This window comes from Qipengyuania pacifica (assembly GCF_019711555.1).
In the GTDB taxonomy this organism is placed as follows: domain Bacteria; phylum Pseudomonadota; class Alphaproteobacteria; order Sphingomonadales; family Sphingomonadaceae; genus Qipengyuania; species Qipengyuania pacifica.
This window is the reverse complement of sequence record NZ_JAIGNQ010000003.1, coordinates 1-114,168: the sequence shown is the minus strand read 5'-3', so window position 1 is coordinate 114,168 and position 114,168 is coordinate 1. Positions and strand designations below refer to the sequence as shown.

The 114,168-nt window shown below is 61.4% G+C and carries 110 protein-coding genes, 5 tRNA genes and 1 other RNA gene (1 of these 116 only partly in view); 49 read left to right on the top strand and 67 right to left on the bottom strand.

Annotation, left to right across the window (positions count from 1 at the left end; all coding sequences use genetic code 11):
• The 4 genes from mltG to aspS form a co-directional block, all read right to left on the bottom strand.
• Window positions 1-898, bottom strand: partial view of an endolytic transglycosylase MltG gene (mltG, locus tag K3177_RS10295; RefSeq protein ID WP_221598196.1) — the 5' portion only. 77 nt of this gene lie to the left of the window's left edge; 898 of the gene's 975 nt are visible here — the first part of the coding sequence; its start codon is at window positions 896-898; its stop codon lies off the left edge, out of view.
• 1 nt (window position 899) lies between these two features.
• Entirely contained in the window at window positions 900-2,159 is a 1,260-nt protein-coding gene (gene fabF / locus K3177_RS10290) for a beta-ketoacyl-ACP synthase II (protein WP_221598195.1), read from the bottom strand.
• Window positions 2,160-2,252: 93 nt separating this feature from the next.
• Entirely contained in the window at window positions 2,253-2,489 is a 237-nt protein-coding gene (locus K3177_RS10285) for an acyl carrier protein (protein ID WP_006834437.1), read from the bottom strand.
• A 119-nt stretch (window positions 2,490-2,608) separates the two neighbouring features.
• Window positions 2,609-4,426 (bottom strand): aspartate--tRNA ligase, encoded by a 1,818-nt coding sequence (gene aspS / locus K3177_RS10280; protein WP_221598194.1) that lies wholly within the window; start codon window positions 4,424-4,426, stop codon window positions 2,609-2,611.
• Window positions 4,427-4,605: 179 nt separating this feature from the next.
• Here aspS and rnd point away from each other — a divergent pair, with 179 nt between their 5' ends.
• Both rnd and K3177_RS10270 read left to right on the top strand, forming a co-directional pair.
• Window positions 4,606-5,808 carry a ribonuclease D gene (gene rnd / locus K3177_RS10275; protein ID WP_221598193.1) on the top strand — a complete coding sequence of 401 codons (1,203 nt, stop codon included), beginning with the start codon at window positions 4,606-4,608 and terminating at the stop codon, window positions 5,806-5,808.
• Window positions 5,809-5,817: 9 nt separating this feature from the next.
• The gene (locus K3177_RS10270) at window positions 5,818-6,714 is read left to right on the top strand and encodes a hydrogen peroxide-inducible genes activator (RefSeq protein WP_221598192.1); all 897 of its coding nucleotides are present in this window, start codon (window positions 5,818-5,820) and stop codon (window positions 6,712-6,714) included.
• 120 nt (window positions 6,715-6,834) lie between these two features.
• Here the strand turns inward: K3177_RS10270 and K3177_RS10265 are convergent, their stop codons facing one another.
• Together K3177_RS10265 and pgsA are read right to left on the bottom strand one after the other, a co-directional pair.
• Complete coding sequence (locus K3177_RS10265) at window positions 6,835-7,896, bottom strand: CNNM domain-containing protein (protein WP_221598191.1); 1,062 nt, start codon at window positions 7,894-7,896, stop codon at window positions 6,835-6,837.
• 156 nt (window positions 7,897-8,052) lie between these two features.
• Window positions 8,053-8,646, bottom strand: coding sequence for a CDP-diacylglycerol--glycerol-3-phosphate 3-phosphatidyltransferase (pgsA, locus tag K3177_RS10260; protein WP_103023527.1), 594 nt, complete (start codon window positions 8,644-8,646; stop codon window positions 8,053-8,055).
• Between the two features lie 113 nt (window positions 8,647-8,759).
• Between pgsA and K3177_RS10255 the strand changes: the two genes are divergently transcribed.
• On the top strand, window positions 8,760-10,094 hold the full coding sequence (locus tag K3177_RS10255) for an MFS transporter (protein WP_221598190.1): 1,335 nt from the start codon (window positions 8,760-8,762) through the stop codon (window positions 10,092-10,094).
• Here K3177_RS10255 and K3177_RS10250 read toward each other — a convergent pair.
• Entirely contained in the window at window positions 10,091-10,288 is a 198-nt protein-coding gene (locus K3177_RS10250; protein WP_103023525.1) for a hypothetical protein, read from the bottom strand. The two genes, K3177_RS10255 and K3177_RS10250, sit on opposite strands and share 4 nt — an antisense overlap.
• A gap of 132 nt (window positions 10,289-10,420) precedes the next feature.
• On the opposite strand from K3177_RS10250, the gene K3177_RS10245 reads away from it, so the two are divergent.
• A complete protein-coding gene (locus tag K3177_RS10245) occupies window positions 10,421-12,088 on the top strand; it encodes a thiamine pyrophosphate-dependent enzyme (RefSeq protein WP_221598189.1) in 1,668 nt (555 codons plus the stop codon).
• A gap of 72 nt (window positions 12,089-12,160) precedes the next feature.
• Here the strand turns inward: K3177_RS10245 and K3177_RS10240 are convergent, their stop codons facing one another.
• The gene (locus tag K3177_RS10240; RefSeq protein WP_221598188.1) at window positions 12,161-12,343 is read right to left on the bottom strand and encodes a CsbD family protein; all 183 of its coding nucleotides are present in this window, start codon (window positions 12,341-12,343) and stop codon (window positions 12,161-12,163) included.
• A gap of 115 nt (window positions 12,344-12,458) precedes the next feature.
• Window positions 12,459-12,866: an EVE domain-containing protein gene (locus K3177_RS10235; protein ID WP_221598187.1), complete on the bottom strand. Its 408-nt coding sequence runs from the start codon at window positions 12,864-12,866 to the stop codon at window positions 12,459-12,461.
• Between the two features lie 146 nt (window positions 12,867-13,012).
• Here K3177_RS10235 and K3177_RS10230 point away from each other — a divergent pair, with 146 nt between their 5' ends.
• The 5 genes from K3177_RS10230 to K3177_RS10210 are packed head-to-tail and all read left to right on the top strand — an operon-like array spanning window position 13,013 to window position 18,309.
• Window positions 13,013-14,710, top strand: a complete 1,698-nt coding sequence (locus K3177_RS10230) for a putative bifunctional diguanylate cyclase/phosphodiesterase (RefSeq protein WP_345725386.1) — start codon at window positions 13,013-13,015, stop codon at window positions 14,708-14,710.
• Window positions 14,711-14,757: 47 nt separating this feature from the next.
• Window positions 14,758-15,567: a diaminopimelate epimerase gene (gene dapF, locus K3177_RS10225; protein ID WP_221598512.1), complete on the top strand. Its 810-nt coding sequence runs from the start codon at window positions 14,758-14,760 to the stop codon at window positions 15,565-15,567.
• Complete coding sequence (locus K3177_RS10220) at window positions 15,564-16,739, top strand: MiaB/RimO family radical SAM methylthiotransferase (protein WP_221598186.1); 1,176 nt, start codon at window positions 15,564-15,566, stop codon at window positions 16,737-16,739. The genes dapF and K3177_RS10220 overlap by 4 nt, the downstream gene beginning before the upstream one ends.
• Window positions 16,736-17,662, top strand: coding sequence for a signal recognition particle-docking protein FtsY (gene ftsY, locus K3177_RS10215; protein ID WP_221598185.1), 927 nt, complete (start codon window positions 16,736-16,738; stop codon window positions 17,660-17,662). Before K3177_RS10220 ends, ftsY begins: the two co-directional genes overlap by 4 nt.
• Window positions 17,662-18,309 carry an inner membrane-spanning protein YciB gene (locus K3177_RS10210; RefSeq protein WP_103023519.1) on the top strand — a complete coding sequence of 216 codons (648 nt, stop codon included), beginning with the start codon at window positions 17,662-17,664 and terminating at the stop codon, window positions 18,307-18,309. Before ftsY ends, K3177_RS10210 begins: the two co-directional genes overlap by 1 nt.
• Window positions 18,310-18,342: 33 nt before the next feature.
• Here K3177_RS10210 and K3177_RS10205 read toward each other — a convergent pair whose 3' ends face one another.
• Together K3177_RS10205 and K3177_RS10200 are read right to left on the bottom strand one after the other, a co-directional pair.
• Window positions 18,343-19,014 carry an HAD family hydrolase gene (locus K3177_RS10205; RefSeq protein WP_247714418.1) on the bottom strand — a complete coding sequence of 224 codons (672 nt, stop codon included), beginning with the start codon at window positions 19,012-19,014 and terminating at the stop codon, window positions 18,343-18,345.
• A gap of 193 nt (window positions 19,015-19,207) precedes the next feature.
• Entirely contained in the window at window positions 19,208-19,738 is a 531-nt protein-coding gene (locus K3177_RS10200) for an AAA family ATPase (protein WP_221598183.1), read from the bottom strand.
• A 132-nt stretch (window positions 19,739-19,870) separates the two neighbouring features.
• Here K3177_RS10200 and K3177_RS10195 point away from each other — a divergent pair, with 132 nt between their 5' ends.
• Window positions 19,871-20,236 carry a hypothetical protein gene (locus tag K3177_RS10195; protein ID WP_221598182.1) on the top strand — a complete coding sequence of 122 codons (366 nt, stop codon included), beginning with the start codon at window positions 19,871-19,873 and terminating at the stop codon, window positions 20,234-20,236.
• Between the two features lie 97 nt (window positions 20,237-20,333).
• On the opposite strand, the gene K3177_RS10190 is transcribed toward K3177_RS10195, so the two are convergent.
• The 11 genes from K3177_RS10190 to K3177_RS10140 all read right to left on the bottom strand — a co-directional run bounded on the left by K3177_RS10190 (window position 20,334) and on the right by K3177_RS10140 (window position 29,830).
• Window positions 20,334-21,506 (bottom strand): GAF domain-containing sensor histidine kinase, encoded by a 1,173-nt coding sequence (locus tag K3177_RS10190; protein ID WP_221598181.1) that lies wholly within the window; start codon window positions 21,504-21,506, stop codon window positions 20,334-20,336.
• 147 nt (window positions 21,507-21,653) lie between these two features.
• Window positions 21,654-23,600 (bottom strand): potassium transporter Kup, encoded by a 1,947-nt coding sequence (locus K3177_RS10185; RefSeq protein WP_103023512.1) that lies wholly within the window; start codon window positions 23,598-23,600, stop codon window positions 21,654-21,656.
• A gap of 105 nt (window positions 23,601-23,705) precedes the next feature.
• Entirely contained in the window at window positions 23,706-24,362 is a 657-nt protein-coding gene (locus K3177_RS10180) for a tetratricopeptide repeat protein (protein WP_221598180.1), read from the bottom strand.
• Complete coding sequence (locus tag K3177_RS10175; protein ID WP_221598179.1) at window positions 24,359-24,775, bottom strand: cytochrome c-type biogenesis protein; 417 nt, start codon at window positions 24,773-24,775, stop codon at window positions 24,359-24,361. The genes K3177_RS10180 and K3177_RS10175 overlap by 4 nt, the downstream gene beginning before the upstream one ends.
• Window positions 24,772-25,299, bottom strand: a complete 528-nt coding sequence (locus tag K3177_RS10170) for a redoxin family protein (RefSeq protein WP_103023509.1) — start codon at window positions 25,297-25,299, stop codon at window positions 24,772-24,774. Before K3177_RS10170 ends, K3177_RS10175 begins: the two co-directional genes overlap by 4 nt.
• A complete protein-coding gene (locus K3177_RS10165; protein ID WP_221598178.1) occupies window positions 25,296-27,251 on the bottom strand; it encodes a heme lyase CcmF/NrfE family subunit in 1,956 nt (651 codons plus the stop codon). The genes K3177_RS10170 and K3177_RS10165 overlap by 4 nt, the downstream gene beginning before the upstream one ends.
• The gene (gene ccmE, locus K3177_RS10160; RefSeq protein ID WP_103023507.1) at window positions 27,248-27,718 is read right to left on the bottom strand and encodes a cytochrome c maturation protein CcmE; all 471 of its coding nucleotides are present in this window, start codon (window positions 27,716-27,718) and stop codon (window positions 27,248-27,250) included. Before ccmE ends, K3177_RS10165 begins: the two co-directional genes overlap by 4 nt.
• On the bottom strand, window positions 27,715-27,855 hold the full coding sequence (locus K3177_RS10155) for a hypothetical protein (protein ID WP_173830011.1): 141 nt from the start codon (window positions 27,853-27,855) through the stop codon (window positions 27,715-27,717). The genes ccmE and K3177_RS10155 overlap by 4 nt, the downstream gene beginning before the upstream one ends.
• Complete coding sequence (gene ccmC, locus K3177_RS10150; protein WP_221598177.1) at window positions 27,855-28,577, bottom strand: heme ABC transporter permease CcmC; 723 nt, start codon at window positions 28,575-28,577, stop codon at window positions 27,855-27,857. The genes K3177_RS10155 and ccmC overlap by 1 nt, the downstream gene beginning before the upstream one ends.
• Window positions 28,578-28,637: 60 nt before the next feature.
• Window positions 28,638-29,702: a Leu/Phe/Val dehydrogenase gene (locus tag K3177_RS10145; RefSeq protein ID WP_221598176.1), complete on the bottom strand. Its 1,065-nt coding sequence runs from the start codon at window positions 29,700-29,702 to the stop codon at window positions 28,638-28,640.
• A 51-nt stretch (window positions 29,703-29,753) separates the two neighbouring features.
• Window positions 29,754-29,830 (bottom strand) — tRNA-His (locus K3177_RS10140).
• Between the two features lie 192 nt (window positions 29,831-30,022).
• Here K3177_RS10140 and K3177_RS10135 point away from each other — a divergent pair.
• Together K3177_RS10135 and K3177_RS10130 are read left to right on the top strand one after the other, a co-directional pair.
• Entirely contained in the window at window positions 30,023-30,658 is a 636-nt protein-coding gene (locus tag K3177_RS10135) for a prolyl hydroxylase family protein (RefSeq protein WP_221598175.1), read from the top strand.
• Window position 30,659: 1 nt separating this feature from the next.
• Entirely contained in the window at window positions 30,660-31,094 is a 435-nt protein-coding gene (locus tag K3177_RS10130) for a GFA family protein (protein ID WP_221598174.1), read from the top strand.
• 54 nt (window positions 31,095-31,148) lie between these two features.
• On the opposite strand, the gene rpmE is transcribed toward K3177_RS10130, so the two are convergent.
• The 10 genes from rpmE to pyrH form a co-directional block, all read right to left on the bottom strand.
• Window positions 31,149-31,376 carry a 50S ribosomal protein L31 gene (gene rpmE / locus K3177_RS10125; RefSeq protein WP_103023798.1) on the bottom strand — a complete coding sequence of 76 codons (228 nt, stop codon included), beginning with the start codon at window positions 31,374-31,376 and terminating at the stop codon, window positions 31,149-31,151.
• Between the two features lie 94 nt (window positions 31,377-31,470).
• Entirely contained in the window at window positions 31,471-31,923 is a 453-nt protein-coding gene (gene fabZ, locus K3177_RS10120; RefSeq protein WP_103023502.1) for a 3-hydroxyacyl-ACP dehydratase FabZ, read from the bottom strand.
• A 23-nt stretch (window positions 31,924-31,946) separates the two neighbouring features.
• On the bottom strand, window positions 31,947-32,642 hold the full coding sequence (locus K3177_RS10115) for an OmpH family outer membrane protein (protein WP_196845885.1): 696 nt from the start codon (window positions 32,640-32,642) through the stop codon (window positions 31,947-31,949).
• On the bottom strand, window positions 32,642-35,401 hold the full coding sequence (gene bamA, locus K3177_RS10110) for an outer membrane protein assembly factor BamA (RefSeq protein WP_103023500.1): 2,760 nt from the start codon (window positions 35,399-35,401) through the stop codon (window positions 32,642-32,644). Before bamA ends, K3177_RS10115 begins: the two co-directional genes overlap by 1 nt.
• 171 nt (window positions 35,402-35,572) lie before the next feature.
• Window positions 35,573-36,709: an RIP metalloprotease RseP gene (rseP, locus tag K3177_RS10105; RefSeq protein ID WP_221598173.1), complete on the bottom strand. Its 1,137-nt coding sequence runs from the start codon at window positions 36,707-36,709 to the stop codon at window positions 35,573-35,575.
• 9 nt (window positions 36,710-36,718) lie between these two features.
• Window positions 36,719-37,870, bottom strand: a complete 1,152-nt coding sequence (dxr, locus tag K3177_RS10100; protein ID WP_221598172.1) for a 1-deoxy-D-xylulose-5-phosphate reductoisomerase — start codon at window positions 37,868-37,870, stop codon at window positions 36,719-36,721.
• Window positions 37,867-38,589, bottom strand: coding sequence for a phosphatidate cytidylyltransferase (locus K3177_RS10095; RefSeq protein WP_221598171.1), 723 nt, complete (start codon window positions 38,587-38,589; stop codon window positions 37,867-37,869). Before K3177_RS10095 ends, dxr begins: the two co-directional genes overlap by 4 nt.
• A gap of 31 nt (window positions 38,590-38,620) precedes the next feature.
• Window positions 38,621-39,304: a polyprenyl diphosphate synthase gene (gene uppS, locus K3177_RS10090; protein ID WP_196845881.1), complete on the bottom strand. Its 684-nt coding sequence runs from the start codon at window positions 39,302-39,304 to the stop codon at window positions 38,621-38,623.
• A gap of 24 nt (window positions 39,305-39,328) precedes the next feature.
• Window positions 39,329-39,886, bottom strand: a complete 558-nt coding sequence (gene frr, locus K3177_RS10085) for a ribosome recycling factor (protein ID WP_103023497.1) — start codon at window positions 39,884-39,886, stop codon at window positions 39,329-39,331.
• 12 nt (window positions 39,887-39,898) lie between these two features.
• The gene (gene pyrH / locus K3177_RS10080) at window positions 39,899-40,624 is read right to left on the bottom strand and encodes a UMP kinase (protein ID WP_221598170.1); all 726 of its coding nucleotides are present in this window, start codon (window positions 40,622-40,624) and stop codon (window positions 39,899-39,901) included.
• Window positions 40,625-40,763: 139 nt separating this feature from the next.
• Between pyrH and K3177_RS10075 the strand changes: the two genes are divergently transcribed.
• Complete coding sequence (locus tag K3177_RS10075) at window positions 40,764-42,446, top strand: SLC13 family permease (protein ID WP_345725385.1); 1,683 nt, start codon at window positions 40,764-40,766, stop codon at window positions 42,444-42,446.
• Window positions 42,447-42,648: 202 nt separating this feature from the next.
• Here K3177_RS10075 and tsf read toward each other — a convergent pair whose 3' ends face one another.
• Window positions 42,649-43,575 carry a translation elongation factor Ts gene (gene tsf, locus K3177_RS10070; RefSeq protein WP_103023495.1) on the bottom strand — a complete coding sequence of 309 codons (927 nt, stop codon included), beginning with the start codon at window positions 43,573-43,575 and terminating at the stop codon, window positions 42,649-42,651.
• Window positions 43,576-43,685: 110 nt separating this feature from the next.
• On the bottom strand, window positions 43,686-44,438 hold the full coding sequence (gene rpsB, locus K3177_RS10065; RefSeq protein ID WP_103023794.1) for a 30S ribosomal protein S2: 753 nt from the start codon (window positions 44,436-44,438) through the stop codon (window positions 43,686-43,688).
• Between the two features lie 352 nt (window positions 44,439-44,790).
• Here rpsB and K3177_RS10060 point away from each other — a divergent pair, with 352 nt between their 5' ends.
• Window positions 44,791-45,030 carry a hypothetical protein gene (locus K3177_RS10060; RefSeq protein ID WP_221598169.1) on the top strand — a complete coding sequence of 80 codons (240 nt, stop codon included), beginning with the start codon at window positions 44,791-44,793 and terminating at the stop codon, window positions 45,028-45,030.
• Here K3177_RS10060 and K3177_RS10055 read toward each other — a convergent pair.
• The 3 genes from K3177_RS10055 to K3177_RS10045 form a co-directional block, all read right to left on the bottom strand.
• Window positions 45,014-45,751, bottom strand: a complete 738-nt coding sequence (locus tag K3177_RS10055) for a CDP-alcohol phosphatidyltransferase family protein (RefSeq protein ID WP_196848057.1) — start codon at window positions 45,749-45,751, stop codon at window positions 45,014-45,016. The genes K3177_RS10060 and K3177_RS10055 overlap by 17 nt on opposite strands.
• 83 nt (window positions 45,752-45,834) lie before the next feature.
• Window positions 45,835-46,587 (bottom strand): phosphatidylserine decarboxylase, encoded by a 753-nt coding sequence (locus K3177_RS10050; protein ID WP_103023493.1) that lies wholly within the window; start codon window positions 46,585-46,587, stop codon window positions 45,835-45,837.
• A gap of 39 nt (window positions 46,588-46,626) precedes the next feature.
• The gene (locus K3177_RS10045; RefSeq protein ID WP_221598168.1) at window positions 46,627-47,769 is read right to left on the bottom strand and encodes a beta-ketoacyl-ACP synthase III; all 1,143 of its coding nucleotides are present in this window, start codon (window positions 47,767-47,769) and stop codon (window positions 46,627-46,629) included.
• Window positions 47,770-47,870: 101 nt separating this feature from the next.
• Between K3177_RS10045 and K3177_RS10040 the strand changes: the two genes are divergently transcribed.
• Window positions 47,871-48,581: a Crp/Fnr family transcriptional regulator gene (locus K3177_RS10040; protein WP_221598167.1), complete on the top strand. Its 711-nt coding sequence runs from the start codon at window positions 47,871-47,873 to the stop codon at window positions 48,579-48,581.
• Between the two features lie 313 nt (window positions 48,582-48,894).
• On the top strand, window positions 48,895-49,692 hold the full coding sequence (locus K3177_RS10035) for a hypothetical protein (RefSeq protein WP_221598166.1): 798 nt from the start codon (window positions 48,895-48,897) through the stop codon (window positions 49,690-49,692).
• Between the two features lie 27 nt (window positions 49,693-49,719).
• On the opposite strand, the gene K3177_RS10030 is transcribed toward K3177_RS10035, so the two are convergent.
• From K3177_RS10030 to K3177_RS10020, 3 genes are all read right to left on the bottom strand, one after another.
• Window positions 49,720-50,127, bottom strand: coding sequence for a hypothetical protein (locus K3177_RS10030; protein WP_221598165.1), 408 nt, complete (start codon window positions 50,125-50,127; stop codon window positions 49,720-49,722).
• 34 nt (window positions 50,128-50,161) lie between these two features.
• Window positions 50,162-51,094, bottom strand: a complete 933-nt coding sequence (locus K3177_RS10025) for an STM4504/CBY_0614 family protein (protein WP_221598164.1) — start codon at window positions 51,092-51,094, stop codon at window positions 50,162-50,164.
• A gap of 92 nt (window positions 51,095-51,186) precedes the next feature.
• Entirely contained in the window at window positions 51,187-51,675 is a 489-nt protein-coding gene (locus K3177_RS10020) for a hypothetical protein (RefSeq protein ID WP_221598163.1), read from the bottom strand.
• A 330-nt stretch (window positions 51,676-52,005) separates the two neighbouring features.
• On the opposite strand from K3177_RS10020, the gene K3177_RS10015 reads away from it, so the two are divergent.
• The 8 genes from K3177_RS10015 (at window position 52,006) to K3177_RS09980 (ending at window position 60,806) form a co-directional block, all read left to right on the top strand.
• Window positions 52,006-52,581: a recombinase family protein gene (locus K3177_RS10015; protein ID WP_221598162.1), complete on the top strand. Its 576-nt coding sequence runs from the start codon at window positions 52,006-52,008 to the stop codon at window positions 52,579-52,581.
• Between the two features lie 389 nt (window positions 52,582-52,970).
• Window positions 52,971-53,282, top strand: coding sequence for a helix-turn-helix domain-containing protein (locus tag K3177_RS10010; RefSeq protein WP_221598161.1), 312 nt, complete (start codon window positions 52,971-52,973; stop codon window positions 53,280-53,282).
• 532 nt (window positions 53,283-53,814) lie between these two features.
• Window positions 53,815-54,090: a hypothetical protein gene (locus K3177_RS10005; RefSeq protein ID WP_221598160.1), complete on the top strand. Its 276-nt coding sequence runs from the start codon at window positions 53,815-53,817 to the stop codon at window positions 54,088-54,090.
• A 34-nt stretch (window positions 54,091-54,124) separates the two neighbouring features.
• The gene (locus K3177_RS10000; RefSeq protein ID WP_221598159.1) at window positions 54,125-55,012 is read left to right on the top strand and encodes a hypothetical protein; all 888 of its coding nucleotides are present in this window, start codon (window positions 54,125-54,127) and stop codon (window positions 55,010-55,012) included.
• A 348-nt stretch (window positions 55,013-55,360) separates the two neighbouring features.
• Window positions 55,361-55,777, top strand: a complete 417-nt coding sequence (locus K3177_RS09995) for a hypothetical protein (RefSeq protein ID WP_221598158.1) — start codon at window positions 55,361-55,363, stop codon at window positions 55,775-55,777.
• A gap of 66 nt (window positions 55,778-55,843) precedes the next feature.
• Window positions 55,844-56,368 carry a hypothetical protein gene (locus K3177_RS09990; protein ID WP_221598157.1) on the top strand — a complete coding sequence of 175 codons (525 nt, stop codon included), beginning with the start codon at window positions 55,844-55,846 and terminating at the stop codon, window positions 56,366-56,368.
• A complete protein-coding gene (locus tag K3177_RS09985) occupies window positions 56,365-56,871 on the top strand; it encodes a hypothetical protein (RefSeq protein ID WP_221598156.1) in 507 nt (168 codons plus the stop codon). The genes K3177_RS09990 and K3177_RS09985 overlap by 4 nt, the downstream gene beginning before the upstream one ends.
• Window positions 56,872-56,960: 89 nt before the next feature.
• Window positions 56,961-60,806, top strand: a complete 3,846-nt coding sequence (locus K3177_RS09980; protein WP_221598155.1) for a transglycosylase SLT domain-containing protein — start codon at window positions 56,961-56,963, stop codon at window positions 60,804-60,806.
• A gap of 68 nt (window positions 60,807-60,874) precedes the next feature.
• On the opposite strand, the gene K3177_RS09975 is transcribed toward K3177_RS09980, so the two are convergent.
• The 3 genes from K3177_RS09975 to K3177_RS09965 form a co-directional block, all read right to left on the bottom strand.
• On the bottom strand, window positions 60,875-61,180 hold the full coding sequence (locus tag K3177_RS09975; RefSeq protein WP_221598154.1) for a hypothetical protein: 306 nt from the start codon (window positions 61,178-61,180) through the stop codon (window positions 60,875-60,877).
• 152 nt (window positions 61,181-61,332) lie between these two features.
• On the bottom strand, window positions 61,333-62,913 hold the full coding sequence (locus K3177_RS09970; RefSeq protein ID WP_221598153.1) for a site-specific integrase: 1,581 nt from the start codon (window positions 62,911-62,913) through the stop codon (window positions 61,333-61,335).
• Between the two features lie 79 nt (window positions 62,914-62,992).
• Window positions 62,993-63,078 (bottom strand) — tRNA-Tyr (locus K3177_RS09965).
• Between the two features lie 141 nt (window positions 63,079-63,219).
• Here K3177_RS09965 and rlmB point away from each other — a divergent pair.
• Window positions 63,220-64,008 (top strand): 23S rRNA (guanosine(2251)-2'-O)-methyltransferase RlmB, encoded by a 789-nt coding sequence (rlmB, locus tag K3177_RS09960; RefSeq protein WP_103025291.1) that lies wholly within the window; start codon window positions 63,220-63,222, stop codon window positions 64,006-64,008.
• 109 nt (window positions 64,009-64,117) lie between these two features.
• Here rlmB and K3177_RS09955 read toward each other — a convergent pair whose 3' ends face one another.
• From K3177_RS09955 to K3177_RS09905, 11 genes are all read right to left on the bottom strand, one after another.
• Window positions 64,118-64,390 (bottom strand): HU family DNA-binding protein, encoded by a 273-nt coding sequence (locus K3177_RS09955; protein WP_103025290.1) that lies wholly within the window; start codon window positions 64,388-64,390, stop codon window positions 64,118-64,120.
• A gap of 251 nt (window positions 64,391-64,641) precedes the next feature.
• Complete coding sequence (lon, locus tag K3177_RS09950; RefSeq protein ID WP_221598152.1) at window positions 64,642-67,029, bottom strand: endopeptidase La; 2,388 nt, start codon at window positions 67,027-67,029, stop codon at window positions 64,642-64,644.
• Window positions 67,030-67,226: 197 nt separating this feature from the next.
• Window positions 67,227-67,712 (bottom strand): Csu type fimbrial protein, encoded by a 486-nt coding sequence (locus K3177_RS09945; RefSeq protein ID WP_221598151.1) that lies wholly within the window; start codon window positions 67,710-67,712, stop codon window positions 67,227-67,229.
• A 103-nt stretch (window positions 67,713-67,815) separates the two neighbouring features.
• Entirely contained in the window at window positions 67,816-68,226 is a 411-nt protein-coding gene (locus K3177_RS09940) for a Csu type fimbrial protein (RefSeq protein ID WP_103025287.1), read from the bottom strand.
• A gap of 216 nt (window positions 68,227-68,442) precedes the next feature.
• The gene (locus K3177_RS09935; protein WP_103025286.1) at window positions 68,443-68,778 is read right to left on the bottom strand and encodes a YbaB/EbfC family nucleoid-associated protein; all 336 of its coding nucleotides are present in this window, start codon (window positions 68,776-68,778) and stop codon (window positions 68,443-68,445) included.
• Window positions 68,775-70,571, bottom strand: coding sequence for a DNA polymerase III subunit gamma/tau (locus K3177_RS09930; protein WP_221598150.1), 1,797 nt, complete (start codon window positions 70,569-70,571; stop codon window positions 68,775-68,777). Before K3177_RS09930 ends, K3177_RS09935 begins: the two co-directional genes overlap by 4 nt.
• Before the next feature lie 61 nt (window positions 70,572-70,632).
• Window positions 70,633-70,727: signal recognition particle sRNA small type (ffs, locus tag K3177_RS09925), an RNA gene on the bottom strand.
• A 30-nt stretch (window positions 70,728-70,757) separates the two neighbouring features.
• Window positions 70,758-71,660, bottom strand: coding sequence for a class A beta-lactamase (bla, locus tag K3177_RS09920; protein ID WP_221598149.1), 903 nt, complete (start codon window positions 71,658-71,660; stop codon window positions 70,758-70,760).
• 9 nt (window positions 71,661-71,669) lie between these two features.
• On the bottom strand, window positions 71,670-71,948 hold the full coding sequence (locus K3177_RS09915; RefSeq protein WP_103025283.1) for an ETC complex I subunit: 279 nt from the start codon (window positions 71,946-71,948) through the stop codon (window positions 71,670-71,672).
• A gap of 16 nt (window positions 71,949-71,964) precedes the next feature.
• Window positions 71,965-74,403, bottom strand: a complete 2,439-nt coding sequence (hrpB, locus tag K3177_RS09910) for an ATP-dependent helicase HrpB (protein ID WP_221598148.1) — start codon at window positions 74,401-74,403, stop codon at window positions 71,965-71,967.
• Window positions 74,404-74,431: 28 nt separating this feature from the next.
• Window positions 74,432-75,448, bottom strand: a complete 1,017-nt coding sequence (locus K3177_RS09905) for a polyprenyl synthetase family protein (protein ID WP_103025139.1) — start codon at window positions 75,446-75,448, stop codon at window positions 74,432-74,434.
• 65 nt (window positions 75,449-75,513) lie between these two features.
• Here K3177_RS09905 and K3177_RS09900 point away from each other — a divergent pair, with 65 nt between their 5' ends.
• Complete coding sequence (locus K3177_RS09900; protein WP_103025140.1) at window positions 75,514-75,810, top strand: chorismate mutase; 297 nt, start codon at window positions 75,514-75,516, stop codon at window positions 75,808-75,810.
• A gap of 7 nt (window positions 75,811-75,817) precedes the next feature.
• Here the strand turns inward: K3177_RS09900 and K3177_RS09895 are convergent, their stop codons facing one another.
• From K3177_RS09895 to K3177_RS09880, 4 genes are all read right to left on the bottom strand, one after another.
• Window positions 75,818-77,134: a sensor histidine kinase gene (locus K3177_RS09895; protein WP_221598511.1), complete on the bottom strand. Its 1,317-nt coding sequence runs from the start codon at window positions 77,132-77,134 to the stop codon at window positions 75,818-75,820.
• Between the two features lie 112 nt (window positions 77,135-77,246).
• Window positions 77,247-77,927: a response regulator transcription factor gene (locus K3177_RS09890; RefSeq protein WP_103025141.1), complete on the bottom strand. Its 681-nt coding sequence runs from the start codon at window positions 77,925-77,927 to the stop codon at window positions 77,247-77,249.
• A gap of 96 nt (window positions 77,928-78,023) precedes the next feature.
• Entirely contained in the window at window positions 78,024-78,329 is a 306-nt protein-coding gene (locus K3177_RS09885; RefSeq protein ID WP_103025142.1) for a PepSY domain-containing protein, read from the bottom strand.
• A 69-nt stretch (window positions 78,330-78,398) separates the two neighbouring features.
• Complete coding sequence (locus K3177_RS09880; protein ID WP_247714417.1) at window positions 78,399-79,118, bottom strand: SIMPL domain-containing protein; 720 nt, start codon at window positions 79,116-79,118, stop codon at window positions 78,399-78,401.
• 126 nt (window positions 79,119-79,244) lie between these two features.
• Here K3177_RS09880 and K3177_RS09875 point away from each other — a divergent pair, with 126 nt between their 5' ends.
• The 3 genes from K3177_RS09875 to K3177_RS09865 all read left to right on the top strand — a co-directional run bounded on the left by K3177_RS09875 (window position 79,245) and on the right by K3177_RS09865 (window position 83,281).
• Complete coding sequence (locus K3177_RS09875; protein WP_221598146.1) at window positions 79,245-80,810, top strand: amidohydrolase family protein; 1,566 nt, start codon at window positions 79,245-79,247, stop codon at window positions 80,808-80,810.
• A 93-nt stretch (window positions 80,811-80,903) separates the two neighbouring features.
• Window positions 80,904-82,709: an ABC-F family ATP-binding cassette domain-containing protein gene (locus K3177_RS09870; protein WP_221598145.1), complete on the top strand. Its 1,806-nt coding sequence runs from the start codon at window positions 80,904-80,906 to the stop codon at window positions 82,707-82,709.
• Entirely contained in the window at window positions 82,706-83,281 is a 576-nt protein-coding gene (locus tag K3177_RS09865) for a uracil-DNA glycosylase family protein (protein ID WP_221598144.1), read from the top strand. The genes K3177_RS09870 and K3177_RS09865 overlap by 4 nt, the downstream gene beginning before the upstream one ends.
• Window positions 83,282-83,306: 25 nt before the next feature.
• Here K3177_RS09865 and K3177_RS09860 read toward each other — a convergent pair whose 3' ends face one another.
• A complete protein-coding gene (locus tag K3177_RS09860; protein ID WP_221598143.1) occupies window positions 83,307-83,888 on the bottom strand; it encodes a glutathione binding-like protein in 582 nt (193 codons plus the stop codon).
• 114 nt (window positions 83,889-84,002) lie between these two features.
• Window positions 84,003-84,476 carry a DUF6456 domain-containing protein gene (locus K3177_RS09855; protein ID WP_221598142.1) on the bottom strand — a complete coding sequence of 158 codons (474 nt, stop codon included), beginning with the start codon at window positions 84,474-84,476 and terminating at the stop codon, window positions 84,003-84,005.
• A gap of 92 nt (window positions 84,477-84,568) precedes the next feature.
• Here K3177_RS09855 and K3177_RS09850 point away from each other — a divergent pair, with 92 nt between their 5' ends.
• Complete coding sequence (locus tag K3177_RS09850) at window positions 84,569-85,141, top strand: helix-turn-helix transcriptional regulator (protein ID WP_221598141.1); 573 nt, start codon at window positions 84,569-84,571, stop codon at window positions 85,139-85,141.
• A complete protein-coding gene (locus tag K3177_RS09845; protein ID WP_221598140.1) occupies window positions 85,138-86,328 on the top strand; it encodes a glycosyltransferase in 1,191 nt (396 codons plus the stop codon). Before K3177_RS09850 ends, K3177_RS09845 begins: the two co-directional genes overlap by 4 nt.
• Here the strand turns inward: K3177_RS09845 and secF are convergent.
• Genes secF through yajC form a run of 3 tightly spaced genes read right to left on the bottom strand, consistent with a single transcriptional unit; the run spans window position 86,325 to window position 89,256 of the window.
• Window positions 86,325-87,302, bottom strand: coding sequence for a protein translocase subunit SecF (gene secF / locus K3177_RS09840; protein ID WP_196845851.1), 978 nt, complete (start codon window positions 87,300-87,302; stop codon window positions 86,325-86,327). The genes K3177_RS09845 and secF overlap by 4 nt on opposite strands.
• A 13-nt stretch (window positions 87,303-87,315) precedes the next feature.
• Window positions 87,316-88,914 (bottom strand): protein translocase subunit SecD, encoded by a 1,599-nt coding sequence (gene secD, locus K3177_RS09835; protein WP_196845850.1) that lies wholly within the window; start codon window positions 88,912-88,914, stop codon window positions 87,316-87,318.
• An 18-nt stretch (window positions 88,915-88,932) separates the two neighbouring features.
• On the bottom strand, window positions 88,933-89,256 hold the full coding sequence (gene yajC, locus K3177_RS09830; RefSeq protein ID WP_103025153.1) for a preprotein translocase subunit YajC: 324 nt from the start codon (window positions 89,254-89,256) through the stop codon (window positions 88,933-88,935).
• A gap of 202 nt (window positions 89,257-89,458) precedes the next feature.
• Here yajC and K3177_RS09825 point away from each other — a divergent pair.
• The 11 genes from K3177_RS09825 to K3177_RS09775 all read left to right on the top strand — a co-directional run bounded on the left by K3177_RS09825 (window position 89,459) and on the right by K3177_RS09775 (window position 103,282).
• Window positions 89,459-89,535: transfer RNA gene (locus K3177_RS09825), tRNA-Pro, on the top strand.
• 267 nt (window positions 89,536-89,802) lie between these two features.
• Entirely contained in the window at window positions 89,803-90,777 is a 975-nt protein-coding gene (locus K3177_RS09820; RefSeq protein WP_221598139.1) for a hypothetical protein, read from the top strand.
• Window positions 90,778-90,808: 31 nt separating this feature from the next.
• Complete coding sequence (locus tag K3177_RS09815) at window positions 90,809-91,285, top strand: hypothetical protein (protein WP_221598138.1); 477 nt, start codon at window positions 90,809-90,811, stop codon at window positions 91,283-91,285.
• A gap of 71 nt (window positions 91,286-91,356) precedes the next feature.
• On the top strand, window positions 91,357-92,412 hold the full coding sequence (locus K3177_RS09810; RefSeq protein ID WP_221598137.1) for a hypothetical protein: 1,056 nt from the start codon (window positions 91,357-91,359) through the stop codon (window positions 92,410-92,412).
• A gap of 22 nt (window positions 92,413-92,434) precedes the next feature.
• A complete protein-coding gene (locus K3177_RS09805) occupies window positions 92,435-97,513 on the top strand; it encodes an isopeptide-forming domain-containing fimbrial protein (protein ID WP_221598136.1) in 5,079 nt (1,692 codons plus the stop codon).
• Between the two features lie 101 nt (window positions 97,514-97,614).
• Window positions 97,615-99,642: a proprotein convertase P-domain-containing protein gene (locus K3177_RS09800; RefSeq protein WP_221598135.1), complete on the top strand. Its 2,028-nt coding sequence runs from the start codon at window positions 97,615-97,617 to the stop codon at window positions 99,640-99,642.
• Window positions 99,643-99,754: 112 nt separating this feature from the next.
• Window positions 99,755-100,165, top strand: coding sequence for a holin family protein (locus K3177_RS09795; RefSeq protein ID WP_221598134.1), 411 nt, complete (start codon window positions 99,755-99,757; stop codon window positions 100,163-100,165).
• Between the two features lie 30 nt (window positions 100,166-100,195).
• Window positions 100,196-100,630, top strand: coding sequence for a type II 3-dehydroquinate dehydratase (locus K3177_RS09790; RefSeq protein ID WP_221598133.1), 435 nt, complete (start codon window positions 100,196-100,198; stop codon window positions 100,628-100,630).
• Window positions 100,631-100,702: 72 nt separating this feature from the next.
• Entirely contained in the window at window positions 100,703-101,188 is a 486-nt protein-coding gene (gene accB, locus K3177_RS09785; RefSeq protein ID WP_103025161.1) for an acetyl-CoA carboxylase biotin carboxyl carrier protein, read from the top strand.
• An 8-nt stretch (window positions 101,189-101,196) separates the two neighbouring features.
• Window positions 101,197-102,546, top strand: coding sequence for an acetyl-CoA carboxylase biotin carboxylase subunit (gene accC / locus K3177_RS09780; RefSeq protein WP_221598132.1), 1,350 nt, complete (start codon window positions 101,197-101,199; stop codon window positions 102,544-102,546).
• Between the two features lie 127 nt (window positions 102,547-102,673).
• Window positions 102,674-103,282 (top strand): hypothetical protein, encoded by a 609-nt coding sequence (locus K3177_RS09775; protein ID WP_221598131.1) that lies wholly within the window; start codon window positions 102,674-102,676, stop codon window positions 103,280-103,282.
• A 40-nt stretch (window positions 103,283-103,322) separates the two neighbouring features.
• Here K3177_RS09775 and K3177_RS09770 read toward each other — a convergent pair whose 3' ends face one another.
• Window positions 103,323-103,757: a GFA family protein gene (locus K3177_RS09770; RefSeq protein ID WP_345725384.1), complete on the bottom strand. Its 435-nt coding sequence runs from the start codon at window positions 103,755-103,757 to the stop codon at window positions 103,323-103,325.
• Window positions 103,754-104,215 (bottom strand): Lrp/AsnC family transcriptional regulator, encoded by a 462-nt coding sequence (locus tag K3177_RS09765; protein WP_103025164.1) that lies wholly within the window; start codon window positions 104,213-104,215, stop codon window positions 103,754-103,756. The genes K3177_RS09770 and K3177_RS09765 overlap by 4 nt, the downstream gene beginning before the upstream one ends.
• A gap of 228 nt (window positions 104,216-104,443) precedes the next feature.
• On the opposite strand from K3177_RS09765, the gene K3177_RS09760 reads away from it, so the two are divergent.
• From K3177_RS09760 to K3177_RS09740, 5 genes are all read left to right on the top strand, one after another.
• Window positions 104,444-106,282, top strand: coding sequence for a sensor histidine kinase (locus K3177_RS09760; protein WP_221598130.1), 1,839 nt, complete (start codon window positions 104,444-104,446; stop codon window positions 106,280-106,282).
• Between the two features lie 12 nt (window positions 106,283-106,294).
• Complete coding sequence (locus tag K3177_RS09755) at window positions 106,295-107,296, top strand: polysaccharide deacetylase family protein (protein ID WP_221598509.1); 1,002 nt, start codon at window positions 106,295-106,297, stop codon at window positions 107,294-107,296.
• Window positions 107,297-107,352: 56 nt separating this feature from the next.
• Window positions 107,353-107,429 (top strand) — tRNA-Ile (locus K3177_RS09750).
• 26 nt (window positions 107,430-107,455) lie between these two features.
• Window positions 107,456-107,532: transfer RNA gene (locus K3177_RS09745), tRNA-Pro, on the top strand.
• Window positions 107,533-107,583: 51 nt separating this feature from the next.
• Window positions 107,584-108,930, top strand: a complete 1,347-nt coding sequence (locus K3177_RS09740; RefSeq protein ID WP_221598129.1) for an MATE family efflux transporter — start codon at window positions 107,584-107,586, stop codon at window positions 108,928-108,930.
• Between the two features lie 7 nt (window positions 108,931-108,937).
• Here the strand turns inward: K3177_RS09740 and K3177_RS09735 are convergent, their stop codons facing one another.
• Entirely contained in the window at window positions 108,938-110,287 is a 1,350-nt protein-coding gene (locus K3177_RS09735) for a M20/M25/M40 family metallo-hydrolase (protein WP_221598128.1), read from the bottom strand.
• A gap of 147 nt (window positions 110,288-110,434) precedes the next feature.
• Between K3177_RS09735 and ettA the strand changes: the two genes are divergently transcribed.
• Together ettA and K3177_RS09725 are read left to right on the top strand one after the other, a co-directional pair.
• A complete protein-coding gene (ettA, locus tag K3177_RS09730) occupies window positions 110,435-112,108 on the top strand; it encodes an energy-dependent translational throttle protein EttA (protein ID WP_103025173.1) in 1,674 nt (557 codons plus the stop codon).
• 154 nt (window positions 112,109-112,262) lie between these two features.
• Window positions 112,263-112,427 carry a hypothetical protein gene (locus K3177_RS09725; protein ID WP_221598127.1) on the top strand — a complete coding sequence of 55 codons (165 nt, stop codon included), beginning with the start codon at window positions 112,263-112,265 and terminating at the stop codon, window positions 112,425-112,427.
• A 127-nt stretch (window positions 112,428-112,554) separates the two neighbouring features.
• On the opposite strand, the gene K3177_RS09720 is transcribed toward K3177_RS09725, so the two are convergent.
• A complete protein-coding gene (locus tag K3177_RS09720; RefSeq protein WP_221598126.1) occupies window positions 112,555-113,934 on the bottom strand; it encodes an NAD-dependent succinate-semialdehyde dehydrogenase in 1,380 nt (459 codons plus the stop codon).
• Between the last annotated feature and the right edge of the window lie 234 nt (window positions 113,935-114,168).

Below are 114,168 nucleotides of genomic sequence, written 5' to 3'. Positions count from 1 at the left end.
ATGCGTGCCCACCAGTGCCGTCGGCCACCATATAACGCGCAGACGTCTTTGCCGGATTGAGCACGGCAGCAATGGACTCGCGGCCCGGATTCGTAATCGGCCCCTTCGGCAATCCCACCATCGAATACGTATTATAGTCGTTGATGGCGGCAATTTCGGATTGCTTGATCCGTCGGCCCAACGGTCGACCCTTTGTAATCGGGTAGATGATCGTGGGGTCAGCCTGCAGCAACATCCCATCCTTCACGCGATTGGAGTAGAGGCCGGCGACCATGCGTCGTTCTCTGGCGACACCGGTTTCTTTCTCGACGATGGAGGCAAGTGTCACGGCTTCCTGAATGGTATCGACAGCAATATCGTCGGCGCGCTTGGGCCAGGCTTCGGCGAGATAGTTCTGCATTGCCGCTTGCATGCGTGCCAGCACGGTGCCGCGGGATTCGCCGCGTTCATAGTCGTACGTATCGGGAAGCACCGAGCCTTCGACCGGAACGGGGATCTCTCCGGTTAAATTTTCTTCTGCCATCAGCCGGTCGTGAACCATGACGGAAGGCAATCCTTCGGGAATGGTCACGAACCGCCTTATTACTTCGCCATGCTGAAATGTATCGAGGATCTTCGAATTGCTGGCGCCTGCGGGCAAAAGAAATTCGCCAGCCATGATCGGATCGGACGATCCGAATATCTTGGCGCGTAGCAGGAAGCCGCGTGGGTCGGAGATCAGCCCTTCATCCGCCAGCTTGTCAGCCACAGACGTCAGGCTGGCCCCAGACGGGACGATGAAATTCGTATCATCCTCGACCTGGGCACTGCCCCACCAGCCCGACAGGAACCAGATAGCGCCAATCGCCAGGACGAGCGCCAATACGCTGCTGGTTAGAAGGCACCCGGCCTTCTTCACGTCAGTCTACCTTCTTGATGATTACCGAGGCGTTGGTGCCGCCGAAGCCGAAACTGTTGTTGAGAGCAGCATTCACTTCGCGTTGTTTCGCCTTCAAAGGCACAAGATCGACACCTTCCGTGCCCTCGTCGGGGTTATGCAAGTTGAGCGTCGGCGGGACGATCTGGTCGCGAATGGCAAGAATGCAGAAAATCGCCTCGACTGCACCCGCACCGCCCAAGAGATGGCCGATGGCAGACTTGGTCGAACTCATGGATGCGCCACCAAGATCATCGCCCAGAACACGCTTCACGGCGCCAAGTTCGATCGTATCGGCCATGGTCGATGTACCGTGCGCATTTACGTAATCGATATCGCTCGGCTCCATGCCGGCTTTCTTCAAGGCCATGCGCATGGCGAGCTCAGCGCCTTTGCCTTCAGGATGAGGCGCGGTCACATGATAGGCGTCGCCAGAAAGGCCGTAGCCGACGATTTCCGCGTAGATTTTCGCACCGCGAGCCTTGGCATGTTCGTACTCTTCGAGCACGACGACGCCAGCCCCCTCGCCCATGACGAAACCATCGCGGTCCTTGTCGTACGGGCGACTGGCTTCGGTCGGGCGATCATTCATGCTCGTGTTAAGGGCACGCGCTTGTGCGAAGCCGGCTACGCCGAGCGGATTGATGGTCGATTCTGCGCCACCTGCCAGCATCACATCAGCATCGTCGAGCGCAATCATCCGCGCGGCATCGCCGATGGAGTGCGCGCCGGTGGAGCAGGCTGTGACGACGGCATGATTGGGGCCCATAAGGCCGTATTTGATAGAAACCTGCCCGGAGATGAGGTTGATCAATCGCCCATGGACGAAATGCGGGCTGACCCGCCCAGGGCCGCGCTCGTGAAGAACAATCGATTCGCTTTCAATGCCCGGCAAACCGCCAATGCCCGAACCGATCGATACGCCCGCGCGCAGTTTGAGATCGTCATCCATGTCGACAAGACCGGCATCTTCCAGCGCTTGGCCAGCTGCATCGATCCCATATACGATGAATGGATCGACCTGGCGCTGCACCTTGTGATCCACGCGTCTGTCGGGATCGAAACCGTCTTCGTGGTCCTTGGGTTTCACTTCGCAGGCAATAGTGCATTTCTGCCCGGTCGTATCGAACCGGGTGATCTGCCCCGCCCCGCTTTTACCAGCGATAAGGTTTTTCCATGAAGTCTCCACATCACCACCCAGGGGGGTGACGAGGCCAAGTCCGGTTACGACCACACGACGCATGCTATTCTCCGCAAAAAGACAACAGGCCCGGCCCAGTTACCGGGTCGGGCCTGTCCGAACCCGCACTGGGCGGGCATGAAGGCAGCTGAAGGCTTAGCCCTTGTGCTCTTCGATGTACTTGGTCGCATCACCAACGGTGGTGATTTTTTCGGCAGCGTCATCGGGGATTTCGACACCGAATTCTTCTTCGAACGCCATCACCAGCTCGACGATATCGAGGCTGTCCGCACCGAGATCATCGATGAAGCTGGCTTCCTGGGTGACCTTGTCGGCCTCGACGCCGAGATGCTCGACGACAATCTTCTGCACGCGGTCGGCAGTATCGCTCATTGTAATCCCTCTCAGATCTGGGGGTTATTGAATTGCCTGTCGCCCTAATGAACGCTGAAGGCTTAGGCAAGGGTCTAGGAATCGTTCTGACGGAGTGCGGACGGTAGCCCGGGACCCGTTCACTCCCCGGCTTGGTCGACCCGCGTCGCTTCCGCGCCCTGCGGCTTGGGTGCGTCGACGGTGCGAATATGAACATCACGCAATTGGCGCGGCGAAACAAGGCTTGGTGCGCCCATCATAAGGTCCTGCGCCTTCTGGTTCAACGGGAAGGCAATGACTTCGCGGATGTTGGGTTCATCCGCAAGCAGCATGACGATACGGTCGATACCCGGGGCCGAACCGCCGTGGGGCGGTGCGCCGAGCTTGAACGCCTCGATCATGCCCGAGAAGTTTTCGTCGACATCGGCCTGCGTGTAGCCGGCAATCTCGAAGGCCTTGTACATGATGTCGGGCCTGTGGTTACGGATCGCACCGCTGGACAGCTCGTATCCGTTGCAGACGATGTCGTACTGCCACGCCTTGATGTCCAGCGGGTCCTGGGTTTCGAGCGCATCCATCTCGCCTTGCGGCATCGAGAACGGGTTGTGGCTGAAATCGACCTTATTGAGGTCCTCGTCATATTCGAACATCGGGAAGTCGACGATCCAGCAGAACTTGAAGCAGCCTTCCTCGATCAGGCCCAGTTCCTCGGCCACGCGGGTGCGGGCAGCACCCGCGAGCTTGGCCGCGTCCTTTTCCTTGCCTGCAGCAAAGAACAGACCGTCGTTTTCGCCCAGGCCCAATTCTGCATAGAGTTTCTCCATGCCCTCGGTACCGTGGTTCTTGGCGATCGGACCGCCGAATTCGCCGCCCTTGCGGGTGACGTAGCCGAGACCGGCAAAGCCTTCGCGGCGGGCCCAGTCGTTCATCTCGTCGAAGAACTTGCGGCTCTTTTCGTGCGTTCCCGGCGCTGGGATCACACGGACCTTGCCGCCGGTCCCGACGATTTTTTCGAACAGGCCGAAACCGCTGGTCGTGAAGTGTTCGGTCACGTCGCTGATGAGCAGTGGGTTTCGCAGATCGGGCTTGTCGCTGCCATACTTCAGCATGGCGTCGGCATAAGGGATGCGCGGAAATTCACCTGCAGGGGTCACAGTTTTTCCGTTCGCGAATTCTTCGAAAACGCCCGCCAGAACCGGTTCGATCGTCTGGAAGACATCTTCCTGCGTCACGAAGCTCATTTCGAAATCGAGCTGATAGAATTCGGGGCTGCGATCGGCGCGCAGATCTTCATCGCGGAAGCAAGGGGCGATCTGGAAGTAACGGTCGAAACCGGCAACCATGAGCAGCTGTTTGAACATCTGCGGGGCCTGCGGAAGCGCATAGAAGCGGCCCGGGTGGAGGCGGCTCGGCACGAGGTAATCCCGTGCGCCTTCCGGGCTCGACGCCCCAAGGATAGGAGTCTGGAATTCGCTGAACCCCTGGTCGATCATCCGGCGACGCAGCGAGGTGATTACGCGGTTACGCAGCATGATATTGGCGTGCACCCGCTCGCGGCGCAGATCCACGAACCGATATTTGAGGCGCGTTTCTTCCGGGTAATCCTCCGCCGAATTGACGATCAGCGGAAGATCGTCTGCGCGGCTCTGGACATTGACCGAGCGCGCGAAGACTTCGATCTCCCCCGTTGGCAGGTTCTTGTTCACCGCCACATCGGCCCGCGCCTTCACGACACCGTCGATCGTGACGACCGATTCCAGCTTGATCTTGTCAAGAACCGGAAGCGCGTCGCTATCCTCGTCGGCAACGATCTGCGTGATGCCGTAATGATCGCGGAGATCGATGAAGAGAACGCCGCCATGGTCGCGCTTGTTATGCACCCAGCCCGACAGACGAACGGTTTCGCCGACATCGTCTTTGTTCAGTGCGGCACAGTTGTGGGTACGATAGGCGTGCATCTAAAATCTTTCCATTTTCGGAGCTATAGCGCTAGGGGCGCGAAGGGCTGCGCTCCTCTAGCAGGAATCGCGCGCGCTAACAGGGCAAGCACGGCTTTTTGTCAAGGTTGCGCACGCCCTGTTGTCTTGGGCCGGTCCGGCCCGTGGGCGGCACTCCGCCCGAACCAGAAACGAGTACGATGAAAATACACGAACTGATTACGACGACAGAACCGCTGGCCGAACTGTGCGAGCGCCTGGCAAAACACGAATTCGTCTGCGTCGACACCGAATTCATGCGCGAGAATACCTATTGGCCTGAACTCTGCCTGGTGCAGATCGGCAATGAGGAAGAAGCTGCCTCCATCGACCCGCTTGCCGACGGTATCGATCTGACACCGCTGTGGGACCTGCTCTGTGAAAATGAAGACATTCTGAAGGTCTTCCACGCAGGGGGGCAGGATGTGGAAATCGTCTACAATTTTACCGGCAAGACGCCGCAACCGATTTTCGATACGCAAATCGCGATGATGGCGATCAGCCAGTCCGAACAGATCGGCTACGCCAATCTCGTCGAGAGCTGGCTCGGGCTGACCATAGACAAGGGCGCCCGCTTTACCGACTGGAGCCGTCGCCCGCTGACCGATCGGCAGATCGAATATGCTATCGGCGATGTGACCCACCTCGCCACGATCTTCCCGCGTATCCTGAAGAAGCTCATCAAGACCGGGCGTGGTGCTTGGCTCGATGCCGAAATGGAGCGGCTCGCAGATCCTGCGAATTATGCCAATGATGCCGATATCGCCTGGCACCGCATTCGATCGCCCGGCCGCAATGCACAGGTACTTGGGCGCCTGAAGGCGCTCGCCGCCTGGCGTGAGAGCGAAGCTCAGCACAAGAACATTCCGCGCGGACGCATCATGCGTGATGAAACGCTGGCCGATATCGCCAGCCACCCCCCGAAGAAACAGCCCGACCTTACGAAGGTTCGTGGCCTGTCGAACGCCTGGAAAGACAATGACATCGGCAAACGCCTGATGAAAGTGCTCGACAAGGCTGAACCGCTTTCGAAGGAGGAAATGCCCGAAAAGCCCAAGCGGGGCGCGCCGTTAGGCAAAGAAGGCGCCCTCGTTGCCGACCTTCTGAAGCTGCTTTTGAAGATCCGTGCCCGCGAAATCGATGTTGCATCCCGTTTGCTCACCAAGGCGGATGAAATGGAAGCCCTTGCCGCGGGTGTTCGCGATCTTAAAATCCTCAATGGCTGGCGTTACGAGGTATTCGGCAAGGACGCGCTCGAACTCGTCGAGGGCCGGCTTGCCTTCGCGGTCAAGGATGGCCGCCTGCTCATGACGCACATCGATGACCTCCACGCCGGCATGGTCGAAAAGCAAGCTGCAGAATAGGTCGGTCGAGTGTCCACCTATCTGCCGACGCTGAAGCAATTGCAGTATCTCGTCGCGTTGCACGAGCACGGTCATTTCGGCCGCGCTGCAGAGGCGAGCTTCGTTTCTCAGTCGACGCTCAGTGCCGGGATACGCGAGCTGGAATCGCTCCTTGGTGTCACGCTGGTAGAACGAAGTCGCCGGGTCGTGCGCTTTACGGCGCTCGGCAATCAGGTGGTGGAAAAGGCTCACCGGATTCTGCGCGAAGCGGAGGAACTGGCGGATCTGGTACAGGCTGCGGGAAAGCCTCTCGCCGGCCAACTGCGAATGAGCGTAATTCCCACTATTGCGCCGTTTTTGCTGCCCCGCTTTCTTCCACGCCTGCGTCGCGAGCGCCCCGATCTCCAATTATTACTGCGTGAGGAGACCAGTCAGGACGCCGTTGAATCGCTTCAGCACGGCCGCGTCGACTGTGTGCTCCTTGCCCTTCCCTTCGCGACGGGCGAGATCGAACAGGCCCACATTGCGGATGACGAGCTTTATGTCGCCTTTCCAAAGGGCGACCCACGTGACCCACCCGATGTCATTCCTCCAAGCATGATCGATGAAGGACGTCTGCTACTGCTTGAAGACGGACACTGCCTCAAAGATCACGCTTTGGCCGCCTGCAACCGACCAGAACTGCGGGCTTCGGCTACCATGATCGGCACGAGCTTACATACACTTGTCCAGATGGTGGACAACGATCTGGGACTGACGATGCTGCCCAAGATGGCCATCGACGCGGGCATTCTGAACGGGACGGAAGTCGTCGCGCGCCCCGTCAAGTCGAAAAACGCCACTCGCGAGATCGCCCTGATCTGGCGCCGCAACTCGCCAAGACGGGACGATTTCGAACTTCTGGCACAGGAATTACGCGAGGGCTAAACATACGAGAATCGGTCGCCGAGATGGCGATGTCTTCGACAGAGGAAAGGCTTAATTCACTTAAAAGCATTTTGATGACGCCTTCATATCTAGCCTTTTCGTAGCACGACTTCGCAAAACCTAGTCCGGCGTCAACCTATCGGGCATTGCGCGTTCCGTGTTGCGGCGGCGCGCCAGCTCGCGGGCGTACTCCTGCAGATCCGGTTTTTCGTCGAGCTCGTCGACAATCTCGAAGCCGAAAATGGTTTCGAGCACATCCTCCAGTGTTACCAAGCCTACGAAGGTGCCATATTCGTCGAGCACGGCCAGAATATGGTTGTGATCGGTGACCATACGATGAAACAGCTTGTTCACCGGTACTTCGTCGAGGACACCGGGCAGCGACCTGATGATACCGTCGACATCGCACTGCGCTTCGCCCTTGGCGAGGCACACAAGCAGATCGCTTTTCAACACGAAGCCGCTCGGCTTGTCGCTCTCCCCATCGAGAACCGGAATGCGGCTGTAGGGCGAGGCGCTGACTTTTTCCGCCCATTTGCCAAGATCATCCGACTTGCTCAGACCGAACACGACCGTGCGCGGCGTCATGATATCCGAAGTCTTGACCGCGTTGAGCTGGATAAGATTTTTCATAAACCGCACTTCGACCTTATCGATCTGGCCGGAAGCTTGCCCCAGACTGGCGATAGCCAGCAGTTCGTCACGGTGCTGAGGCGGATCCGCGGGCTTGCCGGACGTTATCAGTCGCGTGATCTGCCGTGACGCCCACACCAGCGGCGCGAGCGCGGTGATCAGCACGGGCAGCAGGGAAGCTGTGAACGGTGCCAGGCTGGTCGCATAACGCGCACCAATGGTTTTGGGGATAATCTCTGTCACCACCAGAACCGCCACGGTCAGGACACCGGCGAAAACAGCTTCGCGTCCCGCTCCGTAGAGCGCGGCATACTGCGCACCCGCCCCCGCTGCACCCATAGTGTGCGCCACGGTGTTTAGCGTCAGGATCGCAGCAAGCGGGCGCTCGACGTCGTCTTTCAGCCCTTTCATTTTTGCGGCCCACTTCGCGCCGCGTTCTTCCGCGGAGCGAACGCTGGACGGAGTTATCGTCAGCAGCGATGACTCCAGTAATGAACAGAAGAACGACACGATCAGCGCGAGCGAAACGTAGAAAATCAGTAGGGCCATGAAAGCAGGCGTCTTGGCGCCGTCTCCGAAATTTGCAGTTCGTCTGTTACCTAGAGAGCCTGCGGAGTTACGCCAGCATTCTTGCGACGCGATGGCAAAGAAATTTGCCCGCGGAGGTGACGGCGTCTGTCAGTTCCCTCCCCCGCTGCGACAGCTTCAGTCCATGTGCTTCAGGCCAACCCGCAGATAATCCCAACCCGTTATGACCGTCAGCACCGCTGCGCCCCATAGCGTCACCAGCCCGACGGTGTGCGGAATGTTCGCATCGACTGCGCCGATCATCATCGTCCAGCGTGGCAGCCCTTCCCCGAGTATCAGAGCTCCGAGCGAGACCATTTGGAACGTCGTCTTCCATTTCGCCAGTTTACTGACCGGAACGGATACCTGCAGAGGTCCCAGAAACTCGCGCAGGCCCGATACCGCAATCTCGCGCATGAGGATGATAAGTCCCGCGACGACATGCATGTCGCCAACATAGGGCCCGTTCAGAACACCCTGCGCCGCCAGGACCAATATGACGGCAGCGACCATGATCTTGTCGGCAATCGGGTCGAGAAAGATACCCAGCTTCGATACCGTCCCGCTGGTCCGCGCGAGATAGCCATCGAAATAATCGGTAATCCCCATGAGGCAGTACAGTGCGAAGGCGATCAAATAGCCCATCTCCCACCCCGGCCACCACAGGAACCAGGCAAGCAGCGGAATGGCCATGATTCGTGACAGCGTGAGGATGTTCGGCAGATTGAGCATTACCACTCCGCTCTAGCGGCAATCGGTGCATCGCAAAAGCCGCCGAATGGCCTTGTCCGCTGGCGCGATAGGACTACACAGCAGTGCAAGAATGGGTTTCCACCCGGGGGGTCATGTTTACAGCCACGCATTTGCTGCGCCGCCGGCGGTTTCTGCCGCTCTTCGTCACGCAGTTGTTCAACGCATTCAACGACAATCTCTACAAGACCACAATGGTCCTGTTCGTCGTCTATGCGGTTTATAACGACGAAACGACAGAATCCAGCTTCAGCAGTCTGGCTTCCGCCTTGTTCATCCTCCCGTTTTTCATTCTCTCCGCGCTCGCCGGACAACTGGCCGATATGCGCGACAAGGCAAAGATCATCCGCACGGTAAAGATGTGCGAGATCGGGCTCATGATGATCGGGGCCGCAGGCCTGTACATGGCATGGCGCGGGATAATGGTTCACACGGTGGCGATCCCGCTGCTGCTGCTCGCGCTATTCCTGACCGGCGTGCAGTCCACTTTCCTTGGCCCCATCAAATACGCAATCCTGCCGCAGCATCTGAAGAAGGACGAAGTGCTAGCCGGGACCGGACTGGTCGAGGCTGGTACTTACATCGCCATCCTGATGGGTACGATCCTGGCAGGTCCCCTGGCGGTCGACTATACCGGGTGGGCCGCGATGGGGATCATCGTAGTCTCGTGTATCGGTTACATAATCAGCCGCCAGATCCCCCCCGCACCGCCTCTTGGCGAAATCGAAAAGCTCGACTGGCATGTCCTTCGCGCATCGGTGAAGCTGGTGCGGGACACGATGCACAATGCGGAAGTCTATTACGCGATCCTCGCCATAAGCTTTTTCTGGACGATCGGCGCCGTGCTGTTCATCCAGTTTCCGCCGCTGGCAAAGAACACGATTATGGCCAGTCCCGAAGTAGCCAGTCTCTTCCTCGTGGTATTTTCGATTGGCGTCGCAATAGGGTCAGTGGCGGTGAACGCGTTACTCAAGGGCAAAGTATCCGCGCGCTATTCTCCAGCGTCGGTCATAGTGATGGGTCTGTTCGTGGTCGCCTTTTACGTTGTCGCCAAACTGTGGGAAGCGGACCAACCGGCGGACTTGCTGGACGTGGGCGAGTTCATCGCGTGGCCCATGGCGTCTTTGCTTATGCTGTGCCTGCTCGGCATCTCAGTGGCAGGCGGCATGTTCGTCGTCCCGCTATACGCCTTTCTGACCACGCGTGTATCACCGGACAAGGCATCGCGGACCATCGCGGCGAACAATATCGTGAATTCGGGCGCTATGGTGGGCGGATCGCTTCTGGCCATGGCACTGAGCGCTGTCGGTGTCCCGATCACAGAACAGATTCTTCTGTGCGCCGCCATGTGTCTGTTCTCCGCGTGGCTCGCCAAGAGACTGATCGCGGCTGAGAACGAAGCGGCGGAAATCGCCGCCGGCGCAATTTAGACGATAAACGCGAGCACGGCTGCGACCGTCGCGAAATAGGTCGTTGCCACCCCGCGCACATCGTCTGCGGTCAACCGCCAATCGATTGGCGTGTTCGCCGGAATATCGGCAAATGCGGCACGGCGCTGCGGGAGGCTGGCTCTGAACCAGTGCCGCGATCCTTCGCTCGTCAATACAAGTGCGCGTCTCATCATGCGGGATTAATGCTTTTTTAACCATTTGGTCTCCGGTCAGATAAGCGCTGTCCCCCGTTGAAACGGTTTGTCGGAAATTAACCATGTTTGGCGCGATTGCGCGCGCAACCTACGCGGGCTAACCGCAGTGGCATGAAAGCACCCAACACTCCGCAAGCCGCCCAGCTTCTTGTCGATTGCCTGATCGAACAGGGCTGCGACCGGGTCTTCACGGTTCCCGGCGAAAGCTTCCTTCAGGTTCTCGACGGGCTGGGCCAACAAAGCGCCATCGACGTCGTAACGTGTCGGCAGGAAGGCGGGGTTTCTTTCATGGCCTGCGCCGACGGGGCGATGACGGGCCGCCCGGGTGTCTCCTTTGTAACCCGCGGTCCCGGCGCGACCAATGCCAGCATCGGCGTTCACGTGGCCATGCAGGATTCCCAGCCGATGATCCTGTTCGTTGGCGATGTGGACAGTGAGATGCGCGACCGCGAAGGGTTTCAGGAAGTCGATTTCGCGGCCTTCTTCGGCCCGATCGCCAAATGGGCCGCGCGGATCGACTCGGCGGATCGCATTCCGGAATATGTCGCGCGCGCCTATGCCATGGCGGTTTCGGGTCGGCCTGGCCCCGTCGTCCTTGCTCTTCCCGAAGACATGCTGGGCCGGGATACGTCCGCAAAGCCGCGCGCGCGGGTGGAACGCGCGGCGCAGGCCCCCTGCCCCGATGCCATGCAGGCGATGATCGCGATGATCGCGGATGCCGCCTCGCCCATTGCGATCATCGGGGGAGCCGGCTGGAATGCCAAGGCTCGCGAACATTTCCAGATCTTCGCAGAGCGTTTGGGCATTCCCGTTGCAACGGCTTTCCGTCGGCAGGATGCAATCTCAAGTTCAAGTAAGGTTTATGCCGGAAACCTCGGCTACGGCCCCAGTCCGAAGCTTGTCGAACGCGTCAGGAACGCTGATCTGATACTCGCGATCGGTGCGCGGCTCGGGGAAGCGACGACGGATGGCTACACCGTACCCCCGCTGATCGATGGCGATCGCAAGCTGGTTCATGTCCACCCGGATGCGAACGAGCTTAACAGCGTTTATCCGGCCGATCTGGCAATCTGCGCCTCGATGGACGAATTTGCCGAGAGCGCGGCACTCTGGGATGATGGTGAGGCTATCGATTTCGATGCCGGAATGCAGGCCCACGCCGAATGGGAGGAATGGGCTACAGCGCATCCCAACGGCCATACGCTGGACATGGGTCAGGCCGTGCAATTCATGCGCGACACCCTCCCCGCAGATACGATCATTTGTAACGGTGCTGGCAATTTCTCGGGCTGGTGGCACCGTTACTGGCGCTACGAGGGGTTTCCCACCCAGCTCGCTCCCACCTGCGGCGCCATGGGTTACGGCGTTCCGGCCGCAGTCGCTGCCGCCTTGCGGTTTCCTCAGCAAACGGTTGTCGCGGTGGCTGGTGACGGCGATTTTCTGATGAACGGGCAGGAGCTTGCGACCGCAGTACAGCATGATGGGAATATGATCGTGATCGTGGTGGACAATTCCGCGTACGGCACCATCCGGATGCATCAGGAGCGCGAATTCCCTGGCGAAGACCGGATCAGCGCTACGCGCTTGGTCAATCCGGATTTTGCCGCCTTGGCGGCTGCCTATGGCGGCTGGTCGGCCAAGGCAGCGACGACGGATGAATTCAAGGATGCACTTTCTGCGGCACATGGACGGAATGGTCTCCGCCTCATTCACTGCACCATCGACATCGAACAACTTGCTGCCAGCGGAGCAAGCGTCAGCGCCCTTCGCAATCGCTGACCAAAAAGAAAAGGCCACCGCCCCTGATGGGGAGGTGGCCTTCCTCGCTGTTATCTCAGCGTAGCGCTATCGTCAGACGTCGTCGCCCAAAGCGCCCTTGACCTTGCCTTTGACCTGCTGGACTTCGCCCTTGCGTTCCTGGGTCTTGCCATCGACAACCATACGTTCGTTGTCGGTCGCCTTGCCAACTGCCTGCTTTACATTGCCAGCTGCTTCGTTTGCGCTACCTTTGATATTGTCTGTAAGTTCACCCATGATACGTCTCCTTTTCGATCGCGCGGATAATCGCGCGGCTACAGGGACATAACGATCTGATAGCGAGTTACGTTCCTCGCCCTCGCGACCAAGCGAACCGGGGTTGCGACGAAGATCAGATGCCAGCCATCGAACAGATTATCGACCACTCGTCGGCCTTGATTTCCGCCACCGATAGCCGCGAATATTTCACGAGCTCGCAGTCGGCCAATTTCGGCTCGGCCTTCACCTGCTTCAGGGTCACCGGACGGGGCAATTGCGTTTTGGGTTTCACCTTTACCGCAGCCCACTTGTCTTCTGGATCGGTCGGGTCGGTGATCCCGGCCACGCTGACTTCACATATGCCGACAATCTCCAGCCCTTCGCGCGAGTGGTAGAAAAACGCTTGATCCCCCACCTCCATCGCGGCGAGATTGTTCTTGGCCCGGTGGTTGCGCACCCCGTCCCATGTACCCTCGCCCTCGCTAACAAGATCGTCCCAGCTATATTTGAAGGGTTCGGATTTCATCAGCCAGTAGCGCATCGCGGGTCTTCTCCATTTTTTCGCCTTGGCGCCGCGGTTAGCGATCCATGCACAGTATTGCCACCCGCCTTCCCGTCGTGCCCGGCAATTAACCGGTTCTTAGGTGCAATGAGTATATTTGAGGAAACGTAACCGGACGCCAGGGGGTGGCATTGGTCGTTGAGACCTCATCTGAAATCGATCGTCGACCTGGCTCTGCCAGGCAGAAGACCGGCGTCGGCGAACGCGATTTCGTCTCCCTCGGCATCGCTCTTGCCGCCGTTATCCTCTTCGTGGGCACGGCAGGCGTCGTTCTGCCCGCGCTGTTCAAGGCGTGGAATGGCGAAGCAGCATCTCCGGATGTGGCGCTTACGAATGCCCTGTTGCTCAATGTGGCGCTCATCCTTCTGGGGTGGCAGCGCTACAAATCGCTTTCTGCCGAACTCAAGGTACGCCGGAAATCCGAAGAAGAGGCGCGCCGGCTCGCCGACATCGATCATCTCACCGGCTGCTTCAATCGCCGCAGCTTTACGACACTGCTCGGCGATCGCCTGACGCATCTGGAAAGGCGCGAACATGCGCTTGCCGCAATCGCGCTCGACCTCGACAACTTCAAGCAGGTCAACGACCTGTATGGGCATCAGGCGGGCGACGAGGTTCTGCGCAATACGGCCGATCGGATCGATCGCCTGCTACCGGACGGGGCGATCCTCGCGCGGCTCGGTGGGGATGAGTTCGTATGCGTCGTGCCCTATCACCCTGAGGTCCCCGATCGGGTCGATCAGCTAACCGCCCGGATGACCGAACAGGTTGCGCGCCCGGTGAAGTGCGGAACAGCAACGATCGATATCACCATTTCGATCGGTATCGCATCCAGCCGGCAGCTGGACGATATGCGCAATGGCACCACCTCTGCTCAAAGCCTCATGCACAAGGCGGATATCGCCATGTACCACGCCAAGAAGCAGGGAAAGAACCGCTTCTACTGGTTCGAACCGTCGATGGAAAATGAACTCCGCTTCCGTAACGAACTGGAGGCCGGCATCCGCCGCGGCATCGTGAACGGAGAATTTCGTCCCTATTACGAACAGCAGATCGATCTCGAAACCGGCAGGATTGTCGGCTTCGAAATGCTTGCACGTTGGGAATCGCCCGAGATGGGCCTGGTTGGACCAGACATTTTCATTCCGATTGCCGAAGACATCGCGGTCATCGGCGAGATGAGCGAGAGGCTTATCGCGCAGGCTTTCCAGGACGCGCTCGCATGGGACGCGAGCCTGACGCTGTCGGTGAACATATCGCCCGTCCAGATGCGGGATCCCTGGTTTGCGCAGAAACTGCTCAAGCTACTTGTGCAGCATAACTTCCCCGCCAATCGCCTTGTCATCGAAATCACCGAAAGCTGCCTACTGGAAAATGTCGGCATGGTGCGTTCGATGATCACCTCTCTGCGCAATCAGGGCGTCCATATCAGTCTCGATGATTTCGGAACCGGCTATTCCAGCCTGGCCCAGCTACGCAGCCTCCCGTTCGACAATCTCAAGATCGACCGTGCCTTCATTGCCGAACTCAAGAACGAGGAAAACGGCGCCAAGCTGGTCGATGCCATCCTCGCCATGAGCGATGGGCTCAAACTCCCGGTGACGGCCGAAGGCATCGAGAACGAAATCATTCTCGAAACGCTGAAGCGGATGGGGAAAATGAAGGGCCAGGGGTACCACTATGGGCGACCTGAACCGGCGGCCGACGTTCTCCGCCGGCTAGAGAAGCAGGATCTCCTCGCCAAGGATCTGCCAGCCAATGTGACGGAGGTTGATTTCGGCAAGCGTCAGCCCGGGCGCGAAGGCGGCACTCGCGCCGTCTGACGCATGCACTGGACGCTGCGGCGCCAAATGCATAGATGCGCCGCACGATGCGCGTCGATTTCACCAAAATGCATGGACTGGGCAATGACTTTGTCGTGCTTGATGCTCGCGCAAAGGACTTGCCGCACATCGATGGCAGCATCGCCCGCGCGCTCGCCGACCGTCGCACCGGGATCGGGTGCGATCAACTGATCCTTTTGCAGCCAAGCAGTGCTGCCGATTTCCGCATGCGGATCTTCAATCAGGATGGCAGCGAGGTAGGAGCCTGTGGCAACGCCAGCCGCGCCGTTGCGCTCCTCCATGGCGCGCCAGCAGACGTCGAAACGGCAGGTGGCACAATCCGGATCGAACCGGCGACGGGCGGGGCCAGTGTCGATATGGGTGAACCCCGTTTCGAATGGGACGCGATCCCGCTTGCCTATGGCATGGATACGGCCGTGATGCCGGTCGGCTGGGATGGCCTCGACCAACCCGGCGCGGTCAATGTTGGCAACCCGCACGTAGTATTTTTCGTCGAGGACTGCGGTGCCGTGCCGCTCGATGTGCTGGGTTCGGAAATCGAGAATGATCCGCTCTTTCCCGAGCGTGTAAACGTCAATGTCGCGACGATTGAAAACCGCGGCCACATCCGCCTTCGCGTCTGGGAACGTGGCGCCGGACTTACACAGGCTTGCGGTACTGGTGCCTGCGCAACCGCCGTCCACGCCATGCGCCGCGGGCTGGTCCAACGCGAGGTCACCGTGACCCTGCCCGGCGGCGATCTCACCATTGCCTGGGGCGAAGACAACCGCATCCGCATGACCGGTCCCGCCACGGAAGCTTATCGCGGAAGCTTCGAATGGGATGATTTCGCGTGAGCGAAGCGCAGGTCATTTCACTCGGATGCCGTCTCAACATTTCCGAAAGCGAGCAGATCCGCGCCATGCTGGCCGGGGAACGGGACCTCGTAGTCGTCAACAGCTGCGCAGTGACCAGCGAGGCGGTACGCCAGACACGGCAGGCGATCCGCCGCGCGCGTCGCGCCAATCCCGATGCCCGCCTGCTGGTTACCGGTTGCGCTGCCGATATCGAGCGTGATCAGCTTTCCGCCATGCCCGAGGTCGACGGACTTGTCGCCAATACGGCCAAGCTCGACGCGCGCGCCTGGAACGTCCCCGCCGATGCTGCCCCTGCCCCGCAGGATCGCACCCGCGCCTTTATCGCAGTACAGAACGGCTGCGACCATGCCTGCACCTTCTGCGTCATTCCGCAGGGACGCGGGCCCAGCCGCTCGCTGACGATCGCCGAGGTTCTGGCCGAGGTGGAACGGCATCTCGACCACGGCGCGCCCGAAATCGTGCTGACCGGGGTGGACGTCACCTCATGGGGCCACGATCTTCCCGATACGCCGCCCCTCGGCCAACTCGTGCGCGCAGTGCTGGATCGCTTCCCGAACCTCCAGCGCCTGCGCATGTCGTCGCTCGACGGGGTGGAAATCGATCCGCTGCTGTTCGAACTCTTCGCCCATGAACAGCGTCTCATGCCGCACCTTCACCTCTCGCTGCAGCATGGTCACGATCTCATCCTCAAGCGCATGAAGCGCCGGCACTTGCGCCGCGATGCGATAGACCTCGTTACGCGGCTCAAGGACCTGCGCCCCGATTGCGCGATTGGCGCAGATCTGATTGCCGGTTTCCCCACCGAAACCGAGGACCATCACGCGAGCAACTTGTCCATCGTCCGCGAACTCGGCATCGTGCATGGCCACATCTTTCCCTATTCGCCCCGCCCCGGCACGCCAGCCGCCCGAATGCCGCAGGTCGAGCGTCAAACGGTCAAGCGCCGCGCTGCCGAATTGCGTGCCTTGGCGAGCTCTACGCGCGACGCATGGCTTTCATCGCTCGTCGAAAAGCCGCACGCCGTCCTCGCCGAACGCGACGGGACCGGCTACACGCCGCATTTCGCCCGGGTATCCCTACCCGAGGGCATACCCGCCGGCAGCGTGATCACCGTATCGCCGACATGTTTCGAGAATGGCCTTCTGCAATGAGTGACAAGCAAAGCTGGACCGACCGGCTGTTCGGGGGCTTCCGCAAGACCTCCGAGAAACTGACGAGCAACCTGACCGAGGTGGTGGGCACTGCGCGGCTGGACGATGCCACGCTGGACGATGTCGAGGATGCGCTGATCCTGTCCGACCTCGGCCCGTCGGCAGCCGCGCGTATTCGCGAAAAGCTGCGCGAAAAGCGCTTCGGCCTCGAGATTACCGAGCGGGAGCTGAAGGAAGCCGTGGCAGAGGAAATCGCCGCTATCCTGCGTCCCGTTGCCGTACCGCTCGAAATCACTGCCTTTCCCCGCCCCCAGGTACTCCTGGTTATCGGCGTGAACGGCAGCGGCAAGACGACGACCATCGCCAAGCTCGCGCACCTCTTCCAGGAAGACGATTACGCCGTGATGCTGGCGGCGGGCGATACCTTCCGCGCAGCCGCCATCGGTCAGCTGCAGACCTGGGCGGAGCGGGTCGGCGTGCCGCTCGTGCGCGGGCCAGAAGGCGGCGACCCGGCTTCGATCGTGTTCGATGCGGTAAAGAAGGCAACCGAGATCGGCACCGACGTGCTGATCGTCGATACGGCGGGCCGCCTTCAGAACAAGCGCGAACTGATGGACGAACTCGCCAAGATCAGGAAAGTCCTCGGCCGCCTCAATCCCGAAGCGCCGCATGACGTCGTACTGGTGCTCGATGCCACCAACGGCCAGAACGCCCTGTCCCAGATCGACGTGTTCAAGGAGGTTGCAGGCGTCACCGGCCTCGTCATGACCAAGCTCGACGGCACGGCGCGCGGCGGTGTGCTGGTGCAGGCGGCCGAGCAATACGGCCTGCCCATCCACGCGATCGGCGTCGGCGAGAAGATCGACGATCTGCGCCCCTTCGATCCCGATCTTTTGGCGCGCGTGATCGCAGGAGTGGCCTGATGAACGAACAAGCGAAACCCAAGCCCAAATCAGGCTGGCTCAACATCCTCGTCGATTACGGCCCGCTGCTGGTTTTCCTCGGCGTCTACAAGTTTTACCAGCCGCCCGAGACATCGACCTTCGGCGAGATCGCGGCAGTGATCTACGGCACGATCGCCTTCATGGTCGCAGCCGTCGTGGCGCTGGTCTTCAGCAAGCTGAAATTCGGCCATGTCAGCCCGATGCTGATCCTCTCGACAACACTGATCGTGGGCTTCGGCGGGCTGACCATCTGGCTGCAGGATGAAAAATTCATCCAGATCAAGCCAACGGCCATCTATCTCCTGTTTGGCGCCCTGCTGATCGGCGGATGGCTCCGCGGCAAGGCACTGTTGCAGATCCTGCTGGAAGCGGCCTTCGAAGGCGTCGACCACCAGGGCTGGCTCAAGCTGTCGCGCAACTGGGGCTTCTTCTTCGTTTTCATGGCCGTCCTGAACGAGGTGCTGCGCATGCAGCTCACCTTCGAAAGCTGGCTCTGGGCGAAACTGTGGGTCTTCATGCCGCTCAGCTTCATCTTCACCTTCACCCAGATCCCGATGCTGCTGAAACACGGGCTGGCGCTGGAAGACAGGGACGAAGTCGTGAAGGACGAACCGCCAACCGCCTGAGGACGGAGGGACGATCCGTTTTTGTCGAGGCGGTCAGAGCATTCCCAGAATCTCGGCGTGACTGGAAACCACCGTTGCAGCTCCGCTGGCTTTCAAACGCTCGGCCAGTCCGGAATCCGCATGTCCCCCGCCGACAAACCCGATAGCCGTCATGTTCGCCGCTCGCGCTGCCAGCACCCCATTCACGCTGTCCTCTATGACAACGCACCGCTCGGGCTGCACATCGATCTGTCTCGCGGCGTAAAGAAAAAGGTCGGGAGCTGGCTTTCCTCGCTGAACATGATCGGCTGAATAGATATGAGGCGCGAATAAACGGTCGAGCTTGGTAAGTTCCAGTTTTCGGACAAGCTTATCGATTGAAGCCGAAGAACCGACCGCCACGCGCCCGCCAAATGCAGCCACCAGTTTTTCCACGCCGTCGAGCGGCTTCAGCTCGGCCTCGATCCTGGGCCAGATGCGTTCATCCAACCGCGAACCAAAGTCCTGCGGAAATTCACCCCCGACGTGCTCGTTGAAATCCGCCGCAAGTTGCGCATGGAAATCCGCATTCGCCAGGCCAACGAACCGGGAAACATAGGTCGCGTAATCATACGTGAGCCCGAGTTCGGCAAGATACTCCTGCTCGACAGCGATGTTGATCACCTCCGAATTGACCAGCACTCCGTCGCTATCGAAAATCAGGGCATCGCAATCTGTAAAAACCATCCGGAAGCCTAACCCCATCACCGTCCTGAGCCAACAGCCGCCTGCGTAGCGGGAATGGCGCGTAAAGGTCGAGGTGTTTGCGCGCCCGGCGAGCTGTTTGGATACAGTCGCGATGATGACGATATGGCGTAACGGGCCAACTTCCCGTCTGCCGACTACTTAGAGCGTCAACGTCAGCGCAGTCTCGGCGGGATCAGCGAAGCGTTCGAAGAACGAAATCGGCTCGTTCTTCGACGCTCACCTTCGGCAGGATGACTGTTTCATAATCCAGTTCGCGGTAGGCCTTTAGCAGGCGATCGTACTCGGCGCTCGCTTCCGCTAGACTGTGGCGACGCTCGCCATCTGTCTCGAAGATTTCGGGCCAGGGAGGCGCCAGAAATACGCGTTCGTGATAGCGCCGATACGCTGTCAGCACCCCGGCGGCAGCTCGTCCCGTCGCATGTTGCAGCGCGACCGCTGCGTCCACGAGACCGCGGTCGAAAAAGACCCAGCCGGCCTCCTCTGGCACATCGTGCCTGTCGTTACCTGCTAGGCTCAGCGCCCGATTGGCGAAGGCCTTCAGATCGACCCAGGGAAGCGCGCTCCCGTCGCCTCGCAGCTCTTCCTCGACGATACGGCGACCCGGTTCGGGCACGATCGCAAAGCCCCTCCGCCCAAGTTCTGCCAGAAGCGTCGATTTCCCGCCGCTTGAGCAACCGGACAGCACGACGTGGCAAGAGTTCATGGGACCTTCCTTTTCGTCTTGAATCAGTCGGTGGACATCCCGTCGACCCCGGATGGTCGTCAACTCGTCCTGGGATAAATTGGACGTTCATCATGCCGAGGTCTATCGTGCCTGCTGCAGAACAGGATTTTCATGGCAATGAGACGCACCGGTCTTGGCATACTCAGTGTAACGGTTCTTTTCTCCAGCGCCGTACCGGCGTTTGGCCAATATGCGCCGACTGATCCGATACCTATGGGCAATGCTGTAACCAGCGTCATGGCCAACAAGATCTCAGGCGACATCGCGGATGGCAACTCGTCAGCCGCTTCCATTTCCCCCCGTTGCTTCGCCGATTCCGGGCCAGGGCCCGAGCGGCGCGCTATGGAAGCGGAATACAAAAACCGCTTACGGACAAATGGCAAGGCTGCTGCAGATGCCTGGCGCGCCGAACATGGTCACAGCTACCGGGCGAAGCTCGTAGCGGATGGGAAGTGTCCGGCGAGCGTACTTCAGTAAAACGGGGCCCCCGTCAGTCACAGGGTTCAGGAGCGATCCCCGCCAACGATTTCACAAACCGACGGAACTGGCTTGCTGACGTTTGGGCCAAGCCATCTCACATGGACGGAAGTTCGAAGGTAAACGTGGTTTTGCCATTCGCTGATACGGCACTTAGCGTGCCATCATGCGCGGCAGCAATCTGGGCAGAGATATAGAGACCAAGCCCGAGACCCTGGAGGCTCGAGCGCACCTCGCCACGTGAGAATGGCTGAAATAGCTGCTCCATCGCTTCGGGGGGAATGGTGTCTCCCATATTCACAGTTCGAAATACGAGGTTCTCGCCATCTCTGACAAGGGCGATCCTGACGGGTTCGTTCGGATCGCCATGCATCAGGGCATTCCCGATCAGGTTGGAGAAAACCTGACCAAGACGATCATGGTCGCCGTCCACCTCCAGGTCGGTCCATTCTGACTTATGGATGATGCGATCCGGATGACTGGTTTCCAACTCGGAAATCACCTGATCGAGCGTTTCCGCGATATTTTTTCGCGACCGCGTCAGTGTCAAGCCGCCACCCAGCCTGCCGCGCGCAAAATCCATGACATTATCGATCAGCCCCGCCATGCGTGCCACGCTTCCCTCGATCAGGCCGACAAGGGATTTCCCGTTCTCACTCAACGGCTCCTTGCCAATCAGCCGCATCCCGCTGGCGATGCTGGCCAATGGATTGCGCAGATCGTGACCGAGAACCGCGATGAACTGTTCCCGCAATGCCGACGTTTCCTGTTCGTCCAGCAGCGCTTTATTGGTCTGCTCTACGGCGCGACCGGCCTCGATATGATAGGCAATCATCTCGGCAAACAGGTTGAACATGCCCAGCGTTTTGGGTTCGCTGACCTTCGCAGGTTTTGGCGAAATTGCGCAAAGCGTGCCGAAGAAGCTGCCGTCCGAAAGTAGGATCGGGACGGAAATATAGCTCTTCAACCCATAAATCTGTGGCGTCTTGTGGTTATGATATGTGGGATCGTTGTCGACGTCATCGATGGCCACAGGGTCCCGATGGTCCCGGATTTCGTTGCAGATCGTCGTTTCCACCTGAAGCTCTCCGTCAGGCTCCAGTCCGAAGGCAATCTCGTCCCGAACCCCGCAGGCGATCCAGCGATCTTCGGTCACCCGCGCGACCGCGGCAAAACCCATCCCGGTCGACTGGCAGACCACCTCGAGGATGGAAGGTACGACGCTGATAGCGCCGACCAGTTCGACATCGCGGGAAAAATCCGAATTCATCAAAGCGTGATAGAGAATGCTGTATTCCGTGTCACTCTCCGGTGACGCAGGCACTCTTCAGACGAAATTGCGACGCGGCCATCATTGCTAACTACGCCGCCACACGCGGAGCGCACAACCCGACATGTCCGGGCCGCCTGCCCAGGCCTAAATCTCGACCTGACTGCCAAGCTCCACCACGCGGTTGGTGGGCAAGCGGAAGAAATCCATGGCGGTCGCGGCGTTGCGCAGCATCCAGGAGAAGATCTTCTCGCGCCATATGGGCATGCCCGGCTTGTCGCTGGCCAGCAGCGTCTGCCGGCTGAGGAAGAAGCTGGTGTGCATCATGTCGAATGCGCCGCCGCAGCGGGACATTTCTTTCAGTCCCAGCGGCACATTGGTTTCTTCCATGAAACCGTAATGCAGTATCGCGCGGTAGAACCCGTCGCCCAGATCGTGGATTTCGCAGCGCTTGTTCGCATCGACATAGGGCGCATCGGCGATCAGCACGGTCAGGATGACGACCCGTTCGTGCAGCACCTTGTTATGCTTGATGTTGTGCAGCAGCGCGCTGGGAACACCGGCGGTCTGGCTGGCCATGAAAATGGCTGTGCCGGGCACGCGGGTGGCGGAATTCTTCGCGCTCTTGGCGAAAATCTCGATCGGCAGAGCGGTCTCGCTCATCCGGTCCCGCATAAGCTTGCGGCCGCGTGACCAGGTGGTCAGCAGGGTGAAGGCGACGAGCCCCACTACCAGCGGGAACCAGCCGCCGTCGGGCACCTTGGCGAGGTTGGCGGCAAAATAGGCGCCATCAACGATCAGGAAGAACAGCACCACTGGCAGCGCAAGGAACCATTTCCACTTCCAGACGCCCACGAACAGCACGCCCATCAGCAGCGTATCGATGGTGACTGCACCGGTCACCGCGATGCCATAGGCGCTGGCGAGGCTGGACGAATTCTGGAACGTCAGGACGAGGATGATCACAGCCACCATCAGCGCCCAGTTAACGACCGGGATGTAGATCTGGCCCGCTTCGGTTTCGCTGGTGTGGCGAATGGACAGGCGGGGCATGAAGCCCAGTTGCATTGCCTGATGCGTGATACTGAACGCACCGGAAATCACGGCCTGGCTGGCGATGAAGGTCGCCAGGGTGGCAAGGATCACCAGCGGCAGGCGGAATTCCTCGGCAGCCAGCAGGAAAAACGGGTTGCGCACGACTTCGGCGGCCTGTTCGGCCGGCAGGCTCACGATCATGGCGCCCTGCCCGAAATAGTTGAGCAGCAGGCACGGCATGACGAAGCCGAACCAGGACAGGCGCATCGGCCCGCGTCCGAAGTGGCCCATGTCGGAATAAAGCGCTTCCGAACCGGTCACGGCGAGCACCACGGCGCCCAGCGCAAAGAATGCGACCGCACCGTCGGTCAGGAAGAACTGCACCGCGTACCACGGGTTGAGCGCCCACAGGATGCCGGGATGCTGGATGATCTGATTGAGGCCGAGGCCGGCGATGGTCACGAAATAGACGATCATCACCGGCGCGAAGAGCGCGCCCACCTTGGCCGTGCCCCTGCTCTGCAGGAAGAACAGGAAGATCAGCAGCACCAGCGCTATGGGAATGACCAGCGGATCCAGTCCGGGATTGACCACCGTCAGGCCTTCGACCGCCGAAAGCACCGAGATGGCCGGGGTGATCATGCTGTCGCCATAGAACAGCGATGTCGCAAACACGCCCAGCAGCACGACCAGCCAGCCATAGCTCGATCGGCCCATGTGGCGGCTCAGCAGTGCGACGAGCGCCAGGCTACCGCCCTGCCCCTTGTTGTCCGCGCGCATCAGGATGGTGACATATTGCAATGCGACCACAATCAGCATCGACCAGAAGATCAGGCTGACCACGCCCAGCACGTGCAGGCGATCGATCGCGATGCTGGCAGCGCCCGCGAAGGTTTCACGAAAGGCGTAAAGCGGGCTGGTACCGATGTCGCCGAAGACGACGCCGATGGCGCCCACGGCCAGCGCCGTGCGCGATCCGCTATGGCCATGGCCGCCATGCGAATCCGCAGGCGGCACGCCTTCGTTCAGCGGTGGCGGCGCGGGAACGGGATCATTCATGCTGGATTGGGTTTCCGACAACTTCGTGTCACTCGGCCTGTATGGCGAAGTCGCCGCGATTAGCAGCATGTATTCGCACCCGCAACAAGGGACGCAACACGCTGTTTATTCTTCGGTTTCTACAGAGCCGTCCCGCTCGGTCACGCCGAGAATCGCCTCAAGCCGCTCGAGTCGCGCCGCCAGCGGCCCCCGCCACTCGGCATCCGCCGGTGCGCTTTCCAGCAATTCGCGCCACAGGGTCAGCGTATTTGCCGGTTCGCCTGCGCGCAGGAAAGCAAGGCCCAGAAAATACGTCGGCGCCGGATTTTCCGGGCTGACTTTCTCTGCTTGCGAATAGGCATAGAGGGCCGCGGCGGTCAGCCTGCCCCCGGCATGCTCCACCAGCGCATTGCCCAGCGCCAGCCATGCTTCGCCATCCTTCGGGTTCTCGGCAACCGCATTGCGCAGGAAATTCGCGGCCTGATCGTGCTGCCCGCGGCGGGTAAAGGCATCGGCCGTAACCACGAAGCGCGACGGAAGCCGTCCCTCGGGATAGAATTCGCGGCGCGCCTCGACCATCAGTTCGCCAGATTGCGCCGCATCGTCGCGCACCGGCGATGCCGGGGCGGACGGCTGGCCAGGATTTCCCTGTGCCGCATAGCCCGCCAGTCCGAACAGCAGCGCCGAGCCGAAGAGCATCCACAGCGTGCGTGGCAGCTTGAGTACGAACACGACCAGCGCGAAGACCAGCGCCGTCAGGATCAGGATCGGCAACCAACTCATGCGCGGCCCCGCATGCGGCGGATCAGGATGCCACCTGCCAACATTATCAACAGTACGGGAATGGCAAACAGCGGCCATGTCGTGGCGCTGACCGCCGGTTTGTAGCTGACGTAGTCGCCATAGCGCTGCATCAGCCAGCCGCGCACCTCTTCCGGGCTTTCGCCGGCTGCAATGCGGATGCGGACCTGGTGACGCATGTCGCCCGCCATCGGCGCATCGCTATCGGCGATGGACTGGGACTGGCACTTGAGGCAGCGCAGAGTTTCCATCAGGTCCTGCGCTGCGGCCTCCTGCTGCGGATCGTCGAGCTGGCGATAGGCATAGGGCGCCGGCGGCAGGGAATCCTGCGCTGCCGCGGGACCGAACATGCCGAACAGTAAAACGGTGTTCAGCAGCAGAATCATACGTCTCATTGACGTGCCTCCGCCAACCGTTGGAGCAGAACCGGCACATCGCTCTCGCGGATATCGCCGATATGCTGATAGCGGATCACGCCCTTGCCATCGATCACGAAGGTCTCGGGAACCCCCGAAGATCCGATCGCCAGCTGCACCTCGGACAGGTCGTCCCGCCCGATACGCACGTAGGGATTGCCATGCTGCGCCAGGAAACGCGCTACGTCCTCAGGCCGGTCGCGAATGGCAACACCCACGATTTCAGCACCTTGCTCCTTCAGCGCTTCGAGATGCGGCGCTTCCGCGATACAGGGCAGGCACCAGCTCGCCCAGATATTGAGCAGGCGCGGCTTGCCGTCGGCGAAATCGACATTGGCGACACCCTCCGCGCCCTCCATCGCGGGCGGCAGGTCGAAATAGGGAAGCTCCTGTCCGACCATCCGACTTTCGACGAAATCGTCCCGCGGCTGCGTCAACTGATACGCTGCCAAGCCGATAAACAGCGCAAAGGCGAACAGGGGAACCCACAGGCGCCAGTTCATGCCAGTGCCTCCCGGTCGGCCCGGCGCTCGGCGATGCGGACGGCAAGGCGGCGGTTGCGGATATCGGTTATGACCCGCCCGATCAGCGCGAGCACACCGCCCAGCGCCACCAGCAGTCCGCCATACCAGATCAGCGGCACGAAGGGCTTCCACCACAGGCGCAACTGCCAACGGCCGTCAGGGGTACGGTCGCCGACCACTGCATAAAGCTGGCCATTCCAGCGCGTCAGCAACGCGCTTTCAGTGGTCTGCTGCGGCGGCGCCCAGAAATTGCGCGCTTGCGGTGTCAGCACGCTGGCTTTGCCGCCATCGTAACGGGCCGAAATCCGCGCCTGCATGGCCGTCCAGTTCGGCCCGGCCATGGGCTCGACCCCTTGCAACTCGATGCTCCACGGGCCCACGCTTGTGCGACCACCTTCCTCGAGCGCAGCCAGGCGTTCCTGTGTAAAAGCGCTTTCGCTCGACATGCCGAGCAGTGCAACGGCGATCCCGAAATGCGCGACCACCATGCCCCAGATGGCGAGCGGTGTACGCGACAGCTTGCGGCGGCGCAGTGGCAACAGGCTCGCCACAGCGAGGCCGAGACCCAATGCCAAGCCCAGCAACGGAAGAATGCCAATTTCGGCGAGAATGCTAGCGAGGATCAGTGCGGCCAGCACCAGAGCACCGAACAATGCGACTTCCTTGCCGATCCGGTCCAGACGGTCCTGCCGCCAGCGCAGTAGTGGCCCCACCCCCATCACCACCAGCATTGGAATGGCGAAGATCGCCCCCACGGGGTTGAAGTAAGGCGGCCCCACCGACACGCGCACGTCGAAAGCTTCGGTCAACAGCGGATAGAGCGTACCGAGCAGTACGATCGCCAGAATGGCGCTGAGCATCACGTTATTGAAGACCAGCGCCCCTTCGCGGCTGGCAATCCGGAAGCGCTCGCCCTCGCTGATGGTACTGGCGCGCAGAGCGAACAACAGCAGCGCGCCGCCGATGAATATGCCGAGCAGGACAAGAATGAAGGTCCCGCGTTCCGGGTCGACGGCAAAGGCGTGCACGCTGGTCAGGATGCCCGAACGCACAAGGAATGTGCCGACCATGCTCATGGAAAAGGCGACGACGCCGAGCATGATTGTCCACGTCCGCAGCGCATCCCGGCTGGCCAAGACGCTGGCGGAATGGAGGAGCGCGGTCGCTGCAAGCCAGGGCATGAGGGAGGCATTTTCGACCGGGTCCCAGAACCACCAGCCGCCCCAGCCCAGTTCGTAATAGGCCCAGTAACTCCCTGCCGTGATCCCGACAGTCAGCCATACCCATGCACCCAGCACCCAGGGCCGCATGGCGCGGGCAAACTCCGGCGTGACCTGCCGTGTCAGCAATGCGCCCACGGCGAAACTGAAGGCAACGGACAGGCCGACGTAACCCAGGTAGAGCGTAGGCGGATGGAACGCGAGGCCGATGTCCTGCAGCAACGGATTGAGGCCCATCCCCTCCGCAGCCGGCGTCGGCAGGCGTGCGAAAGGGTTCGAGCTCAGGAGCAGGAAGGCATAGAAGCCCAGGGATACAACACCCTGCGCAGCGAGCGTTGCATTCATCGTGCGCTCGGGCAGGCGGCGTTCCACCAGCGCGATCAGGGCGCCGGCAAAGCCCATCACCATGACCCACAAGAGCATCGAGCCTTCGTGATTTCCCCACGTGCCCGACAGCTTGAAGATAAGCGGCTTCATCGAATGCGAATTCGACACCACCAGTTTGACCGACAGGTCGGTAATCGCGAAGAGCCACACCAGCATGGCAAAGGAGAATGCGACCAGCACGCCCTGCGCGATGGCCGCGGGCCGGATCAGCTTGGCAAGTTCGCTGGTGCCATTGTCGCGTACCGCGAGGAAGCCGGCCACCATCTGCGTCGCGGCAAGCGCGGCGGCAAGCCAAAGCGCGGCAAGACCCAGTTCGGCAATCATTCCAGGCCGACCGTCGTTTCCTCGGCCATCTTGGCGGCCTGATGCTCGGTCATTTCCTGCAATTCGCGGGGCACGTAGTTTTCGTCATGCTTGGCGAGGAGATTGTCCGCAATAAAGGTGCCATCCGGGCCAAGCCGACCTTCCGCCACTACGCCGGATCCTTCCACGAACAGGTCCGGTGCGATTCCGCTGAAGCGCACGGGAACACGGGCATCGTCCTTGCCGGTCACTGCGAAGGTCAGCGTCACGCCGTCCGCCGCGGTTTGCAGAGAACCCTGCTCTACCATGCCTCCGAGGCGGACTGCCTGTCCCGGTGCAGGCGGATTCTCCAGCATCTGTTCCGGCAGGTAAAAATAGCTGGCCTGATTGCGCAGCGCATAGGCAGCCAGCAGGCCGGCCCCCACAAGCGCCACCAGCGCGAGCACCACCAGCACGAGCCGCTGATGCTTTGGCTTGAATGCACTCATTTGCGTCTGCTTTCCTCGCGGCGTTTTTCAGCACGCTTCATGTCGATCCAAGCCCATGCCACCATGGCAAGTGTGCCCAGAATGCCGACTGCATAGGCAGCCACGACGAAATCCCACTGATCCAGCGCTTCGCGCATCAAACTGCCTCCATCGCCCTGCGACGCAGGCGGGCTTCGGCCTGAACATCGGCCAGCAGCGCCCGCATCCGGGCCAGCACGACGCCCGCGAAGAGCAGCGAGAAACCGAATACCGCGATGAGCAGCGGCACCAGGAATTCAGCATCGATCGCGCTTTGGCCCATGGTGATGCTGGGCGGCTGGTGGAGCGAATTCCACCACACCACGCTGCGGTTGATGATCGGAATGTTGATTGCGCCGAGCAAACCGAAGATCGCCGGAATGCGCGCGGAAACGCCTTCGCGCTCGGCCGCCTGTGCCAGCGCGATATAAGCGACATAGAGGAAGGCCAGCACCAGCATACTGGTGAGCCTGCCGTCCCACACCCACCATGTTCCCCATGTGGGCCGCCCCCAGATCGAACCGGTGACGAGGCAGATGAGTGTAAAGACGAGCCCCGGCACCGCCGCGGCACGAGCGGCGAGCGCCGCCATAGGATGCCGCCAGACGAGGAAAACCAGACTGGACAGGGCGATTGCCGTCCATCCGCCCATACCCAGCCATGCCGCCGGTACGTGAAGGAAGAGAATGCGAACAGTTTCGCCCATCAGCCGATCGGGCGATACCTGGGTAAGTCCCCACCACAAAGCTCCCGCACTCACCAGCAGTCCACCGATCAGGAAGATCGGCGTCAGCAAGCTGGCAAGCGACAGAAAGCGTTTGGGATTGGCGAAGCCGTGCATCGAATTTTACCGTCCGGCACCGCTTTGACAGCGCGGCCCCTCCCCCGCAAGGGCGCAGTGTCAGCGGCCGATAAGTTCCTGTGCCATGCGGTCCGCGACCTGATCGGGCGAGGCCCCGGAACTGTCGCTCTCCTGCCAAATCTGCTCGAGCCGGCCCGGGATCAGCGCGATGCGCTTGCGCACCTCGTTGATGTCGCACGGCGCCTTGTCGTTGCGGCACAGATATTCCAGCGTTACCGAAATGATCCCGCCTGCATTGATGACATAATCCGGCGCGTAGAGAATACCGCGCTTGGCCAGCATCGGTCCGTGCTCGGCCCGGCGTAGCTGGTTGTTCGCACCGCCGGCGACGATCTGGCAGTCGAGCCGGGCGATACCTTCGTCATCCAGTACCGCGCCCAGCGCGTTCGGGCTGAATACGTCACAGGCAATGGACATGATCGCATCGGGCGCAGCGGTTTCGGCACCGATTTCCGTGGCCAGCGCTTCGGCGCGGTCCATGTGGATATCGGATAGCGTCAATTTAGCGCCGTCCTTGGCGAGCAGGCGGGCAACGCCTCCACCCACACTTCCCGTGCCCTGGATGGCGACATGCACGCCTTCGACACTGTCCTTGCCAAGCTTGTGCTTCACCGCGGCCTTGATGCCTAGAAAAATGCCCAGCGCGGTGAACGGACCGGGATCGCCGCCAGCAGCGTCATCACCTTCGACGGGCAGACCGGAGACAAACTGCGTGCGCTCGGCTACGGCAGCCATGTCGGCTTCCGAAATGCCGACGTCCTCGGCCGTAACGTATTTACCGCCTAGTGCATCCACCGCATCGGCGAAAGCGGCGAGCATTTCGGGCGTCTTGGCCTTGTCCTGGTGGGCCAGGATCACCGCCTTGCCACCGCCCATGGGCAAACCGGCCATCGCGTTCTTGTAACTCATACCGCGCGACAGGCGCAGCGCATCGCGCATGGCGTCGGACGCATCGGCATAGTGCCAGAAACGCGTGCCGCCGGCACCCGGCCCGAGGTGAGTGGAATGGAGCGCGATGATCGCTGTCAGACCGCTTTTCGCGTCACGTACAACCTGTACGAGTTCGTGGTCGTCGAAATCCGCTTCGGTCCAGAATGCCGTCATGCGCCGTATGCCCCCAGAGAGGTGTTATGGACGGCTGATAGCGGGAGAAAATGGGGCGATCGACGGGGTTCGAACCCGCGACCTCCGGTACCACAAACCGGCGCTCTAACCAACTGAGCTACGATCGCCACATGCCCCCGGAACCGCCCGGGAAGGGGGCCTGTTACGCATGCAAGGGCCAGCGTCAAGCGGCCCTGCACAACGGCGCGTGCCTGTTGCACAATGAACGGGAATTGGGAAGCGAAAAACGCGCCAGCGCACATTGCACGCAATTATCTTTCGCGGTTGATGCTGCACTTTCGGACGCTAATGTTCCGCCGATGATGAATCCGGGCGAATCTTCAGCCGATAAACTTCTTGCGCGGGAAGGCGTGCAGCGCATTCCGAGCGAGAAGCTGGAACTGTTTCAGCTACGCGATTTCATGCCACCAGATCTGTGCCAGGAACTGATTTCCTTGATCGAACAGGATCGCCGTCCCTCGACCTTGGCCGATGCGGGCGACGATAATTATTTCCGCACCAGCGAGACCTGCGATCTCGATGCCGGATTACCGGCAGTTATGCGAATGGAAGCTCTGCTCCATGCACTGAACGGTATCGATCCGGCTCATGGCGAACCGTTGCAGGGTCAGCGCTACGATGTGGGGCAGGAATTCAAGCCGCACTGCGACTATTTCAATCCGGGCGGCAAGGACTGGACGCGATACTGCTCCGTAGCCGGGCAGCGCACCTGGACCTTCATGATCTATCTCAACGATGTCGATGCCGGCGGCGCGACGCGCTTCAAGGCTGCCAAGAAGATGTTCCAGCCCGAAGCCGGCAAGTTGGTATGCTGGAACAACCGCCGCCCCGACCTGCGCGAAAACCCCAATACGATCCACCATGGCATGAAGGTCAGGAAGGGGCTGAAATACGTGATTACCAAATGGTACCGGGAAAAGCCCTGGGGGTGGTAAGATGATCGAAGCTGGCAAAATCCATCACGGTGGTTGCCATTGCGGCACGGTACGGTTCCTTTTCACCATGCCCGCTGATCCGGTGATCCGGCGCTGCAATTGTACTATCTGCGCGATGAAGGGCGTCGTCATGCTCGATGTGCCGATCGCAGATTGCAAAATCACGGCGGGTGATGATGCGTTGACGCTTTACACATTCGGCAGCGGACAGGCCCGGCACAGGTTCTGCGCTCGATGCGGCATCCATCCCTTTCACCAGTTACGATCCGAACCCGATCACTACGGCCTCAATCTTGCCTGCATCGATGGAATGACAATCTACGATCTGGCCGAAGTCCCCGTATTCGATGGACAGGACCACCCGGCCGATGGTGGAGAGTACACTTACGCAGGCATGATGCGGTTCGAACGAACCGGCGGCCCAGATCGCGCATGAAAAAGGGCGGCCCTGCAGGACCGCCCTTTCGTAAAGCCTCGAGGCTCGCCTCGCTCAGTTCTTCTTGAGCGACAGGCCGCCGAAACGCTTGTTGAAGGCTGCGACGCGGCCGCCTTCCTGAATCTGCTTGGTGCCGCCCGTCCATGCCGGGTGGCTGGTCGGATCGATATCCAGCGAAAGCGTGTCGCCTTCCTTGCCCCAGGTGGAGCGCGTCTGGAATTCGGTACCATCGGTCATCTTGACCGTGATCATGTGGTAATCGGGGTGACCTTCGGCCTTCATGGTAATCGTCCTTCTAGCTTCGGAACGGTTCCGACCGGTCCAGCTGTGAATGGGAAAGGCGCGCGCATAGCGGCGAGCACCGATATTGGCAACCTTATTCGGGTGCGTCGGCAATCATCGCTGTGAAGCTCACTTCGCAAGTTACTTTGCCTTCGACCGATGCCGCGCCAGCGAATTTACAGACCCGGGCGCGCTTCTGCACGAACTCGGCCTTCAGATCGAGCAGGACGCCCGGCGTCACCGGAGCGCGAAACTTGGCGTTCTCGATGGCCATGAAATACACGAGCTTGCCCGATCCGGCGAGCCCGAGGCTTTCCACCGCAAGAACACCGGCGGCCTGCGCCAATGCTTCGATCTGCAGAACCCCGGGCATGATCGGCGCACCGGGGAAATGGCCCTGGAAAAAATCTTCGTTGAAGCTGACGGCCTTGACCGCGTGAATCCGCTCGTCAGGGACGAGCTCCTTCACCCGGTCGACGAGAAGCAGGGGATAGCGATGCGGAAGGCGCTTGAGCACCTCGACCACGTCGAAACCGGAATCGCTCATCACCCTGCCCCTATTTTCCGAAATCAGCGGCCCGAAGGCTGTGCGGGCTGCTGCTGCTGTGCAGGCTGCTGGCCGGCCTGTTGCTGCTGCTGCGCTGCCTGCTGTTGGGCGACATTTAGCAGGACCTGCGAAACCGTCTGCTGCGTTGCCAGCGATTCCTGGCGCGGACGCCAGCCGGCAGGCGGTGTCGTCTGCACGCTGGGAACGCGCTGGTTCAGCGCGGCGACGAGATCGTCGGTCACGTTCACTGCGTCAGGCGCCCACTGGATCGCATCGGGGTTGAGCAGGAGCTGGATCTTCTTCTGCTGGACGACCTGCTGTTGAACGTTCTGGTAATCGTTGATCAGCTGCTCGATGGCATAGGTCTGGGCGAGGACGATCGGCTGGGATGCCTGCTGGAGCTGCTGCTCTTTCTGCTGCAGCTGCTGCACCACGGACTGGTTGGCCTGTGCTTCGGCCTGGCTGATCTGACCGTTGCTATCCGTATCGAGGCTCTGCTGAAGCGTCTGCATTTCCTGACGCATCGTGCGGAGCTGAGTGATCTGGCTCGCGAATTGCTGGTCGATCTGCTGATAGGCGTTGATGCGCGCCTGGCTGCGAACGATCACGGCTTCCGGGCTGCTGGTGGCAATCCCTGCAACCTGCGCCGCAGCAGGAGTCGCGATGGCGGCCACGCTGGCAAGCGAGGCGGCAACGATGGTTTTTGCGAAAATTTTCATCAGAATTGCGTTCCTACGTTGAAGGTGAAGACTTTGGTATCGTCTCCAACCTGCTTTTTAAGCACGTGAGCTACATCGATCCTGAACGGACCGAAGGGCGAATTCCAGTTCACGCCCACACCCACTGAAATACGCGGCGACGGGCTGTCGCCAACGAAGACCTCCCTGAAGTAGGTCCCGCCAATGATGCTTGGAGGATTGACGGTGCCATCGGGCGCAACCGGACTGGTCACGAGTTCGACGGTAGGGTTCCCGTCGGCGCCGACGCCCGACTGGACGAACAGCAGATTTCCGCTGCCGTCGGTCGCCTGAAGGCCGTTGGGATAATCTTGGAGAACCGGCTGCGTAATGTCGAACAGCGAACCGACGTCGAGGAAGATCGAAGGACGCAGGCCCATCTCGCGGGCACCGCTGCCCAGCGGAATTTCCAGTTCTGCGCGACCCAGATAATAGGCCCGCCCGCCGAGCGAATCGTCGACCCGCCGGTCGCCCGAGAGCGCTTCGTCGATCGTCTGGAGTACGCGGGGCGTGCTGTCGTCGCCATCGTCATCCAGATATTGCAGACGGACAATACGCGGGCCTACGCCTCGAATGTCGAAACCACGCATTTGTGGCTCACCGAGGAAGAACCGGTCTGTCAGGCGCACATTGTCCTGTCCGGGAACGGCATTGTTTTCGAAGCTGTGGATCCAGCCACCTTCACCGGTTACCGAGAAGATGAAGCCGGCGCCCACCGGCCAGAACTTGCTGCCCTTGGCGCGCGCGCGCACGTATTTCGCGTCACCGCCCAGACCGGCGAATTCGCCCGTGACACTGAGCGTTTCCCCGCGCGTTGGACGCAGCCGGCTGTTGAGCGTGTTGTAATTGATCGTCAGGCCGAGGATCGAGCTGGCGCGCTTGCCGATCGCTTCGCACAGATAACGACTGGCGAGCAGCGGATCACAGCTCGCGACCCCGTCGCCATCGCGATCCGAGAAATACAGCGACTCGTCGAGCGACACGTCGTCGTAATTGAAGGTGTAGCTGCCGATCGCAGAGATATATTCCGTCAACGGCACACCGGCCCGCAGCGAAGCACCGGTGGTGGATTGCTGGAAAGTGGTGTTGCGCTGATTGTTACGGAAATTGAAGCTGTTGATGTCGCGGCGATAGATATCGACGCCGGCCGAAATATTGCGATCGAACACGTACGGTTCGGTAAAGCTGACCTGCGCCGACTTCGAGAAGCGCGAATAGTTCAGGCTCAGCCCGACGGTCTGGCCGCGGCCGCGGAAGTTGCGCTGGCGGATCGAGCCGGCAAGGATGAAATTCTCGATGCTCGAGAAACCAGCCGAAAGCTGTAGTTCGCCGGTCGGCTGCTCTTCCACGTTCGCTTCGAGAATGATGCGGTCGGGCGCACTGCCCTCGACCTGATTGATCTCGAAGTTTTCCTGGAAGTAGCCCAGCGAATTGATGCGCGCCGTCGAACGCGCGACGGAAAGCGAGTTGAACGCATCGCCTTCCGCAATACGGAACTCGCGGCGGATGACCTTGTCCTGTGTCAGCGTGTTGCCGTTCACGTCGATACGTTCGACATAAACGCGCGGCGCTTCGCGGATCACGAATGTGACGCTCATGGTATGATCTTCCGGGTTCCGGCGGAACTCGGGAGAAACATCGGCGAAGGCGTAACCGAAGGTACCGGCCAGTTCGGTCATCTGCTCGACAGTGTCTTCGACCAGCTTGGCATCGTACCAATCGCCCGTCTTCATCGGCAGGCGCGTTGTCATCGCGCTATCGTCGAAATCGCGCAGTCGCGACTCGACCCCGACGTCGCCGAATTTGTAGCGTTCGCCTTCCTCAACGACATAGGTGATGATGAAATCGCGCTTGTCCGGGGTCAGCTCGGCAACAGCCGAAACCACGCGGAAATCGGCATAGCCTTCGGTCAGGTAGAACTGGCGCAGCTTCTGCTGGTCAAAGGCGAGGCGATCGGGATCGTAGCTCGTGTTGGAACTCAGGAAGCTGGTCAGGCGCGCCTGCTTGGTGATCATCTCGCCGCGCAGGTCACCGTCCGAAAACGCTTCATTGCCGATGATGTTGATCTGGCGGACCTTGGACTTGGGCCCTTCGTTGATTTCGAACACGACATCGACGCGGTTCTGCGACAGCTCGACCATCTTCGGTTCGACCGTTGCGGCGAAGCGGCCCTGCCGCTTGTAGAGCTCGATGATGCGGGCAACGTCGGCGCGCACCTTGGAACGGGTGAAGATCTGGCGCGGCGACAGCTTGATCTCCGGCAGGATCTTGTCGTTCTTGATCCGCTTGTTGCCTTCGAGAATGATGCGGTTGATGACCGGGTTCTCGACCACGGTGATAACCACGTTTCCGTTATCGTTCGTCACGCTGTAATTGGAGAACAACTCTGTGGCGGAGAGGTCCTTGAGGACCTGGTCGCCGGCCGCCTGCGTCCACACATCGCCCGGGCGTAGCTTGATATACGACAGGATCGTATTCGGCTCGAGACGCTCTGCACCGCTGATCGCGATCGTCTGGACGACGTCCTGCTGCGCGGTTGCTGCAGGCGCCAGCGTCGGCACGAAGGCCTCGCCGTCCTGCGGCGTCGCCGGAGCGGGCGCGGGGGAAGGCGTTGCCGCATCTTCGTCCTGCGCGAATGCCGCAGCGGGCATCCCGGCAAGCATGGTCCCGGCCAGCAGGCCGATCGCCAGCCGCGCAGCAGAGTTCTTGCGACGCGTAGCGGCAGAAGCAAATTCAGTCATCGACAAGGAGATTCCCGTCCTCGTTACACTTACAGAAGACCCGGCAGGCGCAGTCCCCGATCCGGCATCGGGCCGCGTGTGCGGAGCGACCAATCGTCCCCCTGCCTCAAGCGCCTTCGCCAATCAAGCTTTGCTGCTGCGATTTGCCGGTATCCCGCTCCGTTTCCCCGGCTAATTCCCGAATACCGGGAGGTGCACCAGATCGTTGATCGTGACGAATACCATCAGCATGAGCACGAGGGCCACACCGGCGCGATACGCCACTTCGGTTCCACGAGGGCCCACCGGCTTCCGGCGGATCGCTTCAGCCGCATAGAAAGCCAGGTGCCCGCCGTCGAGGGCCGGAATTGGCAGCAGGTTGATGAATGCCAAGTTAAGCGAGATCAGGGCCACGAAGTTGATGAAGGCCATCCCGCCCAGACTGAGCTGTTCGCCGGAAAATTTCGCGATCTTCACCGGCCCGCCAAGTTCCTGAACCGACCGTTCGCCCGTGAATATCTGCCCGATTCCCGTGACCATCATGTCGACGATCCCGATCGAATGATCGACGGCCAGCCCCAGCGAGGCGATCACGCCCTGCGGCTCGAACTCGAAGGCCGATGCGCCCGAGGCGATGCCGATCAGACCCACCTTCGACACATTGCCGAAGCGATCCTCCATTTCCACGCTGCGGACCGGGACGGCAAAGGTCCGCTCCGTCCCGTCGCGGTCGACCGTTATGTCGAGCGTCCGGCCGGGATAGAGCATGATCGAATCCTGCACATCGCGGAAATCCTCCATCCGCTCGCCCTCGACCGCAACGATCCGGTCGCCGACCTCGATGCCCGCCTCGCGTGCAGGGGACACCTCGGCAAATTCCGCCACGGCCAGCTGCTGTTCGGCATCGGCCGGGACGGGTTTGCCGTAAAAGGCGAAAAAGCCGGCGAAAATCGCCAGCGTCAGCAGGATATTGGTCGCCGGCCCGGCAAAAACGATCAGCGCGCGCTTCCACAGCGCGGCATGGTGGAAACTGCCCTCCCGTTCCTCGGCGCTGGCATGCCTGGCCGCCTGCGGATCGGGAATGCTCGCAGGGTTCATGTCGCCCTTGAACTGCACATAACCGCCCAGCGGCAGCACGCTCAGCTTCCAGCGCGTGCCGCGCCGGTCGGTAAAGCCCCAGATTTCCTTGCCGAAACCGACCGAGAAGGCTTCCGCGTGAACGCCAAACCAGCGCCCCACCAGATAGTGGCCGAGCTCATGGATCGTCACCAGCGGGCCCAGCAGCAGCGGGAAACCGATGACATAGTAAAGCCAGAGAGGCAGGTTCAATTCCACGGGTCAGGCAAGCTCCAGCATTTCGGTGGCGCGTCTGCGCGAAGCCTCGTCCACCATCAGCACGTCGCTGAGGGAACGCGGCGCATCGGGGTGATCCCCGTCCGCAAGAACACGCTCGACCAATACCGCGATCCTGCTGAACGCAATCTTACGCTTCAGGAAAGCCTCTACCGCGATTTCGTTCGCCGCGTTCAGCACGGCCGGGGCCGCTCCCCCCGCTTCGGCTGCCTCGCGCGCCAGTCTGGTAGCGGGAAAACGCTCCTCGTCCGGCGCGAAAAAGGACAGTTCGCCGATCGCCGCCAGATCCAGCGGCGCCATCGGCGTATCCATCCGCGCAGGCCAGGCAAGGCACGATGCGATCGGTACGCGCATGTCGGATGGGCCAAGCTGCGCCAGCGTGGACCCGTCGCGATATTCGACCATGGAATGGATCACGCTTTGCGGATGCACGACGATCCGGATCCGCTCCAGTCCGACGGGAAACAGATGATGCGCCTCGATCAGCTCCAGCCCCTTGTTGAACATGGTGGCGCTGTCGACGCTGATCTTGGCGCCCATGTCCCAGTTCGGATGAGCGATCGCCTGTTCGGGCGTAACCTCGGACAGATCCTCTACCAGCCGCAAGGGCCCGCCGCTGGCCGTCAGCGTGATCGAGCGGACATCTTCGATCCGGCCGCCTTGCAGGCACTGGAAAATTGCATTGTGTTCGCTGTCCACCGGCAGCAGCGTGGCGCCATGGCGGCTCACTGCAGCAGTCATGACCTCGCCCGCGGAAACCAGCGCTTCCTTGTTGGCCAGGGCGATGGTGCCGCCCTGCTCGATCGCAGCCATGGTCGGGCCAAGTCCGGCACAGCCGACGATCGCGGCCACCGTCAGATCGACCGGGCGTGCCGCCGCTTCGCACAGGGCGGTCCGGCCCGCCGCGGCCTCGATGCCGCTACCCGCCAGCGCCTCGCGCAGATCGGCAAGGCAGCTCTCGTCGGCCACTACGGCAATCTCGGCCCCGAACTCGCGCGCTGCCGCAGCAAGCGTGGCGACCTGGCAATTCGCCGTCAGCGCGACCACACGCCAGTCGTCGCGGTTGCGGCGGACAAGATCTAGCGTCTGTTCGCCGACCGAACCCGTCGCACCGAGGATGGAAATCGTGCGGGTCATGCGATGCCTGTTACCAGCAGACCGACCACCACGGCCACCGGCAGCATCCCGTCGGTGCGATCGAATACCCCGCCATGTCCGGGAATGAGATTGGACGAATCCTTCATATGCGCCTTGCGCTTCAGCCAGCTCTCCAGGAAATCGCCCGATTGTGCAGCGATGGCCGCTATCGCACCGATCGCGATCGCGGCGAGCGACGACCAGGGATAGGCATCGATCCCCAGATGCCAGCTATCCGACATCGGTACGATCGCCTGCAGCAGGATGACGCCGAACAGGGCCGCGCCGGCCATGCCGCCGCCCAGCCCTGCCCACGTCTTGGATGGGCTGATCCGCGGGGCAATGGTCGGCCCGCCGATCGTACGTCCGGTGAAATAGGCGAATGTATCCGTGAAGATGACCGATCCGATCACCAGATAGAGATAGAAACGCGGCATGATGACGAGGGAATAGGCGGCAAAGCCGATATAAATGGCGCCCAGTATCAGCCCTGCGATCCGCCAGCCCGGCCGTACGGTCGCCCTGACGACCAGCCTGACCAGTTCGGCATAGGTCGCCGCCGCCACGATGACGATAAACAGCGTCAGCGCAATGCCGCCGGCCCACAGCGCGCCGCCTGCCACGGCCAGCATGACTGCCGCTGACGCGGCGCGTTTCGGCAAGTCGGATGTGCGCACCGCCAGAGGCACGCGGACATAACGCCTTGCGGTCGCTTTCATCCGGTCGCGTTTGCGCAATTCAACCTGCGGTTCACCGCCCGCCAAAACGTCTCTCCCGTTCCCCATATTCGATCAGCGCGCTCTTCAGATGGTCAGGCGTGAAGTCCGGCCATAGCACGTCGAGGAACAGCATCTCCGCGTAAGCCGCCTGCCACAAGAGAAAATTGGACAACCGCACCTCGCCGCTTGTGCGAATAAGCAGGTCGAGCGGTGGCAATCCGGCACTGTAAAGGTGGCGCGCAATGCTCTCTTCTGTGATCTCGCCCTCTGCCGCGGCGGCTTGCGCCGCATGGGCGATCTCGGCCTGCGATCCGTAATTGAGCGCCACGGCCAGAGTGCGCGATCCACTGGCCGTTTGCGCCAGCGCATCTTCCAGCATGCCGACGATATCGGGAGCCAGCCCCTTCCAGTCGCCCAGAATATGCAGCTTCACGTCGTTGGCAATGAATTCAGGCAGATCCGATTTGATGAACTTGCGCATCAAGTTCATCAAGTCGTCGACTTCTTCCTCGGGCCGCTTCCAGTTTTCGCTGCTGAAAGCATAGAGCGTCAGGCACTCGATGCTCGTGTCCTTCAGGCTGCGCACCAGCTCGCGTACGGCTTCCACGCCCTTGCGATGCCCCATGACCCGGGGCAGGTGCTTGCGCTTCGCCCAGCGGCCATTGCCATCCATGATGATGGCTACATGCCGGGCGTGCTGCCCTTCCCCGTTCATCTTTCCGCTCCCCGTCCTGCCAGCTTACTGTGACAGGATTTCCTGAACCTTCTTTTCGACCGCCGCATCGGTATCGGCGACGTATTTGTCGGTCAGCTTCTGGACCTCGTCCTCGGACCGCTTGCGGTCGTCCTCGGAGATTTCCTTCTTCTTCTCATCGTCCTTCAGCGCTTCCATACCGTCGCGGCGCACGTTGCGAATGGCGATCTTCGCCTTCTCGCCATACTCGCCTGCCAGCTTGGCCAGCTCCTTGCGGCGTTCCTGGGTCAGGTCGGGCATCGGCAGACGCACGTTCTGACCGTCGATCATCGGGTTGAGGCCCAGGTTGGACTTCGCGATACCCTTCTCGACCGCCGTCACATTGGCCTTGTCCCACACCTGCACGCTCAGCATGCGCGGTTCGGGTGCGCTGACGGTGGCCACCTGGTTCAGGGGCATCATGGCACCGTAAACCTCGACCACGACCGGGTCGAGCAGACTGGTGTTGGCGCGGCCCGTGCGCAGACCCGAAAGGTCGCTCTTCAGGCTTTCCACTGCGCCATTCATGCGGCGCTCGATGTCGGCTTTGTCGTACTTTGCCATGGCGGCTTCCTCTTACTTCTTTTCGTTCGTGACGATCGTCTGCACACCCTGCCCGCTCAGCACGCGGGCCAGATTGCCTTTCTCGCGGATCGAGAAAACGACGATCGGAATATTGTTGTCGCGGCACAGCGCGACCGCGCTGGCATCCATGACCTTCAGGTCGTCGGCCAGAACCTTGCCGTAGGTAACGGTGTCGAACCGCTTCGCTTCGGCATTCTCCTTGGGATCGCTGTCGTATACCCCGTCGACGCTCGTGCCTTTCAGCAGTGCGTCACAGTTCATTTCGGCTGCGCGCAGGGCGGCGCCGCTGTCGGTGGTGAAATAGGGTGCGCCCACGCCCGCGGCGAAAATCACGATGCGCCCTTTTTCGAGGTGCCGTTCGGCACGGCGGCGGATCACCGGCTCGCACACCTGATCCATCTGCACCGCACTCTGCACACGGGTCTGCACGCCAAGCTGCTCCAGCGCGCTCTGCATCGCCAGCGCGTTCATCACCGTTGCTAGCATGCCCATGTAATCGGCCTGCGCCCGGTCCATGCCCTGCGCCGCCCCGGCCATACCGCGGAAAATATTGCCGCCGCCGATGACCAGGCAGATCTCCAAGCCCGTCTCCCGCGCAGTCTTCACTTCCTTGGCCAGTTCAAGGACGAAAGCAGGATCGATCCCGAACTGTTGATCGCCCATCAGGACTTCGCCCGATAGTTTCAGGAGGACACGCTTCATCGTCTTAAGAGGCATGGAGGCGGAGAATCCGTGTTGCGCAAGAGGTTGCGGCTCCTTAGCCGCGAAGGGGCACAGGCGCAAAGGGAAAGCCGTGCGCCTGCCGACCCGGCAATCTCAGGCAAGAAAGCCACCCACCCTAGTGACGCCGTGCAATGTGTCGGATAAGGCCGACAGCCCGGCAACGTCGATCTTGGGGGATCGGGTCGATATGGCGGGCATGGGATTGGGAGAATGCATGTCGGATGAAATTCGCCACCAGGGCCGGTACGAAGATTATGACGCACCGGCCACGCCGGGCTTGCGCCCCGCACGGCTGACCTGGATGCTTCGCGCCTTGGGGCCGATTGCCGCGCTGGCGGTCTGGCTGGCGCTCGGCGGCGCTGAGAACTTGAGCCAGGATGCCCGTGCCGTTGCCGCAATTGGGACATTGATGGCTGTATGGTGGACTACCGAGGCGATCCCGCTCGCCGCCACCTCGCTTCTTCCGATCGTGCTGATGCCGATGGTTACCGATCTGGATGTGGCAGGCAGCACTGCCCCCTATGCCAGCCCGATCGTCTTTCTGTTTCTGGGTGGCTTCCTCATCGCCATCGCGATGGAGAAATGGAATTTGCATCGGCGGATTGCACTGTGGACACTGCGCCGGGTCGGCACGTCGCCCAAGCAGATCGTGCTTGGCCTCATGCTCGCGACCGGCTTTCTTTCCATGTGGGTTTCCAACACCGCCACAACGCTCATGATGCTGCCGATCGGCCTGTCGGTCATCGCGCTCATGGGCGACCGCGCGAATACGGCGTCGGACGCGGCGGACAATACCGCCGCCCTGCCCCGGCCCGGGCACGTGGATCTGGGGGAAGATTCCGACATTCGTCGTTTCGCGATCTGTCTGATGCTGGCCATCGCATGGTCAGCCAGCATGGGCGGCCTGGGCACGCTGCTCGGCAGCCCGCCCAATGCGATCATCGCCGGCTATGCCAGCACGGAACTGGGTATCGAAATCGGCTTTCTCGACTGGATGATGCTCGGCGTGCCGACTGCGCTCGCTTTTATCCTGGTCGGCTGGCTCCTGATGACCCGGCTCCTCTATCGCTTCGATCTCAGCGACATTCCGGGCGGCCGCGACATGATCGAAAAGGAAATCCACAAGCTCGGACCCGTCTCGCAGGGCGAAAAGATGGTTGCGGCCGTCTTCGTCGGTGCAGCGTTTCTCTGGGTCGTACCGGGCCTCCTTTCCAGCGTTCCGGGTCTTGGCGATAATCTCGGCTGGTTCGGACAGATGAACGATACCGCCGTCGCCATTGCCGCCGGCATCGCCATGTTCATCCTGCCCGGACGGGGCCGGCGCGAAATGGTGCTGACCTGGAAAGACGCGGAAGACGGTTTGCCTTGGGGCGTGCTGTTGCTGTTCGGTGGCGGCCTCAGTCTCGCCAGCGCCGTCGCCGCCACCGGTCTCGACGCGTGGTTCGGCGTGCAGGCCAGTGGCCTCGGCGCATTGCCGCTCATCCTGCTGATCGCGGCAGTGGTCGCGATCGTGCTCTTCCTCACCGAAGTCACCAGCAACACGGCGACAGCCGCCACCTTCATTCCGATCCTCGGCGGGGTGGCATTGGGTATCGGGGTCGATCCGATGGGACTTCTGGTCCCTGCCGCCTTCGCCGCCACCTGTGCGTTCATGCTGCCGGTGGGGACGCCGCCCAATGCGATCGTGTTCAGTACCGGCGCCGTCACTATCGCCGAAATGGCGCGCGGCGGCCTGGTGCTCAACCTTGTCGGGGTCGTGCTGATAACGCTGTTCTGCTACTTCCTGGGCGGCGCGACGATGGGCCTGCAATTCTAGCGCAGGCCCATTCGATCAACCCGATTTCCTACACGTCGCCGTCCCGCTAGCTTCGCGGCGGGCCACTCCAACCCCGATTCGGCCACACCCGCACACCCATGCATGAACTTGGCCAAGATGCCGCCCACCCCGCCACCCCGCCCACGAAAAAGGCCGCCGAACACACGGTCCGGCGGCCCAATCCTGTAGGAAGCGGTTACGCTTAGCCGGCTACGGCAGCGGCGACCTCGGCGGCGAAGTCGCTCTCTTCCTTCTCGATGCCTTCGCCCAGCTGGAAGCGGACATAGTCCACCAGCTCGACCTTGGCGCCGACATCCTTGGCAGCCTGCTCGACGACCTGCGCGATGGGGGTCTTGTTATCCATGACGAAGACCTGGCTCAGCAGAGCGTTCTCCTTGGCGTACTTGGACACAGCGCCTTCGACCATCTTGTCCTGGACGTTCTCGGGCTTGCCGCTTTCGGCAGCCTTTTCCTTGGCGATCGCGCGCTCGCGCTCGATCACTTCGGCGTCGAGACCGTCAGCGGTCAGAGCCTGCGGGAAGGCGGCGGCGATGTGCATGCCGAGCTTCTTGCCGAGTTCGGCCAGCTTGTCCTTGTCGCCTTCACTCTCAAGCGCGACGAGCACGCCGATCTTGCCGAGGTCCGGAGCGACTGCATTGTGCATGTAGGGCACGACGACGCCGTCGGTCACCGAAACGGTCTTCATGCGGCGGACCTGCTGGTTCTCGCCGATGGTCGCAACATTGTCGGTCAGCTTGTCGCCGACGGTGCCACCGGTCGGATAGTCGGCAGCCTTCAGCGCTTCGACGTCGTCACCAGCGGTGCCGAGCGCGACCTGAGTGGTCTTGCGGACGAAATCCTGGAACTGGTCGTTCTTGGCAACGAAGTCCGTTTCCGAGTTCACTTCGACGGCAACACCCTTGGTGCCTTCGACGGCAATGCCGACAAGACCTTCGGCGGCGGTACGGCTTGACTTCTTCTGAGCAGTGGCGAGGCCCTTGGCGCGCAGTGCGTCGACCGCAGCTTCGATATCGCCGTTTGCGGCTTCGAGTGCCTTCTTGGCGTCCATCATGCCCGCGCCGGTCTTTTCACGGAGGGCTTTTACGTCAGCGGCAGTGAATGCAGCCATGGTATTTTCCTTCTAGAGATGATGTGCGGGCACCGGGCCAGCTGGATAGCGGCCCGGCGCGTAACTCCGCTTTGTGACGAGCGCGTGATGGCGCCCGGTCGTTAAAGAGCTTAGGCCGCCGCAGTTTCTTCCGGCGGATTTTCCATCGCGCCAACGTCGGCACCCGAATCCTGGATGCCCTCGCCCTTGCCGCTCTTGGCTGCATTGGCGACTGCATCGCAGTACAGACGGATGGCGCGTGCAGCATCGTCGTTGCCCGGGATCGGGAAAGCGATGCCTTCAGGATCGACATTGGTGTCGAGCACGGCGACGACGGGGATGCCGAGAACATTGGCTTCCTTGATCGCCAGATCTTCCATGTTCGCATCGATCACGAACATAACGTCCGGAATGCCGCCCATGTTGCGAATGCCGCCAAGCGACATTTCGAGCTTGTCCCGCTTGCGGGTAAGGTCGAGCACTTCCTTCTTGGTCAGGCCAGCCGTGTCACCCGACAGGCGCTCGTCGAGCGTCTTGAGGTACTTGATGCGTTCGCTGATGGTCTTCCAGTTGGTCAGCATGCCGCCGAGCCAGCGGTGGTTGACGAAGTGCTGACCCGAAGCGAGCGCGGCATCGCGGATCGCGTCCTGCGCCTGGCGCTTGGTACCGACGAACAGTACCTTGCCGCCCGAACGCGCGGTCTGTTGGATGAAGTCAAGCGCGCGCGCAAACAGCGGTACGGTCTGCGACAGATCGATGATATGGATGCCGTTGCGCGCGCCGAAGATATACGGCTTCATGCGCGGGTTCCAACGGTGGGTCTGGTGGCCGAAGTGCGATCCGGCTTCGATCAATTGCTGCATCGTGACGGTAGGAGCCGCCATAATCATATTCCTTTCCGGTTATGCCTCTGGAAAGCTGGAACCCGAATGCGGTCACGTCCCGCGCAGGGCACCGGTATGGTGTGCCTTCCATGTGGATTTGCCCGACCAGAACAGTCATTGAAACGACCGATTCCGATGCGAACCGGGCGCCCTTAGCGCTGTTCGGGCAGGAAATCCAGCCTCGATTCACCGCTAAAAAAGGGAATCCGGGCGCGAAAAGCAGTTGACAGCTAAGAACAAAAAGAGAACATTGATCAGATCGCCGGAACCGACGGTGGTCAGTACGGGTTTTCCACCTGATTTCCCCAGTCTGTCAACATAGTTGGCGGCAGCCGGGATTGGAGATATCGCAATGTTCGCACTGTTTCTTGTCATCCTTCTCGCCGCTGCCGCTCTGGCGGCAGTGGGAGTTCTCGCCGATAGCGGTCTACGGTGGTGGTCCGCTTTCGGCAGATTGCGCCGCGATTTGAAGAACGGAAACGTCCCCGCCCTGCCGTCACTTCGTCCGGGCATCTCGCTGGGAGGTCATAATGCGTTCGATAGATCGGTCGTGGGCCGCGCCGCGAAGGGCACAATCAACTGCGCCGCTTGATGCGGGAATAGCGGAGCAGAGTATAAGGCAGCAGCAAGAGATAGCCGACGCAAATCGCACTCAACGTCCACCATGGTTCGACCAGCAGGGCGGCAAACAGAAGTCCGGCTAAGGCGATTATCTCGAGCCTGATTCCGCGCCGCGGCCGCAGTGACGTCCAACCGGGTGTGGCCATGCTCGAGATCATGAGCAATGCCACCGCGACCAGCCAGACGCCGACCAGAAGCGGATGACGAAGCTCTTCAAGCCCCGTAGCCATCCAAAGATAGAATGGCGCAAAGGCCAGCCCCGCGCCCAACGGCGCAGGAACGCCAGTCAGGAAACCGAGGGACTTATGTGGCTGCTCCTTCACGTCGATCTGAGCATTGAACCGTGCGAGCCTGAGAGCGCAACATATCGCAAAAGCCAGCGCCGCGAACCAGCCGAGCCTCGGTTCGGCTGACAGCGACCACAGGTAAATGATGATCGCGGGCGCAGTGCCGAAGCTCAGCGAATCAGCCAGGCTGTCCAGTTCTGCTCCGAACCGCGATTGCGCCTTGAGGGCACGCGCTATTCGTCCGTCGATCCCGTCAAGCAGACCCGCCAGAATGATCGCAACAACCGCCGCACCCCAATTTTCGCCGATGGCGAAGCGGATGCCGGTAAGACCGGAACACAGAGCAGCAGCCGTGATCGCATTGGGCACCATCGCCTTGAGCGTCAATGCACGCGACCGGCCCATTACCGGACGTTCATCTTCCGCCGCCTTCGGGCCCAAACGTGCGCGCTCTTCCGGCTCTGCGGGGGCCTGCGGCGGGAGTAAGCTCACTGGGACACGCCTTCGATCAGCGTCTGCGTTCCAATTTCTGCCAGAACGGTCTCGCCTGCGATCACCTTCTGACCCAGCAGAACCTTCGAATCGGTACCTGCCGGCAAGTAGACATCGACCCGACTACCGAACCGGATCAAGCCAATCCGCTGCCCTACGCCCACGGTGTCGCCCGGTTTGACGAAGGGAACGATCCGCCGCGCAACCAGGCCGGCTATCTGGGTGAAACCCAGCTTCAATCCGTCCGTCCGCTCGACCAGAATATGCTGGCGCTCGTTTTCCTCGCTCGCCTTATCAAGGCCGGCGTCCACGAAGCTTCCGGGAATGTAGACGACACGGCGGATGGTTCCCGCGATCGGCGTGCGATTGATGTGAACGTCGAAGACCGACATGAAGATCGAGATCCGCGTGACCTTGGCCGCTTCCAGCCCGGCATGTTCGCTACCATCATCGACAATCAATTCTGCCGGGGGTTCGACTTCGGCAATCAGCGAGACAAGCCCATCGGCCGGCGCGACGATGAACCTGTCGTCCTGCGGCACCACGCGCTGTGGGTCGCGAAAAAACGCGAACACGCCCAGAGAAAGCAGCAGCAAAGGCCAGCCAATGATTTCCCAGTCGAGGCCGAGCAGGAAAACGAGGCTAACGATTACTGCGATAATCCCGAACTTGCGTCCTTCGGGATGGATGGGGGGCCATGACCAGCGAGCATCGCCGCGGCCACGATTGTCAAGAAGATCACCAGGCATGTTCAACACCTAGGGACTACGGCCAATAGTCACAAGGTGTTATGCCACCTTGCGCACGAAGACCGCGCCTGCCGAATATCCGGCACCAAAGCTGCAGATCAGTCCGGTATCGCCTGCCTCCAGATCGTCGCTATGCTTATGGAAAGCTATGATCGAACCGGCACTGGACGTATTGGCGTAGGTATCGAGTACCGTTGGGCTTTCATCGGCGGTCGCCTCGTGTCCCAGCACGCGCTGGGCGATAAGACGGTTCATCCCGGCATTGGCCTGGTGAAGCCAAAGGCGCCGCAGTCCTTGTGGATCGAGTCCGAAGTTTTCCGCCTCGGTCACGATCATCTCGGCAACCATCGGAACGACCTCCTTGAACACCTTGCGCCCTTCCTGAACGAAGAGCTTGTCCGCCTTGCCCTCGCCGGCGGGGGATGCACGATTGAGAAAGCCGAAATTGTTGCGGATGTTGTTCGAAAAGACGGTCTTCAGCTTCGTGCCGAGAATATCCCAGTGCGTGGCCGGTGCGATCCCAGCATCTTCGACAAGCACCGCCGTTGCCACATCGCCAAAAATGAAATGACTGTCCCGATCGCGCCAGTTGAGGTGGCCGCTGGTTATTTCGGGGCTGATCACCAGCACGCTTCGCGCGTTACCCGAGCGGATGTAGTCCGCAGCCGTCTGGATGCCGAACGTCGCAGATGAGCAAGCGACATTCATATCGAAACCGAAACCATCGATGCCCAGCTCCTGCTGGATTTCGATCGCCATTGCCGGGTAGGGTCGCTCCATATTGGAGGCAGCGCAAAGGACGGCATCGACTTCCGCAGCATCGCGCCCTGCCCGCTCTAGCGCCTGCCGGGCGGCCTTTACCCCGATCTCGGCCAGCATCGAGAGCTCTTCATTGGACCGTTCCGGCCAGCGGGGCGCCATTATCTCCGGATTCAGTATCGGACCTTTCGCCATGACATGGCGCGCCTTTATCCCGCTCGCCTTTTCGATGAATTCCACCGAACTGGTTTGCAGCGCTTCCACATCCCCTGCCTCGATCGCAGCAGCGTTGTCGGCATTGTGACGCTCGACATAGCGGTTGAAGCTTTCAACCAGCTCCTCGTTCGTGATGGTGTCGGATGGCGTAAACAGCCCTGTGGCAGAGATGACAGGACGCCCGGTCAGCTTTTCGCTCTGAGTCATTGCAGCTGACTAGGCCGACTGGCCAATCCCGACAAGCTCCCCCGCCGATGCCTTGCACCATGTCTTGGCATCTCATGCGACAACGGATAGTCCCCGCATTTATGGAGGAAGCGCCCGCATCGTCGCGACATGACCTTTGCCAGGCCTGCGCCATTCGCAACCAGGCGATCTGCTCCGATCTCGATCCACGGGAAATCGGCATTCTCAACGGCATTGGCCGTCGACGCAGGCTTGCCGCGGGCGAGCAATTGATGTGGGAGGGCCATGAAGCGGTCCTCGTCGCAAATGTGATTGAAGGAATCTTGAAGCTTTCTTCCCATTCGGCAGACGGGAAGGAACAGATACTTGGCCTCGTCTATCCATCCGATTTCCTCGGCAGGCCATTCGGCGAAACATCCCCTTATGGCGTGGAGGCGCTGACCGATTCCCACATCTGCGTGTTCGAACGAAGGGATTTCGAAGGCTTCGCCCGCGAACATCCGCGCCTGGAACATAAGCTTCTGGAACGCACTCTGGGCGAACTGGACCAGACTCGCCGGTGGATGCTGTTACTCGGCCGCATGACCGCAGAACAGAAACTCGCCAGCTTTCTGATCGAGATGGCAGATCGCCTGGGAACGAGTGAAGCAGACGGATCGACGACCGTCCTCCTGCCACTTTCGCGGCAGCAGATTGCAGATATTCTCGGTTTGACAGTGGAAACCGTCAGCCGGCAGCTGACCCAGTTGCGGGCGAAAGGCATCATTACGCTTTCATCTCGGCGCGAGATCAGGATCGATATGATCGAAGAACTGCAAGATATCGCCGGATAGGCCGGCCCGAAGAAAAGGGCCCAACGCCCCCTGGACTTCTACACGAGAATGAAAATGGCGGTGGTGGACAGGGCTGGATTATCAGATCTACCCCAGAAAGCCCTGAAAAACCAACGGTTTGCCTTTCGGATGCTGGTACGGTTGGGATACTCGATTGTAGCAGCCCGGGCAAGGTTCGATTTACGTAATGGGATTAGAACCACAGTTCTTGTCGGCTATCGAACAAGTGCCAAGTTATTCTCTGCAAACAATTAGGTAGCAAATGCTTGCAAGAAGCCCTTACGAAGGCGAGCGACGATATTGAGGGACTATCATGGCAGAGCTAAGTGACCCGGCGCTTGAACTTGCGGCTCTGTGCGATCGCCTAAACCTCGCGCACCAAACGCGGGGCGACCAATTTCTTGCATCGACATTCGAGGTCGATCCTTGGTCACCCGAGTTCTTTCAAATTCTCGGCAGTATCACCACTCGAACGGTTGCTCTTTCCCGGCTTTTGAAATCTATCGGTGCCAACGAGGCGGTTCTTACTGGCGCTGAAAATCATCTCACCCAAATACGCGGTGCTTTTAGCCACGCTGGCCTCTCAAATCATTGGAAAAACCACGGACAGCGGTGCGTTAGTGCCGAGCACAGCAGCCCGATAAGGATGCTATCTCCAGCTATACCTAGTGAATATAGTTTTCCGAATCTCACTCCAGAGGAGGTTACTGAACTTCTCGGACTGACCCAGACCCTCCTCGAATGGCTAAAGGAAGCCCAGCTCGGTGAGCGGGATTTCATCCGGGAAAGTCTCATCGAAGGGTTGGAAAATTTCCGGTTTCGCTTGGAGCGGTTGGACTGGTTTGGTTGGGGCTATTCAATTGAAAGCCTACGAGAGGTGATACTCGCATACCTCACGCTTGAGCGTGGCATTGATATGAACGCAAACCCGGAAATCGGCGCATTGCTTAAGCGAACCGGCAAGTTACTCAAGGCGGTTTTCGGTCATGCAGAGCGGGCGAAGGGGGCATGGGAAACGGGTGACTGGTTGTTGAGCGCGTATAGCCAAGCAATGCGGGTTGGTGGGGGGCCTGTAGCTGGCTACATCGCAGGGTATTTGACTCAAACTTAAATGAGAGGGCTATTTGGCAGTCTCTATCTAATCCTTGAGTAAGGCGATCAGAGAAACGGCAACCGCCACCAACGCGATCCAGTCGCTGCGAGGCACCGCTTTTATGCGCTCAAGAAGAGTCCTCTCTCGATTATTCTCCGCCAATATATCTGCATAAGCCATACCGTCGTCAGTGATCCGCAAGTAAGGTCTGTTTGGCCGATAAGTGTCGGGCACAGATATGGCCAAACCGTCCGCCACAAGTCGTCTGGCGCTTGCCCTAGCCTCGTTCCCACTGTCTTCTTCGCTTTCGGATGGCTCGAGATGCTGGGACAACAATTCGATCACATCCCCCGGATTACGCTTGAAATGCTTCCCTGTTCTCAGAGCCAATAACAGTTTTTCATCTAGACGCGTCAACACTGCGATGCCCCCTGTAAAGCTGCGTCCAAACATACCAGCAGCACAACCTTGAGTTAAGCAGCGAATGCTACTTGGCCGCCTCGGCAATGAACACGATTTTGCTAGCCGCCAAGTGCAAGGCGTATGCGGCAACATAGCCAGGAACTACTTTCGGAGTAGCACCTTGGCCATGCGAGGCATCGTTATCGCGGACTTTAGGAAGGCCACTTTGAAGCGTGGCTACCAGTTGGTCGAAGCTGCCATCCATATAGTCCGGCCAGAGCTTGTTTGCCTTCGCCACCTTAACAAGATCGGAGATACGCGCGCCCTTTTTGTGCTCCCAGCCCTTCTTGTCGAAGATGGCCTTGAAGGTGCTTTCCAAAGCGTTCGCCGCCATCGCAACAGCTTGTCGATGCTCGCCCGCTCGGTAGTGGCCGTGCGCGGCAAGGAACTCTTCGCGAGGACCCTCAAAGCCATCTTCCGACAGCAAGGCGAGCGCTGGCTTGATGACCTCGGCATGAACGTACTCACTGTCAACGCGAATGACCCGACCATCCTCAATTTGATAGCCCACACCGCCTTCGCGCAGCCGATAGTTTATCTCATCTATAGCTTCGTCTGGTGCGCCATTAATCTGCCAATTATGCCTGTCACTGAGTCGACTACTGTCGCCCATAACCTTGATGCCAAAACAAATTAGTTCGAGAAGATCGAGCCATTCGACAACGCTGCAATCACGCATAAATGCCAGTAGTCGTGAACCTGCGAAATCCCCTTTGGAAATACTTTCTAAGCCCCTCTCTCGGAGATAGATGCGCTCAAGCTCGACCCACACATCGTTTTCATTTTTTCCGTGGTTAAAACCGTCGCCCCGCGAGCCCACACGCCCCAGCCCATCAAGCGCAATTTGTTTCACTTGGACGCGTACTGGTTCAGGTATTTTATCATACCTGTATACGTCGGCTACGCCGGACTTTGCGGCGTCGTGCAGCCGCTTCGAATACAATCTGAAAATCGCCATTTTGCTATCCTTTATCTTCACCGCCGATAGCTCGCGGTTAAGAGATAAGCCGCTTGAGATTTCCCCCATCCCATTTTGGGGCACCAATTTCGTTAGAGATGGGCGCGAATTTTCTGAACGGTCCCAACGATTTCGTGTCCGATAGCGTTCAAGCCACCATAGTCCGCCTCATTCGGGTACAGTCCAGCAGAAGCCGCCTGCTCATCTAGCTCTGCATCATCGACTTCCAACTCCAAGATACGGTCTGAAATTTTCAGCATCCTTATATCTTTTGGTTCTAAGCGACTGCGAAATTGATGCACCCGTCCAACTGCCCCCTTAAGCGTTTGGACCGCCTCTCGCGTTGTTATTCCCCGCCGCGCGACCAGCGCCGCTTCATTCGCCATTTGAAAGGGTCGGCAAGCAGCCTCGACTTCATCGAGCAGATCAGAGAGAAAAGCGCGCCTTTCTCGATCCTCACGTTTCCGCTCTCTGTCGAGGACGTATATACCCCCGCCGACTGTGGCTGCTGTCCCCAGTAATCCGCCGAAGAAGGCGAGAACGTCTCCAGGCGACAGCTTAAAATGACTTGGCAAGTTCATTCCGAGAAGAACGCCTCCGGCGACCGCCACAATCAGGCATAGTATCCCAGTTATTGGCCGTATCTTCATTCGTAATTCCCCAAACTCGAAAATCGAGGTGCTAACGCGAGGCCACACCTCTGACCATATGTAAGGGCGTTTCCCCCCGTCCCCCCCGCCCAGCCCGCACGGGAAAACGCAGGGCCGACCTTTGCCACCTCGTCCTTTATGAGTATACCCTAGCAGGGCGTCCGACGATGTTCCTTATTTTGTCCGATTAGGGTTGACTTAGGAATTATCGGACGTATTTACTCCGACATCTAGACCCTAATAGGACAAGGAGCCTGTCTCATGGTTGATGTTGGTTACGCCCGCGTGTCGAGCGTTGGGCAATCACTGGAACTGCAAGAGGATGCCCTCAAGCAAGCCGGGTGCAGCAAGATATTCAAAGAGAAGAAAAGCGGGAGGCGCACCGTAGATCGCGAGCAACTTAACGCTGCCCTGGACTACGTGCGGGAGGGAGACACGCTGGTAGTCACCCGGCTGGACCGCTTAGCCCGCTCGGTGATCGACCTGCATAAGCTGGTGGAGACACTCACGGGCAAAGGCGTCGGCTTCCGCGTTCTCCAGCAATCCGGGATCGACACCACAACTTCGACCGGGAAGCTAACGCTAGGCATCCTTGCAGCCGTTGCAGAGTTCGAAGCCGACATAAGAGCGGAGCGGCAACGGGACGGCATAGCAGCGGCTAAGGCCAAGGGCGTATACAAGGGACGCAAGCCCAGCGTGGACCCTGCTGAAATCAAGCGGCTGCTTGCAGAGGGCACCCGGCCAGTAGATGTGGCTAAGCAGTTAGGTTGCGCGCGCTCAACAGTCTACCGGCTAGCAGAGCAAGATAGCAAGGACACCGCACAGGCTAGTTCTTAGACCAGTTTTACATCCCGACTTATCATGTCATCAGCGGATACTCTGAACCTCTTAGGTGTCAGAAATTACCGCAACAAATTGTAGCACTTGTCTTTGGATTATTATTGCGATGACGCCCGGTTCTATTAAACGGGTGGCCAGCACCAACTTGGAGGAACGTTAATGCCGCTCGCGCCTAATAGCACCCGCCACGCAGACCTTGTGAACCTCATCACGGATTACCTTGCAGACGACAACAAATCCGCCCGCTGGTTTGGCCTCAGGATCGCCAAGGACCCCCGATTGGTCCCTCACCTAGTCCGGGGACAAGATTACCCGGCCAGCGTCCTTGTGGCGGCATCTAGGCACATTCGAGCGTTCTATGAGCGGGAGGCTTTCGCGGACCTTGCTTGCACCGCTCAGGTAATCCGACCGGCCCGCCTGCCTCTGCCCCGCGCGGCCTGACTGTGACGCGCCCCTATTCACCTGCAACCCTCGCCGCGCGCTGGGAATGCAGCACCACGCTGATCTATGACTTGCTCAATGCCGGGACTCTTAAAGGCTTTAGGATTGGCAAGCTCTGGCGCATCCCCACCGATGCTATCGAGGAATACGAAACTAGCCCGTCTACGGGCACCGCAGCCACCGAACTCGGCGAAACACCAGTCGAGCCTGCCATGCAAACAGGTGCAGCTGCGAGGCTAGCTAGACTGACCGCCTGACCAGTGGGCGAATAGCCTGCAACACTAAATCATCGAACACGATTGACCGCATGGGGGCTGGCAGCTAGCTGGCCCCTGTTCTGCGTTAAAGGCAGAGCGGTCTCTGGCACCATCGCCAGCTGAGCGGCCCCGTAGCGCCGCAGCCGGGTAGCCACAGGCACCCAGAGGCAGAGCGGCACGACTGCTCGCCCACATCTCCCAAAGCACCGCTCTTTCTCATCGTTGAACCTTTAACGCCTTGCGCCGCATACGGGGCGAGCAGGGCGTAAATTTGAATTGCTACCGTCATAACAGAGCGCGCGGGGATCATTCGATTTCCAGACGCTTACCCGCCTTGGCTGTTGTCCTTGTCCAAGCGTCCGCTGGGGTAGCGGCGCGGGTTACTTGCTGCCCCTACTGTGCGCCTGATGTCGCGCCGGTAGGGGCGGCCCCTTCAAGGACTTCCAAGCCGACAATTGGTTTCAGCCGCGAACGAGCGGGACGCCTGCATTCCCTTTTGTCACTCTTTCTGATCCAATCACAAGGAACCCCGATGCTAAACGCAATCGACCCTGCTGCGGATCGGCTGGCCATTCAGTCTCTCAAGGCTCGGCTTTCCGACAGTGCAGTTGAGGAATACCTAACTGGCAATGGCCACCGCATTGCCGCAACCCGCTTCCTTCTGGAGGCGCTTCAGCTACCTCTCCCACAATGGGCAGAGCGTGGAGCCAGTGGCCGTAGGGCAGCACAAGCAGCCGCTCTCGACCGGTTCAAGCAAGATTACCCCGACGAAAACTTAACTCGCGATTACGTCCGTAGGGACCGCTGACCGCAATGGCGATTATCCCGCCTCATAGGAGAACATGAACGACAAACCCGCGTTGGTCCCAGCAGGGATCGACCATGACGACCACCTAGCCGCAATGCCATATGCGGAGCGCCTCAAGCATCATCGCAAGGAAATACAGGCGATCCTCCCCCGGCAGGGGACCGAGGGCCTAGACGCCTACGTGGCGAGATACCCAGAGGCGAAGAACGTCCGCGTTCTATCACAGCACAGGGCCTTTCTGAACAAGCCTTCCGGCTATGTCGATGAAGTCAGCAAGCTCGTTTCCCAATGGTTTGCCAGCGCGGAGGCTGTAGGCCAAACCAACGTCGACGACGTGAAGCGACTAAACACCAAGCTGGGCACGAGCTTCCCGACTGCTAACCATTTCAACGCTCGCCTATCGGCAGGGGCACGAAAGAGGATAGCAGACGTGTTCCGCTCGAACGGTGCCCACTACGATCCCGACCGAATGAGCTGCCTCTCCAAGGTCAGGGAAGCCGTCAAGCACGCCAGACAGAATGCGCAGGCAGATCGCGCCGAGTTCGGCTCAATCGGTCATAGAACGGCGACTAGCCTACTGCTGGGTGACCATCGCTTCACCATCGAAAGGAACGGCCAGCGAGAATGTATTCGCCCTCGGATCGACGGGAGCAAGCGCAGGATTTATCTCGATGACATCCTATGGATTGCAGACCTATTAAATGATGAGGGTGTCCTGGGGGTCTCTCCCCTAGCCTTGCGGAGCAAGCTCGTAGAACGGGCCTATTCCGAGAAAATCACCCCGGAACCCCCGCAAAGTACCCCGACTGACAGCCCATCTATTGAGAGACTGGGCCTATCCGAGCGCATCGCCCGCCTTCGCGATGCCTACACACGCGCGCCTGCCAGCGCTGATGGCGATGACCCTCTCGCCAACCCCTAAACCACAAGGACAACATGACATACTTACCAAGCTCGCCTGAAATCGGCGGGCCGACCCTTGCTGCCTATGTTGCAGCAGACCCGCGCCGCCGCGCAATTTTCGATAATATACGTTCCCGATTAGGCCCCGCTGGCAAAGTGGAAGCCCTTGCACGCTACTACATCGTCCGTTGCGAGTTCCGCCGCGAGGTGTTCCGGGAAATCCTGTTAGCTTGCCAATCCCGTCTACCGGGCTGGGCTAGACGAAGCCGAGGCGCTGCGGAGATGAACCGGGAGTTCGTGAAGGAATACCGCGAAGCCTACATCGCATTCCGCCGCGAGAGCCGGGGCAAACCGGGAGGCTCTGCCGATGGCCGATGACATAGTGCAGACCTTAGAACGATCGCTTACGCCCCAGACCGCGATGGCTTTGGCCGAACTGGAGAAGAAAGCCCGTGCGCCCAAGCGCGTCCGCAAGGCCCCCGCCAGAAAGCGCCCCAAGGTAGCTCCTGCCGCCCCGCCTCCGCCACCAATGCATGACGCGCACGTAAAGCTGGGGAAGCTTCTGCTGGACTATCAGCAGATGATGGTGCGGCTCGGCCATGACGCCGTGCCGCTCGCCTTCTTCGCACAGCTGGGGAACACGCCGATCAAAGCGGTTTGCTCGTGCGACCGATGCCATCCTCCTGCCAAAGCGCCGTACATCCCCGCCCCGCATGACCCCAGTGCGCCGCAAGCCACCAGCATGGGCGAAGGCTACAGCAAGCCCGGTATCCGCAGGGCGTGACCCCTGCACTCTACGACCTGAAATCTACGCGCCGACCCGCGCACAAACCCGACAAGGACTACAACAATGATGACTACACTGAACAACGAATTGAACAATCTCTTGAAGCAGCTCCAAGCCGCCCAAACCGATGCAGCCCTATTCGAACGCCTACAGGCTGCCCCCGCACTGGCGGCGAAGCTCGCCGCTGAATATGACCAGTTAGCGGGAGACACAGCGAAGCAAGAAACCGAAAAGCTAGAAGCCGAGCGCGAAGCCCGCTTCGCCAAGATTGGCAATCTCGCGGTCACCGAGCGGGGCGGAGAGGGGGCCGAAAATGGTCTGCTCGGACGCCAGTTTGATATTACTTGGACAGCCCCGAAATACGATTACCAGTCCGGCCAAAACGTCCCGCAGCAGATTAGATGCGACCACTTCCTAAACCTGTACAAATATCACCCGGACGTGTTCGACTATCTCACGACCCGAAAGGGTGATTTGGTCCCCACGGCGATCCGCGATTTGGTACCGGACCGCGCGCCTTACGCTGCGCTCATCGAATATTTCACAAGCTTGCAGCGTGGCTACACGCGTGGGCCGGTGGCAGCATGAACAGCCGCGACCGCGCCAAAGTGAAAGCCGCCTTGGCTGAATTGCGCCAGCTTGGCCACGATCCCGCACAGGTGACTAATATTGCCGGGGCGATGATCCGTAATGGCACCCCCGCCCGGAAGGCATACGACACGGCGTTCAATAAGCTGGTCGAGCGCCAGCCCTCACTTCATGCCACCATGCAGCGGATTGGCCAATTCTTCGAAGCCGCCGACCTCTCAATGGTCGCCCGCTCGAATGTGGCCCTTGATAAGTACATTGCCACCGGAGACACCGCCGCCCTTAAGCCGGTGGCGGAAATGGCCGTCCAGCATTTGCAGACAATGGCGGTCAAGACTGGGGACGCTGGCTTCGCCGATGGGCTGCCGGATATGCCTGCCCCGGCCGCAAGCAAAGGCCGGAGCCGGATTGAGCGTCCAGACCGACCCGGCTGGCCGGAGATTGGTTTCCAGCCTAGCGCGGCGCGTCAGGCCGCTCCCGCACAATCCAATCAAGCCGAATAGCAATATGGGGCCGGGGTAACTCCTGGCCCTACTCATAAGACAAGGACACTATGAGCAAGAATAACCGGGGACACTCTTTCCGAGACCCCATGTACGACGCCGTGGAAGCCAAGCTGGAAAAGGAGCTGGGCCTGCCATCAGGCGGTATCGCTGCTATCCGTACCCGTGGCGAACGATCCAATGCGGATCAGGTCTCGCCTGTAGGTGCCCGTACGGTCTATCAGATCATGCCGAACACCCGCCGCTTGTTCCTCAACAAGTACGGCGTGGATGCCTATAAATCTCCCGAGGATGCCGCTCGAGTGGCTGGCCTGCACCTCAAGGAAAGCATGGACCGCAATGGCGGTGACTGGGCCGCAGCCGTTGGTGAATACCACGGCGGCCCGGATCGCAGTAAGTGGGGCCGGGTCAACAGCGCATACCGAAACCGGGTGCTTGGAGGAAACGCCATGTCATCCGAAGGTGGCTCTGCCGGAGTACCTGCCCTCGCCCCGCGTGTCCCGACCGTAGCAGAGATGCTCGGCAGCACCCCCGAGGACCTGTTCGCAGATACCGAGGATAGTATTCGGGAAGCCAAGCGGGCACCGCGCCCCAAGCTGCCTACCGTAAGCGACCTCGTAACTGCGCAGCTTGCAGAGGGGATGCAGACCACCCCGGTGGACCTGACCCCGGATACCACCGACCAGCAGACAGGCGAACGCCTCGAAGCCGAGCAGACCGAGCTTGATAGCTACGGCCACTGGGATCGCTTCAAGGCGGGGTTCATGGAGAACACCATCCTTGGCGAAATCATCGACAGCCTCGACCGCGAGAGCTTCGACGATGACCCCGAGTTCAACCAGTTCTATCTCAAGAACTGGCAGCAGATCGAAGGCTTCGCCCAGACGGGTGCCGAGGTTGCCCAGATCAGGGACGCCAAGAGCGCCGACCACCTCGCCCAGATACAGCGTGAAATCGAGCAGACCCGTGAGCGTGAGAAGATAATCTCCACGGCGTCCTCGCCTACCCTGCTGGCCATCGGCGCTGGTATCCTCGATCCCGGTGGCTGGGCCGCTGGCCTCGGTGTCGGTAAAGCCGCACAGCTCGCAGGTGTTGGCTCTCGTGCCCTCGCCGTAGCTGGTCGCCCGGTTGCCGCTTTGGCCTCGGGTGCCGTCGAAGGTGCCGTAGGTAACGTGGCAGTGACCGCAGGTATGGATGCCGCTGGCAGCCACATGACCGGCACCGACTACACCATCTCGGGTCTCTCCGGCCTGTTCATCGGCTTCGGCCTCACCGGGGTTACCAACCGGCTCGCACGGAATGACATAGCCCAGCAGCAAGTCGATCAGGCCATCAAGGCCCGCAAGCAATACCGACAGGCTACCGAGGCGAGTGTCCGGGAGCAGCTCGGTGACGCAGCCTCCCCCGAGACCGTGCAGGAAGCCGTCACGGCAAAGATCAGGACCGACTACATGGAAGTCCTCGACTACGCCCTGGCGGACGTGCCCGAGCACCAGAAGGTCATGCTGACCGACGAGCTGCTCATGGAGCGCCCCGACATCGCAGAGCAGGTGAAAGCCGCAGGCGATACGGAGGGTGTGTCAGATACCGTCGAACGCCTCATGGTCGAGGAGACGGTGGCCCGCTCGCAGCGGATCGCAGACGCAAACCCAGTGGACCGCGAGAGCCTCAAGACGATTCTCGCCAAGGTCGGGCAGGAAGCAACCAGCACACGTCTGCTGCTATCCGAAAGCCCCGTGGCTCGTGCCGTGGCGGTCTCCCTTCTGGAGAACCCGCAGGGCGCAGCAGGGCGTCACCGTTCGGCAGCCCTCACCGCCTTCATGCGTGAGCGGGTGTACAATGAGCAGTTCGCCGGGTTCGATGACCTCCACACCCAGTTCCGCCGCCGCAACGGTGTCGGTGCCGTCAAGGACTTCTGGGATGGCCGCAGCCGCAACGAGTTCAACCGCCGCGTCTTTCAGGAAATCGAGCGTCGTGGGAATACGCCCAAGGGCACCCGCTTCGACGAGAACCCCTACGTGGTGGAGGCCGCAGACGCCTTCGAGGCTGGCATGGAAAAGATGCGCCTCGAACAGCAGAAGGCCGGGACCATCGGCAATGCCCGTCTGGGCGACAACAGCGTAGGCTACGTGCCTCACAGACTTGACCCCCGTAAGGTTGCCTCTCTCAACGCGAAGCAGATGCAGAGCGTCCGCAATGTGCTCTCTGCACAGTTCCAGCGGATCGAGGGTTTCGACGCAGCGTTCTCCGACCAGCTTGCCGCAAGGTATCTGGAGCGTGGGATCGACGCAGCCAATGGCATGTATCAGGTGCCATTCAATCTGCACTCGCCGGAGGCCGGTCAGATCGTCAAGGATGCCCTCGAAGCGATGAAGCTGGACCCCAGCGAAGTCGAGAAGATCATGGGCAAGTTCTCCCGTGGCGGTGCCGGTCACACCAAGAGCCGCTTGAAGCTCGACCTCATGGAGGACATCGGGGACGGCAAGCAGCTCATGGACCTGTTCGTCACAGACATCCCCTCCCTGTACCGCAGCTATGCGCGCCGGGTCGCCGGGGAAGTCTCGCTGGCGCAGTACGGCGTCATGGGCAAGAAGGGTCTGGACATACTCAAGAAGGCGATGATCGCCAGCGATGCCAGCCCGCAGGAGGTCAAGGCGTTCGACCAGATCGCGGCCGAGTTCCTCAACACCCCGTTCGGTGAAGCCAACTGGCGGAACATGGACAACCTCCGCCTTGCCACCAGTGCTTCGCGCTTGGGCGGCATGGCGTTCACCCAGCTTGCGGAGTTCGGCAACGCCATCCCTTCGCTGGGGGTATCCGCCGCGCTTCGCAGCGTCGGCAACCTCCCCCGCATGATGAAGGAAGTCCGGGAAATCGCAGCCGGTCACGGTACCCCCAACGAGGTTCTCAAGAGCCTCGATCAGATGGGTGGCGGTGTCGGCATGGACGACTACTGGATGACCCGCATGTTCGACGTTAGGGACAACGAGGTTGAGCTGTACAATGGCTCTGACCTCGGGATCGTCACCCGCGCAGTTCGGGCCGGTGCCCACGCCAACATGATTATGTCCGGCCACCGAAACATCCTCGCAGCGCAGACCCGCCTCATGTCAGAGGAAGTTCTCCGCAAGGCTATCCGCTTCGCCAAGTCCGGCGAAGCAGACACCGCCTTGGACGATATGGGGATCAGCGCGGCGCTACGAGGCAAGCTCCAAAAGGACATGGATCGCATCGCCACCTTCGACGCCAAGGGCAATCTTACGGGTCTCGACCTGTTCAAAGGGAGTGCCTTGAAGCCCGAAGATGTCAACGAGCTGGTGCAGGCTGTGGAACGCGGCTCTGCCCAGATCATCCAGCGGACCTTCACCGGGGAAACCGGGCAATGGGCGCACGATGGCTTTCTCAAGCTGCTGCTCCAGTTCCGTACTTTCTCGGTTACATCCGTGGAGAAGCAGTGGGGGCGCAACATGCGCAACCACGGTGCGGTCAAATCCTTCACCTACCTCATGGCGGCAATGTCGTTCGCCCTCCCGATCCACCTTGCCCGGATGCAAGCCAAGATGACCAGCATGTCGGATCGCAAGCGTGAGGACTACTGGGAGAAAAATGGCAGCCCCTTGGCCCTCACCCGTGCGACAATGAACTACGCCTCATCGGCGGGTTTGGCGGGCGACATCTTGGACCTAGGTGTCGGCATGGCTACCGGCTGGATTGATCCTTTGGACGAGGCGCTGGGCGACACCTACGGGCACCGTGCAGGCGGCGATACCCGTTTGCTGGGCGGCGTAGCGGCACCGGGAGCAGGCCTTGCGCAGGATTTGTATAGCGGTACATTCGGCGGTGACCCCGATAGGTTGCTCCGTGCCCTCCCCGGCAGCAACCTTCCTTACGTCGCTCCCTTGGTCAGCACCCTTGCCGACCTTGGGGACGATTAGGTCATTTTGATGCGGCCCTCTGGGCGGTCCCTTCGCGGGGCTGCTTGGGGGCCGTTTTTTTTTTCGCGCTAGTCCAGACGCCGATATGGCGATGTGTAGGTAACGCAATCTGTGCCATCAGCTAGCTGGAGCTGGGGGTGCGCCGCGACAAAGGCACGGGCGTCCTCGACGGCGACAAAGTGGATGGCGAAGGCATTCCACAGGACAGTTTCGGTAGGATGGACCGCGTAGCGACCCCTGCCGACTTCGCTTTCCAGCCATTTGTACATGTCCGGCGCAACGCCGATGGTGCCGAGCGGAGGCACCGAAAACTTCACCCGAATTGGAAAGGCGCGTTCATCGAGCTTGCGTTGTGGGGGACTACGGCGGACCATCCCGTGCATTTGGAACAGGACGGGAACATTGGCAAGGCTATAGCAGCCAAGCCAATACGCATAACCCCACGCTGACCGGAACTGCCACGGCCCAGAGAAGGAACTCCACCCGTATTCCGGGACCATCCCCGCGATCCTCGGCGTCCGACCACTCACCCTTCATTCGCAAGTTCCTTTCGTTCGAGATGAGCGAGGCTCAATCCGGGGTATGTGATCTTGGCCAACGCCTCTGCTTTATGGCGGATTGAAAGGCCGCTGCCATAATTATCGCCCGATCCCGGCTCTTTCCTTCTGGCCAAGGCCAATGCGGTACGAGTGGCAATCTCCGCCGCCCGGAGCCGGTCCTCAAAGTTGTGCCGGAAAGAGTGCATACCGAGCTTCCTCCCTTCCAAGCCAAGTGCGCGAACATGGGAGCTAAAACGCTCGCCCAGTTTAGCCCCATGCTGCCCCCTGTTGCTAGGTTTACCATCGGGGAACAGGCCCACTTCGCCTGCCTTCCGTTGATCCTCGACGAAATTCATGAAGCCGAGCCGCAACAGCTCCGGGTGGATTGGCAGCTCCGCTCTCGCCTCCGGCGTTTTAATCGTCCGGCCTGCGTATTCGCGGACATGCAAAACAGGCTGGCCCTCGACCTCATATACGTCCTCGACACGGAGGCCGGACGCCTCGCCATTTCGCAGTCCGTGAAACAGGCAGATTAGCGGCACCCAGTACGCGCCTGGACGATCCCGGCTTTTCGCCCAAGGGTCGTTCCAAGGGGCCGCCGAGAATAAGGTGGAGAGCTGCGCAGTGGTGAAAGGATCACGCCGGTCCCTATCGGCCACAGGATCGGCCACCGTCAGACCGGTGAAGGGATTGCCTGTGACGAGCTGCTCCCGCGCTGCCCAGTTCCATATGGACGCGATATGCAGCAGATACCCATCATTGATCGTCTTAGGTCCAAGAGTGGGAAAGCCATGGACAACGTTCTTTTCAACGGCCTCGGGCACCGTAAGCCCGCGCAGCTCCTTCCGCTTGCCAATCTGTGTGGGGACCTTTTGAAGCAACGCCACTAAGTCGCGGGCTTCCTGCCGGGTGATACTGCCTGCTGCTCTATCGGGGTACATGTCGCGCAAAAGGCGGAAAACCGGCACGAGGGCTTTGCGGGTGGACGCGGACCATGCAGGGGATTTGTCAGCTTCATAGGCCAAGAGGATACTCTCAAGGCTACCCTCTGTCCCAGCATTAGGAAGGGGTCGGCCCAAGTCTTTCGCCAGTGCGGCATTCGCCTCGCGCTGGCCCTGCGCTGCCTTTCGAAGCTCCGCTATCTCCGCGTCGCGTTCTCTCACAATATCAGCCCATGCCGCCTCTTGCGGGTCAAGCTCGGCGGTGCTCATTTCCAAGCGCAAGCGACGTTCAATGCGATAGTCCCGGCGAGCCTGTCTCCGGGCCTCCGATGCAGCAAGAGCCGCTTCCGCAGCTTCCCGCTCCTCGCGCTGCCGGTCAGTTTCTTCTCCGTGTTGCGGGATATACACGGCCAACTGCGCGGCGCGCTCTGCCTCATATAAGTCGGCGGCGTCGGTCATCCGTAGAATCGCCTCCCGCCGATCCTTTGTGCGCAGTGATTTATTCCATTCCCGCTTAGGCGATCCCGAAGAACCGCGCCAAAACACCTGATCCTCAGCAGTGATCGGGCGGCGATAATAGTACACGCCGTGGCTGTTTTTGGTGAGGTACATCGGGTCGTCCTTCATGCTACGATTGTAGCACCCAATTGGACAAAACCCACTGATTTCTGCGGTTTTCTTGGCCTTACAACGCCTTAGAAGGCGGTGGTGGACAGGGCTGGATTCGAACCAGCGTACGCTTGCGCGGGCAGATTTACAGTCTGCTGCCTTTAACCACTCGGCCACCTGTCCACACGGGCCATTTCATCGAAGAAATCGTGAGATCGCGTGGCGATCCCGTGCCGAGAGGCGCCCCTTTGGCGAAGCGGCGCTTGCCTGTCAATGCCCCCACTGGCACAGGCCGCAGCCAATGTTGCAGACAGGACGGATTTGATGGCTAAGGGTGAACGCAAGCGGGCTTTGCGAGGCCGCGCAGGACGCATGCAGGGCGGACGAGGCAGTGGCCGCGCGAGTAGTGGACAGGTTCGCCTGTGGGGCCGCCATGCGGTCGAAGCTGCGCTCAAGAACCCCAACCGGGTTCACCGCAAACTATGGGCCACGCGCGAAGCCATCGAATCGCTTGATGGTGAATTGCCAGAAGACTTCCCGCTGGAATATGCCGATGTGCAGGATCTGGCGCGGCTTGTTGCAAAGGATGCGCCGCACCAGGGGCTGGTTCTCGAATGCGCGCCGCTGGAAGATATCCATCTCGATGAAGTTCTGAGCGGCGATGCCGACCGGCCCATCGTCGTCCTCGATCAAGTGACCGACCCGCATAACGTCGGCGCGATCATGCGATCGGCAGCGGCTTTCGGCGCTGCTGCCCTGGTGACGCAGGATCGCAACGCCCCACCCGAAGGCGGCGTCATCGGCAAGGCGGCTTCGGGTGCCCTGGAAATCCTGCCGTGGGTGCGCGTAGTCAACCTGGCGCGAGCGCTGGAGCAGATGGCGGAAGCAGGATACTGGCGCATAGGGCTGACAGGGGCCACCGAAACAACGCTCGCCGAAGCTCTTCCCGCAGGTCCGGTAGCCATCGTGCTTGGGGCCGAGGGCGAAGGAATGCGGCAGAATATCGAATCGCATTGCGATGCCCTCGCCCGTCTGCCCATTGGCGAAGAGATCGAGAGCCTCAACGTTTCCAACGCCGGTGCGATCGCGCTCTACGCCATCGCGACGCGGTGATCTCTGTGTAGGGAAAACGAAAACGCCGCGCTTTCCGACCGGGAAAGCGCGGCGAGTATCGAACCGGCTGCGTTCTGCAATATGCGGGGGCGAACCGGAAAATTCCGATTTAATTGACGGAATCCTTCAGGCCCTTGCCAGCCTTGAACTTGGGCTGGTTGGACGCCTTGATCGTCATGGGCTCACCCGTACGCGGGTTACGGCCGGTCGAAGCCTTGCGCTTGGCGACCGAGAACGTGCCGAAGCCGACCAGGCGCACTTCGTCACCGCTCGACAGGGCCTTGGTGATAGCGTCGAAAACGCCTTCGACGGCACTCGACGCATCGTTCTTCGAAAGACCGCTGGAATCGGCAACTGCGCTGATCAGGTCGTTCTTGTTCATTAGAGAAACCCCCTAGTTTTTATCATCAAATCAATTCGGCTGAATCGCCTCGGCGAAGGCGAACGAATTGAGAGTTTTTTCGGACCTCTGTCAAAGGCATTCTCGGCCAAAATCGGCGGTTTACGGGGTCGGAGACGGGAAAATTGAGATAAAGCGACCCGCGATCCGCCGATGCTGCACTGCACACACCGAAATTAGCGCGCAGCGTAGGTCGCCAAAGCTCCCGATTCGGTCGCTCAGGTTCGGCCTACTTAATGGGCAGTCGGCGATGGCGCCCGCAGCGTGTGATCGGGTTGGCTCGCCAAATCATCCGCTTCGGTCCACTCGATCGGCTCGGGCACGCTGCACAGTGCATGCGCCAGCACCTCGTCGACATGGGAAACAGGGACGATTTCCAGGCCATCTTTCACATTGCCCGGGATTTCCGCGAGATCCTTCACGTTTTCTTCCGGTATCAGAACTTTCTTGATTCCGCCGCGTAGCGCCGCGAGCAGCTTTTCCTTCAGCCCGCCGATCGCCAGCACACGCCCACGCAGCGTAACCTCGCCCGTCATCGCGACATCTGGACGGACGGGAATACCCGAAAGCGTCGAGACGATCGATGTCACCATACCGACACCCGCGCTGGGCCCGTCCTTGGGAACGGCGCCTTCAGGCAAGTGAATATGGATGTTGCGGCGATGGAACAGGCTCGGCTTGATACCGTAATGCGGCGCACGCGCCTTCACGAAGCTGAAGGCGGCGGCAACGCTTTCATTCATCACTTCGCCGAGTTTGCCGGTCGTTTTGATGTCGCCCTTCCCCGGCGTAGTGACACTTTCGATGGTCAGCAATTCGCCGCCCACTTCGGTCCATGCCAGTCCGGTGACCGCACCGACCTGCGGCTCTTCCTCGCCCATGCCGTGCTTGAACTTGCGTACGCCGGCGAACTCACTCAGGTTTTCAGGCGTGATGGTGACGCTTTCGACCTGCTTCTCGAGAATCTTGCGCAGCGATTTGCGGGCCAGTCGAGCAAGTTCACGCTCGAGCGTACGGACGCCCGCTTCACGCGTATAATACCGGATCAGATCGCGCAGACCATCTTCGGTCAGTTCGAACTCGCCCTTTTTAAGGCCGTGTTCGCCGATCTGCTTGGGCAAAAGGTGACGCTTGGCGATCTCGACCTTTTCGTCTTCCGTATACCCTTCGAGCCGGATGATCTCCATTCGGTCGAGCAGCGGTTGCGGCAGATTGAGACTGTTCGCCGTGGTGACGAACATGATGTCCGACAAGTCGAGATCGAGCTCGAGATAGTGGTCCTGAAACTTGTTGTTCTGTTCCGGATCCAGCACTTCGAGAAGGGCCGATGCCGGATCGCCGCGGAAATCCTGGCCCAGCTTGTCGATCTCGTCGAGCAGGAACAGCGGGTTGATCTTGCCGGCCTTCTTTAGATTGCTGACAATCTTGCCCGGAAGCGACCCGATATAGGTACGGCGATGACCCCGGATTTCGGCTTCGTCGCGTACCCCGCCAAGCGACTGACGTACGAACTCACGGCCCGTCGCCTTCGCGATGCTTTTGCCGAGCGAAGTCTTACCCACACCTGGCGGGCCGACGAGGCAGAGGATCGGGCCCTTCAACTTGCGTGTACGGGCCTGGACGGCGAGATATTCGACGATACGATCCTTGACCTTTTCAAGCCCATAATGATCCGCATCGAGCACTTCCTGCGCCTTGCCGATGTCCTTCTTGACCTTGCTCTTCTTGCCCCAGGGCAGACCCAGAAGGACGTCGAGGTAGTTTCGGATGACGGTCGCTTCGGCGCTCATCGGCTGCATGGCCTTGAGCTTCTTCAGTTCGCCTTCGGCCTTCTCGCGCGCTTCCTTGCTGAGTTTGGTCTTGGCAATCTTTTCGGTCAGTTCGGCAATCTCGTTGCTGCCGTCTTCGTCACCGCCGAGCTCGTTCTGGATCGCTTTCAGCTGTTCGTTGAGATAATATTCGCGCTGCGTACGCTCCATCTGCCGCTTTACACGGCCACGAATGCGCCGTTCCACCTGCAGCACGGAAAGCTCGCCTTCCATGTAGGACATCACCATTTCCAGCCGCTTGAGCGGGTCCTTTTCGACCAGTAGCGCCTGCTTGTCCGAAACCTTCGCGGAAATCGCAGCGGCGATCGAATCGGCCAGTTCACTGGCATCGTCGATGTCACTCAATTGCTCGGCGGCTTCTTCGCCAAGTTTCTTGTTGAGCTTCGCATATTCGCCAAACTGTTCGACGACCTGCCGCATCATGGCGGTCACTTCACTGCCGGATGCCGTTACCTCGTCCTGCGAGGAAACTGTGGCTTCGACATGCTCACCGCGCTGTGCAAGCTGTTCGAGCGTTGCGCGCGACGTACCCTGGACCAGCACGCGGACGGTGCCGTCGGGGAGCTTCAGCAACTGCAGAACCTGCGCGATCACGCCGACGTCAAACAGATCATCTCGTTCGGGGTCGTCGCAACCCGGATCGAGTTGAGCGAGCAGGAAGATGTCCTTGCTGCCTTCCATTGCCGCTTCGAGGGCTGCGACCGATTTGTCGCGTCCGACAAACAGAGGCACCACCATTCCGGGAAATACCACGATGTCGCGCAAGGGGAGGAGGGGGAAGGTCTGGGTCATCAATCAATTCCATTCGGGGCCGGTAAGGCCGTTCGCTCGGAATATGGTGAGACCAGTCGCGCTCCGCAACGTCGCGCGCCAAAGTCATGTGGATGAGATGGATTAGCGCCTGACCGCGTCGGAGTGACAAAACCGCGTGTGACCGAGAAGAAATTGCCATTGCCCAGCCTCGCGCGAGACAGGATTCAGGCTGGACCTCAGAAGGTGATGCTGACGGTCACGATATCCTCGTAAACACCGGGAGTCAGGTTGGCCGGTACGGACGCGATCCGGCCATAGGCGGTCATGCTGCCCCTGCCCCGCCTCCAGGCGATGCCCAGCGGAGCATTTCCCGAACCGCTGCCCCAGGTTTGCGTGCGGGCGGTATTGCGGAAGATGCCATAGGGAATGAAATCCCCGGAGCCGTTGCGCATGCGACGCTGAGTGCCATTGGCATTGCTACCGCGGTCCATATCGACGCGAAACAGGGCAAGACGGGTGCATTCGATGTCGATCTGCGTCGTGCTGTCTACCGGCCCTGCCCCGGCGCCTGCGCTGATATCGAAAGCCATTTCCGCGGTAAGAACCGTGCAGCCATCGATCACTTCGACAGTCGGGGTAAGCGTTGCCTGCGCATGAGCGACCGCCGGAAGGCAGACGGCGCCGAGCGCCCACAGCAACGATCCGGAACGAAAAGAAACCACCAGCACCCCTCTGGAAATCGAGAGAACGTCTCTAGGACAACTCGGCTAAATATCGGTTAATTCGGAAGGCGCTCCGCCGTGTCGCAGCGCCTCACACCCGCGCCTAGAACGTGATAGTGACCGTGAGTTGATCGGTATACCGGCCCTTTGGGGTGGAGGGGGTGATGCCGGACAAACGTCCATAAGCTTCGAAGTCCTCATTGCCGATACCGAGCAGTATCACCCCGGTGCGGCTCTCGCTGTTTCGCTGACCCCAGCGCTGCGTGCGGTTGTTATTGCGATAGACTTCGTAAGGAAGGTAGTCGTTGGAAGCGTTTTTGATCCGCCTCTGCTCGCCCGACGCATTCTGCCCCCAGTCCATGGTCAGGCGAAAGAACGTGAGCAGGCCCGCGCAGGACACCGAAACGGTGGCGTTCGTGTCGACGCGGGTCACATTCTTCGTATCGAGAACCCCGAATGCCATATCCGTCGTCGACACGGAGCATCGCCCCTCGACCTGCGCGCCGACCTGCATCTGCGATCCATTAGGCGCTGCGGCGGCGGACGAGGAAAGACCGGTGAGCGCGCACGCGCCCGCCAGTGCCGAACAAGTAGTCCTGATCCCCGTTTTGCCCACGCCGTCTTCCCGTCGATTCGTCCGGGAAGATTAGGCGACACCTTTTGAAAAATACCTAAGCGGTCGTTACCACAAAATTAGGCATAAACGCCGCTTTGGTGGGCAAAGCCGGGATTACATACCCGGCAATTTGAAGCCTGCCGGCAAGCCAACGCCCTGCTGGATCTTGTCCATTTCTTCGGCAGATACGCGATCAGCGCGGTCGCGGGCATCGTTGAAAGCCGCTGTCACGAGATCTTCGACCATCTGCTTTTCTTCCGGCTTCATCAGGCTATCGTCGATCGAGACGCCGAGAATGCGACCACGCGCCGTGGCGCGGACTTTGACGAGACCGCCACCGGCCGCGCCTTCGACCTCGATATCGTCAAGCTTGGCCTGGGCATCGCCCATCTGCTTCTGGATCGTTTCAGCAGCCTTCTGGGCCTGCGCGAGCATTTCTTCCATGTTCATGCGTTTCTACTCCAGGGTATTTCGCGGCGCTGGGGAGCTGCGCCGCCATCATCGATCAGTTCTGCCTGCGGGAAGGCGTCGAAGGCCGCTTTGACCAGCGGGTGATTGCGCATCGCGGCTACTGCGGCATCGCGCTCGCTGACTTGTACTTCGACGAGCGAAGGAGCCCCGGCTCCCCCGGCGACCTCTTCCACGGTCCAGCGTTTCCCGGTGTGGCGGTGTAGCGCTTCTTTCAGCACCGGGATGACATCATCCGAGAATTTCGCATCTCTGCCGAAGCGGAGGACGCCGTCTGCCAGTTCCACTACGCGCACCTGCAGGCGCATGATGCTGGCTTCCTGCATCAGCCCTGATGCATCGATCGCATCGACCAGTTCCTGCCAATCCAGCGAAGCCTGCGGCGCTTCTGCAACCGCACTTCCCTCATCCGCAGCTTGCCTGACGGGGCCGGCTTCAGCCAGTGTTTCGATCTTCTTCGCCAGCTTGCCGGGATCGGGCATCTGGCCTGCATGGAGCGTGCGTAGAAGCGCCATGCGCAGTGCGATCAGGGGATCGGGCGCGAGGCGAATTTCATCGTGGCCCTTGAGCAGCAACTGCCATAGGCGATGCAACTGACCCGCCGGGAGCCGCGCAGCCCAGCCCGCCAATTGTTCGCGCTCATCGGGACTGACACCTTCGGGCTCGGTGCCCGAAACCTGCGCCACGGTGATCCGGTGGGCGAGATCCATCTGGGCGCGCATGAGGGCGAGCGGTTCGACGCCGAGGGCATATTGCTCGTCGATCGCGGCCAGCAGCTCGCGGCCCTGGCCTTCGAGAATGTGCCCGAAAAGGCGGCGCTGTGCGCCCTTGTCGGCAAGGCCGAGCATGTCGCGCACGCGGGCGGCAGTTACCTTGCCTTCGGTGTCGAGATCGGCGTGGGCAATGGCCTGGTCGAGGATCGAGAGACCATCGCGAACCGAACCTTCGGCGGCGTTGGCCACGATGTGCAAAGCCTCCGCATCGGCTTCGACGCCTTCCTTGGCGCAGATGTCGGCAAAGTGGCTTTCGAGCAGTTCGACGGGAATGCGGCGCAAGTCGAAACGCTGTGTCCGACTGAGCACCGTGACCGGCAGCTTTTCCACCTCGGTCGTGGCAAAGAGGAACTTCACATGGGCAGGCGGTTCCTCAAGTGTCTTCAACAACGCATTGAAAGCATTGCGGGACAGCATGTGAACTTCGTCGATAATGTAGATCTTGTAGCGCGCCGAAACGGCGGCGTAGCGCACCGCTTCGATGATCTCGCGCACGTCATCGACGCCGGTATGGCTGGCGGCGTCCATTTCGATGACGTCGATGTGGCGGCCTTCGGCGATGGCACGGCAGGGTTCGCATACGCCGCAGGGGCTGATCGTGGGACCGCCGTTTCCATCGGGCCCGATACAGTTCAGAGCCTTGGCGATGAGGCGCGCGGTGGAGGTCTTCCCCACCCCGCGAACGCCGGTCATCAGGAAGGCGTGAGCGAGCCGATCACGGGCGATTGCATTGGCCAGCGTACGCACCATCGCTTCCTGACCGATGAGTTCGGCGAAGGTCTGCGGACGGTATTTACGGGCCAGAACGCGGTAGGGCTGAGCCGGCTGCCGAACAGTGGAGGCATGTGGATCATACGTATGATCGGCCGGCGCAGGCGTCTGTTCGGCGCCGAACATGGCTTCCTGTCCGGCTTCCTCGAGTTCGGCAGCGCTCGGCGCGTCGGGAGCGTCCGCTTCGCTCTCCCAAGGAAGGCCATCTGGATTGTCCGGTGAATCACCCATGTTGGAACAGGTAGGGACTGACGGCAGGAATGTCATGCCATCACAGTCACGAAATGTGGGTGAAAAAGGAGCCGGCCGACCCGCCGCAATCCACCTGGGCTGCTTCCTTCCGGATCTGACCCGGTGAGCGAACGCAAACGTCCGACCGACTCCCGGCGCGCCATATGGCCGGATGTCAGAGGAGTTTCAAGCTCCCATCTGCTGTAACCAGTCGGCAATGGCGCGGGCCGCCTCTGCCAGACGGGCTTCGGCATCGGATGCGGAGCCATCCGCGCGGTCGAGATAGGCAGCGAGGATGTAGCGCGAGCCATCTGGCGTTTCGAACATGGCGATATCGTTCACTTCGCCCTGAACGCCGGTCCCGCAGGTGCCGGTCTTGTCTCCGGCGCGCCATTCACCGGGCAGGCCGGCGCGAAGGCGGTTCATCCCCGTCGTCGTTTCCACGAGCCATTCCTGCAGCAGGGCACGGTCGGCCTGCACGAGCCGGTCACCCCACAAAAGCGTGCCGACGAGGTCCGCATGCGCTGTGGGCGTTGTGGTATCGCGCGGATCGCCCCGCGCGTTTTCGTTGAGCGCGGGCTCGTTCCGGTCGAGACGGGTCGTTTCGTCCCCCATGGAGCGCAGCCAGCGGGTAAATCCGTCCGGCCCGCCTACCTCTGCCAGAAGCAGATTGGCCGCCGTGTTGTCGCTGAGGGTGACGGCGTGATGTGCCGCTTCCAGCCCGCTCATCCAGCCGAATGATGCGCGCTCTTTCGCGTAGGGCGCATAGCTGAGAATGTCCCCTGCCCCGAAGTGGAGGCGCTTTTCGCGCAGGCCCGGCGTATCCAGCGTCAGCGCCGCAAGGGCGAGCTTGAAAGTCGAGCACATGGCGAAACGTTCGTCACCGCGATAGGCGTAAACGAGGCCCTTGTCCGGCGAATGCAATGCAAGGCCCAGCCGACCGCCGGACGCCGTTTCGATTTCGGAAATCCGCGCCGCAAGATCCTGCTGCGCGGCAGATGTTCCGGGTTTGCCCCGTTCAGGCGAACCCTGGGAATTGACGCTGCAGGCTGCCGTTGCAAGCAGCAGGGGGAGGAAAAGTGCCCTCACCCGCAAGGATCAGCGAAAATTGTCGGCGTAGGCCTGAAGCTTGAGACTTTTGGGCGGCGTAGCGTGAACGCGCGCGGCGATGCCGTATTTCCCGGCGTAGGCTTTCGCTTCGTCCTTGCTCGGGAAAGTAAGCTGCACCTGTGCCTGCGTGTCGCTGCTGCCGGTCCACCCCATCAGCGGATCCGCCCGACGCGCTTCGGACTGCTCGAATTCGAGCACCCATTCATCGGTGCGGGCCCGGCCCGATTGCATGGCGTTCTTCGGTCGCTGGTAGATTCTCGCGGTCATGGACTAACCCTGTAATTCAACCTTCGGAGCGTGAAAAGGCGTTCTTGGTCTTCAAACTGGGCTTTTCCGCCCATGGTTCCTCCGGCCAGCGGTGCTTGGGGTAGCGCCCCTTCATATCCTTGCGCACATCGGCCCAGCTTCCACGCCAGAAATTCGGCAGGTCGCGGGTGGACTGGATTGGCCGCCCGGCGGGGCTGGTGAGCTTCAGGAGGAGCGGCGTTGCGCCGACCATGGGGTGGCTCTCCAGTCCGAAGAGCGCCTGCACGCGCACCTCGACGCTTGGCGCATCGTCGCCCGTATAGTCGATGCGGTGCGTAGTGCCCGCAGGAGAGGTAAATTCGCGCGGTGCCAGCCGGTCCAGCCGCTGGCGGCTGTCCCAGTCGAGCTGGCCGAGCAGGGCATCCACCAGTTTGCCTCTGGGTAGATCGAGATCGCGCCGCCCTTGCAGCAGTGGTGCGAGCCAGAGCGGAGCATTTTCAGCCAGGCCGTCGCGCTCCAGCCCGGCGACACCGGCATGACCGGCGCGGGCGAGCAGTTCTGCCGGGAGTATCTTTGCCGGGTTTTCCAGAGCTTTTTCCACAAGCATATCCACAATGGCCTGCCCATTTGGTGCCGGGTCCGGTCCGCGCGCCAGCGTGATCGCGCCAAGTCTGCGTTCAAGCAGCGCCTCCACCCGCTCGCCCGTCCAGCGCAGCACATGCCTGCGTTCGATCCTGTTCGGCAGCCAGCGTTCCAGATCGGCTTCTTCCAGCGCGATGGCAGAGGTGATCCGCGCGCCTTTCGCCTGCCCCTGCGCATCGCCCACGACCAGAAATTGCCCACGGGCAAGCGGAGATGCGGGATCGAGCACGAAGCCCCTGCCCCCGGCGGTAATCCAGTTTTCACCGCTGGCATCGCGCCGTCTGGCGATGAATTCCGGCCGTCCCGCGGCAAGCAGGATGCCGGGCGGCGGGCTGGGCCCAGTCTCGCCATCGGGCGACCCCTGCACCAGACCGCGCGCCTGCTTTGCCCATCTGGCCGCCAGCTTGCGGCTGGCCTCTGCCCGGGCGCCGCGATCGCCGTTCCAGCGCGAGAGGCGCGCTTCGAGGTCTTCCCCCTGCCCGCCGAGACCGCGTTCCTGCAGCAGCAGGGCGATCCGCGCCGCTTGCATTTCCGCCCCATGTTCCGCGCCGAAAAGAATGGTCGCGGCCCCCTGCGGGTCGAGCGGAAGCTGCGCGAGACGAGTGCCGCGTTCGGTAATCCGGCCATCTGCGTCGAGCGCGCCGAGCGCCACCAGTGTCTGCCGGGCCGCGCCGATGGAGGCGGCAGGCGGCGGATCGAGCCAGCCGAGTTCCAGCGGGTCGCCGCTGCCCCATTGAGCCAGCGCCAGAACCAGCGGGGCAAGATCGGCGGTGAGCATTTCGGGCGGATCGTAGGGCGGCCGCCCGCCATGGCCTGCCTCTTCCCACAGGCGATAGGCGATGCCCGGCCCCTGCCGCGCCGCGCGCCCGGCGCGCTGGGCCGCCGCGGCCTGACTGGCGCGATGGGTAACCAGATGCGTGGTGCCCGCCGCGCGGTCGAATTCGGCCCGGCGGGACAGGCCGGCATCGACCACGACGGATACGCCGTCGAGCGTCAGCGAGGTTTCGGCAATGGCGGTGGCCAGAACGATGCGGCGGCGCCCTTCGGCATCGCGCCTGATGGCAACACGCTGCCCCGCAGGATCGACCTGCCCGTGGAGCGGAAGGACGAGTGCGGACGGCAGACGCGCTTCCAGACGTTCGCGCACCCGTTCGATTTCCCGTACGCCGGGCAGGAAGGCGAGGATATCGCCCTGCTCTTCCCGCCAGGCGGAAGCGACGGCCTGCGCCATGGCATCTTCCACCGGGAGCTGCGGCGACGATCCGAACCATCTGATCTGCAAGGGGTGCGCCCTGCCCGCGCTTTCGATCACCTGCGTATCGGCCCCCAGAAGCTGTGCGAACCGCGCGCCGTCGATCGTGGCCGACATGACCAGAACGCGCAGATCGTCGCGCAGGACGGCGCGGCTTTCGAGCGCGAGCGCAAGGCCGAGATCGCTGTCGAGGTGACGCTCATGCGCTTCGTCGAAGAGGACGGCGCATATTCCCGCCAGTTCGGGATCGGAGAGAATGGTGTTCACGAAGATCGCTTCGGTCACCACCAATACGCGGGTCCTGGCCGAGCGTTTGCTGTCGAGCCGGGTCAAATAGCCGATGGTTTCCCCCGGCTTTTCGCCCAGCGTTTCCGCCATGCGTTCCGCGGCGGCCCGTGCCGCCACGCGCCGCGGCGAGGTGAGAATGACGGTGCCGGTGCACCAGTCTTCGTTCAGCAGTGCAGGAGCGACCGCCGTAGTCTTGCCCGCACCCGGAGGGGCGACGAGCACAGCCCCGCTGCCCTGACGAAGCGCGCCGAGCAGTTCGGGCAGGACGGCATGAATGGGCAGATCGTTATTCACGAGAGCGCCCTATCACGCGGAGACGGGATCAATACCCCCGCGCGACTGCGAACAGCGCAGCCTGCGTCATCGCCCGGCGTGCCTTGCCGTCAGGGAAGATCGACAGGGCATCGATCGCCCGCTGGGCAAAATGGCGCGCACGCAGCTTGGTATCAGAGACGGCCTGATGGCGTTCGATGAGCTGGATGGCGTGATCGAGATCTTCATCTTCGGTCCGGAAACCGCCGATGGCAGCTTTCCAGAATTCCCGTTCTTCCTCGGACCCGCGGGCATAGGCAAGGATGACGGGCAGCGTCATCTTGCCTTCGCGGAAATCGTCGCCCCGGTCCTTGCCCATGGCAGCGGCGTTGGAATCGTAATCCAGCGCATCGTCGACGAGCTGGAAGGCCACGCCGAGATTGCGCCCATATTCGTCGAGCGCCTGTTCCTGTTCGTCGCTGCATTCGGCAACTACGGCGGCGATCCGGCTGGCGGCCGCGAACAGGGCCGCGGTCTTGGCGCGGATGATGTGGAGATAGCGCTGTTCGCTGGTGTCGATCTTGCGCTGGGCGGTCAGCTGGTCGACTTCGCCTTCGGCAATGATCGCGCTGGCACCCGAAAGGATTTTCAGCACCTTGAGGCTGCCGTCTTCGGTCATCAGTTCAAACGAGCGGCTGAACAGGAAATCGCCGACCAGAACGGTGGCGGGATTGCCGTAGATGATGTTGGCCGCAGCCTTGCCGCGCCGAAGATCGCTGCCATCGACGACATCGTCATGCAGGAGCGTGGCGGTGTGGATGAATTCCACCGCGGCGGCGAGTTTGTAGTGGCGCGTGCCGCTGTAACCGACGAGGTCCGCCCCGGCGAGCGTAAGCATCGGGCGCAGGCGTTTGCCGCCGCCCGATATCAGGTGCCCTGCGAGCGCCGGGATCAGCGGCACTTCGCTTTGCATGCGATCGAGGATCACCTGATTGACCTGGTTCATGCCATGCGCCGTCAGGGACAGCATGGGTTCGATGGAGCCTTCCAGCTCCTTGCGCTTCAGGGGGATAACTTCGGCTGACATTTCGGCTTGGCCATGGTCTGCCCAAGCTTTCTTGGCAAGCCGGGATTTATCGCTAGCGTGGCAGCATGACCACATCGCCCCAGCCCGATCCCGTTCTCGCCGGTTTTCGCAAGAGCATCGACAATATCGACGCCGCGCTCATCCACATACTGGCAGAGCGTTTCCGGATCACGCAGGCGGTGGGCGAATACAAGGCGAAGGTGACGCTGCCCCCTGCCGATCCCACCCGCGAAAAGGAGCAGATCGAACGGCTGCGGCGGCTGGCGGAAGAAAGCGAGCTGGACCCGGAATTCAGCGAGAAATTCCTGCGTTTCATCATCGACGAGGTGATCCGCCACCACGAACAGGCGGCGCAGCGTTAGGCAGGCCTTACAGCGCGCTGCGCGGCAGGCTTAGCTGCACCAGCAAGCCGCCCAGATCCTCGCTTTCCGCCAGTTCGACCGAGCCGCCGTAGATTTCCGCGACATCGCGCACGATGGCGAGGCCGAGGCCGGTGCCCGGCTTGCCCGTATCGAGCCGCGCACCGCGATCGAATATCCTGGCGCGGTCGGCTTCGGGAATGCCCAGCCCGTCATCTTCGATCCAGATGATGCATTCTTCCGAATCGCGCTGCGCATCGATGGTGACGAACACGCTGCCACCTCCGTATTTGGCGGCGTTTTCGATCAGATTGCCAAGGATTTCATCGAGATCCTGCCGCTCGATCGAGACGGCAGCGTTCCGATTCCCGTCGAGATCGAAGCGGGTCGTATCGTAAATGCGGGTCACCGCGCGCAGCACGCTTTCGGCGCTGGGCCATACTTCGGCGCGCGAATGGCCGGTGGCACGCCGCCCCACGGCCCGCGCCCGGGCGAGATGGTGTTCGACGTGGCGCTGCATCGTCTTGGTTTCGCGGCACACCAGATCGGACAGTTTGGGATCGTGCGCGGTCGCCGCATTGGTGAGCACCGTCAGCGGCGTCTTCAGAGCGTGGGCGAGATTGCCGGCATGCATGCGCGCTTCTTCCGCCTGCTGTTCGGTATGGGCGAGGAGCGCGTTGATTTCCTCCACCAGAGGTTCGACCTCGAGCGGGAGGGGTTCGGAAATGCGGTTCGCGCCTTCGCTGCGCATGGCCTGGATGGCGTTGCGCACGCGCCGCAGCGGCGAAAGACCGTACCAGCTTTGCAGCATGGCAAGGGTGAGAAGGCCCATGCCCAGCGCCGCGAAGCTCCAGATCAGGATCGAGCGGATCCGGGTGATCTGATAGTCGAGTTCGCCGCGGGCGGAGGCGACGGCGAAGGTCCACTCCGTATCGCTGTCGGGCAGCATGACAGTTCGCTCGACGATGCGCAGGGGCTCGCCTTCGAACTGGTCGGAATTGTAGAAATGCGGCTGCTTGTCGACGTGATCGCCATGCAGTTCGAGGCTGCGATCCCACAGGCTGCGGCTGGGAAAGGGTTGATGCCCTTCACCCGTAACCTGCCAGTAGACCCCGCTATTGGGTTCCAGAAAACGCTGGTCCCCGAGGGAGCGATAGAGCTGCACATCGCCGAAACTGTCGATTTCGGCCGTAGAGATCAGCGCGGTCTGGACGTATTCCAGCTGCTCGTCGAAATTATCCTCCACCAGCCGGACGAGCGTACGGTCGAGCGCGAAGCCGCCGCCGAGCAGCAGGATGCTGATCCACAGCGCGGCAATAACCATCATGCGCCGCGCAAGGCTGCGCCGCGCCGCCGGGTGGCCGATGGTCACCGGATTTTCGGCAGGCGGGGACGCCGGCGGGACCTGCCCGACCGCCGCCGCCTCGCCGCCGTCTCCGTCAGGATGCGCGCGGCTGGTCGGCGGGATCGTCGAGGCTGTAACCGAGTCCACGGATCGTCGTGATCACGTCTGCACCCAGCTTCTTGCGGATGCGGGTAACGAAGACCTCGATCGTGTTGGAATCGCGGTCGAAATCCTGATCGTAGATATGTTCGATCAGTTCGGTGCGGCTGACCACCTTGCCCTTGTGGTGCATGAGGTAGGACAGCAGCTTGTATTCCTGCGCGGTGAGCTTGACCGGCTCGCCCTGCAGGGTGACGCGGCCCGAGCGCGTGTCGAGACGCACATCGCCCGCCGTCAGTTCGCTGGAGGTGTTGCCCGATGCGCGGCGGATCAACGCCCGCAGGCGCGCGATGAGTTCTTCGGTCTGGAAAGGCTTGGCGAGATAATCGTCCGCCCCGGCATCGAGACCGGCGACCTTGTCGGACCAGCTGTCACGTGCGGTCAGCACCAGGACGGGGAACTTGCGGCCTTCCTTGCGCCACATGCCCAGCACCGTCAGCCCGTCGATCTCCGGCAGGCCGAGGTCGAGGATGACGGCGTCATATTCCTCGGTACTGCCCAGGAAATGCCCATCCTCGCCATCGGTGGACAGGTCCACCGCATAGCCGTTCTGTTCGAGCGTCGATTTAAGTTGCTGGCCGAGCGTAGGCTCGTCCTCGACGATCAGGATCCTCATGAATGTCCGTCCTCGGATAATTTATCACGCGTTTCGTTCATGTAGATGAACGCGTCAACATGAACGGGGTTTCAATGGGAATGCCGCGCGGCCCGTTTAACGACTGCGACGCAGCACCTTGCCGGTGCGTGCATCCACATCGACATACATGACCCGCCCGTCCTTGATGAACTTGAGACGGTACGCCATCGCAGTCGAATCGTAAGCCGGGCCCAGGTATTCGGCGCCGCGCATGCTTGGCAGAACCCGCGCCTCGATCTCCCGCAGTTGCAGGATGTTACCTGCGCTCATTTCCCGCCGCGCTTCGCCCTGTTCGGAGCGACGCTGCGCAAAGGCGGGTTCGGCCATTATCGGACCGGCAACCAGCCCGAAAGCGAGAAGAGAGGCAAAGATGCGCTTCATGATGCGACCATGCCTATCCCGCCGGCATTGAACAAGGTGTGAATGCTGGCGGGATAGGCGCGTTAAGTCTCAGCGAGTCATCTCGAATTTAACCGTCAGCGAGACCATCGTGCCGACGAGGCCGGGTTCCACCGGGGTCGGCGCGGCGCTCACGTCCATCATCTTGCGTTCGGCCGACTGGGCGTAAGGCATGGGCGGGCCGGCAGCGACGGATTCGTTGATTTCGAGCAGGCGCACGCCGGAAAAGCCCGACCAGCGTGCATATTCCTCGGCCTGCGCACGCGCCTTTTCGAAGGCTGCCTTGCGCGCCTGTGCACGGGCGCCGGTATCGTCGTCGAGCGAGAAGTTCGGGCCATTGATATCGGTCGCCCCGGCAGCGACCAGCGCGTCGAGCACTTCGCCCGCACGCGGCACCTCGCGCAGGGTGACATTGACCCGGTTCGATGCCTGATAGCCGCGGAAGACCTGCCGGCTCGTGCTCTGATCGTAATCGTATTGCGCGCTCAGGTTGATGCCGGTGGTCTGGATGTCCTTATCCTTGATGCCCAGCGCCTTGATACGATCGATCACCGCGTTCATTTCGCGGGCATTGATACGCATGGCTTCGACCGCGGTGCTCGCCTGGCTGGTGACACCGGCACCGATATCGACGATGTCGGGTTTGGCATCGACGCTTTCACTGACCGACAGTTCGACAACCGGGCCCTGCGACTGGATCTGGACCTCTGCCGCCTGTGCGCTGGAGGCGATAGCCGCAGCAGCCAAGGCAGGAATTGCGTAACGGATCATCAAAATACTCCTCATTGTTCGGACGGTTAGTCGGCCTTTCGGCTTTACGGCTTGCTGAACGGATGTGTTCCCACTTTCCTCTGCGCGTCGTTGGCGCTAGCCCAACGGACCAAACGTGGGGGACACATGAAAGTCTGGAAAGTCGCACTCGCCGCATTGGCCACCATGGGCCTGCAACCGCTCGCTGCCCAAATGGAGCGTGTGCCCGACCGCGCATCGGACGAAGGCGAAGGCCCGTTCGGCAAGCTGCTGATCCGCGGCGCGACGGTTATCGAAGGCAGCGGCGCCCCGCCCGCAGGTCCGGTGGACATCATGGTCGAAGGCAATCGCATCGCCGCGCTTTACCCTGGCGGTGCGCCCGATAGCGCAGCCCAGGGTGCCGAGCGCGTGGTCGATGCCGCAGGCATGTATGTGCTGCCCGGTTTCGTGGATGTGCACGGCCATAACGGGGATGAGGGCAAGGCGGCCCAGCCATCCTATGGATACAAGCTGTGGCTGGCGCACGGCGTCACGACCGTGCGCGGCGTGAGTTTTTACTTTGGCCCCGGCACACCCGACCTGTCGGACGCCAGCCGCAGCGCGGCCAACACGATCACCGCGCCGCGCCTGATCCCCTACATCGTGTTCGGGGACAAATGGTCCGGCGGCAATCCGGACACGCCTGCAAAGGCGCGCGAGTGGGTGCGGTGGGCGAAGACGCAGGGCTATTGGGGAGTGAAGTTCTTCAACTCCTCCAGTCCCGAGGTGCTCGGCGCGGCGCTCGATGAAGCGAAAAAGCAGCAGATGGGGACTGTCGCCCATCTGGCGCAGACCGGTGTTGCCGAAGTCAACGCCCGCACGGCCGTGGAACTGGGCCTCGGCGGCGTGACGCATTTCTACGGCCATTTCGAAAGCCTGCTGAAGGACGGGCTGCCCTATTATCCCGAGAATTACAATTACTTCGACGAGCAGTCGCGCTTCGCGTGGGTGGCGCAGCTCGCTCCGCAGGCTGTCGAGCCCGGTAGCGAGAAATGGGACGAATACATCGATTTTCTCGTCGACAGCGGGGTAACCCTCAGCCCCACATTCAACATCTATTCCGCCAGCCGCGACGTGATGGCGGCGAAGACGCGTGACTGGCACGCGAAATACACGATCCCGTCGCTGATGGATTTCTACGCTCCCAGCGCCACCAATCACGGCAGTTATTACAAGGACTGGACCACCGAGGACGAGGTCGCCTGGCGAAAGTTCTACCAGAAATGGTTCAAGCTGACTAAGGAGTTCCACGAGCGCGGCGGGCGGGTCACTGCCGGATCCGATCCGGGCTATATCTATCAGACCTGGGGCTTTGCCTATATCGGCGAGCTGGAGATGCTGCGCGAGGCCGGCCTGTCGCCGCTCGCCGTGATCCGCGCAGCGACCATCGACGGCGCGCGCGAAATCTACGAGCCGCGCGGCGAAGCGCCGCCGATGGGCCGGATCGCCGTGGGCCAGCTGGCCGATCTGGTGATCGTGCCCGAGAATCCGCTGGCCAACTTCAAGGTATTGTACGGGACCGGCCATACGCGCCTCAATCGCGAAGACGAGACGATCGAGCAGGTCGGCGGCGTGCGCTGGACCATCAAGGACGGCATCATCTACGACGCGCAGCAATTGCTCGCCGATGTTGCCCGCATGGCCGACGAGCAGCGGGCAGCAGCTCAGCGATAAGTCGCCGGGAGCCAATCGTTCTCAGGCTCCCACAACTGACCTTATCGGTGAAGGCTTGCCGGACCGCCCCTGCGCGACTACCTCGCGCGGCCTATGGCACAGCCCCCAATTCTCAGCCTCGAAGGCATCGCCCTGCAACAGGGCGGCAAATGGCTGTTCGGCGGGCCCGATCACGATCCGCTGGACCTGCATATCGGACCGCGCGACCGGATCGCGCTGATCGGGCGCAACGGGGTGGGCAAGACCACGCTGTTTCGCATGATCGACGGGCAGGTCGAGACCGACGCCGGCATTCGCAAGACCAAGCCAGCCCTGCGCGTCGTGCTGCTCGAGCAGGATCCGGACCTGACCGGTCATGCCACGTTGATGGACTGGGCATTGGCGGGCGAACATGCCCCCCAGGAACATGAGGTCGAGGCCATTGCGGGCCAGCTCGGCATCGACATGAGCCGGGAAACCAAGGGCGCGAGCGGCGGCGAAAAGCGCCGGGCGGCCATCGCCCGCGCGCTGGCACAGGACCCTGACCTGTTACTGATGGACGAGCCGACCAACCATCTCGATCTGGGTGCGATCGACTGGCTGGAAAGCTGGCTGGACAGGTACAAGGGCGCCTTCGTCGTGATCAGCCACGACCGGACCTTCCTCAAGCGGCTGACCCGCACGACCCTGTGGCTCGACCGCGGTAACCTGCGGCGCAAGGAAGTGGGTTTCGGCGGCTACGAAGCCTGGGAAGAACAGGTCTATGCCGAAGAAGCGCGCGCCGCGGACAAGCTGGACGCCAAGCTAAAGCTGGAAGCGCACTGGCTGGAGCGCGGGGTGACGGCCCGGCGCAAGCGCAATCAGGGCCGGCTGGAGAAGCTCGGCCAGATGCGCGCGCAACGTGCCTCGATGATTACCGCTGCCGGCACTGCCAAGCTGCAGCTGGCGACCGAAGCGGAGTTCAAGTCGAAATCGGTGATCGCGGTGCAGGATATCACCAAGTCCTATGGTGAGAGGACGATCATCAAGCCGTTCAGCCTGCGTATCCAGCGCGGCGACCGGATCGGCATCGTGGGCGCAAATGGCGCAGGCAAGACGACCCTGCTGAAGATGTTGACCGGCGAACTGGAACCCGACAGCGGAACGGTCGACATCGCCAAGACACTGACCGGCGTGATGATCGATCAGCAGCGTCAGCTGCTCACCGCCGACAAGACGGTGCGCCAGGTGCTGGCTGAAGGCGGCGACTGGATCGACGTGCGCGGCGTGCGGAAGCATGTGCAGGCCTATCTCAAGGACTTCCTGTTCGATCCCAAGATCGTCGAGATGAACGTGTCTGTCCTCTCCGGCGGTGAGCGCAGCCGCCTGCTGCTGGCGCGCGAATTCGCCAAGGCATCGAACCTGCTGGTGCTGGACGAACCGACCAACGATCTCGATCTCGAAACGCTCGACCTGCTGCAGGAAGTCATCGCCGAATACGAGGGCACGGTGCTGATCGTCAGCCACGATCGCGACTTCCTGGACCGGACGGTTACCATCACCCTGGGCCTCGACGGCACGGGCAATGTCGATGTTGTCGCCGGTGGCTACGAAGACTGGATGGCCAAACGGCAGGCACCAATTACCGGCAAGACGCGTAGCGGTGGAAGCGATAACAAGGCTTCGCCCCCTGCCCCACCACCGCCGAAATCGACCAAGCTGTCCTATAAGGATCAGCGCGATTACGAACTGCTGCCAGCGCGCATCGAGGAACTGGAGGTGGCCATCGCCAAGGGCGAGGAAATACTGGCGGACCCCGATCTCTATACGGCAGACCCACAAAAATTTGCCAATATTTCCAAGGGCATCGAGAACGCCCGCAATGAAAAGGATGCGGCGGAAGAGCGCTGGCTGGCTCTCGCCGAACTGGTCGAGGGATGAGCCTGAAGGCGGAGATCGCGGCCTGCCGGATCTGCGCGGAACATCTGCCGCACGGGGTGCGGCCCGTTGCCAGTTTCTCGTCCACTGCGCGGCTGCTCATCATCGGGCAGGCGCCGGGCAGCAAGGTCCACGAAAGCGGCATCCCCTGGGACGATGCGAGCGGTGACCGGCTGCGCGAATGGACCGGGTTGTCCAAGGACGAAATGTACGATCCCACCCGCGTGGCGCTGGTGCCGATGGGTTTCTGCTATCCCGGCAAGGCAAGCGGCGGCGACAAGCCCCCTCGCCCCGAATGCGCCGCGACGTGGCACGAGCGGGTGATGGCCGAATTGCCGCAGGATCGGCTGACCTTGCTGGTCGGCACATACGCGCAGCGCGCCTACCTACCGCAAACCAGAAACTGGACGATGGCGGAGCGCGTGCGCCGCCATCGCGAATTCCAGCCGGATTTCATTCCACTGCCGCATCCCGCATGGCGCAGCACGCTGTTCATGCGTCAGCACCCGTGGTTCGAGGAAGACCTTCTTCCAGTCTTGCGGGACAGCGTGGGTACAGCGTTGCGCGGCGATTGAAATCGGCCGCGCAACGCCGTTACCGTCAAAGCAGGCCTTCGGCGCTCATGGCCTTGTTGACCGCGTCGCGCTGCTTGTTGCGTTCGCGGTAATCGACCAGCGATTGCGGCAAGTCGACATCGAACTTGTCGGCCCACAGCAGGGTGACGAACAGATAATTGTCCGCCACCGTCGGGCCATCACCGACGAGCCAGTGTTTTCCATCCATCAGCTTTTCGGTCAGGCGGTAGGTTTCGGCCAGCTTGTCCTTGGCCTTGGCCTGACGATCGTCTGTGTCCTGTCCGAACAGCGGGTGATAGCCGCCGTGAATCTCGGTGCCGATAAAGCCAATCCATTCGAGCAGCTTGAAGCGATCCTTGCCGGTGGGTAGCGCGTCGGTCTTTTCCGCGACATAGGTCAGGACAGCGGGGTTTTCCGTCAGCAGATCGAACTCGTCGCTGGAAATGGCAGGCACGTAGCCGCGCGGGCTGATTGAATAGAAATCGGTGCCATCCTCGGTCTGGTGCTTGCTCAGATCGACCTTCACGGTGTCGTAATCGCCGCCCCATTCTTCGAGCGCGATGTGTGAGGCGAGACTGCAGGCGCCGGGCGAATAATAGAGTTTCACGTTCAATTCTCCTTCAATTCCTGTGAAAGCAACGTCCCGCTTCCCTGCTTGGTCCTGAGTTTCTGCCGTTCATTTTCGAGCCGTGAAGTTGACAGGTTGACACTGTCCTGACGGTCAGGCGATCCGGTAGAATTGTGCGACCCGGTCGAGCGCCAGCGACAGCACCAGTTTCCCGCTTCGCACCGGCCATGCCAGCGCCTTTTCCGCAGCAGGCAAACCTTCCCCCGCACAGGCGACGCGCCACAGGATATCGCACAGACCCGGGCCTGCTTCGGCCATGGCGCCATCGAAGCGATCCTTGGCGGCGATCTGGCGTTCGGATTCCGTGAGACCATGGCCGCACGATCCGTTATCCACCCTGACCGGATCCCAGCGCATGGTGACGGATGGCGGCAATTGTGCGCGTTCGTAATCGGTGCGCAGGCGTTCTCCGGCATCGAACTGGCGATCGGTCAGATGGCCGCGCGAATGCAGCCAGGTGAGCGGGCTTTCGGCAAGATTGACGGTCACGCTGCGACGGCCGGAGACTGCCTCGCCCGTGCGCCGCGGGCCTGCAGAGGTGAGTTCGCGTTCGACGAGATTACGCATCGGATTCTCCACTGTGAAAATTCCGCCTTGCGCGCTCCCGGTTCCTGTAGGAAAGTGAAAAAACCAAATCGGTTATCAAGGGGAGTGACCGAGTGATCAATCGCATCCGCGACATTCGCAAGCAGAAGGGTATGACGCTGGCCGATCTGGCCGAAGCGTGCGATCCGCCGACCACGCCGCAGACTGTTGGACGGCTGGAGACGGGCATGCGGAACCTGTCTCTGAAATGGATGGAGCGGATAGCTGCCGCGCTGGATGTCGAAGCCGACATGCTGGTCCGCAGCGAACGGGCCGGTCACCCGCAGATCGTGGCGAAGCTGGCGAAGGACGGAGCCGAAGCGCTTTCCAGAACCCGCGATGCGATCCTGTCTACCGATCTCGGCGGAGACGGTGCGCTGATGGTGCTCGACGTCGATTATCCGCACGGCGAATATCGCCCGGGCGACCAGCTCTGGCTGCGCCAGCTGGACCTGGAAGATGCCGGCCGCGCCATCAACCGCGATGTACTGGTGCCCAAAAAGGGGGGACGCTTCGCCTTCGGGCGGCTGATCGACCGCCGTGGCGAACTGCTGGGAATACTGCCGCCCGGACAGGGGCAGAAGCAGGATGTCATCAAGGATGCACCCTGGATCGCGGTTGCGGAAATGCTGGTGCGCACGCTGTGAACACGCCCAAGACGCGCCGCGTCCTTTCCCTGTCGACGCTGTTTCCCAACCCTGCCCAGCCCCGGTTCGGCATCTTCGTGGCGCGGTCGCTGGAGGCGTTGCAGCGCGATACGCAGTGGGATGTGACCGTGATCAATCCCATCGGCCTGCCTCCGGTCGCATTGGGGCGATATCGGGAACTGGCTGCTGCGGCACAGGATAGCGAAGATTTCGGCATTCGTGTCCATCGGCCCGTGTTTCGCCTGATCCCCAAGATCGGCGGAAGGTTGAACCCGGCTTTGATAGCGCGCGCGGTGCTGCCGCTTGTCCGGCAGCTCCACGCGCAAAATCCGTTCGACCTTGTCGATGCGCAGTTCTTCTATCCCGATGGCCCGGCCGCGATGATGATCGCGCGCGATCTGGGGCTGCCCTTCACGGTGAAGGCACGCGGATCGGACATCCATCACTGGGGCGCCCGCCGATATGGCCGCGATGCGCTGCTCCAGACTGCAAGGGCCGCCTCCGGCGTGCTTGCCGTATGCAAAGCGCTGGCGGACGACATGGCGATGCTCGGCATGGAGCGGGAGAAGATCCGCGTTCACTACACGGGGCTGGACAGGGACCTGTTCCGGCCGATGGATCATGTAGGGCTGCGCGCGCGGCTGGCGCAGACCTTCGATATCCCGCTGACGAATGACGACCTGCTGCTGGTTACCGTCGGCGCGCTGATCGAGCGGAAGGGGCAGGCGCTGGTCATCAAGGCGCTGGCGCATCTGCCCAAGGGGCGGTTGCTGCTGATCGGTAAGGGTGAGGACCGGTCGAGCCTTCTGGCATTGGCCCGGGATGTGGGCGTGGCCGACCGTGTCCACATGCTCGGCAGCCTCGACCCGGCAGTGTTGCCGCCGCTGCTCTCCGCTGCCGATGCCATGGTCCTGCCGTCTGCCAGCGAAGGACTGGCGAATGCATGGATCGAGGCGCTGGCCTGCGGGACGCCGATCGTCATTACCGATGCGGGAGGCGCGCGCGAAGTAGTGACAACGCCAGATGCCGGGGTGATCGTGGCTCGCAATTGCCGCGCGGTGCGCGAGGGGATCGAGCTGGTGACCGCCCGCCCCCGCTCACCCGAAAAGGTGGCGGCGGCGGTCGATGAATTCAGCTGGGCGGCAAATGGAAGAGCCCTTGCCGCCTATTACGACACGCTGGTCTAGACGACGCCGCGCGCCTTCTTTTCCTGCTTGTCGGTCGCCGTTTCGGTGGGGACGAAGCTGTCGCTGGTAACGCCCAGCCACACGAGGATCGGTGCCGACATATAGACCGAGCTGTAAGTACCCACGAACAGGCCGAGGGTAATGCCGGCGACCATGCCGAACAGGCTGGCGGGGCCGAACAGCAGAAGCGGGATCAGCGCGACGAACAGCGTCAGCGAGGTCATCACCGTACGGGCGAGAGTTTCGTTGACCGACAGGTCGAGCAGTTCCGGCAGCGGCATCTTGCGGAATTTCTTCAGATTTTCGCGGATGCGATCGTAGACGACGATGGTGTCGTTCAGCGAATAGCCGATGATCGCCAGAATTGCCGCGATGATCTGCAGACTGAATTCCATCTGGAACAGGGCAAACATGCCGAGCGTCAGACTGACGTCGTGGAACAGCGCGAACAGGGCGCCTACACCGAATTGCCATTCGAAGCGGATCCAGATGTAGAGCGCAATGGCCGCCATCGCGGCTAGAAGAGAGTAAAGTGCCGTCAATCGGAATTCGCCCGAGACCTTGCCGGACACGTTGTCATTACCGTCGAGCCGGAAGTCCGAATAATCGCTCTGCAGTGTACTGACGATCTCGTTGGCCGCCGCCTGTGCAGCTTCCTTGTTGGCCGAAACATCATCAGGCAGGCGCACGCGGATCGATACCTGGTTGTCCTCGCCGAAACGCTGGACCACAGGATCGCCATATCCCAGCGTTGCCACCTTTTCGCGCAGTTCGCCGACGGGGGCTTCCGCGCTTTGGGTAAAGGTTGCCCGCACTTCGAGACCACCGGCGAAATCGACGCCGTAATTGAGGCCCTTGGTGAGAACCAGCGCCCAGCTTGCGGCGATCAGCAGGATGCTGACCGCGAAGAAGGGAATGCGCCATTTGAGGAACTTGATGTTGGTGTCGTCGGGGACGAGCTTGAGCAGTTTCATATCCTCGCCCTTCCTAAAGCAAGATGTCTTTGGGCTTGGCCTTGCGCAGCCAGCCGGCGACCCACATGCGGGTCAGCGTGACGGCGGTGAAGACCGAGGTGAACAAGCCGATGACCAGCACCACGGCAAAGCCGCGCACCGGACCGCTGCCGAACAGGAACAGCAGGACACCCGCGATGAAGTTGGTGATGTTGGCATCGTAGATCGCGCGGCTCGCCTCGCGATAACCGGTTTCCACGGCTGCCACGACACGCCGCCCGCGTTTTCGTTCTTCGCGAATACGTTCGTTGATGAGCACGTTGGCGTCCACCGCGGCGCCGATGGTCAAAACGAAACCGGCAATACCGGGCAAGGTCAGCGTCGTGCTCAGCGCCGCCATGATGCCGAGCAGCATGGCGATGTTGATGACCAGCGCAACCGTCGCATAGACGCCGAAGCGGCCATAGCTGGCGATCATCAGCAGGATGACCAGCAAGGACCCGAGCCCCATGGCGAGCATGCCGCGCTGAATCGAATCGGCGCCGAGATCGGGACCGACCGTACGTTCTTCGATCACGGCAAGGTCGACCGGCAGCGCGCCCGAACGCAGCGAAATTGCGAGCTGGTTGGCCGTTTCGACCGTGAAGCCGCCAGAAATCTGCGCTGTGCCGCCACGGATCGGTTCATTGATGTTGGGCGCCGAAAGCACCTTGTCATCGAGGATGATGGCGAAGGGCTTACCTGCGTTTTCCGTCGTCAGCTTGGCAAAGCGGCGGCCGCCGTCGCTATCGAACTGGATCGTTACGACCGGTTCGTTGGTCTGGGCATCGAAGCTCTGCTGTGCGCCGGTCAGGCTGTCGCCACGGATGCCGCCGAGACGGCGAACGGCGAGTGACGTGCCGGCGAAGTCCGACGTTTCCGAATAAGGGAAGATTTCCGATCCCGGAGGCGCGAGGCCCTGCTGCACATCGCTCGGCAGGGCGTTCTGATCGACCAGTTTGAATTCGAGCTTGGCCGTCTGGCCCAGCAGCGCCTTGAGTTCTTCGGGATCCTGCAGGCCCGGAACCTGCACCACGATGCGGTCATCGCCCTGACGAATAATGGTCGGCTCGCGCGTGCCGAGTTCGTCGATACGCTTGCGCACCACTTCGGTGGCGCTTTCCATCGCATCGCTGACCGCCGTGTTGATCCCTTCCTGTGTAGGCGTAAGGATCATGCGATTGCCGTCTTCGACCGCCATATCCCATTCGCGGACCAGGCCGGTTCCGTTGATCGACGGCAGCAGAAGTTCGCGCGCGCGATCGATCTGGGAAGGATCGTCCAGCACGAAGCTGAGCCGTCCGTCACGAGTCGAAACGTCGCCGATGCGGATCCGCGGTTCGGCGTTGCGCATTGTGTTGCGCACGTTTTCTTCCATGTTGTCGAGGCGCTGCGTGGCTACCTGCGACGCATCCGCTTCCAGCAGGATGTGGCTACCGCCTGCAAGGTCGAGGCCGAGATTGACCATCGGGTCGGGCAGGAAGTCGGGCCAGCGTACACTGGTTGCGGACAGCAGCGAGGGCAGCGCGGCGGCGACGCACAACAGCGTCACCACCCACAACCAGACTTTACGCCAGGTAGAAAATTCGAGCATGGAAGGTTGCGCCCCTGCTTAGTCGTTCGCGGCCGGTGTGCTGCGCGAGGACAGCACTTCACCGATCGTGTTGCGGACCGCCTTGACGGTCATGCCCTTGGCAAGTTCGACATGCACGAAATGCTCGTCCACCTTGGTGATCTTACCGACAAGCCCACCGGCCGTAACCACTTCGTCGCCCTTGGCCAGGCCGGCAACACGTTCGCGGTGCTGCTTCTGCTGGCGCATTTGCGGACGCAGGATGAGGAACCACAGGATCAGGAGCATGCCGAGCGGCAGCACCCAGCCGGTCCATGCCGGTGCTGCGGAAGCACTTCCGGCGGCGGCGAGAATATCGATCATCGAAGGTATACCTGTAGGAAATTGCAGTATCTGTCGGGTCCGCAATTGGGTGACGCCTGCCCGCTGTTCAAGCGGTCGGGCGCCTTCCATATGCGGAAGTGCGGCGCGGTTAGCAGTATTGCGGTGCCGGGGCAACGAATTGGCGGCGAAGTACGCTTGCCATGCACAGACACGCGCCCTATAGGGCCGCCTCCACTGGTTTCGGGATGTAGCGCAGCCTGGTAGCGCACCATACTGGGGGTGTGGGGGTCGCTGGTTCGAATCCAGTCATCCCGACCAGTGGTTTCCCCCTTTCACAATCGTTTCACGCCGCGCTTCAAGTGCGTGCGGCCGTACCGCCACCCTGGTATCGGCGCGGGTCTTTGCGCGGCTATATTCCGATGCAGCCGCTCTAGCCAACGGATGCTGGCGCGCCCAATCGCACGATATGTTAAGCGAGTGGTGCGAATGTAAGGATCGCGTTTACCATCGCGTCGCGCGGCAAGCTTACGCAAAAACGCGTATGTTTTAACGGTTCCATTACCACTTTCCCTTAACTTCTGGCGCATGACAAAAGCGCCATTCCGCCTCGCCCTCGCGCCGCTGGCCATCGCGGCAGCCCTGATCACGACGCCTGCACATGCCGGCGGCGTGAAGGCCGGGACACTGATCGAGAACACCGCGAGCGCCACCTATGACGGTGGAGCGGGCCCGGTGACGATCCCTTCCAACACCATCACGGTAAAGGTCGACGAACTGCTCGACGTGACGGTCACGTCACGCGATTCCGGGCCCGTTTCGGCCGCGCCGGGATCGGCGGTCCTGACTTTCGAGCTGACCAACACAGGCAACGGGCCCGAGGCTTATACGCTTACCGCCAACCCCGCCGTGGCGGGCAGCGACTTCGACACCACGGTCAATGGCATAGCGGTCGATACGAACGGCAACGGGGTGTACGATCCGGGCGTCGATCAAATGCTGACAGGTCCTGCCACGACAGCGGCAATCGCTGCCGATGCGAGCCTGACCGTCTTCGTCGTCGTAACCATTCCGGGCGGAGTTGCCGATGGCGACCAGAGCGATGTGAGCCTGCTTGCCGAAGCGGTGACCGGGACCGGGGCACCGGGCACGGCGTTCGCAGGCCAGGGTGCCGGCGGCGGCAACGCCATCGTCGGTTCAACCGGGGCCAATGCCACTGCGACCGGATCGTTGAGCGTCGGCATCACCGATGTGGACCTTATCAAATCCGCAACTGTGCGCGATCCGTTCGGCGGTACCGGCATCGTACCGGGCGCAACCATCACCTACGCGATCCGCGCCGAAGTCAGAGGCAGCGGGTCGGTTTCCGACCTTCTCGTCACCGACGCTGCGCCCGCCGACACCACCTATGTTGCAGGTTCGCTGAAACTCGACGGGGCCATTCTCACCGACGCTGCCGACGCAGATGCCGGGCGCTTCGGCACGAGCGGAATTTCGGTCGATCTCGGCACCGTGTCGGGCGGATCAAGCCGTACCGTGACATTCCAGGTTACTATAGATTGATACTTAGCATTCGATCATAAAGGTCTGAATTATGCGTATTTTCCTCATATTATTCATATCAATTCTAGCAACGGCGGCGGGCACTGCTCCGCTGTCCGCGCAGGATCAGGCGATATCGCTATCAGGCAGCGTGATGCATGAAACGGTCTCATTCGACGCGTCCGGTAAAGAAGTTACCGAGCTGGTCGAGCCCAACACGATCGTCCCGGGCGATCGGCTGATCTTCGGGACGGACTACAACAATGGCAGCGACGAAGCGGTCGATAACTTCGTCGTCACCAATCCGTTGCCGCCGGCAGTACGTCTGGCGCCGGATGCCGACACCACGCTGATCGTATCGGTCGACGGCGGCAAGAGCTTCGGCACGCTTTCGCAGCTGTCCGTCTTGGCCGAGGACGGCGGCTCCCGTCCGGCAGTTCAGGCCGATGTCACTCATGTCCGCTGGACACTCCCGTCGGTAGCACCGGGGGAAAGCGGGCGTCTCGAATATCCAGCCATCATCCGCTGACCGGCGGACGATAACCGCCACACCTTGCGGGCGGACAGGGGAATGCAGGGTACATCAGAAGGAAGAGTAGAATGAAACGCAGCAAGCAATTGCTGGGGGCAATGAGCACGATTGCGCTCATTGCATTCAGCGCCAGCCCCGCCCTGGCGGGGGGCAGTACCGCGGGCAGTTCGATCACGAACAATGTCTCCGTCAGTTTCGACGTGGGCGGTGTGACACAGACGGCCGTAACCGCATCCAATACCTTTACGGTCGATCGCAAGATCGACGTGCTGGTGGACTTTGCCGGAACAGCCGCAACGTCGGTCGCCCCGGGGGCTCAGAACCAGGTTCTCGCTTTCGACGTGACGAACCTATCGAACGCCGTCGTCGACATCCGGCTGGCTGCAGCGCTCAATGCGGGCAACGCCGCCAATATCGCCAATTTCGAAGTCTATCGCGACACCAATGGCGACCGTAGCCTGAGCGCCGCCGAGTTGGCCGCAGGCCCGATCACCTATCTCGACGAAGTCGCTGCCGACGGAACCGTCGCCGTGATCGTCATCGCCGACATCGGCCTTGGTGCAGTCAACGGCAACGAATTCGACGTCGTGTTGACCGGCACCGCCCGCGAAGGCGGCACCGCCGGGACGCAGGGCGCGGCCATCACGCAGACGGCCGGGGCCAATACAGCAGGCGTCGACACCGTCTTTACCGATGGGGCGGGCACCACCGATGCAGCGCGCGACGGAGCCTATTCCGATGTCGGCAAATATGTCGTTGCCGGCGCGACCATGTCGGTCAGCAAGACCAGCCGCATCGTCAGCGACCCCGTAAACGGGCCGACCAATCCCAAGGCAATTCCGGGCGCCACGATCGAATATTGCATCGTCGTGTCGAACGCGGCCGGAGGGGCGACGGGCACGAATATCGATGTGAACGACGATCTGCCGGCTGATGTGTCCTATTTGACCGCATTCGGTATCTTCGTGGATGGCAATGCCAGCTGCGCCAGCGGCACACGGGGCGATAATCTGCCCACTCCGACGGCCAGCTACATTAGCGGTACGCACGAGATCACCGCGGACCTGAGCAACATCGCCCCTTCGCAATCGCGCTCGGTCTATTTCCGCGTCACGATCGACTGATCGCCAGCGCGACTTCCAATCAATGCGTTTCCGCTTTCCCTTCCGGCTTCTGGCAGCAGCGCTCCTTGCAGCGCTGCTGTCGGTCGTCGTGTCCGGAGAAGCCGTTCACGCACAGACGATCGACAATATTGCCCATACAAAATGGGTGTTTGGCGGCGATACCTACGAAACAACATCCAATACGGTATCGGTCGATGTGGACCGATCAAAACCGGTTATCACCGTTTACCGGCCGACCACGGGATCGGGTACCGGCATATCCTATCGCGCACCACGCTGCGATACCGCATCGATCGCATCGGCCAAGGTTGCACAGCAAGCTGGCAATACCGATGCCGAGCTGATTTCCGCCGTTGTCGAGACTTCCGACAAGGTTTCTCCGGGCGGTTCCATTCTTTTCGACGTGCTGGTTCCGGTGGCGAATATCGATCCGAGGGTAGTGGATTCGGTAGATGTCCAGGTAATCAGCAGTGCCGGGGACAGCGAACGCCTGACCATTTTCGAGACCGGCGAAAATACGGGCCATTTCATCGGCCGCATCCTCACACACCATGTTCCCCCTGCCCCGTCTGGCACGGACTGCCGGCTGGGGGTGAAGGATGGCGGGACGGTCGAAATCGAGATCCATGCGCGGGGGAGCGCGGTCATCGTTGCAACGGCGACGGTTGACGTGCTGGCGGACCCTTTCGGCGTAGTGTTCGACAGCGAAACCGGCGAAGAGATCAGCGGCGCACGCGTGACGCTGATCGATGCGGCGACCGGCCAGCCCGCCACGGTCTTCGCGGAGGATGGGATAACCCGCTGGCCTTCTACCGTTATCAGCGGGCAGGCGATCACGGATGCGGCGGGCAACACATATCAGATTGGCCCCGGCGAATACTGGTTCCCCCTCACCGCGCTGGGGAGCTATCGCGTCCTGGTCGAGCCACCAGACATGTATACCGCCCCCTCGGTTGCGACCCCGGCGCAGCTTCAGCAGCTTGTGCGCGAGGATGGCAGCACCTTCGTCATAGTCGATGGCTCCTTCGGGGACAGGTTCGTCCTCGTCGACCAGGTTCCCCGCCGTATCGACATTCCGCTCGATTGGTCTGGCGGCGCGGTGACGGTCGCGAAAACAGCGTCGCGCGACCGCGCCGAACCGGGCGATGTGATCTTCTATGCGATCACAGTGCAGAACCCCGACGCTTCGCGCGTGAAGCGCAATGTCGTGCTTGTCGACACCCCGTCACGCTGGTTGCGGTTCCGCCGCGATTCCGTGCGGGTCGACGGCGAGCGTATCGAGGACGCAGCCCAGTTCTCGGCAGATGGGAGCGAGTTACGGATCGAACTGGGCGACATCGCCGGCGGTGCTACGCGCCGCGTTACCTACGCCATGACCGTGCGCCCAGATGCGCCGCCGGGCGATGCCGAAAATCGCGCTGTGGCGATCGACTCGCTCGGGCGGGAAATCATTGCCGGCACCAGCGTCGAAATCGAACGCGAGGCAATTGCCAGCCGAATGACCATCCTCGGGCGAGTGACTGCAGGCGATTGTTCGCTCATCGACTCTCGGCGCGGCATTCCGGGCGTGCGTGTCATGCTCGAAGACGGCAGCTTTGCAATGACCGACAGCGAGGGGCGCTATCACTTCGAAGGGGTCGTGCCGGGCACGCACGTGGTCCAGGCTTCCCGCATGACGCTGCCCGAGGGCGGCGAATTCGTTAATTGTCATCGCGACACGCGCAACGCGGGCAGCGCAACGTCGCGCTTCGCCATTGGGCAGGGCGGATCGCTTGTCGTCGCAGATTTCCATGCACGCCTGCCTGAAAGCGCCCTCTCTTCGAGTGTCGAGACAGTCGTCGAGACAGACCAGGGCAACGCGGACGCGGAGCGCGAAGGCGACGTCGTGCCTGAAGCAAACGGCCTGGCGACCGACTGGATGGCCCTGGGCGATGGCCCCGATGGCTGGCTGACCCCTGAAATCGGTCACAATCCACGTGCCCCGGCTATTCGCGTCGCAATCCGGCACCGCAAGGGACAGAAAATCGCGCTTCGTGTCGACGGCCAGCCTGTAAGCGGCCTCAACTTCGAAGGCACCCGCGAGGCAGAGGCCGGCAAATACGCTGTGAGCCAGTGGCGCGGCATTCCACTGAAGCACGAACGCACGATGCTGAGTGCAGACATCATAAACAGCCTCGGCGAAATCAACGAGACGATCGAGCGCGAGGTCTTCTTCACCACCGCTCCCGCGAAAGTCGAACTGGTACCCGAGCTGTCGAACCTCGTGGCGGACGGGCGTACACGGCCCGTGGTTGCCGTGCGCGTGCTCGATCGCAACAACCGGCCTTTGCGCGAAGGCGTAGCCGGCGAGTTTACGCTCAGCGCCCCCTATCAGAGCGCCGAACAGATCGAACGCCAGCAGCTCGATCAACTGACCGGCCTCGAAGCGAGCTCGGCCCGCTGGGTCGTCGGCGGCACTGACGGGATTGCGCTGATCGAACTGGCCCCGACCATGGTGAGCGGGTCGGTCCGGCTCGACTTCCGGTTCGACGATGGCGAGATCGTACGTGAACAGGAACTCGAGACATGGATCGTGCCCGGCGACATCGAATGGACGGTGATCGGTCTCGCCGAAGGGTCTGTGGGCGCCCGGACCGTTGCCGAGAATATGGAACGCGCCGGCCGCTTCGACAGCGATCTTGGCGACGAAGCACGCGTGGCCCTCTATGCCAAGGGCCGTGTGCTCGGGAAATATCTCGTCACCCTCGCCTATGACAGCGCGAAGCAGGCCGAAGACCAGCGTGTGCTCGGTACGCTTGATCCGGACGCTTATTACACGGTGTTCGGCGATGCTTCGACCCGCCGCTTCGACGCGGCATCGCGTGAGAAGCTTTATCTGCGGGTGGAGACGGCCACGTTTTACGCGCTTTACGGCGATTTCGAAACCGGCTTCGACCAGACCCGCCTTTCCCGGTACAACCGCACTGCAACCGGCGTGAAGGCGGAAGCGCGGCTGGGCCAGTTCCGCGCGCAGGGTTTCGCAGCAGAAATCGCCACCCGCTTCCGCAGGGACGAGATCCAGGGACAGGGCATTACCGGACCCTACCGCCTCTCCAGCCGCGGCCTGATCGCCAACAGCGAAAAGGTTGTGCTCGAAGTTCGTGACAGGTTTCGTTCTGAACTGATTGTTTCTTCGAAAGAAATGGTCCGTTTCATCGATTACGACATCGATCGCCTGTCCGGAACGATCACCTTCAAGGAACCCGTTCTCAGCCGTGACTTCGACCTCAATCCGCAATTCGTGGTGGTCGATTACGAGATCGACGGGTTCTCCGATGGCGAGCTCAATGCAGGCCTTCGGACCGATTGGACTGCGTCAGGCGGCGCCGTGCGCATCGGTGCGACTGCCGTGACGGACAAGGGTGACGGCTCGCGGACCGACATGGGTGCCGTCGATCTGCGTGCCAGGTTCGGCGACAGCACGGAACTGCGTGCGGAAGTCGCTGCGAGCCGCCGCGATGGAGCGACTTCTACCGGCTGGCTGGTCGAAGCACAGCACCAGACCGGATCGGTCGATGTGATCGCCTATGCGCGCTCGCTCGACGCAGAATATGGAGTCGGCCAGCAGAATGGCGCCGAGCAGGGTCGGCGCAAGTTCGGCACCGATGCGCGGATCAAGCTGGGCGAAAACCTCTCGATCCTTGGCAGCCTGTGGCAGGATGACAGCCTCACCGATGACGGCCGCCGCCGGGCAGCGCAGATCCAGCTGGGCTATACGACGCAGGCGAGCGACCTGCGTTTGGGCATCGCGCACTTCGCCGATCGCCTGGCCGATGGCACACGCAATGATTCAACCGTTCTGGAAGGGGGCGTTACCCAGCGCTTGCTCGACAACCGGCTCGAGCTGAGTGCATCAACCAGCATCGCCCTGGACAGTGCGGAATCGATCGATTTACCGGCGCGGCACCGGATTGGCGCCCGATATGCGCTTACAGAAAATGTCCGCATTGTCGGTCTTTACGAGTTGGCGGACGGTGCCGAGATCGACGCGCGCACCATAAAGGGCGGGTTCGAGGTCACCCCATGGGAAGGCGCGAAGGCCGTCACCTCGCTGGGCCGGCAGGACATCGGCGAATATGGCAATCGCAGCTTTGCCGCCTTCGGCCTGGCCCAGTCGCTTCAGGTAACGCCTGCCCTGACGATCGATGCCACGATCGACGGCAATCGCACTCTGGGCGGCAGCAACACGGTTTCCGACGTCGTCAATCCGGCTCAGCCCGTGGCTAGCGGGGGACAGCTGGGACAGGACGGCACGCTGTTCGAAGACTTCAACGCGGTCACCCTTGGCATGGCGTGGCGCAAGGATCGGTGGAGCGCCACGGGGCGCGCCGAATATCGCGATGGCGAATTCGCCGATCGCAAGGGCCTGACCCTCGGTGCGATCCGCCAACTGGGCGAAGGCAGTATCGTCGGATCGGGCTTTACCTGGACGGAGGCGAAAGCCGACAATGGAGCTGCAACCCAAATCATGGACGCGGCGATTGCCATCGCGCACCGTCCCTCCGAAGCCGCCCTCGCCTTCCTTGGAAAGCTGGAGTTTCGTAGCGATGAAGTCACCGATGCCGTGGCCGGTGAAGCAGGCGCTGCCGGCAATACGGCATTGCTGGTGGACGGCGATGCCAAGTCCAGCCGCCTGATCGCCAGCCTTTCGACCAACTGGTCGCCACGGGGACGGGATGCGAGCGGACAGATGGTCCGTCGCCACGAATTCGGCATTTTCATCGGCGCACGGTACAATTTCGATCAATTCGAAGGTTACGACTATGCCGGCACCACCCTGCTGGGCGGCCTCGATGCAAAGTTCGGCCTTGGCGAGCGTTTCGAAATCGGCGCGCGAGGCACGGTTCGCAAAGGTCTGGAGGACGGCCTTACGAGCTATGCCATCGGTCCGAACGTCGGGTTCAGTCCAGCGGACAACGCTCTGATAACGGTGGGCTACAATTTCGCAGGTTTTCGCGACCAGGATTTCTCCGCGGCGCGCGAAACCGATGAGGGACTATACGCCTCGATCCGGATCAAGTTCGATGCCGATACCTTCTCCTTCCTCGGCCTGGGCCGATAGGTGGCGAGACGATGGGTTACCATGATCTAAACCGGCCCTTAACCATGTTTGCGTATGCCAGGAGCATGATCTACGGGATGGTTTCAGGCAGTTGGCGGAGGATGGCGGCCCATTTCGTCCGCTTGTTGATATTCACCGTCCTGACGGCGGTCGCCGTGCCCGCCGGTGCACAGTCGACATCGACTTTCTCCAATACCACCAGCGGGACAATCAGCGGAACGACGGTCTGCACCACGCCGCTGGTTCGCACCTTTGCCGTTGGCAGCACTTTCACGGTGGCCGACGTGAACATCGGCATATTGGCCACGCATGGCTGGCGCGGCGATCTGCAGTTCACGCTTCAATCCCCGACCGGGACGCGCGTGCAACTGACCAATGGCGACACGCAAAGCATCAGCGGCGACAACTTCAACGTCCTGCTCGACGATGCGGCAACGCAATTGGTCAACACGGACGGGGCAAACCGCAACCATTCGACAAGCGCGCCGCCCTATCAGAACACCTATCAGCCCCGCAGCCTGCTTTCCGCATTCGACGGCGAGACATCCGCCGGTACGTGGCGGCTGGAAATATGCGATCTCTATCCTGCGGCGGATAACGGGCAGTTCGTGCGGGCCGATCTCTATTTGAGGTCGGCGCCTGCGAATTATGCCGATCTGTCGCTGACGAAGGTTCTCATCGGCAACCCGCCGGCCAATGGCGGCCAGGCGATATATCGCCTCACGGTCAGCAATGCATCGAACTCGCCTTCTTCTGCATCGGGTATCGCGGTGCGGGATACGTTTCCCGGCCAGTTTACTTTCTCGTCCTCATCTGGCGCCGGGAGTTTCAACGCCGGCACTAGGGTCTGGTCCGTCCCCACACTGGCGCCGGGGGCCAGCGCGACGATCGATATCAGGGGCACGATTTCGGCCAATGCCGGGACCACGATCACCAGTACCGCCGAAATCATTTCCAGTAGCATCATCGATAGCGATTCCACGCCCGACAACGGCATAACGACGGAAGACGATTTCGCATCGGCGACATTCACCGTCGTCGCAGGACGCGCGGCTGGAATCGTACCGGCAGTAAACTGCCCTAACGGCTCCACGCTGTTCGACTGGGATTCGCCCGCCATTAGCTGGGCAGCCGGATCGACCAGCAATACCTACGCGCTGGGGGCGTTCGGCAACATCGCTTTCAACCTCAGCAATGATGGTGCCTACCTTAACAATGCCACTTTCGGTGGTCAGTCACCCACGTTGCAAAGCGTGTTCACGGGGGGACTTTCACCGGCACAGCGGAGCCTGGCGGTCGTATCCGACCAGTCGAGCCGTAACGGTGCAGTCACCATCACCGTCACATTGCCGCGCGCGTTCGACGGCGTCCAGTTCACGATTTTCGATGTCGACTATGCCGCGAACCAGTTCACCGACAGGGTGGTTGTGACCGGTACCAATGGCGGCGCTTCGGTGACGCCGACGCTCAGCAACGGCAATGCCAATTACGTGACCGGCAATACGGCGATCGGGGATGGCGCATCTGACAACGATTCTTCGGCTGGCAATCTGGTCGTCACCTTCACCGCCAAGGTCGACACGATCGTCATCACTTATGGCAACCATACCAACGCGCCGACCAATCCTGGCCAACAGGGCATAGCCTTGCACGACATCAATTTCTGCCGCCCCTATACCACTCTCGCCGTCACCAAGATCAGTTCGGTCATTTCCGACCCGGTTAACGGCACATCCAATCCGAAGGCGATACCGGGCGCGCTGATTGAATACCTCATCACCGTCAGCAATACGGGCAGCGACAACACCGACGGTAATACGGTGATCATCACGGACGACGCGCCCGCCGACGCGAAGATGTGTCTCGCGAATCTCGCTGGTCCGGGAAGCGGTCCGGTACTTTTTTCAGGCGGCAGCCCGGCATCGGGCCTTGGCTACAGCTTTGTCGCTCTGGGAAATACGACCGACAATCTGCAATTCTCCGCCGATGGCGGGACTACATGGAATTATACGCCCACACCCGATGCCGACGGATGTGATCCGGCCGTGTCCGATTTTCGCGTCAGACCCACCGGCGTCCTGATCGCGGGGCGGGCCGCCACGGTCAGGGCACGTTTCATGGTGAAATAGCCAATCGCACCAGAACCCTTTTGGTGATATATGCGCTTCACTGAACATAATCATGTTTCCTACACGAACCGATATGGTTATCTGAACCGCCTCTTTATTAATGGAGGCAAACATGGTTTTCGAAACAGTTATCGGACCAATCGCAGCGATCATCGACAAGGTGATCCCCGACAAACAAGCTCGCGAAAAAGCGAAACTCGAACTGCTCGCGCTGCAGGGAACCCAGGAGCTGCGTCAGATCGAAGCACGGCTTTCGGCAATAGTCGCCGAAGCGCGCAGTGCCGATGGGTGGACCAGCCGCGCACGGCCGAGCTTTCTTTATGTGATGTATGCGCTGATCCTGTTCAGCCTGCCGATGGGAATAATTGCCGCTTTCGATCCGACCACCGCCCGCGCCATCGCCAAAGGCATGACTAGCTACCTCGCCGCCCTGCCGGAATCCTTATACGCTCTCTTCGGTACGGGTTACCTCGGCTACACTGCCGCCCGGCAATGGGGCAAAGCGAAGGGTACCGACGCTTGAGGTCCTGCCGATTGCCGCTAAACCCGCAGCATGACCGATATTGTCTTCGTCCTCAACGGCCCCAACCTCAACCTGCTCGGCACGCGTGAGCCAGAGATTTACGGTTCGACCACCCTGGCCGATATTGCCGCGATGCTGGAACAGAAGGCGGGCGAGATCGGCCTGACCGTCGACTTCCGTCAGACCAATCATGAAGGCGTTTTGGTCGACTGGCTGCACGAGGCGCACACCACGGGCGCCAAGGCGGTGTTGCTGAACGCCGCTGCCTATACCCACACGTCGATAGCCCTGCTCGATGCGATCAAGGCCATCGACGTGCCGGTATTCGAAGTTCACCTGTCCGACCCGGCGACACGCGAAGGGTTTCGGCACCTCTCCTATGTCGGCATGGCGGCGGTGGACGAAGTGAAAGGCATGGGCGCAAACGGCTATGCCGTAGCGTTGGAGAAGGCAGCAGCCCTGTAAAAGCGTCCCTGCCCCCTTGCCCTATCTGCGCGGCGCGAGCATAGGCGGGCCAAACAACACTCAAGGGGTTCCATGGCCGACCATAAGGGCAGCGCCGGCAAGTCCGGCATGAACGTCGATACCGCTCTCGTTCGCGAACTGGCAGAGATGCTGGGCGACACCGGGCTCACCGAAATCGAAGTGGAAGACGGAGAGCGCAAGATCCGCGTTTCGCGCGGCGGCGGCGTTCCGATGGCAGCGCCGATGCAGATGGCCGCGCCCGCTCCTGCTGCAGCGGCACCTGCGGCCGCCGCGCCTTCGCCCGAAGCGCCCGCTGCCGACTTTGCCGGCGCGATCAAATCGCCCATGGTCGGGACCGTCTATCTCGCTGCCGAACCGGGCGCACCCGACTTCGTCAAAGTCGGTGACAGCGTGAAGGAAGGCCAGACCCTCCTCATCGTCGAAGCGATGAAGGTCATGAATCCGATCACCGCCGACAAGGCCGGGACCGTCAAGGCGATCCACGTCGAGAACGCTCAGCCGGTCGAATTCGACCAGCCGCTCGTCAGCATCGGCTGAGGTCGCCCGTGAGCATTTCCCGTATCCTGATCGCCAACCGGGGCGAAATCGCGCTGCGCATTCACCGCGCGGCTCATGAAATGGGCATCGAAACCGTCGCGGTACACTCTACCGCCGATGCCGATGCCATGCATGTCCGTCTGGCCGATCATGCCGTGTGCATCGGCCCACCGGCCGCGACCGACAGCTATCTCAATATCGCCAACATCATTTCGGCCGCCGAAGTCAGCCATGCCGATGCGATCCATCCCGGTTATGGCTTCCTGTCCGAAAACGCGAAGTTTGCCGAGATCGTCGAAGCGCACGACATCGCGTGGATCGGCCCCAAGCCCGAGCATATCCGCACCATGGGCGACAAGGTCGCAGCCAAGAGAACGGCCGGCGCCCTTGGCCTGCCGCTCGTGCCCGGATCCGACGGCGCGGTCGAAACGGTTGAGGAAGCGCGCGAGATCGCGGCGGAAATCGGCTATCCCGTGATCATCAAGGCCGCCAGCGGCGGCGGCGGCCGCGGCATGAAGGTCTGCGAAAGCGAAGACCAGCTCGAAACCTTGATGAAGCAGGCCGGAAGCGAAGCGAAAGCCGCGTTCGGCGATGCCACCGTCTATATCGAGAAATATCTCGGCGATCCGCGCCACATCGAATTCCAGGTCTTCGGCGACGGCAATGGCAATGCCATCCATCTGGGCGAACGCGACTGTTCGCTCCAGCGGCGCCACCAGAAGGTCCTCGAAGAGGCGCCCTCGCCCGTCCTTTCGACCGAAGAGCGCGACCGCATGGGCGAAATCTGCGCCCAGGCCATGCGCGACATGGCTTACCGCGGCGCTGGCACGATCGAGTTCCTCTGGGAAAACGGCGAGTTCTATTTCATCGAGATGAACACGCGCCTCCAGGTCGAACATCCGGTGACCGAAATGATTACCGGTATAGATCTGGTGCGCGAACAGATCCGCATCGCGTCGGGCAAGGAACTGTCCTGCCGGCAGGATCAGATCGAGTTCAAGGGCCATGCGATCGAATGCCGCATCAACGCGGAAGATCCCTTCACCTTCGCGCCCAGCCCCGGCAAGGTCACCTATTATCACGCCGCGGGCGGCATGCATGTGCGCGTCGATAGCGGGCTCTACGCAGGCTATTCGATCCCGCCTTATTACGACAGCATGATCGCCAAGCTGATCGTCTATGGTCGCGACCGCGAACGCTGCATGATGCGCCTCAAGCGCGCACTGGAAGAAATGGTTGTCGAGGGTGTCAAAACCAGCATCCCCTTGCACCAGGAACTCTTGCAGCAGGACGACGTGAAAACCGGCCAGTATTCGATCAAATGGCTCGAAGAATGGCTCAAGACGCGAGATATATAGGCGCCTCGCCCGCCATCGCTTGAAAATGTAAGCCGATGGCAGTGCAAAATGCGCGGGCCAACCTTTCGGGATATGGTCGCCAAGCGGTCCGGTTGACATCGGGAAGGCTCACGATGAGTATTTCCCGATGCTCACCCTTCTTATGACGCTCGCCTTTGCTGCTGCCGAGCCCGTTCCGTCCGATTGCAGTCTGGATTACGATCGCGAAGCGGAGCTTGCGCGTGATGTCGTTGCCTTCGACCAAACCGAAGGCCAAGGCTGGCGCCCACTTTACGATGCCGAATGCTATATAGATGCCGCAGAGTTGCTGCGTGACTGGCAATCGCAGCATGAAGATGATCTCGATCCGACCGATCCGCGCGACCGTAGCCTCGCCAAAATTCTGCTGTGGCACGAAGCGCAGATGTGGGCCTTCGGTCACCGAAACGATTTGGCGCTGCCGATCTTCGAGAAGATTGACCGCGAAGGTCGGGCTGCCTCGGGAAATGCGTGGAACCTCTACGTCGATGGCACGCTGGCTTTCCTGAACCGCGACAAAGCTGCCCTTGAAGCAGCGATTACGGGTTTGGCGAAAGAGCCCAAGCCGGCAGGATGGGACGATGCAGTTGGAGCTGATGGCCAGCCCATCTCCCTGCCATGGCCGCAAAATCTAGATGTCCTAGAAGGTCTGCTGCGCTGTTGGGATAAATCTTACGCAGTTGCCTATCTTTGCCGGGACATTCCGGCGCGGACTTGACAGGTACTGCCGTATATCGCGGCGCTAGATACGATCCCCGCTAATCGAAGTTGAACCCAGCCGCCCTCGCTTCGGCAATCACCTCTTCGCCCGTCCGGCGCGGATGGTCGCCTTCGATCCTGCACCAATCTGCGCGTTCGTCCACGAATATCTCCTTCTCGATCCCGTGGGTGGCTGCGGCATCGAATAGCCCGGCGGAAAAGCTGCGATTATCGGTCGGCAGGAAGCGAAACCATAGATTGCTGCCGCATTTCGAACAGAACGCCCGCTCTGCCCATTCGCTGGAACGAAACTCGGTAATCTCGTCTGCGCCTGTCACCTGCGGGTTGTCCCCGCTTTGCGCGCTGTAGAATGCGCCGCCCCATCGGCGGCACATGCCGCACTGGCAAATTTCGACCTGCTGCACCGGATTGTCGAGCGTGATCGTCACCGCGCCGCACAGGCAGTGGCCTTCGATCGACGCAGCCCCGGTCACAGCGGGACGCCGGGCTCGTGCTTGCTGGTCCGAATGGTGAGCGAGGTTTTCACGCTTTCCACATTGGGCGCAGGCGTCAGCTTGCTGGTCAGGAATTCCTGGAAGCTCTGCAAATCGCGGCTGACGATCTTGATGATGAAATCGATTTCGCCGTTGAGCATGTGCACTTCGCGCACTTCGGGCAGGTCGCGCATCGCCATTTCGAATTCACGCAGCGAATCTTCTGCCTGGCTCTTCAGACTCACCATGGCGAAAACCGTGATGGAAAATCCCAGCTTCGAGGGGTCGAGTTCGGCGTGATAGCCCCGGATTACCCCGTCCTCTTCGAGAGCGCGTACACGGCGTAGGCAGGGCGGCGCGGTCAGTCCGACGCGATGGGCGAGTTCTACATTGGTGATTCTCCCTTCATTCTGGAGTTCACCGAGCAATCGCCGGTCGATTTCGTCGAGATTGGCCATATAATACGTTCCTGCTACCCTGGCGCCACCGGCGGGGCATCGCGAAACTTCCACGAAATGTTGACAACGCGATGCAGCCGTCTTGGCTAACATTATTATCTTTGCCAGCAATTGTCTCGCTTTGCAACGCGCAGGCAACTTTCCGTTCAGCGTAAGTTTTGCACGGTTAGAACCTGCACTGAGCGATGGTTTACGTATCGCAAACAATTGCCTGTCACCGGAGTATCGATGCATTTTGACGACCGCCTTGCTACTGTGCTGCGCCACCGCGCCGCCAGTGCGCGCGCGGCAAAGACACAGTTCCGCCAGTTGCTCGACCTGCTTGGCGAACGGCCGCAGGCCGGCGACCCTGCTCTGAAAGCGGCCGCCTATCTGCGCCTGATCGCGCTGGCGGAAATGATTCCTACTCCCGAACGCGCAGCCATCGTCGGTGAAAACGGCTGGCGCTTCCGCAATCCTGAACTGGTGCGCTGGTTTGGCGAAGCACACCCCTCGATTGCCGGGGCGGCACTGTACCGCGCGCAGCTAACCGGGGAGGAATGGGCCGAACTGATCCCACGCCTTCCGATCAGGGCGCGCGGCTTCCTGCGCCATCGCCGGGATCTGCCCGATGGTGCTGTGCGCGTGCTCGACCGGCTGGGCGTATCCGACCGCGCCCTGCCGCAGCCCATTGCCGCGCCGCCTGTTCAACCTGCCGGGGATCTCCCGGCAGAAGCGGTTGATTTCGACGATGTCGAACCCCTCGTGCTTCCGCAAAGCCAGGAAGAGGCCGCACCTGCAAGCGACGTCGAACCGGATCCGCCGGTAGCCGAGCCGGAACAACCCACACCCACACCGGCAGAACCATCAGCCCGGCCCGAGCCTGTCGCCGCGCCTTCTGCCCCCCGTCCTGCTGCCGAACCTTCGGGCAGATCGGACGGCATCCGCGCTCTGGTGGAGCGGATCGAGACCTTCCGCAAGGCGCGCAGCCCGCAATCGCGGGATGGCGATGCTCCCACCCTCCCGCTTGCCGGTCTGGAGGATACGCAGCCGCGCAGACAGCTCGACGCTTTCAGCTTCGGGACGAATTCCGAAGGCAGGATCGACTGGGCCGAACCGGAAATTGCGCCCATGGTCGTCGGGCTCGATCTGTCGCAGCGCCGCGAAGGGGATGTGGCTTCGGACGATTTCGCTGCGGCGTTCGCCAACCGCCAGCCGGTTCACGAACTTGCCATCGCGCTTCGCGGCGCCGACGCTATCGAAGGCGACTGGATCGTCGACGCCGCCCCCCGCTTCACCCGCGGCGACGGGCGCTTCTACGGCTATGTTGGCCGCTTCCGCCGCGCGGTCGCACCGGTCGACGACCGGGCCCAGCGCAGCGCGGATCGCCTGCGCCAGCTTCTCCACGAACTGCGCACCCCGGTAAATGCGATGCAGGGCTATGCGGAAGTGATCCAGCAGCAGGTCTTTGGCCCGACGCCGCACGAATATCGCGCTCTGGCCGCATCCATCGCCGGTGACAGCGCGCGCATTCTTGCCGGTTTCGACGAACTCGACCGGCTGGCGCGGCTGGAAACCGGCGCGCTTGATCTTGATTCGGGCGAAAGCGATTTCGCCGCGATCGCGCGCGCGCAGATCGGACAGCTCCAGACGGTACTCGGCCCTCGTGTGGCGCGCTTCGATGCCAGGTTGACCGACATGCCCGCCCGACTCGCCCTGGCCCAGAACGAAGCGGAAATGCTCGGCTGGCGCGTACTCGCGACCCTGGCGGGCGCCACGGGCGCTGGCGAAAACGTCGCCCTGTCGCTCGATCTCGATGGCGAACAGGTGGCCCTGCGCGCGCAGCTTCCGTCCAAGCTTGTGCAGGCCGACAATATCTTCGCGTCGGAAGTCAGGGCCGGTGGCGGCACGCTCAGCTCCGGTATCTTCGGGGCCGGCTTCTCTCTCCGCCTTGCCCGGGCAGAAGCGCGCGCCGCAGGCGGCGAACTGGCACGCGCAGGCGATTCGCTCGTCCTTACCCTCCCTCTCTTGACCGTCAGCGATGCCCTGCCTAGCCCTGCCGATGCGCCCGATCGCGCGGCCGGTTAGGAAACCTACGCCATCAGCCAAGTCGACCTCCTGAACCCGCCGGCCTCATCGCAGACTGCGCGCTTTGCCGATGGGTTCGGACAGCGTTCGCTGCTGACGATCGACACGGAAGAGGAATTCGACTGGGAAGCGCCCTTTCGTGCAGATGGATATGGTCTCGACCATATCGCGGCATTGTCCGGTTTTCAGCAATTCTGCGAAGGGATCGGTGTCTCTCCCGTCTATCTCGTCGACTGGCCCGTGGCCCAGGATGCCCGTGCGCAGGAGATCATCGGCGATGCCATACGCCGCGGACAGGCGGAAATCGGCGTCCAGTTACACCCTTGGGTCAACCCGCCCCACCACGAAGAGGTAAACCGCCGTAACAGCTTTGCTGGCAATCTTCCTCCCGAACTCGAAGCCGAGAAATTTCATCGCCTGCGCGATCTGGTGGAGGAAAACTTCGGCGCGGCCCCGCTGATCTACCGTGCCGGCCGCTATGGCCTTGGCCCGCATACGGCGGGGCTTCTGGGTGAAGGCGGTATCGCCATCGACAGTTCGGTGCGCGCCCGGTTCGATTACACGGATGAAGGGGGCCCCGATTACAGCCGCCATCCGGTTGCACCCTATTGGGCCGATGCAGGGAAGACCCTGCTCGAACTTCCGCTGACCACGTCCTTCTGGGGCATGCTGCGCCAGCAGGGGCAGCAGTTGTACCCGCTCGCACATCGCTACCCCTTGCTTGGCAGCATACTCGCCAAGACCGGGATGCTGGAGCGAATCGGCCTTACACCGGAAGACATCACGCTCGAGGAAGCGCTGCGCGCCGTCGATATCGCCATCGACGATGATCTGCCGCTGCTGGTCCTGAGTTTTCATAGCCCCTCGCTCGCGCCGGGGCATACGCCCTACGTCCATAATGAAGATGATCTGGATCGGCTGTATGACTGGCTGCGCGGCGTCTATTCCTATCTGCGTGCGCGCGACGTCCGCCCGACGACGGTTGAAGAAATCATCGCCTCTGCTGTTCGCTAGAGCTTGCAACGTCCACGCACCGCGGCTAGGCGCGCTTTTCCGCACGGCGTGGCTGGGGGCCTGTAGCTCAGTTGGTTAGAGCTGGCCGCTCATAACGGCTAGGTCGCGGGTTCGAGTCCTGCCGGGCCCACCAAGCTCGGCGCTTTGCGGGAAATCGGTCGGGGAGTGGCGCAGCCTGGTAGCGCACTTGTTTTGGGTACAAGGGGTCGCTGGTTCGAATCCAGTCTCCCCGACCAGATTTCCAGCAGGGCAGACATGTCGCAAGCGAAGCACGGGAGGTGCGCCGTTTGATTAGCCAGACAGCCGCACCCTCCCCCACTTTCGACACCCGTCTGATCTGGGCCATCGCGCTGCCCGCCATGGTGACCAATGTCGCCACGGCCCTGATCGGCGTGGGCGACATGTGGATTGTCGGCCAGCTTGGCGATGCACCGACGCAAGGCGCGGTCGATATCGGGGCCAAGCTGTTCGCCGCGCTGTTCACCGTGATGAATTTCCTGAAGACCGGCACCACTGGCCTCGTTGCGCAGGCGGGCACACGCTCCGGCGCGCAGGCGCAGGCGGCGGTTCTGATCAAGGGTCTGGTCGTCGGCGGCGCCATCGCCGCGCTGCTGCTATTGGCCAAGCCGGTGCTCATGCCGCTGCTGCTCGATGCCCTCGGGGCCGAAGCCCGCGTGCGCACGGCCGCCGTGGTCTATGCCGACATCCGGTACTGGAGCGCACCAGCCGTCATGGCCAATTTCGCGCTGGTCGGCTTTCTCGTCGGTCGTCGCCGGATGCGCGAAGTGCTGGCGATCGAGGTTTTCTACAATCTGCTCAACGTCGCGCTCGGCCTGTGGCTGGCGCTCGGTCTGGACTGGGGCATTGCCGGGATCGGCTGGTCCAGCTTCACGGCCGAATTTGCCAAGCTGGCGATCGCATCGCTGGTCATCTGGCGCATTGCCGGGGGCGAGATCGGCGAGGCGCTACGGTCGAGGACAAGCGTTTCGCTCGCCGCCCTCAAGCCCTTCCTCGCCGTCAATCGTGACCTGTTCCTGCGCACGGTGGTGTTGATGGTCGCCATCACTGCCCTCACCCGGCTGGGTGCGGAACGCGGGCCCGTCGTCCTGGCGGCGAACGGCATCATCTACCAGCTCTTCGTGCTTTCGGCGCTGCTGCTCGACGGGTTCGAAAACGCCGCGCAGGTCATCAACGGCGAACGAGCCGGCGATGAAGACCGAGTCGGCTTCACGGCCTATATCCGGTTGATCCTGTGGCGCTGCCTAGGTGTTGCCACCCTGCTGGCCCTTGTCTTCGCCGCCATCGGCGGCACGATTACCGACAGCTTCGCCGCTACGCCTGCCGTTGCGAGCGAGGCGCGCCAGCTATGGCCGTGGCTCGTTGCGATCCCTCTGGCAGGGTTCGCGGGCTTCGTGCTCGATGGCGTCTTTGTGGGGGCAAGCTGGACGCGCGCCCTGCTGCTGACGATGGTCGGCGCAGTCGCGGGCTATGCCGTCCTGCTATGGCTGACCTGGCCGCTCGGCAACGACGGGCTGTGGCTCAGCTTCATCGGCTTCCTCGTCCTTCGGGCCGGGCTGCAACTGGTGGCAATGCGCAGGCTGATCGCCCGGCATTTCCGCGCCGCCCGGCCCTAGGCAGGCGTCATTCCCCAACTACGATCGGCCGGTTGTGGTTGGCGAGCACATTGGTCACCGCCGTCCACACAGCCACGTTCTGGCGCAGCTGTTCGGGGTCGATCTTGTCCAGCGTATCGTCGGGCGTGTGGTGCAGGTCGAAATAGCGCGTGCCGTCCTGCTGCAGATCGATGATCGCGGCGCCTTGCTCGCGAATCACGTTGATGTCGGCCCCGCCCGTCGCCACAGCGGCAGAGGGTGCAACCCCGAAACGCGCCACGGCCTGCGCCAGAGCCTTGTAGAGTTCGGGATCGCTCTTGGTGAAATTGCTGTCGATGCGCCAGATGCGGTCGGCACCGAAATCGCTTTCATATCCCACCATGAAGGGCTCGTCCGCGTGGGCCGCGGCATAGGCCTTGCTGCCCCACAGGCCGGTTTCTTCCGCACCTGCAAACAGCACGCGGATCGTGCGCAGCGGCTGGCCGGCGGCGGCGACATGCTTGGCGGCGGCAGCGGCGATACCGCAGCCTGCACCGTCGTCGATTGCGCCCGTGCCAAGATCCCAGCTATCGAGATGGCAGGCCAGCAGCAGCGGCGGCAGCGAAGGATCGCGCCCTACGATCTCGCCCGTCACATTGCCGCTCTTGGTGGTGCCGACATCGCGCGGGGTCATGGTCAGCCGCATGGTAACCGGCTGGCCATCGGCGCGTGCGAAAATGCGCTCCAGATTGTCAGCATCGGGGTTCGATAGCGCACCGGCGGGCGTCGCCTTCACGCCCTCGGGAAAGCTCGTGCCGCCGGTATGCGGCGTGCGGTGGTTTTCGGTGCCGATCGAGCGGATGACCGTGGCCACGGCACCCTTGCTGGCGGCCAGCCCCGCGCCGGTCCAGCGCGCCGGGCCGGCAAAGCCGTAACCCGAACCGTCCTGCGTCGGGCGCATGTCGTGGCTGATGAAGGCGATCTTGCCCTTCAGGCTGCCCGGTGCCGCCGCTTCCAAGTCGGCATAGCTGGGGAAATAGACCACTTCCGCCTCGATGCCTTTCGGTCCAGTCGATGCGCTGGTTCCCAGTGCGGTGATCTGCATCGGCTGCGGGAACGGACCCGTAATCTCGGCGCGTTCTTCCCCGCGCACCCAGGTCGGCATATCATAAGGTTCTTCGACGACATTGGCGAAGCCGTTGGCGTTCAGCCATTCCAGCGCCCAGGCGCGCCCGCGCGCTTCGGCTTCGGTACCGGCCATACGCGGCCCCACTTCCGTCGTGATTCCCTCCACGAAATCCCACGCGATCGTATCGCCTTTCAGCGCGTCGTCGGCGGTGTCGGCATGGGCGGGAGCGGTGAGCGAAAGCGCGGCAAGCGCGAGGATGGGTTTGTGCATGGCCGCATCTGCTATGTCGCCCGGCCCGCGCTGTCCACCGCTTTGCGCGTTCCGCTTGCTCCTTTGCGCCTGCATCCCTATCTGCGGGCCCATGTCACGCGGGCGGTGCCCCGCCCCACTCCAGATCTCGCCAAAAGGATTCGCCAGATGGCCGCGCAATACGCCTTCGTGATGAAGGACATGACCAAGACCTTCCCCGGTGCCCAGAAGCCGGTGCTCAGCAACATCAACCTGCAGTTCTACCAGGGCGCCAAGATCGGCATCGTGGGCCCCAACGGCGCAGGTAAGTCGACGCTGATCAAGATCATGGCCGGCATCGACACCGATTTCACCGGCGAGGCATGGCCGGGCGAGAACATCACCGTCGGCTATCTCGAGCAGGAGCCCGAGCTCGACGAAAGCAAGACCGTGCTCGAAAACGTCAAGGACGGCGCGCGCGGCATCGCCGACATGGTCGAACGCTTCAATGCGATCGGCATGGAAATGGGCGAGGAAGACGCCGATTTCGACGCGCTCAGCACCGAGATGTCGGAACTGCAGGACAAGATCGACGCGGTCGACGGCTGGACGCTCGACAACCAGCTCGAAGTCGCGATGGAAGCGCTGCGGTGCCCGCCGGGCGACTGGCCCGTCACCGACCTGTCGGGCGGTGAAAAGCGCCGCGTCGCGCTTACCCGCCTGCTGATCCAGAAGCCCTCCATCCTGCTACTGGACGAACCGACCAACCACCTCGACGCAGAGTCGGTCCAGTGGCTCGAAAACCACCTCAAGGACTACGCGGGTGCGGTGCTGATGATCACCCACGATCGCTACTTCCTCGACAATGTGGTCGAATGGATCCTCGAGCTCGACCGCGGCAGCTACTATCCGTACGAAGGCAATTACTCGACCTATCTGGAAAAGAAGGCCAAGCGCCTCGAACAGGAAAGCCGCGAGGAAAGCGGCCGCTCGAAAGCCCTTTCGCGCGAACTGGAATGGATCCGGCAGACGCCCAGCGCCCGCCAGACCAAGTCCAAGGCCCGTATCCGCAAGTTCGAGGAACTCCAGGAAGGCCAGAAGGATCGCAAGCCCGGCAAGGCCCAGATCGTCATCCAGGTGCCCGAACGTCTTGGCGGCAAGGTCATCGAAGCCAAGAACATCACCAAGGCCTATGGCGACAAGCTGCTGTTCGAAGACCTGTCCTTCATGCTGCCCCCGGGCGGCATCGTCGGCGTGATCGGCCCGAACGGCGCGGGTAAGTCCACGCTGTTCAAGATCCTGACCGGCAAGGAAGAACCCGACAGCGGCACGGTGGAAATCGGTTCGACCGTCCACCTGGGCTTCGTCGACCAGAGCCGCGATCATCTCGATGCGAGCAAGAACGTGTGGGAGGAAATCTCCGACGGGCTCGATTACATGAAGGTCAACGGCCACGACACCAGCACGCGGGCCTATGTCGGCGCGTTCAACTTCAAGGGCGCCGACCAGCAGAAGAACGTCGGCAAGCTGTCGGGCGGTGAACGCAACCGCGTGCACATGGCCAAGATGCTGAAAGAAGGCGGCAACGTGCTGCTGCTGGACGAACCGACCAACGATCTCGACGTGGAAACGCTGGGCGCGCTGGAAGAGGCGATCGAAAACTTCGCCGGCTGCGCCGTGGTCATCTCGCACGACCGCTTCTTCCTCGACCGTCTGGCCACCCACATCCTCGCCTTCGAAGGCGACAGCCACGTGGAATGGTTCGAAGGCAACTTCGAAGCCTACGAAGAAGACAAGCGCCGCCGCCTCGGCGACGCTGCGGACCGTCCGACAAGGCTGGCGTACAAGAAGCTTACGCGCTGAAAAGGCTGAGGCCGCGCTTTGCGTCAGTCTCTCCACCGTATTTCGTCATCCCTGCCTGCGCGGGGATGACGAAAGGCGGGCCAGGCGTTCTGGCCAAACTGATTGACCTTGTTCCGGTTGGTACATAGCCTGCCGCTGTTCGAGGGAGCTTTCAGTGACGAACCATTCAACGGCCAACCAATCGAAGCACAACAAGCTGTTCAAGGCCGCAACGCTGTTCTGGCTCGTTCTCGTGGTAGCTATCGTCTTTGGTTATAGTTTGGGCAAGGATATGGCGCTGCGCGACAATGCACGGGATGCGGCGGCCGCGCAGCGGTAAGGGCGTCCAGCAGATCGCTGCGGTTGCGCTGCCGCAACGCATAATACCGCGCAACCACGCCTAATTCAGACAGAAGGGCCGCAAGCCCCGGATTGGCTTACGGCCCTCTGCAAGATCGACGAGCTAGTTACTCCGCGCCGATGAAGATCGCCTTCGCGTTGACGAATTCCTTAACGCCGAAGCCGCCGTGTTCGCGGCCATAGCCGGAATTCTTCACCCCGCCGAAGGGCATCGATGGGTCCGCCACGCCATAGGTGTTGATATACACCATGCCGGTGTCGAAATGCTTGCTCGCCAGTTCGATCGCGCGGTCGGTATCGCCGCACAATATGCCGCCGCCAAGGCCATAACGGCTGTCGTTGGCGAGGCGCATCGCGTCCTCGTCGTCCTTTGCGCGGATCACGCTGGCGACCGGGCCGAACAGTTCGTCGTCATAGGCCGGCTGTCCCGGTGCGACATCGGTGAGCACGGTCGCGGGATAAAACGCGCCCGGTCCGTCGGGGATCTTGCCGCCGCAGGCGATCTTGGCGCCTTTGGATACGGATTCGTCCACCTGCTTCTGCAGATCGTCGCGCAGGTCCGCCGACGACATCGGTCCCATGTCGCTATCCTTGTCGGTCGGATCGCCAAGCTTGACCCCTTCGAAACGCCCGACGAACTTTTCCAGAAACGCGTCATAGACCTTGTCGGTCACGATGAAGCGCTTGCCGTTGATGCAGGTCTGGCCGTTGTTGTAGAGGCGCGCCTGCGCACACACATCGGCTGCCTTCGCCAGATCGGCGTCTTCCAGCACCAGATAGGCATCGTTCGAACCCAGCTCGAGCACGGTCTTCTTGATGACCTTGGCCGCCTTCTCCGCCACGTGGCGCCCCGCCCCGTCCGATCCGGTCAGCGTTACGCCGCGAACCTTGTCGTGGGCGATGATTTCGTCCGACGTGTCGTGATCGATCACCAGCACGGTGAACAGGTTCTCGGGCAGGCCGCCTTCCCTGAATATCTTCTCGATCATCAGTCCGCTGCCGGTGCAGAGCGAGGAGTGCTTCAGCAGCACGCCGTTCCCGGCCATAAGGCTGGCGATGGCATAGCGGATCACCTGATAGGCGGGAAAATTCCACGGCTGGATGCCGTAGATCACGCCGATCGGCGAATAGGTGACGATGCCGCGCGCCGCATTGCTGGGATCGCGTTTTTCGTCGGCCAGCTCCTTCGGCCCGGTGGCGGCGGTATAGTCGCAGATGCCGGCGCACAGCTCGATCTCGTCACGGCTGTCGCCGATCAGCTTGCCGACCTCGCGCGTCATCAACTGGGCAAGTTCTTCCTTGTTGTCGCGCAGCGCCTTGGCGATGCCGCCGATAACGGCAGCTCGGTCTTCCAGGCTTTTCAGCTTCCATTCGCTAAAGGCCTTGTGGCAGGCCTCGACCTTGGCCGCGGCGTCCTTGGCGGAAATCATCTCGAAGCTCTCGATGTTTTCGCCGGTTGCGGGATTGACGGTGGTGATGGTGGACATGGGGGTTTCTCTTTCGTGTCTGTTTACCGACTCAAGGAACGAGCGCCCCCGAACGTTCCAACACTAATTGGTCGAACAACTTCGCCCACCGCCCCGCACCCGCTCTCGTCATTCCCGCGCAGGCGGGAATCCAGCCTGGCCCGGCGCGCCATCGCCCTCTCGCCAATGACTGCAGCCGTCCCCGCCACCAGCCGTAGGACCCCCTCTCGAACAATCCTATTTCTGCGCTAAATG

Coding starts and splice junctions, on each gene's coding strand:
- fabF (WP_221598195.1), bottom strand. CDS start 2,159: ATGCGTCGTGTGGTCGTAACCGGACTTGGCCTCGTCACCCCCCTGGGT.
- K3177_RS10285 (WP_006834437.1), bottom strand. CDS start 2,489: ATGAGCGATACTGCCGACCGCGTGCAGAAGATTGTCGTCGAGCATCTC.
- aspS (WP_221598194.1), bottom strand. CDS start 4,426: ATGCACGCCTATCGTACCCACAACTGTGCCGCACTGAACAAAGACGAT.
- rnd (WP_221598193.1), top strand. CDS start 4,606: ATGAAAATACACGAACTGATTACGACGACAGAACCGCTGGCCGAACTG.
- K3177_RS10265 (WP_221598191.1), bottom strand. CDS start 7,896: ATGGCCCTACTGATTTTCTACGTTTCGCTCGCGCTGATCGTGTCGTTC.
- pgsA (WP_103023527.1), bottom strand. CDS start 8,646: ATGCTCAATCTGCCGAACATCCTCACGCTGTCACGAATCATGGCCATT.
- K3177_RS10255 (WP_221598190.1), top strand. CDS start 8,760: ATGTTTACAGCCACGCATTTGCTGCGCCGCCGGCGGTTTCTGCCGCTC.
- K3177_RS10250 (WP_103023525.1), bottom strand. CDS start 10,288: ATGATGAGACGCGCACTTGTATTGACGAGCGAAGGATCGCGGCACTGG.
- K3177_RS10245 (WP_221598189.1), top strand. CDS start 10,421: ATGAAAGCACCCAACACTCCGCAAGCCGCCCAGCTTCTTGTCGATTGC.
- K3177_RS10240 (WP_221598188.1), bottom strand. CDS start 12,343: ATGGGTGAACTTACAGACAATATCAAAGGTAGCGCAAACGAAGCAGCT.
- K3177_RS10235 (WP_221598187.1), bottom strand. CDS start 12,866: ATGCGCTACTGGCTGATGAAATCCGAACCCTTCAAATATAGCTGGGAC.
- dapF (WP_221598512.1), top strand. CDS start 14,758: ATGCGCGTCGATTTCACCAAAATGCATGGACTGGGCAATGACTTTGTC.
- ftsY (WP_221598185.1), top strand. CDS start 16,736: ATGAGTGACAAGCAAAGCTGGACCGACCGGCTGTTCGGGGGCTTCCGC.
- K3177_RS10210 (WP_103023519.1), top strand. CDS start 17,662: ATGAACGAACAAGCGAAACCCAAGCCCAAATCAGGCTGGCTCAACATC.
- K3177_RS10205 (WP_247714418.1), bottom strand. CDS start 19,014: ATGGTTTTTACAGATTGCGATGCCCTGATTTTCGATAGCGACGGAGTG.
- K3177_RS10200 (WP_221598183.1), bottom strand. CDS start 19,738: ATGAACTCTTGCCACGTCGTGCTGTCCGGTTGCTCAAGCGGCGGGAAA.
- K3177_RS10195 (WP_221598182.1), top strand. CDS start 19,871: ATGGCAATGAGACGCACCGGTCTTGGCATACTCAGTGTAACGGTTCTT.
- K3177_RS10190 (WP_221598181.1), bottom strand. CDS start 21,506: ATGAATTCGGATTTTTCCCGCGATGTCGAACTGGTCGGCGCTATCAGC.
- K3177_RS10185 (WP_103023512.1), bottom strand. CDS start 23,600: ATGAATGATCCCGTTCCCGCGCCGCCACCGCTGAACGAAGGCGTGCCG.
- K3177_RS10180 (WP_221598180.1), bottom strand. CDS start 24,362: ATGAGTTGGTTGCCGATCCTGATCCTGACGGCGCTGGTCTTCGCGCTG.
- K3177_RS10175 (WP_221598179.1), bottom strand. CDS start 24,775: ATGAGACGTATGATTCTGCTGCTGAACACCGTTTTACTGTTCGGCATG.
- K3177_RS10170 (WP_103023509.1), bottom strand. CDS start 25,299: ATGAACTGGCGCCTGTGGGTTCCCCTGTTCGCCTTTGCGCTGTTTATC.
- K3177_RS10165 (WP_221598178.1), bottom strand. CDS start 27,251: ATGATTGCCGAACTGGGTCTTGCCGCGCTTTGGCTTGCCGCCGCGCTT.
- ccmE (WP_103023507.1), bottom strand. CDS start 27,718: ATGAGTGCATTCAAGCCAAAGCATCAGCGGCTCGTGCTGGTGGTGCTC.
- K3177_RS10155 (WP_173830011.1), bottom strand. CDS start 27,855: ATGCGCGAAGCGCTGGATCAGTGGGATTTCGTCGTGGCTGCCTATGCA.
- ccmC (WP_221598177.1), bottom strand. CDS start 28,577: ATGCACGGCTTCGCCAATCCCAAACGCTTTCTGTCGCTTGCCAGCTTG.
- K3177_RS10145 (WP_221598176.1), bottom strand. CDS start 29,702: ATGACGGCATTCTGGACCGAAGCGGATTTCGACGACCACGAACTCGTA.
- K3177_RS10135 (WP_221598175.1), top strand. CDS start 30,023: ATGATGAATCCGGGCGAATCTTCAGCCGATAAACTTCTTGCGCGGGAA.
- K3177_RS10130 (WP_221598174.1), top strand. CDS start 30,660: ATGATCGAAGCTGGCAAAATCCATCACGGTGGTTGCCATTGCGGCACG.
- rpmE (WP_103023798.1), bottom strand. CDS start 31,376: ATGAAGGCCGAAGGTCACCCCGATTACCACATGATCACGGTCAAGATG.
- fabZ (WP_103023502.1), bottom strand. CDS start 31,923: ATGAGCGATTCCGGTTTCGACGTGGTCGAGGTGCTCAAGCGCCTTCCG.
- K3177_RS10115 (WP_196845885.1), bottom strand. CDS start 32,642: ATGAAAATTTTCGCAAAAACCATCGTTGCCGCCTCGCTTGCCAGCGTG.
- bamA (WP_103023500.1), bottom strand. CDS start 35,401: ATGACTGAATTTGCTTCTGCCGCTACGCGTCGCAAGAACTCTGCTGCG.
- dxr (WP_221598172.1), bottom strand. CDS start 37,870: ATGACCCGCACGATTTCCATCCTCGGTGCGACGGGTTCGGTCGGCGAA.
- K3177_RS10095 (WP_221598171.1), bottom strand. CDS start 38,589: ATGAAAGCGACCGCAAGGCGTTATGTCCGCGTGCCTCTGGCGGTGCGC.
- uppS (WP_196845881.1), bottom strand. CDS start 39,304: ATGAACGGGGAAGGGCAGCACGCCCGGCATGTAGCCATCATCATGGAT.
- frr (WP_103023497.1), bottom strand. CDS start 39,886: ATGGCAAAGTACGACAAAGCCGACATCGAGCGCCGCATGAATGGCGCA.
- pyrH (WP_221598170.1), bottom strand. CDS start 40,624: ATGCCTCTTAAGACGATGAAGCGTGTCCTCCTGAAACTATCGGGCGAA.
- tsf (WP_103023495.1), bottom strand. CDS start 43,575: ATGGCTGCATTCACTGCCGCTGACGTAAAAGCCCTCCGTGAAAAGACC.
- rpsB (WP_103023794.1), bottom strand. CDS start 44,438: ATGGCGGCTCCTACCGTCACGATGCAGCAATTGATCGAAGCCGGATCG.
- K3177_RS10060 (WP_221598169.1), top strand. CDS start 44,791: ATGTTCGCACTGTTTCTTGTCATCCTTCTCGCCGCTGCCGCTCTGGCG.
- K3177_RS10055 (WP_196848057.1), bottom strand. CDS start 45,751: ATGGGCCGGTCGCGTGCATTGACGCTCAAGGCGATGGTGCCCAATGCG.
- K3177_RS10050 (WP_103023493.1), bottom strand. CDS start 46,587: ATGCCTGGTGATCTTCTTGACAATCGTGGCCGCGGCGATGCTCGCTGG.
- K3177_RS10045 (WP_221598168.1), bottom strand. CDS start 47,769: ATGACTCAGAGCGAAAAGCTGACCGGGCGTCCTGTCATCTCTGCCACA.
- K3177_RS10040 (WP_221598167.1), top strand. CDS start 47,871: ATGGAGGAAGCGCCCGCATCGTCGCGACATGACCTTTGCCAGGCCTGC.
- K3177_RS10035 (WP_221598166.1), top strand. CDS start 48,895: ATGGCAGAGCTAAGTGACCCGGCGCTTGAACTTGCGGCTCTGTGCGAT.
- K3177_RS10030 (WP_221598165.1), bottom strand. CDS start 50,127: ATGTTTGGACGCAGCTTTACAGGGGGCATCGCAGTGTTGACGCGTCTA.
- K3177_RS10025 (WP_221598164.1), bottom strand. CDS start 51,094: ATGGCGATTTTCAGATTGTATTCGAAGCGGCTGCACGACGCCGCAAAG.
- K3177_RS10020 (WP_221598163.1), bottom strand. CDS start 51,675: ATGAACTTGCCAAGTCATTTTAAGCTGTCGCCTGGAGACGTTCTCGCC.
- K3177_RS10015 (WP_221598162.1), top strand. CDS start 52,006: ATGGTTGATGTTGGTTACGCCCGCGTGTCGAGCGTTGGGCAATCACTG.
- K3177_RS10005 (WP_221598160.1), top strand. CDS start 53,815: ATGCTAAACGCAATCGACCCTGCTGCGGATCGGCTGGCCATTCAGTCT.
- K3177_RS10000 (WP_221598159.1), top strand. CDS start 54,125: ATGAACGACAAACCCGCGTTGGTCCCAGCAGGGATCGACCATGACGAC.
- K3177_RS09995 (WP_221598158.1), top strand. CDS start 55,361: ATGGCCGATGACATAGTGCAGACCTTAGAACGATCGCTTACGCCCCAG.
- K3177_RS09990 (WP_221598157.1), top strand. CDS start 55,844: ATGATGACTACACTGAACAACGAATTGAACAATCTCTTGAAGCAGCTC.
- K3177_RS09985 (WP_221598156.1), top strand. CDS start 56,365: ATGAACAGCCGCGACCGCGCCAAAGTGAAAGCCGCCTTGGCTGAATTG.
- K3177_RS09980 (WP_221598155.1), top strand. CDS start 56,961: ATGTACGACGCCGTGGAAGCCAAGCTGGAAAAGGAGCTGGGCCTGCCA.
- K3177_RS09975 (WP_221598154.1), bottom strand. CDS start 61,180: ATGGTCCGCCGTAGTCCCCCACAACGCAAGCTCGATGAACGCGCCTTT.
- K3177_RS09970 (WP_221598153.1), bottom strand. CDS start 62,913: ATGAAGGACGACCCGATGTACCTCACCAAAAACAGCCACGGCGTGTAC.
- rlmB (WP_103025291.1), top strand. CDS start 63,220: ATGGCTAAGGGTGAACGCAAGCGGGCTTTGCGAGGCCGCGCAGGACGC.
- K3177_RS09955 (WP_103025290.1), bottom strand. CDS start 64,390: ATGAACAAGAACGACCTGATCAGCGCAGTTGCCGATTCCAGCGGTCTT.
- lon (WP_221598152.1), bottom strand. CDS start 67,029: ATGACCCAGACCTTCCCCCTCCTCCCCTTGCGCGACATCGTGGTATTT.
- K3177_RS09940 (WP_103025287.1), bottom strand. CDS start 68,226: ATGCAGGTCGGCGCGCAGGTCGAGGGGCGATGCTCCGTGTCGACGACG.
- K3177_RS09935 (WP_103025286.1), bottom strand. CDS start 68,778: ATGAACATGGAAGAAATGCTCGCGCAGGCCCAGAAGGCTGCTGAAACG.
- K3177_RS09930 (WP_221598150.1), bottom strand. CDS start 70,571: ATGGGTGATTCACCGGACAATCCAGATGGCCTTCCTTGGGAGAGCGAA.
- K3177_RS09915 (WP_103025283.1), bottom strand. CDS start 71,948: ATGACCGCGAGAATCTACCAGCGACCGAAGAACGCCATGCAATCGGGC.
- K3177_RS09905 (WP_103025139.1), bottom strand. CDS start 75,448: ATGTCAGCCGAAGTTATCCCCCTGAAGCGCAAGGAGCTGGAAGGCTCC.
- K3177_RS09900 (WP_103025140.1), top strand. CDS start 75,514: ATGACCACATCGCCCCAGCCCGATCCCGTTCTCGCCGGTTTTCGCAAG.
- K3177_RS09895 (WP_221598511.1), bottom strand. CDS start 77,134: ATGATGGTTATTGCCGCGCTGTGGATCAGCATCCTGCTGCTCGGCGGC.
- K3177_RS09890 (WP_103025141.1), bottom strand. CDS start 77,927: ATGAGGATCCTGATCGTCGAGGACGAGCCTACGCTCGGCCAGCAACTT.
- K3177_RS09885 (WP_103025142.1), bottom strand. CDS start 78,329: ATGAAGCGCATCTTTGCCTCTCTTCTCGCTTTCGGGCTGGTTGCCGGT.
- K3177_RS09880 (WP_247714417.1), bottom strand. CDS start 79,118: ATGATCCGTTACGCAATTCCTGCCTTGGCTGCTGCGGCTATCGCCTCC.
- K3177_RS09875 (WP_221598146.1), top strand. CDS start 79,245: ATGAAAGTCTGGAAAGTCGCACTCGCCGCATTGGCCACCATGGGCCTG.
- K3177_RS09870 (WP_221598145.1), top strand. CDS start 80,904: ATGGCACAGCCCCCAATTCTCAGCCTCGAAGGCATCGCCCTGCAACAG.
- K3177_RS09865 (WP_221598144.1), top strand. CDS start 82,706: ATGAGCCTGAAGGCGGAGATCGCGGCCTGCCGGATCTGCGCGGAACAT.
- K3177_RS09855 (WP_221598142.1), bottom strand. CDS start 84,476: ATGCGTAATCTCGTCGAACGCGAACTCACCTCTGCAGGCCCGCGGCGC.
- secF (WP_196845851.1), bottom strand. CDS start 87,302: ATGAAACTGCTCAAGCTCGTCCCCGACGACACCAACATCAAGTTCCTC.
- secD (WP_196845850.1), bottom strand. CDS start 88,914: ATGCTCGAATTTTCTACCTGGCGTAAAGTCTGGTTGTGGGTGGTGACG.
- yajC (WP_103025153.1), bottom strand. CDS start 89,256: ATGATCGATATTCTCGCCGCCGCCGGAAGTGCTTCCGCAGCACCGGCA.
- K3177_RS09820 (WP_221598139.1), top strand. CDS start 89,803: ATGACAAAAGCGCCATTCCGCCTCGCCCTCGCGCCGCTGGCCATCGCG.
- K3177_RS09815 (WP_221598138.1), top strand. CDS start 90,809: ATGCGTATTTTCCTCATATTATTCATATCAATTCTAGCAACGGCGGCG.
- K3177_RS09810 (WP_221598137.1), top strand. CDS start 91,357: ATGAAACGCAGCAAGCAATTGCTGGGGGCAATGAGCACGATTGCGCTC.
- K3177_RS09805 (WP_221598136.1), top strand. CDS start 92,435: ATGCGTTTCCGCTTTCCCTTCCGGCTTCTGGCAGCAGCGCTCCTTGCA.
- K3177_RS09800 (WP_221598135.1), top strand. CDS start 97,615: ATGGCGGCCCATTTCGTCCGCTTGTTGATATTCACCGTCCTGACGGCG.
- K3177_RS09795 (WP_221598134.1), top strand. CDS start 99,755: ATGGTTTTCGAAACAGTTATCGGACCAATCGCAGCGATCATCGACAAG.
- K3177_RS09790 (WP_221598133.1), top strand. CDS start 100,196: ATGACCGATATTGTCTTCGTCCTCAACGGCCCCAACCTCAACCTGCTC.
- accB (WP_103025161.1), top strand. CDS start 100,703: ATGGCCGACCATAAGGGCAGCGCCGGCAAGTCCGGCATGAACGTCGAT.
- K3177_RS09775 (WP_221598131.1), top strand. CDS start 102,674: ATGCTCACCCTTCTTATGACGCTCGCCTTTGCTGCTGCCGAGCCCGTT.
- K3177_RS09765 (WP_103025164.1), bottom strand. CDS start 104,215: ATGGCCAATCTCGACGAAATCGACCGGCGATTGCTCGGTGAACTCCAG.
- K3177_RS09760 (WP_221598130.1), top strand. CDS start 104,444: ATGCATTTTGACGACCGCCTTGCTACTGTGCTGCGCCACCGCGCCGCC.
- K3177_RS09735 (WP_221598128.1), bottom strand. CDS start 110,287: ATGCACAAACCCATCCTCGCGCTTGCCGCGCTTTCGCTCACCGCTCCC.
- ettA (WP_103025173.1), top strand. CDS start 110,435: ATGGCCGCGCAATACGCCTTCGTGATGAAGGACATGACCAAGACCTTC.
- K3177_RS09720 (WP_221598126.1), bottom strand. CDS start 113,934: ATGTCCACCATCACCACCGTCAATCCCGCAACCGGCGAAAACATCGAG.